This is a genomic window from Rhodococcus sp. ACT016 (genome assembly GCF_050477185.1).
Lineage (GTDB): Bacteria > Actinomycetota > Actinomycetes > Mycobacteriales > Mycobacteriaceae > Prescottella.
Map to the genome: position 1 here is coordinate 5482643 of NZ_JBEAET010000001.1, position 110851 is coordinate 5593493.

General features: G+C 67.1%; 116 protein-coding genes, 4 tRNA genes and 1 pseudogene (2 of these 121 cut by a window edge). 78 read left to right on the top strand and 43 right to left on the bottom strand.

What is annotated here, in order from left to right:
* The 6 genes from ACQ5DX_RS25035 to ACQ5DX_RS25060 all read left to right on the top strand — a co-directional run.
* Positions 1–1536 carry the 3' portion of a glycosyltransferase family 2 protein gene (locus ACQ5DX_RS25035; RefSeq protein WP_430335168.1) on the top strand. It extends 330 nt beyond the left edge of the window, so the window shows 1536 of its 1866 coding nt (coding positions 331–1866); its start codon lies beyond the left edge, outside the window; its stop codon occupies positions 1534–1536.
* The gene (galE, locus tag ACQ5DX_RS25040; RefSeq protein ID WP_430335169.1) at positions 1537–2583 is read left to right on the top strand and encodes a UDP-glucose 4-epimerase GalE; all 1047 of its coding nucleotides are present in this window, start codon (positions 1537–1539) and stop codon (positions 2581–2583) included. It abuts the gene before it with no gap.
* Between the two features lie 15 nt (positions 2584–2598).
* Entirely contained in the window at positions 2599–3489 is an 891-nt protein-coding gene (locus ACQ5DX_RS25045; RefSeq protein ID WP_430335170.1) for a glycosyl hydrolase, read from the top strand.
* 67 nt (positions 3490–3556) lie between these two features.
* Positions 3557–4552 (top strand): dTDP-glucose 4,6-dehydratase, encoded by a 996-nt coding sequence (gene rfbB, locus ACQ5DX_RS25050; protein ID WP_430335171.1) that lies wholly within the window; start codon positions 3557–3559, stop codon positions 4550–4552.
* A gap of 115 nt (positions 4553–4667) precedes the next feature.
* Positions 4668–5306: a pentapeptide repeat-containing protein gene (locus ACQ5DX_RS25055; RefSeq protein ID WP_430335172.1), complete on the top strand. Its 639-nt coding sequence runs from the start codon at positions 4668–4670 to the stop codon at positions 5304–5306.
* A 117-nt stretch (positions 5307–5423) separates the two neighbouring features.
* Positions 5424–7313, top strand: a complete 1890-nt coding sequence (locus ACQ5DX_RS25060) for a glycosyltransferase (protein WP_430335173.1) — start codon at positions 5424–5426, stop codon at positions 7311–7313.
* A 12-nt stretch (positions 7314–7325) separates the two neighbouring features.
* On the opposite strand, the gene ACQ5DX_RS25065 is transcribed toward ACQ5DX_RS25060, so the two are convergent.
* The 5 genes from ACQ5DX_RS25065 to ACQ5DX_RS25085 all read right to left on the bottom strand — a co-directional run bounded on the left by ACQ5DX_RS25065 (position 7326) and on the right by ACQ5DX_RS25085 (position 11524).
* Complete coding sequence (locus ACQ5DX_RS25065) at positions 7326–8186, bottom strand: class I SAM-dependent methyltransferase (RefSeq protein WP_430335174.1); 861 nt, start codon at positions 8184–8186, stop codon at positions 7326–7328.
* Positions 8187–8290: 104 nt separating this feature from the next.
* Entirely contained in the window at positions 8291–9169 is an 879-nt protein-coding gene (glfT1, locus tag ACQ5DX_RS25070; RefSeq protein ID WP_430335793.1) for a galactofuranosyltransferase GlfT1, read from the bottom strand.
* Positions 9170–9174: 5 nt separating this feature from the next.
* On the bottom strand, positions 9175–9996 hold the full coding sequence (gene wzt / locus ACQ5DX_RS25075; RefSeq protein WP_430335175.1) for a galactan export ABC transporter ATP-binding subunit Wzt/RfbE: 822 nt from the start codon (positions 9994–9996) through the stop codon (positions 9175–9177).
* 10 nt (positions 9997–10006) lie between these two features.
* Positions 10007–10888 (bottom strand): galactan export ABC transporter permease subunit Wzm/RfbD, encoded by an 882-nt coding sequence (wzm, locus tag ACQ5DX_RS25080; RefSeq protein WP_430335176.1) that lies wholly within the window; start codon positions 10886–10888, stop codon positions 10007–10009.
* A 54-nt stretch (positions 10889–10942) separates the two neighbouring features.
* A complete protein-coding gene (locus ACQ5DX_RS25085; protein WP_430335177.1) occupies positions 10943–11524 on the bottom strand; it encodes a bacterial proteasome activator family protein in 582 nt (193 codons plus the stop codon).
* A 136-nt stretch (positions 11525–11660) separates the two neighbouring features.
* Here ACQ5DX_RS25085 and ACQ5DX_RS25090 point away from each other — a divergent pair, with 136 nt between their 5' ends.
* Positions 11661–12863, top strand: coding sequence for a cysteine desulfurase-like protein (locus tag ACQ5DX_RS25090; RefSeq protein WP_430335178.1), 1203 nt, complete (start codon positions 11661–11663; stop codon positions 12861–12863).
* Positions 12864–12879: 16 nt separating this feature from the next.
* On the opposite strand, the gene ACQ5DX_RS25095 is transcribed toward ACQ5DX_RS25090, so the two are convergent.
* Positions 12880–13875, bottom strand: a complete 996-nt coding sequence (locus ACQ5DX_RS25095; RefSeq protein ID WP_430335179.1) for an NAD(P)H-quinone oxidoreductase — start codon at positions 13873–13875, stop codon at positions 12880–12882.
* A 55-nt stretch (positions 13876–13930) separates the two neighbouring features.
* On the opposite strand from ACQ5DX_RS25095, the gene ACQ5DX_RS25100 reads away from it, so the two are divergent.
* The 3 genes from ACQ5DX_RS25100 (at position 13931) to ACQ5DX_RS25110 (ending at position 15738) form a co-directional block, all read left to right on the top strand.
* Positions 13931–15094 carry an alpha-hydroxy-acid oxidizing protein gene (locus ACQ5DX_RS25100; RefSeq protein ID WP_430335794.1) on the top strand — a complete coding sequence of 388 codons (1164 nt, stop codon included), beginning with the start codon at positions 13931–13933 and terminating at the stop codon, positions 15092–15094.
* A 79-nt stretch (positions 15095–15173) separates the two neighbouring features.
* On the top strand, positions 15174–15608 hold the full coding sequence (locus ACQ5DX_RS25105) for a MarR family winged helix-turn-helix transcriptional regulator (RefSeq protein ID WP_430335795.1): 435 nt from the start codon (positions 15174–15176) through the stop codon (positions 15606–15608).
* 42 nt (positions 15609–15650) lie between these two features.
* Positions 15651–15738, top strand: a tRNA-Ser gene (locus ACQ5DX_RS25110).
* 40 nt (positions 15739–15778) lie between these two features.
* Here the strand turns inward: ACQ5DX_RS25110 and ACQ5DX_RS25115 are convergent.
* On the bottom strand, positions 15779–16138 hold the full coding sequence (locus ACQ5DX_RS25115) for a hypothetical protein (RefSeq protein ID WP_430335180.1): 360 nt from the start codon (positions 16136–16138) through the stop codon (positions 15779–15781).
* A gap of 260 nt (positions 16139–16398) precedes the next feature.
* On the bottom strand, positions 16399–17178 hold the full coding sequence (locus ACQ5DX_RS25120) for a sulfite exporter TauE/SafE family protein (protein ID WP_430335181.1): 780 nt from the start codon (positions 17176–17178) through the stop codon (positions 16399–16401).
* A gap of 92 nt (positions 17179–17270) precedes the next feature.
* Here ACQ5DX_RS25120 and ACQ5DX_RS25125 point away from each other — a divergent pair, with 92 nt between their 5' ends.
* Together ACQ5DX_RS25125 and ACQ5DX_RS25130 are read left to right on the top strand one after the other, a co-directional pair.
* Positions 17271–17714: an AraC family ligand binding domain-containing protein gene (locus tag ACQ5DX_RS25125; protein WP_430335182.1), complete on the top strand. Its 444-nt coding sequence runs from the start codon at positions 17271–17273 to the stop codon at positions 17712–17714.
* 85 nt (positions 17715–17799) lie between these two features.
* Positions 17800–18000 (top strand): helix-turn-helix domain-containing protein, encoded by a 201-nt coding sequence (locus tag ACQ5DX_RS25130; RefSeq protein ID WP_430335183.1) that lies wholly within the window; start codon positions 17800–17802, stop codon positions 17998–18000.
* A 129-nt stretch (positions 18001–18129) separates the two neighbouring features.
* On the opposite strand, the gene ACQ5DX_RS25135 is transcribed toward ACQ5DX_RS25130, so the two are convergent.
* The 5 genes from ACQ5DX_RS25135 to ACQ5DX_RS25155 form a co-directional block, all read right to left on the bottom strand.
* A complete protein-coding gene (locus tag ACQ5DX_RS25135) occupies positions 18130–18705 on the bottom strand; it encodes an adenylate kinase (protein ID WP_430335184.1) in 576 nt (191 codons plus the stop codon).
* Between the two features lie 160 nt (positions 18706–18865).
* On the bottom strand, positions 18866–19768 hold the full coding sequence (gene mmsB / locus ACQ5DX_RS25140; RefSeq protein ID WP_430335796.1) for a 3-hydroxyisobutyrate dehydrogenase: 903 nt from the start codon (positions 19766–19768) through the stop codon (positions 18866–18868).
* A 38-nt stretch (positions 19769–19806) separates the two neighbouring features.
* A complete protein-coding gene (locus tag ACQ5DX_RS25145) occupies positions 19807–20955 on the bottom strand; it encodes an isobutyryl-CoA dehydrogenase (protein WP_430335185.1) in 1149 nt (382 codons plus the stop codon).
* Between the two features lie 11 nt (positions 20956–20966).
* Positions 20967–22505, bottom strand: a complete 1539-nt coding sequence (locus ACQ5DX_RS25150) for a CoA-acylating methylmalonate-semialdehyde dehydrogenase (RefSeq protein WP_430335186.1) — start codon at positions 22503–22505, stop codon at positions 20967–20969.
* Positions 22506–22831: 326 nt separating this feature from the next.
* Positions 22832–23776: a LysR family transcriptional regulator gene (locus tag ACQ5DX_RS25155; protein ID WP_430335187.1), complete on the bottom strand. Its 945-nt coding sequence runs from the start codon at positions 23774–23776 to the stop codon at positions 22832–22834.
* A gap of 22 nt (positions 23777–23798) precedes the next feature.
* On the opposite strand from ACQ5DX_RS25155, the gene ACQ5DX_RS25160 reads away from it, so the two are divergent.
* On the top strand, positions 23799–24842 hold the full coding sequence (locus ACQ5DX_RS25160; protein ID WP_430335188.1) for a DMT family transporter: 1044 nt from the start codon (positions 23799–23801) through the stop codon (positions 24840–24842).
* A 67-nt stretch (positions 24843–24909) separates the two neighbouring features.
* Here ACQ5DX_RS25160 and ACQ5DX_RS25165 read toward each other — a convergent pair whose 3' ends face one another.
* Positions 24910–26160, bottom strand: coding sequence for an MFS transporter (locus tag ACQ5DX_RS25165; protein WP_430335797.1), 1251 nt, complete (start codon positions 26158–26160; stop codon positions 24910–24912).
* A gap of 675 nt (positions 26161–26835) precedes the next feature.
* Here ACQ5DX_RS25165 and ACQ5DX_RS25170 point away from each other — a divergent pair.
* The 3 genes from ACQ5DX_RS25170 to ACQ5DX_RS25180 are packed head-to-tail and all read left to right on the top strand — an operon-like array spanning position 26836 to position 29890.
* The gene (locus ACQ5DX_RS25170; RefSeq protein ID WP_430335189.1) at positions 26836–27576 is read left to right on the top strand and encodes an enoyl-CoA hydratase/isomerase family protein; all 741 of its coding nucleotides are present in this window, start codon (positions 26836–26838) and stop codon (positions 27574–27576) included.
* A gap of 26 nt (positions 27577–27602) precedes the next feature.
* Entirely contained in the window at positions 27603–29162 is a 1560-nt protein-coding gene (locus ACQ5DX_RS25175) for an AMP-binding protein (RefSeq protein ID WP_430335190.1), read from the top strand.
* The gene (locus tag ACQ5DX_RS25180) at positions 29162–29890 is read left to right on the top strand and encodes an HAD-IA family hydrolase (protein ID WP_430335191.1); all 729 of its coding nucleotides are present in this window, start codon (positions 29162–29164) and stop codon (positions 29888–29890) included. The genes ACQ5DX_RS25175 and ACQ5DX_RS25180 overlap by 1 nt, the downstream gene beginning before the upstream one ends.
* A gap of 412 nt (positions 29891–30302) precedes the next feature.
* Here the strand turns inward: ACQ5DX_RS25180 and ACQ5DX_RS25185 are convergent, their stop codons facing one another.
* Together ACQ5DX_RS25185 and ACQ5DX_RS25190 are read right to left on the bottom strand one after the other, a co-directional pair.
* Complete coding sequence (locus tag ACQ5DX_RS25185) at positions 30303–31124, bottom strand: FadR/GntR family transcriptional regulator (RefSeq protein ID WP_430335192.1); 822 nt, start codon at positions 31122–31124, stop codon at positions 30303–30305.
* Between the two features lie 73 nt (positions 31125–31197).
* Entirely contained in the window at positions 31198–31572 is a 375-nt protein-coding gene (locus ACQ5DX_RS25190; RefSeq protein WP_430335193.1) for a thioesterase family protein, read from the bottom strand.
* A 214-nt stretch (positions 31573–31786) separates the two neighbouring features.
* Between ACQ5DX_RS25190 and ACQ5DX_RS25195 the strand changes: the two genes are divergently transcribed.
* On the top strand, positions 31787–33241 hold the full coding sequence (locus tag ACQ5DX_RS25195) for an MFS transporter (RefSeq protein WP_430335194.1): 1455 nt from the start codon (positions 31787–31789) through the stop codon (positions 33239–33241).
* 402 nt (positions 33242–33643) lie between these two features.
* On the opposite strand, the gene ACQ5DX_RS25200 is transcribed toward ACQ5DX_RS25195, so the two are convergent.
* A complete protein-coding gene (locus tag ACQ5DX_RS25200) occupies positions 33644–34165 on the bottom strand; it encodes an Lrp/AsnC family transcriptional regulator (protein ID WP_430335195.1) in 522 nt (173 codons plus the stop codon).
* A gap of 331 nt (positions 34166–34496) precedes the next feature.
* On the opposite strand from ACQ5DX_RS25200, the gene ACQ5DX_RS25205 reads away from it, so the two are divergent.
* The 3 genes from ACQ5DX_RS25205 to ACQ5DX_RS25215 all read left to right on the top strand — a co-directional run bounded on the left by ACQ5DX_RS25205 (position 34497) and on the right by ACQ5DX_RS25215 (position 39867).
* On the top strand, positions 34497–35597 hold the full coding sequence (locus tag ACQ5DX_RS25205) for a Glu/Leu/Phe/Val family dehydrogenase (protein ID WP_430335196.1): 1101 nt from the start codon (positions 34497–34499) through the stop codon (positions 35595–35597).
* 137 nt (positions 35598–35734) lie between these two features.
* The gene (locus ACQ5DX_RS25210; RefSeq protein WP_430335197.1) at positions 35735–39223 is read left to right on the top strand and encodes an indolepyruvate ferredoxin oxidoreductase family protein; all 3489 of its coding nucleotides are present in this window, start codon (positions 35735–35737) and stop codon (positions 39221–39223) included.
* A complete protein-coding gene (locus ACQ5DX_RS25215; RefSeq protein ID WP_430335198.1) occupies positions 39223–39867 on the top strand; it encodes a hypothetical protein in 645 nt (214 codons plus the stop codon). The genes ACQ5DX_RS25210 and ACQ5DX_RS25215 overlap by 1 nt, the downstream gene beginning before the upstream one ends.
* A gap of 581 nt (positions 39868–40448) precedes the next feature.
* Here the strand turns inward: ACQ5DX_RS25215 and ACQ5DX_RS25220 are convergent.
* A complete protein-coding gene (locus ACQ5DX_RS25220; protein WP_430335199.1) occupies positions 40449–41426 on the bottom strand; it encodes a LuxR C-terminal-related transcriptional regulator in 978 nt (325 codons plus the stop codon).
* A 165-nt stretch (positions 41427–41591) separates the two neighbouring features.
* Between ACQ5DX_RS25220 and ACQ5DX_RS25225 the strand changes: the two genes are divergently transcribed.
* On the top strand, positions 41592–43028 hold the full coding sequence (locus tag ACQ5DX_RS25225; protein WP_430335200.1) for an amidase: 1437 nt from the start codon (positions 41592–41594) through the stop codon (positions 43026–43028).
* 71 nt (positions 43029–43099) lie between these two features.
* Here ACQ5DX_RS25225 and ACQ5DX_RS25230 read toward each other — a convergent pair whose 3' ends face one another.
* The gene (locus tag ACQ5DX_RS25230; protein WP_430335201.1) at positions 43100–43693 is read right to left on the bottom strand and encodes a dihydrofolate reductase family protein; all 594 of its coding nucleotides are present in this window, start codon (positions 43691–43693) and stop codon (positions 43100–43102) included.
* Positions 43694–43993: 300 nt separating this feature from the next.
* Between ACQ5DX_RS25230 and ACQ5DX_RS25235 the strand changes: the two genes are divergently transcribed.
* The 6 genes from ACQ5DX_RS25235 to ACQ5DX_RS25260 all read left to right on the top strand — a co-directional run bounded on the left by ACQ5DX_RS25235 (position 43994) and on the right by ACQ5DX_RS25260 (position 50602).
* Positions 43994–44755, top strand: coding sequence for an IclR family transcriptional regulator (locus ACQ5DX_RS25235; RefSeq protein ID WP_430335202.1), 762 nt, complete (start codon positions 43994–43996; stop codon positions 44753–44755).
* Between the two features lie 90 nt (positions 44756–44845).
* Positions 44846–45682, top strand: coding sequence for a mycofactocin-coupled SDR family oxidoreductase (locus ACQ5DX_RS25240; RefSeq protein WP_430335203.1), 837 nt, complete (start codon positions 44846–44848; stop codon positions 45680–45682).
* Between the two features lie 41 nt (positions 45683–45723).
* Positions 45724–46863, top strand: coding sequence for a Rieske 2Fe-2S domain-containing protein (locus ACQ5DX_RS25245; RefSeq protein ID WP_430335204.1), 1140 nt, complete (start codon positions 45724–45726; stop codon positions 46861–46863).
* 399 nt (positions 46864–47262) lie between these two features.
* Positions 47263–48177, top strand: coding sequence for a polyphosphate polymerase domain-containing protein (locus ACQ5DX_RS25250; RefSeq protein WP_430335205.1), 915 nt, complete (start codon positions 47263–47265; stop codon positions 48175–48177).
* Between the two features lie 35 nt (positions 48178–48212).
* Positions 48213–48890: a DUF4956 domain-containing protein gene (locus ACQ5DX_RS25255; RefSeq protein WP_430335206.1), complete on the top strand. Its 678-nt coding sequence runs from the start codon at positions 48213–48215 to the stop codon at positions 48888–48890.
* Complete coding sequence (locus tag ACQ5DX_RS25260) at positions 48890–50602, top strand: CotH kinase family protein (protein ID WP_430335207.1); 1713 nt, start codon at positions 48890–48892, stop codon at positions 50600–50602. The genes ACQ5DX_RS25255 and ACQ5DX_RS25260 overlap by 1 nt, the downstream gene beginning before the upstream one ends.
* A gap of 16 nt (positions 50603–50618) precedes the next feature.
* On the opposite strand, the gene ACQ5DX_RS25265 is transcribed toward ACQ5DX_RS25260, so the two are convergent.
* Together ACQ5DX_RS25265 and hisC are read right to left on the bottom strand one after the other, a co-directional pair.
* Positions 50619–52328 (bottom strand): bifunctional metallophosphatase/5'-nucleotidase, encoded by a 1710-nt coding sequence (locus tag ACQ5DX_RS25265; protein ID WP_430335798.1) that lies wholly within the window; start codon positions 52326–52328, stop codon positions 50619–50621.
* 79 nt (positions 52329–52407) lie between these two features.
* Positions 52408–53493 carry a histidinol-phosphate transaminase gene (gene hisC, locus ACQ5DX_RS25270; RefSeq protein WP_430335208.1) on the bottom strand — a complete coding sequence of 362 codons (1086 nt, stop codon included), beginning with the start codon at positions 53491–53493 and terminating at the stop codon, positions 52408–52410.
* Positions 53494–53554: 61 nt separating this feature from the next.
* Here hisC and ACQ5DX_RS25275 point away from each other — a divergent pair, with 61 nt between their 5' ends.
* From ACQ5DX_RS25275 to ACQ5DX_RS25300, 6 genes are all read left to right on the top strand, one after another.
* Positions 53555–54283, top strand: a complete 729-nt coding sequence (locus ACQ5DX_RS25275) for a dienelactone hydrolase family protein (RefSeq protein ID WP_430335210.1) — start codon at positions 53555–53557, stop codon at positions 54281–54283.
* An 86-nt stretch (positions 54284–54369) separates the two neighbouring features.
* A tRNA-Ser gene (locus ACQ5DX_RS25280) sits at positions 54370–54461 on the top strand.
* Positions 54462–54505: 44 nt separating this feature from the next.
* Positions 54506–54578 (top strand) — tRNA-Arg (locus ACQ5DX_RS25285).
* Positions 54579–54789: 211 nt separating this feature from the next.
* The gene (locus ACQ5DX_RS25290; protein WP_430335211.1) at positions 54790–55059 is read left to right on the top strand and encodes a hypothetical protein; all 270 of its coding nucleotides are present in this window, start codon (positions 54790–54792) and stop codon (positions 55057–55059) included.
* Positions 55060–55097: 38 nt separating this feature from the next.
* Positions 55098–55397: a hypothetical protein gene (locus ACQ5DX_RS25295; RefSeq protein ID WP_430335212.1), complete on the top strand. Its 300-nt coding sequence runs from the start codon at positions 55098–55100 to the stop codon at positions 55395–55397.
* 99 nt (positions 55398–55496) lie between these two features.
* Positions 55497–55913, top strand: coding sequence for a hypothetical protein (locus tag ACQ5DX_RS25300; protein ID WP_430335213.1), 417 nt, complete (start codon positions 55497–55499; stop codon positions 55911–55913).
* Positions 55914–56022: 109 nt separating this feature from the next.
* Here the strand turns inward: ACQ5DX_RS25300 and ACQ5DX_RS25305 are convergent, their stop codons facing one another.
* The gene (locus tag ACQ5DX_RS25305; protein WP_430335799.1) at positions 56023–56871 is read right to left on the bottom strand and encodes a TauD/TfdA dioxygenase family protein; all 849 of its coding nucleotides are present in this window, start codon (positions 56869–56871) and stop codon (positions 56023–56025) included.
* A 342-nt stretch (positions 56872–57213) separates the two neighbouring features.
* Between ACQ5DX_RS25305 and ACQ5DX_RS25310 the strand changes: the two genes are divergently transcribed.
* From ACQ5DX_RS25310 to ACQ5DX_RS25325, 4 genes are all read left to right on the top strand, one after another.
* Complete coding sequence (locus ACQ5DX_RS25310) at positions 57214–58236, top strand: AraC family transcriptional regulator (protein WP_430335214.1); 1023 nt, start codon at positions 57214–57216, stop codon at positions 58234–58236.
* Between the two features lie 515 nt (positions 58237–58751).
* Positions 58752–59138 (top strand): ArsR/SmtB family transcription factor, encoded by a 387-nt coding sequence (locus ACQ5DX_RS25315; protein ID WP_430335215.1) that lies wholly within the window; start codon positions 58752–58754, stop codon positions 59136–59138.
* Complete coding sequence (gene arsB, locus ACQ5DX_RS25320) at positions 59135–60235, top strand: ACR3 family arsenite efflux transporter (protein ID WP_430335216.1); 1101 nt, start codon at positions 59135–59137, stop codon at positions 60233–60235. Before ACQ5DX_RS25315 ends, arsB begins: the two co-directional genes overlap by 4 nt.
* 3 nt (positions 60236–60238) lie before the next feature.
* On the top strand, positions 60239–60643 hold the full coding sequence (locus ACQ5DX_RS25325; RefSeq protein ID WP_430335217.1) for an arsenate reductase ArsC: 405 nt from the start codon (positions 60239–60241) through the stop codon (positions 60641–60643).
* 70 nt (positions 60644–60713) lie between these two features.
* On the opposite strand, the gene ACQ5DX_RS25330 is transcribed toward ACQ5DX_RS25325, so the two are convergent.
* Positions 60714–61193 carry an ArsI/CadI family heavy metal resistance metalloenzyme gene (locus ACQ5DX_RS25330; protein WP_430335218.1) on the bottom strand — a complete coding sequence of 160 codons (480 nt, stop codon included), beginning with the start codon at positions 61191–61193 and terminating at the stop codon, positions 60714–60716.
* A gap of 97 nt (positions 61194–61290) precedes the next feature.
* Between ACQ5DX_RS25330 and ACQ5DX_RS25335 the strand changes: the two genes are divergently transcribed.
* The gene (locus ACQ5DX_RS25335) at positions 61291–61650 is read left to right on the top strand and encodes an Rv2640c family ArsR-like transcriptional regulator (protein WP_430335219.1); all 360 of its coding nucleotides are present in this window, start codon (positions 61291–61293) and stop codon (positions 61648–61650) included.
* A 40-nt stretch (positions 61651–61690) separates the two neighbouring features.
* Here ACQ5DX_RS25335 and ACQ5DX_RS25340 read toward each other — a convergent pair whose 3' ends face one another.
* Positions 61691–61942, bottom strand: coding sequence for a hypothetical protein (locus tag ACQ5DX_RS25340; protein WP_430335220.1), 252 nt, complete (start codon positions 61940–61942; stop codon positions 61691–61693).
* A 369-nt stretch (positions 61943–62311) separates the two neighbouring features.
* On the opposite strand from ACQ5DX_RS25340, the gene ACQ5DX_RS25345 reads away from it, so the two are divergent.
* The 4 genes and pseudogenes from ACQ5DX_RS25345 to ACQ5DX_RS25360 all read left to right on the top strand — a co-directional run bounded on the left by ACQ5DX_RS25345 (position 62312) and on the right by ACQ5DX_RS25360 (position 64274).
* A complete protein-coding gene (locus tag ACQ5DX_RS25345) occupies positions 62312–62434 on the top strand; it encodes a hypothetical protein (protein ID WP_430335221.1) in 123 nt (40 codons plus the stop codon).
* 22 nt (positions 62435–62456) lie between these two features.
* On the top strand, positions 62457–62975 hold the full coding sequence (locus ACQ5DX_RS25350) for a hypothetical protein (protein WP_430335222.1): 519 nt from the start codon (positions 62457–62459) through the stop codon (positions 62973–62975).
* A 71-nt stretch (positions 62976–63046) separates the two neighbouring features.
* A pseudogene (locus tag ACQ5DX_RS25355) lies at positions 63047–63973 on the top strand (D-isomer specific 2-hydroxyacid dehydrogenase family protein).
* A 124-nt stretch (positions 63974–64097) separates the two neighbouring features.
* Complete coding sequence (locus tag ACQ5DX_RS25360) at positions 64098–64274, top strand: hypothetical protein (protein ID WP_430335223.1); 177 nt, start codon at positions 64098–64100, stop codon at positions 64272–64274.
* Positions 64275–64339: 65 nt separating this feature from the next.
* Here ACQ5DX_RS25360 and ACQ5DX_RS25365 read toward each other — a convergent pair whose 3' ends face one another.
* Positions 64340–64819 (bottom strand): MerR family transcriptional regulator, encoded by a 480-nt coding sequence (locus ACQ5DX_RS25365; protein WP_430335224.1) that lies wholly within the window; start codon positions 64817–64819, stop codon positions 64340–64342.
* A 34-nt stretch (positions 64820–64853) separates the two neighbouring features.
* Between ACQ5DX_RS25365 and ACQ5DX_RS25370 the strand changes: the two genes are divergently transcribed.
* A complete protein-coding gene (locus tag ACQ5DX_RS25370; RefSeq protein WP_430335225.1) occupies positions 64854–65357 on the top strand; it encodes a DUF6194 family protein in 504 nt (167 codons plus the stop codon).
* An 18-nt stretch (positions 65358–65375) separates the two neighbouring features.
* Here ACQ5DX_RS25370 and ACQ5DX_RS25375 read toward each other — a convergent pair whose 3' ends face one another.
* The 3 genes from ACQ5DX_RS25375 to ACQ5DX_RS25385 form a co-directional block, all read right to left on the bottom strand.
* Positions 65376–66983 carry an acyl-CoA synthetase gene (locus tag ACQ5DX_RS25375; protein ID WP_430335226.1) on the bottom strand — a complete coding sequence of 536 codons (1608 nt, stop codon included), beginning with the start codon at positions 66981–66983 and terminating at the stop codon, positions 65376–65378.
* Positions 66984–67105: 122 nt separating this feature from the next.
* Complete coding sequence (locus ACQ5DX_RS25380; RefSeq protein WP_430335800.1) at positions 67106–67828, bottom strand: IclR family transcriptional regulator; 723 nt, start codon at positions 67826–67828, stop codon at positions 67106–67108.
* 126 nt (positions 67829–67954) lie between these two features.
* A complete protein-coding gene (locus ACQ5DX_RS25385; protein WP_430335227.1) occupies positions 67955–68917 on the bottom strand; it encodes a LysR substrate-binding domain-containing protein in 963 nt (320 codons plus the stop codon).
* A 94-nt stretch (positions 68918–69011) separates the two neighbouring features.
* On the opposite strand from ACQ5DX_RS25385, the gene pcaH reads away from it, so the two are divergent.
* The gene (gene pcaH / locus ACQ5DX_RS25390; protein ID WP_430335228.1) at positions 69012–69740 is read left to right on the top strand and encodes a protocatechuate 3,4-dioxygenase subunit beta; all 729 of its coding nucleotides are present in this window, start codon (positions 69012–69014) and stop codon (positions 69738–69740) included.
* Positions 69737–70411: a protocatechuate 3,4-dioxygenase subunit alpha gene (pcaG, locus tag ACQ5DX_RS25395; RefSeq protein ID WP_430335229.1), complete on the top strand. Its 675-nt coding sequence runs from the start codon at positions 69737–69739 to the stop codon at positions 70409–70411. The genes pcaH and pcaG overlap by 4 nt, the downstream gene beginning before the upstream one ends.
* Here the strand turns inward: pcaG and ACQ5DX_RS25400 are convergent, their stop codons facing one another.
* The 5 genes from ACQ5DX_RS25400 to ACQ5DX_RS25420 all read right to left on the bottom strand — a co-directional run bounded on the left by ACQ5DX_RS25400 (position 70412) and on the right by ACQ5DX_RS25420 (position 73992).
* On the bottom strand, positions 70412–70828 hold the full coding sequence (locus ACQ5DX_RS25400) for a PaaI family thioesterase (RefSeq protein ID WP_430335801.1): 417 nt from the start codon (positions 70826–70828) through the stop codon (positions 70412–70414). It lies immediately after the preceding gene.
* An 11-nt stretch (positions 70829–70839) separates the two neighbouring features.
* Positions 70840–71739: a mycobacterial-type methylenetetrahydrofolate reductase gene (locus ACQ5DX_RS25405; RefSeq protein ID WP_430335230.1), complete on the bottom strand. Its 900-nt coding sequence runs from the start codon at positions 71737–71739 to the stop codon at positions 70840–70842.
* Between the two features lie 5 nt (positions 71740–71744).
* Positions 71745–72518, bottom strand: a complete 774-nt coding sequence (locus ACQ5DX_RS25410) for a class I SAM-dependent methyltransferase (protein WP_430335231.1) — start codon at positions 72516–72518, stop codon at positions 71745–71747.
* Positions 72515–73321: a class I SAM-dependent methyltransferase gene (locus ACQ5DX_RS25415; RefSeq protein WP_430335232.1), complete on the bottom strand. Its 807-nt coding sequence runs from the start codon at positions 73319–73321 to the stop codon at positions 72515–72517. The genes ACQ5DX_RS25410 and ACQ5DX_RS25415 overlap by 4 nt, the downstream gene beginning before the upstream one ends.
* 233 nt (positions 73322–73554) lie before the next feature.
* Positions 73555–73992, bottom strand: a complete 438-nt coding sequence (locus tag ACQ5DX_RS25420) for a 6,7-dimethyl-8-ribityllumazine synthase (RefSeq protein ID WP_430335233.1) — start codon at positions 73990–73992, stop codon at positions 73555–73557.
* A gap of 192 nt (positions 73993–74184) precedes the next feature.
* On the opposite strand from ACQ5DX_RS25420, the gene ACQ5DX_RS25425 reads away from it, so the two are divergent.
* The 5 genes from ACQ5DX_RS25425 (at position 74185) to ACQ5DX_RS25445 (ending at position 78320) form a co-directional block, all read left to right on the top strand.
* Complete coding sequence (locus ACQ5DX_RS25425) at positions 74185–74664, top strand: hypothetical protein (protein ID WP_430335234.1); 480 nt, start codon at positions 74185–74187, stop codon at positions 74662–74664.
* Between the two features lie 7 nt (positions 74665–74671).
* A complete protein-coding gene (locus ACQ5DX_RS25430) occupies positions 74672–75469 on the top strand; it encodes an aldose 1-epimerase (RefSeq protein ID WP_430335235.1) in 798 nt (265 codons plus the stop codon).
* 108 nt (positions 75470–75577) lie between these two features.
* The gene (locus ACQ5DX_RS25435) at positions 75578–76450 is read left to right on the top strand and encodes a CPBP family glutamic-type intramembrane protease (RefSeq protein ID WP_430335236.1); all 873 of its coding nucleotides are present in this window, start codon (positions 75578–75580) and stop codon (positions 76448–76450) included.
* Positions 76447–77658 carry a sensor histidine kinase gene (locus ACQ5DX_RS25440; protein ID WP_430335237.1) on the top strand — a complete coding sequence of 404 codons (1212 nt, stop codon included), beginning with the start codon at positions 76447–76449 and terminating at the stop codon, positions 77656–77658. The genes ACQ5DX_RS25435 and ACQ5DX_RS25440 overlap by 4 nt, the downstream gene beginning before the upstream one ends.
* Entirely contained in the window at positions 77655–78320 is a 666-nt protein-coding gene (locus ACQ5DX_RS25445; RefSeq protein WP_430335238.1) for a response regulator, read from the top strand. The genes ACQ5DX_RS25440 and ACQ5DX_RS25445 overlap by 4 nt, the downstream gene beginning before the upstream one ends.
* Positions 78321–78348: 28 nt before the next feature.
* Here the strand turns inward: ACQ5DX_RS25445 and ACQ5DX_RS25450 are convergent, their stop codons facing one another.
* Positions 78349–79179, bottom strand: a complete 831-nt coding sequence (locus ACQ5DX_RS25450) for an NAD-dependent epimerase/dehydratase family protein (protein WP_430335239.1) — start codon at positions 79177–79179, stop codon at positions 78349–78351.
* A 103-nt stretch (positions 79180–79282) separates the two neighbouring features.
* Positions 79283–80698, bottom strand: a complete 1416-nt coding sequence (locus ACQ5DX_RS25455) for a DHA2 family efflux MFS transporter permease subunit (protein ID WP_430335240.1) — start codon at positions 80696–80698, stop codon at positions 79283–79285.
* Positions 80699–80751: 53 nt separating this feature from the next.
* Here ACQ5DX_RS25455 and ACQ5DX_RS25460 point away from each other — a divergent pair, with 53 nt between their 5' ends.
* A complete protein-coding gene (locus tag ACQ5DX_RS25460) occupies positions 80752–81300 on the top strand; it encodes a winged helix-turn-helix transcriptional regulator (protein WP_430335241.1) in 549 nt (182 codons plus the stop codon).
* Between the two features lie 71 nt (positions 81301–81371).
* On the opposite strand, the gene ACQ5DX_RS25465 is transcribed toward ACQ5DX_RS25460, so the two are convergent.
* From ACQ5DX_RS25465 to ACQ5DX_RS25475, 3 genes are all read right to left on the bottom strand, one after another.
* Complete coding sequence (locus ACQ5DX_RS25465; protein ID WP_430335242.1) at positions 81372–81776, bottom strand: very short patch repair endonuclease; 405 nt, start codon at positions 81774–81776, stop codon at positions 81372–81374.
* 48 nt (positions 81777–81824) lie between these two features.
* The gene (locus ACQ5DX_RS25470; RefSeq protein ID WP_430335243.1) at positions 81825–82988 is read right to left on the bottom strand and encodes a DNA cytosine methyltransferase; all 1164 of its coding nucleotides are present in this window, start codon (positions 82986–82988) and stop codon (positions 81825–81827) included.
* Between the two features lie 85 nt (positions 82989–83073).
* On the bottom strand, positions 83074–83595 hold the full coding sequence (locus ACQ5DX_RS25475; RefSeq protein ID WP_430335244.1) for a hypothetical protein: 522 nt from the start codon (positions 83593–83595) through the stop codon (positions 83074–83076).
* Positions 83596–83657: 62 nt separating this feature from the next.
* Between ACQ5DX_RS25475 and ACQ5DX_RS25480 the strand changes: the two genes are divergently transcribed.
* A complete protein-coding gene (locus ACQ5DX_RS25480; RefSeq protein ID WP_430335245.1) occupies positions 83658–83966 on the top strand; it encodes an alkylmercury lyase in 309 nt (102 codons plus the stop codon).
* Positions 83967–84016: 50 nt separating this feature from the next.
* On the opposite strand, the gene ACQ5DX_RS25485 is transcribed toward ACQ5DX_RS25480, so the two are convergent.
* Entirely contained in the window at positions 84017–86512 is a 2496-nt protein-coding gene (locus ACQ5DX_RS25485; protein ID WP_430335246.1) for an ATP-dependent Clp protease ATP-binding subunit, read from the bottom strand.
* Positions 86513–86764: 252 nt separating this feature from the next.
* Between ACQ5DX_RS25485 and ACQ5DX_RS25490 the strand changes: the two genes are divergently transcribed.
* The 9 genes from ACQ5DX_RS25490 (at position 86765) to ACQ5DX_RS25530 (ending at position 94376) form a co-directional block, all read left to right on the top strand.
* A complete protein-coding gene (locus ACQ5DX_RS25490; protein ID WP_430335247.1) occupies positions 86765–87766 on the top strand; it encodes an urea transporter in 1002 nt (333 codons plus the stop codon).
* Positions 87767–87797: 31 nt separating this feature from the next.
* A complete protein-coding gene (locus tag ACQ5DX_RS25495) occupies positions 87798–88100 on the top strand; it encodes an urease subunit gamma (RefSeq protein WP_430335248.1) in 303 nt (100 codons plus the stop codon).
* Positions 88101–88119: 19 nt separating this feature from the next.
* The gene (locus ACQ5DX_RS25500; RefSeq protein WP_430335249.1) at positions 88120–88539 is read left to right on the top strand and encodes an urease subunit beta; all 420 of its coding nucleotides are present in this window, start codon (positions 88120–88122) and stop codon (positions 88537–88539) included.
* On the top strand, positions 88536–90260 hold the full coding sequence (ureC, locus tag ACQ5DX_RS25505) for an urease subunit alpha (RefSeq protein WP_430335250.1): 1725 nt from the start codon (positions 88536–88538) through the stop codon (positions 90258–90260). Before ACQ5DX_RS25500 ends, ureC begins: the two co-directional genes overlap by 4 nt.
* Before the next feature lie 5 nt (positions 90261–90265).
* Positions 90266–90961, top strand: coding sequence for an urease accessory protein UreF (locus ACQ5DX_RS25510; RefSeq protein ID WP_430335251.1), 696 nt, complete (start codon positions 90266–90268; stop codon positions 90959–90961).
* Between the two features lie 29 nt (positions 90962–90990).
* The gene (gene ureG, locus ACQ5DX_RS25515) at positions 90991–91611 is read left to right on the top strand and encodes an urease accessory protein UreG (RefSeq protein WP_430335252.1); all 621 of its coding nucleotides are present in this window, start codon (positions 90991–90993) and stop codon (positions 91609–91611) included.
* Positions 91608–92567, top strand: a complete 960-nt coding sequence (locus tag ACQ5DX_RS25520) for an urease accessory protein UreD (protein WP_430335253.1) — start codon at positions 91608–91610, stop codon at positions 92565–92567. The genes ureG and ACQ5DX_RS25520 overlap by 4 nt, the downstream gene beginning before the upstream one ends.
* A gap of 71 nt (positions 92568–92638) precedes the next feature.
* Positions 92639–93763, top strand: a complete 1125-nt coding sequence (locus ACQ5DX_RS25525) for a hypothetical protein (protein WP_430335254.1) — start codon at positions 92639–92641, stop codon at positions 93761–93763.
* Between the two features lie 28 nt (positions 93764–93791).
* Positions 93792–94376: a putative glycolipid-binding domain-containing protein gene (locus ACQ5DX_RS25530; protein WP_430335255.1), complete on the top strand. Its 585-nt coding sequence runs from the start codon at positions 93792–93794 to the stop codon at positions 94374–94376.
* Positions 94377–94385: 9 nt separating this feature from the next.
* On the opposite strand, the gene ACQ5DX_RS25535 is transcribed toward ACQ5DX_RS25530, so the two are convergent.
* Together ACQ5DX_RS25535 and ACQ5DX_RS25540 are read right to left on the bottom strand one after the other, a co-directional pair.
* Positions 94386–95723: an amidase gene (locus ACQ5DX_RS25535; RefSeq protein WP_430335256.1), complete on the bottom strand. Its 1338-nt coding sequence runs from the start codon at positions 95721–95723 to the stop codon at positions 94386–94388.
* The gene (locus tag ACQ5DX_RS25540; protein ID WP_430335257.1) at positions 95720–96685 is read right to left on the bottom strand and encodes a prephenate dehydrogenase; all 966 of its coding nucleotides are present in this window, start codon (positions 96683–96685) and stop codon (positions 95720–95722) included. Before ACQ5DX_RS25540 ends, ACQ5DX_RS25535 begins: the two co-directional genes overlap by 4 nt.
* Positions 96686–96734: 49 nt before the next feature.
* Here ACQ5DX_RS25540 and ACQ5DX_RS25545 point away from each other — a divergent pair, with 49 nt between their 5' ends.
* The 16 genes from ACQ5DX_RS25545 (at position 96735) to ACQ5DX_RS25620 (ending at position 109174) form a co-directional block, all read left to right on the top strand.
* Positions 96735–97274, top strand: coding sequence for a tRNA adenosine deaminase-associated protein (locus tag ACQ5DX_RS25545; protein ID WP_430335258.1), 540 nt, complete (start codon positions 96735–96737; stop codon positions 97272–97274).
* Between the two features lie 16 nt (positions 97275–97290).
* A complete protein-coding gene (locus tag ACQ5DX_RS25550; protein WP_430335259.1) occupies positions 97291–97749 on the top strand; it encodes a nucleoside deaminase in 459 nt (152 codons plus the stop codon).
* Positions 97750–97897: 148 nt separating this feature from the next.
* Positions 97898–98095 (top strand): CsbD family protein, encoded by a 198-nt coding sequence (locus tag ACQ5DX_RS25555; protein WP_430335260.1) that lies wholly within the window; start codon positions 97898–97900, stop codon positions 98093–98095.
* Between the two features lie 51 nt (positions 98096–98146).
* A tRNA-Ser gene (locus ACQ5DX_RS25560) sits at positions 98147–98237 on the top strand.
* Between the two features lie 460 nt (positions 98238–98697).
* A complete protein-coding gene (locus ACQ5DX_RS25565; protein ID WP_430335261.1) occupies positions 98698–99501 on the top strand; it encodes an enoyl-CoA hydratase/isomerase family protein in 804 nt (267 codons plus the stop codon).
* A gap of 28 nt (positions 99502–99529) precedes the next feature.
* On the top strand, positions 99530–101221 hold the full coding sequence (locus ACQ5DX_RS25570) for an AMP-binding protein (RefSeq protein ID WP_430335262.1): 1692 nt from the start codon (positions 99530–99532) through the stop codon (positions 101219–101221).
* Positions 101222–101313: 92 nt separating this feature from the next.
* Positions 101314–101922: a TetR/AcrR family transcriptional regulator gene (locus ACQ5DX_RS25575; RefSeq protein ID WP_430335263.1), complete on the top strand. Its 609-nt coding sequence runs from the start codon at positions 101314–101316 to the stop codon at positions 101920–101922.
* A gap of 149 nt (positions 101923–102071) precedes the next feature.
* Complete coding sequence (locus ACQ5DX_RS25580) at positions 102072–102806, top strand: MBL fold metallo-hydrolase (protein WP_430335264.1); 735 nt, start codon at positions 102072–102074, stop codon at positions 102804–102806.
* 84 nt (positions 102807–102890) lie between these two features.
* Positions 102891–103307: a GlcG/HbpS family heme-binding protein gene (locus ACQ5DX_RS25585; protein WP_430335265.1), complete on the top strand. Its 417-nt coding sequence runs from the start codon at positions 102891–102893 to the stop codon at positions 103305–103307.
* Between the two features lie 145 nt (positions 103308–103452).
* Positions 103453–103785 carry a histone-like nucleoid-structuring protein Lsr2 gene (locus ACQ5DX_RS25590; RefSeq protein WP_430335266.1) on the top strand — a complete coding sequence of 111 codons (333 nt, stop codon included), beginning with the start codon at positions 103453–103455 and terminating at the stop codon, positions 103783–103785.
* A gap of 2 nt (positions 103786–103787) precedes the next feature.
* A complete protein-coding gene (locus ACQ5DX_RS25595) occupies positions 103788–104645 on the top strand; it encodes a hypothetical protein (RefSeq protein WP_430335267.1) in 858 nt (285 codons plus the stop codon).
* A gap of 125 nt (positions 104646–104770) precedes the next feature.
* A complete protein-coding gene (locus ACQ5DX_RS25600; protein WP_430335268.1) occupies positions 104771–105229 on the top strand; it encodes a MarR family winged helix-turn-helix transcriptional regulator in 459 nt (152 codons plus the stop codon).
* Positions 105226–106557, top strand: coding sequence for an MFS transporter (locus tag ACQ5DX_RS25605; protein ID WP_430335269.1), 1332 nt, complete (start codon positions 105226–105228; stop codon positions 106555–106557). The genes ACQ5DX_RS25600 and ACQ5DX_RS25605 overlap by 4 nt, the downstream gene beginning before the upstream one ends.
* Positions 106558–106590: 33 nt before the next feature.
* Positions 106591–107643, top strand: a complete 1053-nt coding sequence (locus ACQ5DX_RS25610) for a MerR family transcriptional regulator (RefSeq protein WP_430335270.1) — start codon at positions 106591–106593, stop codon at positions 107641–107643.
* Between the two features lie 25 nt (positions 107644–107668).
* The gene (locus ACQ5DX_RS25615; RefSeq protein ID WP_430335271.1) at positions 107669–108169 is read left to right on the top strand and encodes a hypothetical protein; all 501 of its coding nucleotides are present in this window, start codon (positions 107669–107671) and stop codon (positions 108167–108169) included.
* Positions 108170–108508: 339 nt separating this feature from the next.
* Positions 108509–109174 carry a YceI family protein gene (locus ACQ5DX_RS25620; protein WP_430335802.1) on the top strand — a complete coding sequence of 222 codons (666 nt, stop codon included), beginning with the start codon at positions 108509–108511 and terminating at the stop codon, positions 109172–109174.
* Here ACQ5DX_RS25620 and ACQ5DX_RS25625 read toward each other — a convergent pair.
* Entirely contained in the window at positions 109106–110068 is a 963-nt protein-coding gene (locus ACQ5DX_RS25625) for a sterol desaturase family protein (RefSeq protein WP_430335272.1), read from the bottom strand. The genes ACQ5DX_RS25620 and ACQ5DX_RS25625 overlap by 69 nt on opposite strands.
* Before the next feature lie 124 nt (positions 110069–110192).
* On the opposite strand from ACQ5DX_RS25625, the gene ACQ5DX_RS25630 reads away from it, so the two are divergent.
* Positions 110193–110648 (top strand): RrF2 family transcriptional regulator, encoded by a 456-nt coding sequence (locus ACQ5DX_RS25630; protein ID WP_430335273.1) that lies wholly within the window; start codon positions 110193–110195, stop codon positions 110646–110648.
* On the opposite strand, the gene ACQ5DX_RS25635 is transcribed toward ACQ5DX_RS25630, so the two are convergent.
* Positions 110645–110851 carry the 3' portion of a class I SAM-dependent methyltransferase gene (locus ACQ5DX_RS25635; protein WP_430335274.1) on the bottom strand. 558 nt of this gene lie beyond the right edge of the window, so 207 of the gene's 765 nt are visible here — the last part of the coding sequence; its start codon lies off the right edge, out of view — the gene reads right to left on this strand; it ends in the stop codon at positions 110645–110647. The genes ACQ5DX_RS25630 and ACQ5DX_RS25635 overlap by 4 nt on opposite strands.

Here is a 110851-nt window from a genome sequence, read left to right on the forward strand (position 1 = left end):
GTTCTGCTGCTTGCGGTGCTGTCACTGTCGATCTACTTCCTGCAAGCCGTCAATCGGATGCGACGCGTCGATGCACGAACTCCCGTGCCCGATGTGCGGGTTGCCATGATCGTGACGAAGGCGCCGTCGGAGCCGTGGCCGCTGGTACGCACCACTCTCGAGGCGATGCTCGCTCAGGACTATCCGGGCGACTACGACGTCTGGCTCGCCGACGAGGATCCGGGTCCCGAAACCGTCGCGTGGTGCACCCGTCACGGTGTGTCGATCTCGACGCGACGGGGTGACGATCGCTATCAGCGGACCACCTGGCCGCGCCGGCGAAGGTGCAAGGAGGGCAACCTCGCCTACTTCTACGACCATTACGGGTACGAGGCGTACGACGTTGTCTCGCAACTGGACTCCGATCACGTTCCCGCGGTCGACTATCTACGCGAGATCGTGCGTCCGTTCGCCGATCCGGCGGTCGGCTACGTGGCGGCTCCGAGCGTGTGCGATGCCAATGCGGATCTCTCCTGGACCGTGCGGGGGCGTCCGCACGACGAGGCGATGTTCCACGGGGCGCAACAGATCGGGTTCAACGGCGACGGCACGCCGGTGTGCATCGGATCGCACTACGCGGTCCGCACGGCGGCCCTGCGTCAGATCGGCGGACTCGGACCCGACCTCGCGGAGGACTTCACGACGTCATACCTGCTCAACGTTGCCGGCTGGCGCGGTGCCTTCGCGATCGACGCCCCGGCACGCGGTGACGGACCCCCGGACTTCGCGGCGATGGTGACCCAGGAGTTCCAGTGGGCGCACAGTCTCACCACCGTGTTCTTCGGGCTCGTTCTACGCACGTGCCGGGTCCTGCCGCGCCGCCTGGCCGCGCAGTTCCTCTTCCAGTCGGGCTTCGACATCCTGCTCGCCCTCATGTCGGCCGGCGGCCTGAGTCTGTTCGCCCTCGCCTGTGCGACGCAATCACCTTGGGTGTCGGTCCATTTCGTCGTCTTCTTCGGACTGTGGTTTGCGCTGACCGGCTGGATGCTCGCGGTGAGCCTCCTGGTTCGTCGCAGTGGGCTGATGCGCCCGGCCGACGCACCGATCGTCAGCTGGGAACGCGCGCTGTACGCAGCGAGTCGCTGGCCGTTCGTCCTCACCGGGGTCGTCGTCGCCATGGTCGAGCGTGTCGTTCCGCGCACGGTCGATTTCAAGGTGACCCCGAAGGGTAAGGCCGGACCGCAGGCGTTCCCGGTACGTCTCGCCCTACCGTTCTGTGTCACGGCGGTGATCCTGGCGGCTTGTGCCAGTGCGGGTCTCGGCAGTCCGGAGGTAATCGGGTATGTCGGGCTTTCACTCCTGACAGCGTCGGCGCAGGTGCTCGTCGCAACTCTCGTCACCGTGCTGCACGCTCTCGATACCCGTCGGCGCACGGGCGTGGGCAGCGCAACAGCGATGCGCCTCGTCCGCGCCCCGTTACTGCTGTGCGCGACAACGGCCGTCCCCGTTGCGCTCGTCTGCGCTCTGTACATCGTCGAACTCGCGAAAGTCATCTGAATGTCCGCCACCTCCGATACATCGATCGGCCCGCAGCGCGTCCTGGTCACCGGCGGTGCCGGATTCATCGGCAGCCACACGTGCGTCGAACTCATCGAGTCCGGGCACGACGTCGTCGTCGTCGACGACCTCTCCGCCGGGCACGCCGCCGCCCTCGACCGCGTGCGCGAGATCACCGGTACCCGTCCGGTCTTCGAGCGTGTCGACATTACCGACGCCGCAGCCCTCGATGCGGTCTTCCGCCGGCATTCGGTCGACGCAATCATCCATTTCGCGGCGCGTAAGGCCGTCGGCGAGTCGACCGAGATCCCACTCGACTACTTCGACACCAATGTCGGGGGCACGGCCAGCCTGCTTGCCGCGGCACGCCGGGCGGGCGTGCACCGGATCGTCTTCTCCTCGTCCTGTTCCATCTACGGCAGTACCGGCGCCCACGATCTCGACGAATCCGCACCGACGGCACCGGCCAATCCGTACGCGTGGTCCAAGCTCGCGTGTGAACAGATGATCGAGCAGGCCTGCCGGTACCACGACGAGCAACGCGCGGTCAGCCTGCGGTACTTCAACCCCATCGGTGCTCACCCCAGCGGGCTGCTCGGTGAGGACCCACACGGCACGCCGCGCAACGTCGTGCCGTACCTCGCGCAGGTCGCTGTGGGCAGGCGAGAACGACTGCAGGTCTTCGGCGGCGACTATCCGACACCCGACGGATCCGCGATCCGCGACTACGTGCACGTCGTCGATATCGCTCGCGGTCACGTAGCTGCCCTCGATCACGTCGACGATCAGCCCGGCATGCAGCTGTTCAATCTCGGTACCGGGCAGGGTACTTCGGTGCTCGAGCTTCGTGCGGCCTTCGCCGCCGCGGCCGATCGTGACATCCCCTATGTCGTTGTCGACCGGCGGGCGGGCGACGTGCCGCGGCTGGTTGCGGACATCGGCGCCGTTCGTCGTGCCTGGAGTTGGAAGCCCGAATATGATTTGGCGACCATGTGCCGCGACGCGTGGCGATTCCAGAAGTCCCACCCCGAGGGATACCGCCGATGAGGAGGGATACGGCCGATGAGTACGCCGCACCAGCTGACTCGCCGAGCATTGTTCGCCGGTGGCCTGAGCCTTGCAGCCGCCGGACTGGCCGGTTGTATGTCGAACACGCCGGCCGCCGCCTCCTCGTCGCTCGGAGAGCGGCGTCCACTGCCGCCGGGACCATTGCCGGGCGTGGGCGCCTGGCAGGGTAAGGCGGTCACTGCGGGACTCCCCGATTCCGGCGCGCGCTGGTACTACACGTGGACCCCCGACCATGAGGGCATCGACACCCCGGACGGATGCGAGTTCGTGCCGATGATCTGGGGCGAACGAGATCTGAACGATGATGCGTTGCGCCGCGCGAAATCCCACGGCACGGTGTTGCTCGGCTTCAACGAACCCGATGTGCGGGCGCAGGCCAACATGTCTGTCGACGCTGCGCTGAACGCGTGGCCGCGGTTGCAACAGACCGGACTTCCGCTGGGTGCACCGGCCGTCGCAACGCTCGGCGACGTGCCCGGCAAATGGCTCGACCAGTTCATGTCGGGAGCTCGGTCACGGGGCTATCGCGTCGACTTCATTCCACTGCACTGGTACCTTTCGCCGGCGTTGCGGGCCACTTTTTCGATTGAAGCCGCGGTCGATGATCTTCGCCGATACCTGGACGCTGTCCATGCCCGCTACGGACTGCCGTTGTGGCTCACGGAATTCAGCCTCATCACGTACCAGGACGGCGCGCACGTCATGCCGCCACGCGTCCAGGCCGAATTCCTCGCCGCCGCGGCGGCGATGATGACGACGCTGCCGTACCTGCAGCGGTGGGCGTGGTTCTCCCTTCCGCCGTGGCCCGAGGGGCCCGACACCGCGCTCTACGACGCCGGCGGAAAGATCACTGCCGTAGGCAAGCAGTTCCGTTCGATCTCCTGACTGCGGGGGGAGTGGTTCTTCCGGCCTCGATGCGGTCGCGGGCCCTTCCTCGGTACTGTTCGTGCACATGAGGCTGCTCGTCACCGGCGGCGCCGGGTTCATCGGCGCCAACTTCGTCCACCAGACCGTCGCCGACCGCCCGGACGTCCGGGTCACGGTCCTGGACGCGCTGACGTACGCCGGCAACAAGTCCTCGCTGGACGCCGTGGCCGACCGCATCGACTTCGTGCACGGCGACATCGCCGACGCCGAGGTGGTGAACCGCCTGGTGGCCGACGCCGACGCGGTGGTGCACTTCGCGGCCGAGTCGCACAACGACAACTCGCTCGCCGACCCGTGGCCGTTCGTGCGCACCAACGTGGTGGGCACGTACACGCTGCTGCAGGCCGTCCGCGACCACGACGTCCGCTACCACCACATCTCCACCGACGAGGTGTACGGCGACCTCGAACTGGACGACCCGGCCCGGTTCACCGAGTCCACGGCCTACAACCCGTCGAGCCCGTACTCGTCGACCAAGGCGTCGAGCGACATGCTGGTGCGCGCGTGGACGCGGTCGTTCGGGATCCGCGCGACGCTGTCGAACTGCTCGAACAACTACGGCCCGTTCCAGCACGTCGAGAAGTTCATTCCCCGCCAGATCACGAACCTGCTCGACGGGGTCCGGCCCAAGCTGTACGGGCAGGGCCGCAATGTGCGCGACTGGATCCACGTCGACGATCACAACCGTGCGGTCTGGACGGTTCTCGAGCGGGGGCGGATCGGGGAGACGTATCTGATCGGAGCGGACGGTGAGGTCGACAACCGCACCGTCATCGCGATGCTGCTCGAGATCTTCGGCAAGGCTCCGGACGACTTCGACTTCGTCCCCGACCGGGCCGGCCACGACCTGCGCTACGCGATCGACTCGACGCGCCTGCGCACCGAACTCGGGTGGGAGCCGCGGTACCGCGACTTCCGCAGCGGCCTCGAGGCCACCGTCCAGTGGTACCGAGACAACGAGCCGTGGTGGCGCCCGGCGAAATCGGGCACCGAGGCCGGGTACGCACGCACCGGTCAGTAGGCACAGCCGGATCGAAGCCCGCAATCCAGCCACGTAGGTCCCGTCGGGGCGGTACCGTGACCTGCATTCGTGTCGGGATCTGTCACACCGGACTCGTACCGGAGGGGGCACTCTTATGGAGGCCGAACCGCACAGCCGCTCGCACCATCGTCGTCGGACCGCGCGCCGGACGCTCGTCGTCGCGTCGGCGTTCACGACGCTCACCGTCGGGTTCGCCGGGAATGCCACGGCCGACCCGGTCGCTGCCGCCCCGCCGCCGGCGTGCTCACCGATCCGGGTCGAGGGATTGCTCGCCAACGTCACCGACGCGGTGGCACCGGGTCTGGTGCTGCCGGTGCCCTGCCAGGACGCGGTCGGTGTCGGCTACGTCGGCTCGGCCGATCTGGGGGCCGGCGCGCTCGGGGCCGCCGCGGTGGCCGGTCTCGGCAGTTTGGCGCTGGCCACCGCGGACTGGAGCAGCATCGACTTCGGCAACACCGGCCCGAACAACACCGGTTCCTACAACACGGGCTCGGCCAACACCGGGTCCGACAACGTCGGATGGGCCAACACCGGGTCGGGCAACCTGGGCTCGGCGAACACCGGCTCGGGCAACGTCGGCTCGGCCAATACGGGGTCCGGCAACGTGGGGTCGGCGAACACCGGTTCGACCAACCTGGGCTCGATGAACACCGGTTCGGCGACCTACGGCTCCCTCAAGACGGGCATCGGCTCGCTGGCCGCCGGCTCGCTCGGCATCGGGACGCTGAGTTGAGGCGACGGTCACGCGCGCCGTCGTCGAAGCGGGAGGGGGCAGGCCTGGGTTGATATTCTTCCGACTCGGGTGGGCGCTGCGTTCCGCCACGAATGTCGGGACAATGCTAGGAGCAGAATGAGCGAGTCGGCGTCGGTTGCACCTGTGGACGGGGACGCGGCGACAGCTCGCGGCGCGCTCGCCGAACAGCGATCCTCGGGACGACTCGTGGTGCAGCGTGGTGTCTTCTCCGGTCCCACGCCGCGGGTCAAGGACGGGATGTACGCGCGGATCGCATCCGGGTCCGGGCACCGCGAGCGCTTCGCGCTCCACCTCGACAAGGGCGCCGTCGCGGACACCGACACGTACTTCGGGCGTTTCGCCGCCGCCTACTACCAGCGCTGGACCACCGTCGACGTGGTCGAGGTCCGGTTCGCTCACACCGCGTCCGGTCGCGGACGCGCCCTGCTGTGCGCATCCGACTCCGGCGGCAACGTGCGCGTCCTCGAGACCGTCGACGTCGACGGAGACGGCGCTGCGACGATGTCCGCGAAGCTCGACGCGTTCCTCGACGGTGGCTCGCTGTGGCTGCAGTTCGCCGCGATCGACGGCCGACTCGAGGTGCGCGATCTGGAGTGGACGGTGGCGGCCCCGTCGGTGATCCGCCCCGCCGCCATCGCGATCTGCACTTTCAACCGCGCGGACGACTGCGCCCAGACGGTTGCGGCCATCGCCGGCGACGAGGGCATGACGGCCGGGATCGACGCGGTCTACGTCGTCGACCAGGGCACCGACCACGTCTCCGACCGGGAACTGTTCACCGAGGTCGAGAAGACGCTGGGAGACAAGCTGGTCTACATCCGACAGCCCAACCTCGGTGGCGCGGGCGGCTTCACCCGAGGCATCTACGAGGTGTCCGCGGTCAACGAGCACGCCAACGTGATCCTGATGGACGACGACATCCTGTGCGAGCCGGAGACGGTGCTGCGGATGAACGCGTTCGCGAACGTCACCACGGAGCCGATGCTCGTCGGCGCGCAGATGCTCTACCTGATGAACCCGCAGAACCTGCACGTCGGTGCCGAGCAGGCGGACCTGTCGAAGCTGAAGGCCGGTGACTGGGCAGCGAATTCGCTGCACGACGCGAACATGCTCAAGCGTCGACAGAACAAGCGTGTCGACGCCGGATACAACGCGTGGTGGTCGTGCCTGATCCCCGGCGAGGTGATCTCGCGGATCGGTCTTCCCCTTCCCGTGTTCTTCCAGTGGGACGACATCGAGTACGGAATCCGCGCTCGCGCAGCAGGATTCATCACGGTGACCCTGCCGAATGCCGGTGTGTGGCACGCGGACTTCCACTGGAAGGACCGCGACGACTGGGCCAAATACTTCAGCGTGCGGAACTCGCTGATCGCCTCCGCCCTGCACAGCGACTTCGACACGAAGGCGCTGAGTGTGTCCGTGGGGCGCGAGATCTCGCAGTTCCTGGTGTCGATGCAGTACGGCCTCGCGCACACGATGCTGCGCGGCATCGAAGACTTCCTCGCCGGCCCCGAGGTGCTCGAGGACGGCGGTCAGGCGGTGCTCGGCGCGATCCGCAAGGAACGCTCGCGCTTCCCCGAGACGGTCAAGCATCCCGCCGGCGCGATCCCCGGCGTCCGGTCCGCGGATCTGGTCACGCAGATTGCCGGCCCCGAGCCCGACAAGGAGCGCGAGGACCTGGTCCTGGCCAAGCGTGCCGCGATGCAGTGGCTCGGACGCACGCAGCATGGGATCGCGAGCATCCCTGCGTCGGAGTCGCATTGGTGGCACGTGTCGCTGTTCGACCATGCCGTCGTGACCGACGCGTCGCAGTCGGGCGTACGGGTGCGTCGCCGCGACAAGGAGGCCGCGAAGGAGATCACTGCGCGGATGGCGAAGGTACTCAAGCAGTTCCGGGAGCAGGGTTCGGACGTCCAGCGCCGCTACCGCGAGGCGGTGCCGCGGCTGACGAGTCGCGAGAACTGGGAGCGTCTCTACGGGAAGTGATCCGACGCAGGATCATTCACGCAGCCGAACCACGACCTGCTCGTTGTTCGCGGTGTACGAGAGGTAGTCGAACTCGACGCCGGTGCGGGTGACGAACTCCGTCCACGCCCGGTGCTCGTGGCTCTGCCACCCCGGGTAGTTGAAGTACTCGTCGAACACGAGCACCGAGCCGGGCACCAGGCGGTCGCCGATCAGCTCGAGCACCGTGCGGGTCGAGGAGTACAGGTCGGCGTCGAGGTGCGCGAAGGCCACCGGGCCGGGGTGGTCGGCGAGGAAGCCGGGCAGGGTGTCCTCGAACAGGCCCGACACGAGCTGCGCACCCGGCACCGACGGCATCGACTGCTGCGCGAACTCGCCCGCCGGGAACCCGGTGCGCCACGCCTCGGGGAGGCCCGTCCACACGTCGAATCCCCACACTTCGTGTCCTGTGGCACACAGTGATTCGGTGATGATCCGCAACGTCGTGCCGCTCGCGACGCCGAACTCGAGCGCCAGGCCGTCGACCTTCACCTGGTCGAGCGCGTACCGCAGCGTCTCGTGCGGGTGCCAGAACACCGGCGCCTTCGACATGTGGTCGAGCACGAACTGGGCGCTCTCGGCGGTGGCGCGGATGTCGAGCGCGTGCGAGATGTCGCGGCGGGCGCGCTGCTCGAGCTCGTCGAGGCGTTCACTGACCGCGGCCACCTGGCCCCGCGTCTCGGCCAGTTCGCGCAGCACCCGGCGCATCTCGCCGTTGGTCGCCGACAGCTCCGCCAACAACTGGTCGTGCCGGTTCTCGTGCTCGATCCGCGACTGACGGTCGGAATCGCGGACCACCTCCGCCACCGCCCGCTGCATTTTGAGCCGCGCAGATTTCCGGAATCGATCGAACATCCGTGTAGTACCCCTCTCACGTGTGAGCGTCGAGTCCGCTCCCATGCTGCCAGGGTTCGAGTGCCCGTGCCGGGGTGAAACTCGGGGTGACCCGAGCGGGGCCGTCAGGGCCGCCGGAAACGCTCCCGACGTCCCAGCCCGCGCAGCCGGACCCATTCGACGAAACCCTTGGGGTCGCGACGGCTCACGAGGAAATACCAGCCGAACCGCGCGTACTCCTGCGGCAGCAGCTTGCGCATCCCGGGCTGCGACATCAGGTAGCCGCGGTTGCGGTACGTGAAGAAGCGCTTGGTCTCGTTGTCCGGATACTGCGTGTGCATCCGGCCACCGAGGATCGGCTTGAACTCGTCGGCGCCGTCCGGGTGCAGGTACGCGGTCTGCAGGCACGTGCCGAACGGCAGGCCGGAGCGGACGAGCCGACGGTGCACCTCGACCTCGTCGCCGCGGACGAACAGGCGCAGGTCGGGCACGCCGACGGCGTCGATCGCCGCCGCCGAGAACAGCGCGCCGTTGAACAGCGACGCGATACCCGGCAGCAGGTCCTCGTCACCCAGTTCGGAGCGCCAACGCTTCCACTCGACACCGCGGCGCAGCGGGAACGCCAGCCGGTCGGGCTGGTCGATGTCGCACACCACGGGGGAGACCTCGGCCAGGTTGTGCCGCTTTGCGCAGGAGAGCAGCGTCTCGAGTACGTCCGGGCCCTCGGGGCGTCCGTCGTCGTCGGCCAGCCATACCCAGTCGGCACCGAGCGACAGCGCGTACAGCATGCCGAGCGCGAAGCCACCGGCGCCGCCGAGGTTGTGCTTCGAGCCCAGGTACGTGGTCGGGACGTCGGCACTCTCGACGAGGTCGCGCACCTCGGCCTCGTCGGCGTTGTCGACGACGACGAGATGGTCGAGCGGGCGGCTCTGTCCGGCGAGCACCTTCAGCGACTGGGCGAGCAGTTCACGACGCTTGTGGGTGACGACGACGCCCACGATCATCTCGGTCACGAAGCGCGCTCCTCGTCGGCCCGCTCGCGTTCCATGTCGGCGATCACCTGTCGCACGTGATCGGCGGCGTCGTCGCCCTCGTACGCGCGCACGACGTCCTCGATCTCGCCGTGCATGCGCACCTGGCCGTGGTCGATCCACATCGCGCTGTCGCACAGCTGCGCCAGGAACTCGTTGGAGTGGCTGGCGAACACGAGGATGCCGGAGCGTTCGACGAGCTTCTGCAGCCGGATCCGGGCCTTCTTCATGAACTCGGCGTCGACGGCGCCGATGCCCTCGTCGAGCAGCAGGATCTCGGGGTCGATGCTGGTGACCACGCCCATCGCGACGCGCACCCGCATGCCGGTCGAGTACGTGCGCAGCGGCATGTTCAGGTACTCGCCGAGCTCGGTGAACTCGGCGATCTCGTCCATCTTCGCCAGCATCTGCTTGCGCGTCTGCCCGAGGAACAGGCCGCGGATGATGATGTTCTCGTAGCCGGAGATCTCCGGGTCCATGCCGACGCCGAGGTCGAAGACCGGAGCGACCCGGCCGCGGACGCGGGCGCTGCCGCGGGTCGGCTCGTAGATGCCCGCCAGCAGCCGCAGCAGCGTCGACTTGCCGGCGCCGTTGTGGCCTACCAGTCCGACGCGGTCGCCCTCCTTGAGGGACATCGTGATGTCGCGCAGCGCCTCGACGACGATGACGTCGGAGTCGGTGCGACCGATGGTGCCGCCGGCCTTGCCGAGGAACGCCTTCTTCAGCGACCGCGACTTGGCGTCGAAGATTGGGAAGTCGACGCACGCGCTGCGTGTCTCGATGCTCACGTTGCTCGTCATGAGTGACCCCTTAGACCCAGTAGGCCACGCGGGCCCGGTACTTGCGCAGCGCGAACAGTGCGAGCGCCCAGCCGACGACGGTGAAGGCCAACACGATGTACCAGTGGTAGGCCTGCTGGTCCGCGCCGATCATGGGTGCGCGGATGATGGCGAGGAAGTGGTACAGCGGATTCAGCTCGGCGATCCTCGCTCGCTCGGCGACCTGCCCGCCCTGCTCCTTGAGCACGTCGGTGGACCAGAAGATCGGGGTCAGCACGAACAGCAGCAGCGTCAGGCTGCCCAGGATCGGGGCGATGTCGCGGTAGCGGGTGGCGAAGATGCCGAACACGATCGACACCCACAGCGCGTTGAGAATGATCAGGCCGAACGCCGGAATCGCGGCCAAGTCGGTCCACGTCATGTGTCGCCACACCCCGAACGCGAACACCATGATCACGTAGATCAGCAGGTTGTGGGCGAAGAACAGCATCTGCCGCCACACCAGGCGGTAGATGTGCACGCTGAGCGCCGACGGCAACTGCTTGATGAGGCCCTCGTTGGCGATGAACACCTCGGAGCCCTCGAGGATCGATGCGCTGATGAGGTTCCACACGATCAGGCCGACGGTCACGTACGGCAGGAACGTCTGAATCGACATGCCCAACAGCGCCGAGTACAGGATGCCCATCGCGGTGGCCTGCACACCGGTGGCGATCGTGATCCAGAACGGACCGATCACCGACCGGCGGTACCGCTGCTTGATGTCCTGCCAGCCCAGGTTGAGCCACAGCTCACGCTGCGCGAACCCTTCCCGCAGGTCCTGGAACGCGCGACGGAACGTCTGCGAATCGGACACGACGGTGTCGGTGTCGGCGTCGGACGCCGGCTGGTGATCCAAGGCTGCTGCTGACACGAGTTCCGAGCCTACCGTTCGCGGTCGAGTTGCCCGCGCGACCGTGGCGTGTGCCTAGAGGTACTGGCCGGTTCCCGGCGCCGCCGAGTTGTCGTCGGACCCGTGCAGGTGGTGCTGCGGGCCCATGCTCACACCGGGCGGGAGGGCACCCTGACGCATCTGCTCGAGCTGGGCGCGGGCCGCCATCTGCTGGGCGAACAGCGCCGTCTGGATGCCGTGGAAGAGGCCCTCGAGCCAACCGACCAGCTGCGCCTGCGCGATCCGAAGCTCGGCGTCGGTGGGCACCGAATCGTCGCTGAACGGCAGCGTGAGCCGCTCGAGCTCCTCCCGGAGCTCGGGGGCCAGGCCCTGCTCGAGCTCGCGCACCGACGACTTGTGGATCTCCTTCAGCCGCGTGCGGCTGGCGTCGTCGAGCGGTGCGGCGCGCACCTCCTCCAGAAGCTGCTTGATCATCGTGCCGATACGCATGACCTTTGCCGGCTGCTCCACCATGTCGGTGAGCGCGTCCTGCGCGTCCTGCTCGGTGCCGTCGGCCGCACCCTCGGCGCCGTCGGCGCGGTCCCCACCGCGACCGATCGGTACGGGGTGACCGTCGGGTCCGATCACGAGCACGCGTTCGTTCTCCGGTTGCGTCATGGCTCCATCTTGTACGTTTCGGCGTCGCTTTGCCGAGGGTGGGCCGGTGGGCCTGCAAGTAACGTGTGCTAGAGCACGTTCCGAAAAGTCGGATCTGACTCACACGGTGTTGACAGTGGGACTTAGAGTGTCCGTCATGGCTTACGACGTTGCCCGGGTACGGGGACTGATCCCGTCGCTGGGCGATGGATGGGTGCACCTCGACCCGCAAGCCGGAATGCAGATCCCAGACGCGGTTTCGCGCACGGTCTCGACGGCCTTCCGCGGGTCCGCGTCGTCGTCGACGGGTCCGCACGTGTCGTCGCGCCGCAGCGCCGCGATCGTCGACGCCGCGCGCGAGGCGGTCGCCGACCTCGTCGGCGGCGATCCCGCGGGCGTCGTGCTGGGTGCGGGCCGGGCGGTGCTGTTGGCGTGGCTGGCGGAGTCGCTCAGCTCTCGACTCGGGCTCGGCACCGGAATGGTGCTCTCCCGGCTCGACGAGGAGGCGAACGTCGCGCCATGGCTGCGGGTTGCGAGCCGGTACGGCGCGCACGTCCGGTGGGCCGAGGTGGAGATCGAGACGTGCGAGCTGCCGAGTTGGCAGTTCGAGGAACTGGTCCAGCCGACGACCCGCCTGATGGCGCTCACCGCGGCGTCACCGGTCGTCGGATCGGCGCCGGCGGTGCGCGTCGCGGCCGACCGCATCCACGAGGTCGGCGGCCTGATCGTGGTCGACGCGATCGGCGCCGCACCGTACGCGCACCTCGACATCCACGAGCTCGGCGCGGACGTGATCGCCGTCAGCGCGCCGGCGTGGGGCGGCCCGCAGGTCGGCGCGCTGGTGTTCCGCGATCCGTCGCTGCTCGACCGGATTCCGGCGGTCTCGCTCAACCCGTACGCGCGCGGTGCCGAACGCATGGAGGTCGGCGGCCACCAGTTCGCGCTGCTCGCCGGCCTGACCACGTCGATCGACTTCCTGGCCGGGCTCGAGGAGGCCGCGACCGGCACCCGCCGCCAGCGCCTCGAGACGTCGATCAGCTCGCTGCAGGCCTACCAGGACCAGCTGTTCGACTACCTGATCCGTTCGCTCGAATCGCTGCCGCAGGTGACAGTCATCGGTCGGTCCCCGATCCGGGTGCCCACGCTGAGCTTCACCGTCGCCGGTGTGCCCGCCGACAAGGTGGCCGCGCACCTCGCCGACAACCGCATCGCCACCGTCGGCGGCACGCAGTCGGGGCACCGCCTGCTCGACGCACTGGGTGTCAACGACGAGGGGGGCGCGATCACCATCGGTCTCGCGCCGTACACCACCCGCTACGAGATCAACCAGCTCGTCCGGCACCTGTCGACGCTGGGCTGAGCCTCTCCGGCCCCGGTCAGTCCTCCCGGACGCTTAGGACCACCTTCCCGACGGTGTCGGGGGAGTCGAGCATCTCGTGCGCGGCCGGCGCCTCGGTGATCGGCAGTTCCGCATGTACGACGGGTGCGACGATGCCGTCCGCCACCAGCGGCCACAGCTTGTCCCGGACCGCCGCGATCACCGCGGCCTTGCTGAACGGCCCCGTCTCGGGACGGCCGCGCAGCCCGGTCGCCAGCACCCGGCCGCGCTTGCCGAGCAGCTTGCCGATGTCCAGTTCGCCCTTGCGGCCGCCCTGCATGCCGATGATGACGAGCTGCCCGTCGGCGGCGAGGACGTCCACGTTGCGGTCCAGGTACGACGCGCCCATGTTGTCGAGGACGATGTCGGCACCGCGGCCGTGGGTGGCCTCGCGCAGCACCTGCACGAAGTCGTCGTCGCGGTAGTTGATCAGGATCTCGGCACCCAGCTCGGCGCAGCGCTCGAGCTTGTCGGCGGACCCGGCGGTGACCGCGACGCGGGCGCCGAGGGCCTTGCCGACCTGGATGGCGTGGGTGCCGATGCCGCCACCGCCGCCGTGGACGAGCAGAACCTGACCGGCGTGCAGACCGCACTCCATCACCAGGTTCGACCACACGGTGCACGCCACTTCCGGCAGTGAGGCCGCCGCGCGCAGATCCAGACCCTCCGGCACCGGCAGCAGCTGCGTGGCCGGGACCGCGACCTTCTCGGCGTAGCCGCCGCCCGCCAGCAGTGCGGCGACCCGGTCGCCGACCTTCCAGCCGTGGACGTCGGCGCCGACCTCGGCGATCACACCCGAGCACTCGAGCCCGAGAATGTCGCTCGCGCCCGGCGGCGGCGGGTACATTCCGCGACGCTGCAGCAGATCGGCGCGGTTGACTGCGGTGGCGGCGACGTCGAGCAGGACCTCGCCGCGGCGCGGTGTCGGATCGGGAACCTCGGTCCAGGACATCACTTCGGGTCCACCGGGTTCGGAAATCGTGATCGCGTACATGCCTCCGACGCTAGTCCGATCGCGCTAGCGTCACCGCGTGACCTTCTTCGGCAACATGCAGAACGAGATCTACCTGACCGGCCTCTCGGGGGCGCGCCCCGAACTGCCGATGACCGCCGCCGGCCTCGAGACACGGGCCCGAGCGGAGTTGAGCGCGGAGGCGTACGCGTACATCGCGGGCAGCGCGTCCACTGAGCGCACCGCGGCCGCGAACCTCGACGCCTACACGCGGCACGGACTGGTGCCGCGGATGCTGCGCGGGACCAGTGCCTCGGATGCGCGGGACCTGAGCGTCGACATCCTCGGCACCCGGCTGGCCGCCCCGGTGCTCACCGCACCGATCGGGGTGCTCGGTCTGGTTCGGGAGGACGGGGAGGCGATCGTCGGCGAGGTGACCACCGAACTCGGTGTCGGATCGGTGCTTTCGACCGCGGCGTCGTCGACGATCGAGGACGTCGGCGCCGTGTCGGGCGACAACTGGTGGTACCAGCTGTACTGGCCCGCGGACGACGAGCTGGCCCAGTCGCTGGTGCAGCGCGCCGCGAAGGCCGGCGCCAAGGCGATCGTCGTCACCGTCGACACTCCGGGAATGGGTTGGCGGCCAAGGGACCTCGAACTCGGACACCTGCCGTTCCTGCGCGCGCAGGGGATCGCCAACTACCTGTCGGATCCGGTGTTCCGCTCGCGGTTGGCCACTCCGCCCGAGGAGAGCGCCGAGGCGATGCAGATCGCGGTGCTGACGTGGGTGTCGCTGTTCGGCAATCACGTCCTCCGTGCCGTGGATATCGCGAAGATAACCGAGTGGACCGGTCTCCCCGTTCTGGTGAAAGGCATTGTCCACGAGGACGATGCGCGCGCCGTCGTCGACGCGGGCGCCGACGGCGTGATCGTGAGCAACCACGGCGGCCGGCAGGTAGACGGTGCGATCGCCGCACTCGACGCCCTCGGACCCGTCGCGGCCGCGGTCGGGGGCCGGGCCACAGTGTTGCTGGACTCCGGGATCCGGTGTGGTGCAGATGTTTTGATCGCCCTTGCGCTCGGCGCCGACGCGGTGCTCTACGGACGTCCATGGGTCTACGGGTTGGGGCTCGCCGGGGCCGACGGAGTCCGGCACGCGCTGCGAATCCTGTTGGCGGATTTGGACGTCACAATGGGGTTGGCCGGTTTGTCCAGCGTCACAGAGATCGATTCGAGCATCCTGCGTCCGGTCGGGCGATAGATAGCACTACTATGCATTCGTGACAGCAGATGCTCGAGTAACCACGGGTGCCGGGGTGGCGTGGCTCGGTGCCGAGGAAATGCGCGCGTGGCGCGGTTTCATCGACGGCAGTCAACGACTGATGGCGGTGCTCAACCGGGAGTTACAGTCGGCGCACGACATGTCCCTGGCGGAGTACCGGATCCTCGTGATGCTCTCCGAGTCGCCCGACGGCTCCGTACGGATGAGTGACCTCGCCGACGGCGTGCTGTCCTCCCGCAGTCGGCTCACCCACCAGATCCGCCGCATGGAGACCGAGGGCATGGTGGAGCGCAGCCAGTGCGTCGAGGACGGCCGCGGCGTCCTCGCCGTCATCACCGACGAGGGCCGACGGCGGCTCGCCGAGGCCGCACCCACGCACCTGTCGGGCGTCCGCAGGTACCTCATCGACCTGCTCAGCAAGCCCGAGATGAAGGTCGTTGCGGACGTGTTCGAAAAGGTCGACACCGCCATCGGCGACCGCGCCATCGGGTGATTGGTTTCGCCCGATCCGATCGATGCGGCTAGGATTCGCCACGGAAGCGTGGCAGAGCGGCCGAATGCACTCGCCTTGAAAGCGAGCGTCGTGAAAGCGACCGGGGGTTCAAATCCCTCCGCTTCCGCCAGAGCCCCTCACCTGTTTTTGCAGGTGAGGGGCATTTCGTTTCAGGGCGTGTTCAGGTACGTCTCGATGGCCTGCTGGGCCTTCGGGTTGGCGTCGTTCGTGCCGATGAGGCCGCCGATGACGGCGCCGGTCGGGCCGCCGATGATGCAACCGGCGAGGCTGCCGGGGAACATGGATATGCAGCCGATGCCGAGACCGATGACGGCGCCCATCGCGGCCCCCGCGGCGCCGCCCTGCGCCCAGCCGACGCCCAACTCGTTCAGCATGTTGTCCAGTGCCTGCTGTTTGGTCAGTGCCTGCTCTGTTGCCGGTGGCGGCGGGTCGGCGTGTGCGGTCCCGGCTCCGACGAATACCGCTCCGGTGACCAGCGCCGATGCTGTCACCTTTCTGATCAGGTTCATCGTGATCCCCACCTTGCGGCCGAAGAACGAGTCCGACCGACTGTAGCCCCGTCGTTTCCCCGTTGTGCGGTGAACGCTCTGCACCGTTATCTGGTTGCCGCCGTGACTTCTACCGCGTGCCGCCGTGGGCGAACCCGCCACCGACAACCAACTGCTCCACGTCGAAGACCTGACCGTAATTGAACTGCGGTCAGGTCTGGACACAGATGCGGTGCCGGCATTACCCGTACGAGGAACTCCCGGTGTTTTCGGCCGATCTCTCACACGGCGAGCATCGACAGCAGTGTCACGACCAGAAGCGCGACATAGCCGACGGCGTGGAGGCGGTCGGGCACGTGCCGGACGAGCCTCCGGGTGACAGCGATGGCGGGCAGCGATGCGGCGAGCAGGGTGCCGCCGACCGCGAGATCGATGTACCCGAGGGTGCCGGAGGAGGCCCGGTCGGTCGGCAGGGCGTACACAAGGGTTCCGACCACCGCGATCGGAATGCTCAACGGATTGGCCATGGCGGCGGCTGCGGCCATGGGCAGGTGCCTACGGCGCAGAAGCGGGACGGTCATGACACTTCCCCCGACACCGAGGAAGGCGGCGGTCGCGCCGATACCGACGCCGCCGACACTCATGACGCGCCTTCCGAGCGGACGGGGTTCACCGGACAGGTCGAGAAATCCCCGACGGGCGACGCTGTCGACGATGGTGACCATGACGTACACGACGAAGAGGGCGCGGATGAGCGATTCGGATGCATGCGCGGCCGCGAGTGCGCCCACCGCGGCGTCGACGGCGATGAAACCTGCCAGGGGCCAGATGTATTCGCGTCTGATGAGTCCGGAGGAGCGGCTGGACAGCGTCGCCAGCGACGCGTTGACGACCATCACCGCGGTCGAGGTGGCCACGGCGACGTGCATGGCGTCGGGGCGATCGATGGCGATGCCGTAGATCACGGGTACGACGACGAAGCCACCGCCGAAGCCGAAGAGGACCGTCGTGATCCCGATCAGGACGCCGAAGACCAGTAGAAGCAGGGGTGCATGTGTCACTGCTGTCACGCTAAGCGGCGCCGCCGTGTCGGGCATTCGATGATCCGCCACCTTCCGTCGAGAATCGGACACGCGTGTGGGATCCTCGAAACGTGCGGAACGGTCGACTGGAGGAGTACGACGCGGTCGATCGCGCTGTTCTGGCGATCGGTACGGGCTATCCGCACGGCACCGTCCTGGCAGCGCATCGTCATCGTCGAGCTCAGTTCCTCTACGGTATCGGCGGCGTGATGGACGTGACCGCCGAGCATGGTGCGTGGATCGTGCCTGCCGAGCGTGCTGTGCTCATCCCGGCCGGGACCGAGCACGCGGTCACCATGTGGGGAGTATTCACCCGCAGCCTGTACATCGAGCCGCCTGCGGTGCCGTGGTTCCCACCGAAGTGTGCCGTCATGGAGGTCTCGCCGTTGCTGCGCGAGCTGCTCTCCGCGGCAACCGAATTGCCGATCGAGTACTCGGTTCGGGGGCGTGACGCAACGCTGATGGCGCTGATAAATTCCGCTTCCGATGAACCCGTTGTTACGCAAGCAATGTGAGCCGTTCCTTCACGATCCTGACGTTCGTCGGTCGCCGCGGTGGTGGGCGGATGCTCTTCATGTCAGTGAGCGCACGGTCCACCGGATGTTCCGCCAGGAACTGTTCATGAGGGTGACCGAGTGGAAACGCCGCGTATGCGTCCTCCACTCGCTTCGGCGCCTGGCCGCCGGCGACGGTGTATCCACGGTCTCCGGCGATGTGGGATACGCCAGCCCAGCAGCATTTTCGACCATGTTCCGCAGGATTGTGGGCTCACCCCCGAGTAGTTTCGGGCCGGCGCACTAGCTGCGCAACCAACGCTCCGGCCCGCGGCGCCTCGTCGCTGGCCAGGCGGCCGCGTTCCACTTCGAATCCAAGTGGGCGTGGCCAGCGCAAACGATGTGCATCGTGGGCGGCGCTTGCGCTGGCCAACCTTCAGTTCGTTCCCGGCCGACTCGGTGACAGTCGCTCACCCAGTGCGCGCACGACACGGGTGTGAACGTCCTCGACCTCGCCTTCGGCATCGATCGAGCAGAGGATCGAGCTGTAGTGATGCAGGAGTGGCTCGTTCTCCTCGTTGTAGATGCGCAGGCGAGTCCGAATGACGTCGTCGGTATCGTCGGCGCGACCACGTGCGAGCATGCGGTTCAACACCGTTTGTTCGCTGACCGTGAAGTCCAGAACGGCGTCGAGTGGGCCGAGCGTATCGCTGAGCAGTTCGTCCAGCGCCATCGCCTGATCAACGGTGCGGGGGAAGCCGTCGAGAATGAAGCCCGAAGCTACGTCGTTTGCGCCCAATCGATCGCGAACCATGGCGACGGTGATATCGCTGGGAACGAGTTCGCCCGAATTGATGTAGGTTTTGGCGGTTTGGCCGAGTTCTGTGCGATCCGCGATGTGCTGCCGGAAAAGATCTCCGGTAGAGATGTGGGGAAGTTCCAAGAACTGTGCGAGCAGATGAGCTTGGGTGCCCTTTCCTGCTCCCGGAAGGCCGGTCAAAATCATGCGCATGTCAAGTGTTCCCTTTCCTGCGGCAAGCCGATATGCCGTTCTGTGCAAATGGAATTGGCGGATGAAAGTGGTCGGTCGGGCGGCAGGTCCGAGCGCGAGGTGGCGGCACGCTCCCCCTCCGTGCGGTCCTTCTGTGCGGTCCTGATCTGCCGGTACCCGGTCACTCTCCTTCTGTGGACCTCGAGCGGATGTCCTTGACGATCGCGGAAAAGTCCAGTCCGCCGCCACCCTCGGTATTGAATCGGCGATATATCTCGGATGCGCGTAATCCGAGGTCGGCCTCGACACCGTTGTCGCGTAGTGCATTTGCCGCCAGGGTGAGATCCTTTTCCATCAGCGCGACCGCGAAGCCCGGCTGGTAGTCGTTGTTGGCCGGGGTGGTTGGGACCGGACCGGGCACGGGGCAGTTGCTGGTCAGTGCCCAGCACTGTCCGGAGGCATTCGACGCGACGTCGAACAGTGCCTGATTGGTCAGTCCCAGCTTCTCGCCGAGTACGAACGCCTCGCTGATGGCGATCATCGACACACCGAGAATCATGTTGTTGCAGATCTTCGCGGCCTGCCCGACTCCGGAGCCGCCGCAGTGGACAACCTTTCGTCCCATCACGTCGAGTAGCGGCTTTGCGGACCCGAAGTCGACCTCGGAGCCTCCGACCATGAAGGCAAGGGTTCCCGCTGCGGCGCCGGCGACTCCGCCGGACACAGGGGCATCGATGGCGCGGTGTCCGGCCGACTGCGCCATCGAGGCTACCTCACGGGCGTCGGCGACATCGATCGTCGAGCAGTCGATGAAGAGGGAGTTCGGCTTGGCCACGGCAAGGACTTCTCGGTAGGTGTCGCGGACGAGCTTGCCGTTCGGCAGCATTGTGATCACGACATCCGCCTTCGCGACGGCGGAGATCGCGCTGTCACTGACAGTGAGGCCGTCCTCGGTTGCCTGCTGCTGAGCGACGATCGCGGGGTCGTATCCGAGGACCGCATAGCCGGCCCTGCCAAGGTTGGCCGCCATCGGTCCGCCCATGTGGCCGAGGCCGAGGAAGGCGACGGTCAGGTGAGTGTTCATCGGTCCGATCCCCTCCGGGACGACGACGTCGGGCGCGCTCACGCTGCGCCCGCCGATCCGACCACCGAGCGGGCCACGACGACCCGCATGATCTCGTTGGTGCCCTCCAGGATCTGGTGCACCCGCAGATCTCGCACGATCTTCTCCAATCCGTATTCCGCCAGATAGCCGTAACCGCCGTGCAACTGCAGCGCGTCGTTCGCGACGGTGAACCCGGTATCGGTGGCGAACCGCTTCGCCATCGCGCACAACTCCACCTTGTCGGCGGTGTCCGCGTCGAGGGCATCCGCGGCCCGCCACAGCAGGGTGCGGGCGGCCTCGAGTTCGATTCGCATGTCGGCGAGCCGGAACTGCAGTGCTTGCGACTCGATCAGCGCCGAGCCGAACGCCTTCCGCTCGGCGAGGTAGGCGACGGCCTTGTCGAGCGCGGCCTGCGCGCCGCCCACCGAGCAGGCGGCGATGTTGAGCCGTCCGCCGTTGAGGCCCTTCATCGCGATGCGGAAGCCTTCGCCCTCGCCGCCGAGCAGGTTGGCCGCCGGCACCCGGACCTCGTCGAGGATCACCTGCCGGGTGGGCTGGGCGTTCCAGCCCATCTTCTTCTCGTTGGCGCCGAACGACAGTCCGGGCGCATCCTTCGGCACGATGAACGCCGAGATGCCCCGAGCGCCTGCGTCGCCCGTCCGTGCCATGACGACGTACACGTCCGAGGTGCCCGCGCCGGAGATGAACTGCTTGACGCCGGTGAGCAGGTAGTCGTCGCCGTCACGAACGGCCTTGGTGGACAAGGCCGCGGCATCCGATCCCGCGCCGGGTTCGGTGAGGCAGTAGCTGCCGAGCTGTTCCATCGAGGCCAGCCTCGGCACCCAGCGTCGACGCTGCTCGTCGTCGCCGAACTCGTCGATCATCCACGTGACCATGTTGTGGATCGAGATGTACGCCGCGATCGACGGGCAACCGGTGGCGAGTTGCTCGAAGATCCGGACGCCGTCGAGACGGGTGAGACCCGAGCCGCCCACGTCCTCGCGGATGTAGATGCCACCCATGCCGAGGGTCCCGGCCTTGCGCAGCACGTCGACCGGGAAGTGTTTGTTCTGGTCCCACTCGATCGCGTTGGGCGCCAGGTATTCCGCGGCGAAGTCGCGCGCGGTGTCGCTGATCGCGCGCTCGTCGTCGGAAAGTCTGAACATAGCCATTGCGGTCAGTCCATCGTGGGGATGACGAAGTGGTCGGTGGCCGGGGCGGAGTCGGCGGAGTGATCCGAGGATCCTTCCTTGACGCCGGAGGGCCAGCGCTGGGTCACCGTCTTGGTCTTGGTGTAGAAGCGGATCGAGTCCGGGCCGTGCTGGTTGAGGTCGCCGAAGCCGGAGCGCTTCCAGCCGCCGAACGTGTGGTATGCGATCGGCACCGGAATCGGCACGTTGACGCCGACCATGCCGGTCTCGACGCGCGAGCAGAAGTCGCGGGCGGTGTCGCCGTCGCGGGTGAAGATCGCGACGCCGTTGCCGTACTCGTGCTCCGACGGCAGGCGCAGCGCCTCCTCGTAGTCGTGGGCGCGCACCACCTGCATGACCGGACCGAAGATCTCCTCCTTGTAGATCCGCATCTCCGGGGTGACGCGGTCGAACAGCGTTGCGCCGGCGAAGAATCCGCCCTCGTGCCCGTCGAGGGCGAAGCCGCGCCCGTCGACGACGAGCTCGGCGCCCTCGTCGACACCGATCTGCACGTAGCCGTTGACACGGGCCAGGGCGTCCGAGCCGACGAGCGGACCGAAGTCGGCGGTCTCGTCGTCCGAGCGACCGATCTTCAGCTTGCCGACCCGCTCGGTGAGCTTCGCGACGAGCGCGTCCGCGGTCTCCTCACCGACGGGCACCGCGACCGAGATCGCCATGCAACGCTCACCCGCCGAGCCGTAGCCGGCACCGACGAGGGCGTCGGCGACCTGGTCGAGGTCGGCGTCGGGCATGACGATCGCGTGGTTCTTGGCGCCGCCGAAGCACTGCGCGCGCTTGCCGTGCGCGGCGGCGGTCTCGTAGATGTACTGCGCGATCGGCGTGGAGCCGACGAAGCCGACGGCCTTGACCCGCGGGTCGGTCAGCAGGACGTCGACGGCACCCTTGTCGCCGTTGACGACGTTGAACACACCCGGCGGCAGGCCGGCCTCGAGGAACAGCTCGGCCAGACGCAGCGGCACCGACGGGTCCCGCTCGGACGGCTTGAGGATGAACGCGTTTCCGCACGCGAGGGCCGGCGCGGCCTTCCACAGCGGGATCATCGCCGGGAAGTTGAACGGCGTGATGCCGGCGACGACGCCGAGCGGCTGACGCATCGAGTAGACGTCGATGCCCGAACCGGCACCCTCGGTGTACTCGCCCTTGAGCAGGTGCGGGATACCGGTGGCGAACTCGACCACCTCGAGGCCGCGCTGGATGTCACCCTTCGCATCCGGAATGGTCTTGCCGTGCTCGGACGACAGCAGCCGGGCGAGCGGGTCCATCTCGTCCTGGATCAGCTGCAGGAACCGCATGAGGACACGGGCCCGTCGCTGCGGATTCCACGCCGCCCATTCCTTCTGCGCGTCAACCGCATTGGCGATGACTGCCTCGGTTTCCTCTCGGCTGGCGAGTGGGACCTTGGCCCGCACCTGCCCGGTGTTGGGGTCGAAGACGTCGGCGAACCCGCCGGACGAACCGGGAACCCGCTTGCCGCCGATGAAATGGGAAAGCTCATGAACACTCATGGTCCGTATCTGTCCTTCATTGTCTCGATGCGTACGCCGGAAAGGGTGTGGGTGACCACCTCACGCTCGAGTGATAGTAGGTCATCCGATAGTTGGGTGTCCATGCATAATCTGGATCCGGTTGACATCCCTGCCCGAATGAGGCGAGCGCTGAGCGGGCTCGGGCCACACCCCGGCCCCCCTGGCGCTGCTCGGTCGAGTGGAAATAGGTTGAGGTTCAATGTGATTGGACGGGCCTGTCTCGTCTACGCGCCGTCTGCGCACGTGTTCTGTGCGGTGCGTCTTGCGTATCTGCGAAACACTCTCACTCCGTGGAGAGGTGACGCTCACGATGGGAAGCGCGCCGCGGTGTCGGCGATGATGTGGCTCGAGTTCACGTGTGCGCTGAAGACACTGGATAGAGCGTCGATGCCGGCCTTGATGACGGGGCGGTCGGCGTCTCGTCGGCGCACCGCAAGTATCTCGCGCCGCAACGCGGGGTAGACGGGAACGATCGAGACGCCGTTGGGCACCCACACCTTGGCGAGCCGTGGGATGAGTGCGGCCGCCAGCCCGTGGGCAACAAACTCGAGCTGTGCGGCAAACTCCGGTACCTCGTATCGAACAACCGGCTCGACTCCACGCCTCCTCAGGGTCTGCACCAGCCAGGTATGGAATGCTTCCCCCCTTCGCCAAGTGGCCCAAGGCATCTCGGCGAGTGCGTCGAGCTCGACTCGCTCCATGCCTGCCAGTGGGTGGTCGGAAGGCAAGGCGACGTCGGCGACGTCCTCGTGGATGCGTGTATGGACGACATTCTCGGGCAGGCGCAGCGGCATCGTCAGCCAGCTGTCGACGACTGCAAGGTCGATCTCGCTCCGCGTGATGGAAGGCAGGAGGGAATCCGTCTCATCGGCGACAACGCTCACCTCGACGGCCGGATGGAGTGCGCGGAGCTGGGCTATTGCGCGAGGTAGCACGACGCGGCTGGCCGAGGAGAACGAGCCTATGCGGAGTTCGCCGTTGACGTCGCTGTCGAGGGAGGAGACTTCCGACTCGGCACGGGCGAGGAGAGCCAGGATCGCCCGACCCCTACGGACGAGGAGTCGGCCGGCGGCGGTGAGCCGCACGGTCCGCCCGTAGGGCTCGAGCAGGGGGGTGCCGACTTCCTTCTCGAGCTTCGCCAGTTGCTGCGACACCCCTGACGGTGTGAGGTGGAGGTGCCTCGCGGCGGCGATGACAGAGCCGTATTCCGCCACGGCGCAGAGCGCACGCAGCCGTTCAACTCCCAACATTTAAGAATTCCTACCTGGTCGCGTGCAATTTCTTTCGCTTGTTTCCACCAAACAGGGTCGCGATGATCGAGATGTGTCAATCGAAACCCTTCCCTCGGAATCAGCGTGTTCTCGTCGTATCTCCGCCGAGTCGAGCGACCCACGAATTATCGTGTTGATGGGTGCTGCCGTCATCGCGTTGAGTGGCCCGTTCGTGAAGCTGGCAGCAGTGTCGCCGGCAACGGCAACCTTCTACCGGTGCGCGCTGGCATTGCCGGTTCTGGGAGCCCTGATGTATCGCGAGTTGCGGACCATTGGACGCCTCTCCGCGCAGGAGATCGGCATCCAGTTGATCGGCGGCGTGATGCTCGGAATCGACTTCGCTTTGTGGTCCTATTCGATTCAACTGATCGGCGCCGGAATCGCGAGTGTGGTGGTCAACATTCAAGTAGTCATCGTGCCGATGCTGACATGGGTTGCCTTCGGGACACGTGTACCGATTCGATTCGTGATCGCCGTCCCTGTTCTTCTCGGAGGAATTGCCCTCTCGAGTGGTGCGTTCGTCGAAGCGGGTGGCGACAGTGTGATTGCCGGGACAGCACTTGCGCTCAGTGCCGGCGTCGCCTACGCAATTTACTTGTTCGCAACCGGGCGAGCAGGCAATCCTGGGCGACCGGCGTCGAAAGTATTTGTCTCCACTATTGCGGCTGGAGTCGCTGGCAGCGCCGTCGGATCCATCTGGGGAGCCGTTGATCTGACTCCGGGCTGGATATCCATGGGGTCGTTGATCGCATTGGCATCGAGTGCTCAGGTGGTCGGATGGATTCTGATCGCCAACGGCCTGCCCAAGGTTCCGGCCGAGATCGGGGCCACGCTGCTGTTGATGCAGCCCGTGATTGCGTTGTTGGCAAGCATGGCATTGCTCCATGAACGACCCGGAATCACCCAACTGATCGGCTGCGCGGTGGTCATTTGTGCGGTCTGGGTGGTGTCGGTCGGGCCTGGGCGGGGTCGTGGTGTCGGCGTCATTTTCGGCAAGCGCTCCGCGGTTCGGGGCGATGGTCCCGGCCCGACGCAATCGCGATGAAGGACCGGGGTTCGGTTCCGCCATTGCGCATCGACGATGGCGGAACCGAACCCCGGTGCTTGCCGAACTAGAGGGAGCGAGATTTGGTTTCGGGAAGAAGGAGCGTGCTCACGAGGCTGATCAGGACGGCGCCGATGAGCAGGACAGCGATGGCGAGGCTGCCGAATGCCGCCAACAAGACCCCCGCGATCACGGGTGGGATGGCGCCCCCGAGCACGCCGGCGAGGTTGTATGCGAGCCCAGCTCCGGTGTAGCGATGCTCGGTCGAGAACAGCTCGGGAATGAACGACGCCATGGGGCCGTAGGAAGTGCCCAGGATTCCGAAGGTTCCAGCGATTCCGACGACAAACAGAACTGCGGACCCGGTATCGAGGATGGGAAGTATCGCGAACGACCAGGGGAGCGCCAGCGCGAACCCGAGGAGGATGACCCGGCGGCGTCCGAGCGAATCGCTGAGGACGGCGGAGATCGCACACGTGGTCACCATTGCCAGCCCGCCCGCGACATTTGCGATGAGGACGAGGGAAAAGGAATGTCCGAGTTCGGTTCGGCCGTACCCGGTCAAATAGGTACCGCCCATGAAGGTGAATGAGAAGACACTCACCATGACACCGGCGCCGAGCACCGTTTTCTTGGCCTGCGTCCGAAGCAGAGAGGACAGGGGGCTTTTGGCGACGGCCGACTGCTGGTTTCGGAATACCGGAGTTTCCTCGATGTTTAGCCGCATGTAGAGCGCAATCGCGATGAGGACGATGCTGAAGAGGAAGGGCAGGCGCCATCCCCATGTCAGAAATGCATTGCTGCTCTCGCCGATGGAACTGCTGACGATGAAGAAGACAAGGCTGCTGAGGACCAGGCCCGCCCCTACGCCGATCTGAGGGAACATTCCATACAGCCCGCGCTTTTTGCTGGGTGCGTACTCCGCAGTGAGAAGTGCTGCGCCGGACCATTCTCCGCCTACGGCGAACCCCTGCAATGCGCGCATCAGAATAAGGAGGAGGGGGGCCCAGACTCCAATGGCGTCGGCGCTCGGTATCAGGCCGATGGTGATCGTGGATACGCCCATTATCAAAAGTGTCGCCACAAGTGTCTTTTTTCGGCCGAGTCGGTCGCCGTAATATCCGAAGAAGGCGGACCCGACGGGCCGGATGATGAAGGCGACGGCAAACGTCGCAAAGGACGATACCGTTGCGACTGTGGGGGAAAGGTCGGGGAAGAAGACATGAGGGAATACGAGAGCTGCGGCGATTCCGTATATGTAGAAGTCGTAGTACTCGATGGCGGAACCCACGAAGCTTGCCAGCGCTACGCGATGCATTGTTGCTGGGGCGCTGGGCGCCGTCGATTGTGACTGATCGGTGATCATCTAAGCGTTTCTCCGTCGCGAAGGGGCGGGAATCGGAGGCGCATACCGGACGGCGATGTACTGGGTGCGCGCGTGGGGATGAGGCTCTCCGAAGCCCGGTGATTCAGAAGTTGAACAGAGTGGCTTGCAGGGTCTGGCTGAGATAGATCCTGGATGACTGAGGTGGTCTGGCCAGTAGGAGCAGTGAACTACATCACGCCTTTGCGGTCAAGGCTGGGTCGGTGATCGCTCCGCCCGGGTCGGGGCGACGTGCCTCGCGGTCTGCGTGTACGCCTGTGTCGCCACCACTTTCACGCCATTGACCTCGCCGGGACCGAGAAGATTGGCGATGTAGGGCATCGACACGGTCGACGGTCCGTCGATGAAGCCTCAGGTCTTGACAACCCCATTCAATGCTGATGTTCTACTTGTCAGACCAGTAAGGGAAGCCCTCCCGGCTCGCCATGGTCGTCCAGTCCGTGACCGCTGGTCGGGTGGGGCGGATCGAGCAGGCTTTCCAGCCGTGCGGGCGAGCCGGATGGTCGCGGCGACGAACTCGCGTCAGACGTTCTGTGACCGCACTACTCAACCGAAGGAAGAATCATGAGTGAACCGTCAGTGCTCGTCGAGCATGTCGGAGACGTCGCAGTGCTCACCCTCAATCGCCCCCATGCATTGAATGCACTGAACACGGACCTGTTGACCAATTTCGTCGGAGCACTCCGAGCGGTTCAGGATGCCGGCGCCATCGTGGTCCAAGGTGCGGGGAGGGCGTTCTGCGCCGGCGAGGACCTGAACGAAACGCTCGCACCGAAGACCGGCTCGGCCGAAGAGTTGCGGGTGGCGTTCCATCAGCTTCAGGACCTCACTCGATTGATGACCGGCGCTCCGTGCCCGGTGGTCAGTGCGGTCCAGGGCTATGCCATTGGTGGGGGAGCGGAGATCGCTCTCACTGCAGATTTCGTCGTCGGGGGTCCTCAGGCCAGGCTCAAGTTCCCCGAGGCGGTCATCGGCCACGCACCTACAGGAGGCATCACTGCCCGCCTCCCACTGATGGTCGGATTGCTTCGCGCCAAGGAATTGTTGCTCACCGGCCGATGGGTCGATCCAGTCGAAGGCCTCGAACTGGGGCTGTACACGGAGCTCCATGACGATCCGCAGGCTCGCGCGTTGGAGCTTGCGGCGCAGTTGAGTTCGTACCCTCGCCGTTCCCAGACGGCCGTCAAACGCGCGATCGAGGTCGCGCTGGTGCCTCAGCAGGAGACCTACCTGCAGCTCGAGGTCGAGCTCGCGTCGCATTGCTTCGCCTCGGCCGAAACGGCTGAGAGCTTTGTCGCGTTCCGCAACCGAGACCGCGCGGACACCGGCGCATCGACGACATCTCCGTAGAGATCCCGACAACTGAAGTGAGAGAAATGAACGACGAAACAACTCTGAATTCGGCGCTCGCCGATGCCGTCGAACGTTGGCCTGATCGGATCTTCCTCAAGATCGACGGATGTGACGTGACGTTCGCCGAGTTCGACGCGCAGGTGGGCAGGCTTGCTGCCGGTTTGAGTGAGGTCTGCGGAATCCAGGCCGGCGACCGTGTCAGTGTCTTCATGCGAAACTCGCTCGAGTGCGAGCACACGTGGTTCGCGGCGAACCGCCTCGGTGCTGCTTGGGTACCGATCAACACCGAGTTCCGTGGTCTCAGCCTCGAGCATGCGGCCAAGCTGGCAGACGCCCGTGTGTACGTCGTGGATTCCGATCTCCACGAGATCTTGACTACCGCCTTGTGGCGCGCAGGGATCGACGCCACCGTCATCACGGTGGGCGACAGTGCGAGTGGCGGTCTGCGACTGACCGAGCTGTACCTCGATCACGCGAAACCGGCTGTGGAAGTGCGGCCTTCGGATGTTTCCGCTCTGCTGTACACCTCGGGGACCACCGGGCGGTCGAAGGCATGCATGTTGTCGCACCGCTACTTCACGTCTCAGGCCGGCATTGCGATCCGCGACTTCGGTCTGGTCGAGAGTGACGTGCTCTACTGCCCGTTCCCGCTGTTCCACGCCGATGCAACGGCTCTCACGACGGTTCCTGCTCTCCTCATCGGTGCAACGGCCGCGATCAGTAAGCGCTTCAGTGCATCTCGGTTCTGGGACGAGGTTCGGGAAGCAGGCGCGACGGTCTTCGACTTCATGGGGGCGACCCTTTCCATCCTCGGGAAGGCGGAGCCGCGGCCGGACGACGCGGACAACCCCGTCCGACTTGCTTGGGGAGTTCCGGTACCCGAATCGATCGAAGTCTTCGAGAAGCGTTTCGGATTGACTGTGATCGAGCTGTACGGGTCCGTCGAAGCGAACATTCCGATCACCCAGCGGTTTACTGACGAACGGGTGCCCGGATCGTGTGGCCGCGTCGTCGACGAGTTCGAGATCAGAGTGACCGATGAGTTCGATGAGAAAGTGCCGGTCGGGCAAACCGGTGAGCTTCTGATTCGTCCCAAGGTGCCCTGGACGACCTTCTCCGGATACTTCGGTAATCCGGAGGCGAGCACAGAAGCTATGCGCAACATGTGGTTCCACAGCGGCGATCTCGTCCGGGTCGACGATGCGGGCAACGTCTTCTTCGTCGGCCGGAAGAAGGAGTCCATCCGACGGCGCGGCGAGAATATCTCGGCATTCGAGGTCGAAGAAGGCGTTCGCGAGCATCCCCAGGTCCTCGACTGCGCCGCATACGGTGTCCGATCGGAGCTCACGGAAGAAGAGGTCAAGATCTCGGTCGTGGTCAGGGAAGGCGAGTCCTTGACCGAGAAGGAAGTCTGGGAGTTCTGCTACGGCACGATGGCTCGTTTCCAGGTTCCTCGCTACATTGAGCTCGTACCCGATTTGCCGAAGACCCCCACTGGCAAGGTCGAGAAGTTCAAACTCCAGGAACGCCCGTTCAACGAGAACACGCGGGAGTTCGAGCTTCCTGCAAAGGTTCGCGCCTGATGCCCGCCGGCGGAGGTACACCAAGAGTCGACAGCGCGATTTCGGCAAGAGGAGAAGACATGACGAGTAAATGGCTCACATTCGATTGTTATGGAACACTGGTCGATTGGCGCCAGGGAATGACGGCAGCTCTGCAGTCGGTCGCCGGCGCAGACGCGGGGCGGCTGTTGACCGAGTATCACCTCCATGAACACGTGGTCCAGGAGCAGAACCCTGCGTGGACCTACCGCGCTGTGCTGGCCGAGGCGCTTCGTCGAGCCGCCGAAGTCTGTGAAGTCTCGTTGACCGAGGACGAGTGCGACGTTCTCGGTCGCACGCTTCCCTCGTGGCCGGTTTTCCCGGATACGAACCGAGCGCTCCGGGAGCTCGAAGCGCGGGGCTACAAGTTTGGCGTGCTCTCGAACGTCGACCGAGAACTGCTGGAACAGACCCTGACTCAGTTCGACGTTCGAATCGACGTGACGGTCACGAGTTCCGACATCGGTAGCTACAAGCCGGCATTGGGGCACTTCGAGACGTTCCAGACGTTGTCCGGTGCCGAGAACCACGAGTGGATCCACGTTGCCTGCAGCTGGTTCCATGATGTCGAGGCCGCCGACAGGTTCGGGGTTCGGTCGGTATACATCAACCGGGAAAGGACCCCGCACTCCGAAGGGGACCTGGCGGCCGCCGTTCTCCCGGACTTGGTGACCCTTCCCGAGGTCGCAGAGGCCCTGTTCGGCAACTGAGCAGGCTGACCTCGCCGGAAGGCACACATCGCCGACGGTGTGGGAGAGATGATCGCGATACTGCCATGCTGGGCACACTCGTTGCGATGTGGTGTTCGGAGTGCGAGAACCTCCAGTTGTTCGTGGAGCCGAGGGTTCCACTCGACTGGAGGTTCTCTGCGTATCGGTGCTGATGGAGAATTCGGGATGGAATGTGAAGTCTGCATCGCCAGAACGGGGTCGACGTGGCGCCGGCAGGTCGACGATCAACGCTCTGCCGGCCCCCCGCCACTCACTGCAGTTGGACGCCAATCATTTTCCGGCTCAAGGGATTCTGCGCCGGAGACCGCCGGTCGCGACGAGCTTGCGTGGCGAGGCGCGGCGAAGCACGGGCACGAGTGGCCTCACAGCCCTTTGTGAAGGTGTCATCCGCTCACATGGGGCTGTGTGAGGCGAACTGCTCGAGCTGCCGACGGCGCTCCTCTGGGAGGAAGCGCCCGAAATGGTCGAGAATATCGTGCTGTGCCAGCTTCGCCGCGCGGTCACCGTCCCGCTGGCGGATGGCGTCCAGCACCCGCTCGTGCCGGCGCCAGCTGTCGAGCATCAGAGCGCGGTCGTCCAGCGTGGTGGAGAGTTTGGTTTCGATCAGGTTGATGACCACTCCACGGGCAACGTCATTGCACACCCGAAGCAAACCGCTGTTCGCAGCTTCGGCCACGGTGTGGTGGAATTCGACATCGGCCTGGGAGAACGCCTCGTATCCGCTGTCGATGGCATCGGCCAGGTGCGCATGTGCCGCTTCCATGCGTTCGAGTTGTTCCGCGGTGTGGCCGACGGCAGCGAGATAGGTGGCCGAGCCTTCGATGGCCATCCGGAACTGGATGAGGTCCGTCAGATCGAACTGTTCGAGATGCACCATCGCGGTGAGGGACCGGCGGAGCCCATCGGGTGAGAACTGCTGGACTTCCGCGCCCCCGGTCGGGTCACCTTGCTTCGATCGGATGAGCCCCGAGCTCTCGAGCACTCGAAGTGCTTCGCGTACCGTCGTCCGGCTCACGGCAAACTCCACGGTGAGCTCGCGTTCGCTTGGCAGCCTTTGACCTGGACGCAGATCTCCGCGGAAGATTGCATCCTCGATCTGCTTGACGATGCTCTCGTACGCGCGGACTCGGCGAGCTGGCGTGAACTTCCGTCGTTCGCCACTCGATGGTGTGGTCGTCACTTCCTGCTCCTCGCTGCGCGACTGGGTGTTCAACCCTGCATTCTCTGACAACCAGGGCTTGAACGTGCCCAGTCTACTGCGTCCAGGTTAGTGGTCTGATGACTACCTAACGGCGCGCCTCTAGTCGGGCGGCAATCTTGGCGGCGTCTGCGATGGCGCGATGGTGTTCGACGGTGGCGCAAACATCGTCCCCGTCGTAGACATCGACCAAGAATCGCAGTCGACGGCCGTTGCGTTCCTCGAGTCGTGCGCGGGCGGTCAGCGTTGCGCCGATCGGGCTGGGAAGTCGGTGTTCGATGGATGCGTAAGTGCCGACCGTAATCTCGCCGTTCGAAAGCGAGTCCTCGACGACGTTGTGGCAAGCCACCTCGGCGAGTCCGAGGACAAAAGGCGTGGACGCCGCCTCGGGGAACGGATCGCCGAAGGTCGCGGCGGTGTCTGACGCCGTGACGGTGCGTGAAAGTTCTGCGTGGGCACTCATAAAGTCTCCTGATAGCGATGGTCTAGTGGTCTAGCCAGTAGCATGGCTGCCCTACCCTGGTACGTCAACCGCCCTTGGGGATCTGGACAAGAGGTGTGACCCACATTACTGTCCATACTGGCTAGACCACTAGGGTCGGTTGGCTTCAGTGTCGGTTTACAGCCGCGAAGTCCATCCCCTGCCCTCACAAGGGCAGTGGTTCTTAGGAGTGATCGTGAAACCAAACGTTCTGGATGACGCCCCGCTTTCTGGATTCCACAAGCGCCTAGCCGCCTACGCCGCCGGCGGTCCGTTTCTGGACGGCTACATTCTCAGCGGAATCGGCGTTGCCCTCGTCGCGCTTGCACCGGAACTGGGAGTCTCGTCCTTCATGGAAGGGATGCTCGGCGCCGGTGCCTTGCTCGGCATGCTCTTAGGCGGAGCGGTCTCGGGTTTCCTGACCGATCGCTTCGGGCGGCAGGTCATGTACACCCTTGACTTGGGGTTGATCACACTCTTCTCGGTGTTGCAGTTCTTTGTCACCGAGGCATGGATGCTGCTCGTTCTGAGGATTCTCCTCGGCGCAGTTGTCGCCGCCGACTACCCTATGGCGTCCTCGTTGCTCACTGAGTTCACGCCCCGTCGTTACCGGGGCCCGATGCTGAGCATGCTCGTGTGCATGTTCTTCGTCGGCGCTGCCGCGGCCTACTTCGTAGGTGACGTGTTGGTCAGTTCGGGGCCGGACGGCTGGAGATGGTTTCTCTTGAGTTCGGCAGTGCCGGCGCTCATTCTGTTCGTGTTGCGCCTGGGTACCCCGGAGTCTCCGCGTTGGTTGCTCAGCAAGGGACGGCGGGAAGACGCGCAATCGGTTCTGACGAGGGTGTATGGGCAGGGGGTCTCGGTCGACGACCTTCAGGCGGAGAGCCAAGGAGCGAAGTTTAGTGCGCGAGATCTGTTGCGCGGCGGGTATGCGGGACGGATGGCGTTCGTGATCGCGTTCTATACCTGCTCGAACATTCCGGTCTTCGCAATCTATGCCTTCGGGCCGAAGATCCTGAGTGCTCTGGGTCTTGGCGGCGCGAACCCTAATGTGGGGTCGGCGGCGCTCAGCCTCCTGTTCTTGGTCGGTGTCGTTGCCGCACTATTCGTGATCAATCGATCAGGGCGTCGTCGGATGGTGATCGCGGGGTCTCTTGTGGCGGGATTCGCGCTACTTGTTCTCGGAGTCTTTCCGGAGGCACCAACTTGGATCCTCGTATCGGCCTTCGCGACGTTTGCGCTGTTCAATGGTGGACCCCAAGTTCTCACCTGGGTCTACCCGAATGAGCTGTTTCCCACCGAGGTGCGAGGTACGGCTGTTGGGCTAATCACTGCGTTCACTCGAGTTGGCTCGGCCATCGGGGTGTTCCTCGTGCCGATCTCGCTCACTCACCTCGGTATCGGTCTGACGATGTTGATGGCCGCGGCGATCCTCATCTTCGGTGGACTGATCTCGATTCGATGGGCCCCGGAGACCGGGTCGCTGACGCTGGACGCCGCCAGTTCGATCACGTCGACGAGTGCGAAGTCGCATCGTGTCGAATCGGTGGAGCCGACGACACCTTCGAAGGACGGTAGGGCCGAGCGTCACGAGCATCAGGATCGGGTGGTAGCCATCGATGGAGGCAAGGGGTCTCGATCGCCGAGTTGAGAACCGGCGGAGGGGATGTCCGTGGACGTCACCGACCACGCCTCGTCGAGCACTCGCCCTGTCCTCTACCGGAGGATCCCGGACGAAACGCTGCCGATCGATCATGTTCGAGCTCCTCGCACAGCCCGCACCGGCGAAGTCCTCCGCTCCCCGGAGCCCTACCTCGTATCGCGATCCGCTTGCCGGTTGGACAGTCGCTTCGGTCGTGAAACAACTTCGCCCCACCCGGATTGGCTGAGTGATACGGCTTCACTTTCATCTGCTCGCCTTTCCGGGCGATCGTCGCGCATGGAGCCAGGCGCGGACCGTCGTTCGATTCACGATGGAACATCCCCAGATCGGGCATGCCTTGGATGGGTGGGCGGCTTGTCGCACGAAGCTCGACGAGACCCGGTACGAGCACTACCCAACCGGTACGCCATCGTGTCCTCGGGATCCCTCCTCTGGGTCAGGCATCCACTGAGGCAGGCGGCCGGCATCCCTTTCGAGCACCACCATCGACTCGCTGTGTCCCAACGCCGGAAGTTGCCAAATCGACGCGGTAAGAACCTCTTTCAAGTGAACATGATCACGCACACGAAGCCGGACGACCAAATCCCATCGACCGGTGACCAGTTCGACGCTGACAACCTCCCGGAGCTGCCGCAGGACCGATACGGACTCGACCACCGATTTGTGTTGTGTCAGTGCTACTCCCACGAGCACCTCGAGCGCATATCCGAGCATGGACGGGTTCACTTCCGCCCGATATCCGGTAATCACCCCGGCGCGCTCCATGCGCTCGACCCTCTCCCCGACTGCGCCGGGTGACATTCCGACTGCGCGGGCCAAGGCGCGAACCGACTTTCGCGCATCGTCACAGAGGAGTGCAAGGATCCTCCGGTCGACGTGGTCGAGCTCTGTGGGGCTCTGTGTGGCATCCATTCGTCCTCCTGCTCCAGCAATCCCGGGCGAAATGCGTCCCGGTGGGGGATCGGCTTCCCTGCACTCGCGCCGACGCTTCTTCAACTGAATGATCACCGTCAGTTCCCTCCGACCGATCATTCGCGCAGTGGATGGAAGGCAAGCGAAATCCTGCAGCGCAATCGGGTAGTCAAGTGCTGCAAGGCTAGTCAACTGTCCACCTCGAGGATGAGCCGTTGCGCATCGGTCGGAAACTAGGATAACTTCGATGCACAATCGACCCCGGCCACCACCCCTCGACCGGACTGGCATGGGTGCCCACCCCGCACCCGCATTCGATGGAGAAGTGCACATGAACGCGACGACAATCGAGTCCGTTGGAGTCACCGATGAGGGTCACGAACAAGTGATCTTCTGCCGGGACGCAGAGTCCGGACTGCAAGCCATCATCGCCCTCTACTCGACCGCACTCGGCCCTGGGCTGGGAGGGACGCGATTCCATCCCTATCCCAGCGAGGCTGCCGCGATCAAGGATGTCCTCGACCTCTCGAAGGCGATGGCATACAAGGCCGCTCTCGCAGGTCTCGACCTGGGCGGAGGCAGCGCGGTGATCGTCGGTGACTCCCGTGAGATCAAGAGGGATGCCTTGCTCCACGCGTACGGAAGATTCGTCCAGTCACTCTCCGGCCGCTACTACACCGCCTGTGATGTCGGCACTACCTGTACGGACATGGACGTGATCGCCCGTGAAACGTCCTTCGCCGCAGGGCGTTCGCCGGCGTATGGGGGAGCCGGTGACTCCTCAGTGCTCGCAGCGCTCGGCGTGTTTCGTGGTATGCAGGCGTCGGCTCGACATATCTGGGGGACAGAGTCTCTCGAGGGCAAAGCGGTTGGAATCTCAGGTGTCGGCAAGGTGGGCCGACAGCTCGTAGCGCTGCTCGTCCAGGCCGGCGCGGAGGTCTCGGTGACCGACCCCCACCTTCCGGCGGTGCGAGATCTCGTCGCGGCTCACCCGACAGTGCACGTTGTCGGCGCCGAAGAAGGGCTCGTCGCCTGTCCGCTCGACGTGTTCGCCCCGTGCGCATTGGGTGGAGCGCTCACCGAGAAAGTCGTCGATTCGTTGAACGCGCGAATCGTATGCGGTGCGGCGAACAATCAACTGGTCCATCGCGGAATCGCCCTGCGGATGAAGGATCGCGGTATCACATACGCCCCCGACTACTGCGTCAACGCGGGTGGCCTGATTCAGGTGTCGGATGAACTGCAGGGCTTCAGTTTCAAGCGCGCACACGAACGCACGAACCGGATCTTCGACACCACACTCGACGTTCTCGAGTGTGCGGCGCGGGAGAATGTGACTACCGCATTCGCGGCGGACCGACTGGCCGAGCAGCGCATGCAGGAACGTCGAGTTCGCGGCGTCTGGACGACCCGCACCCGAACCGGCTTCTAGTACCGCACGAATCCGATTCTCCTGGGCGGGAAGCCCAGGCTTCGCTCTGCCGATCGATTTCAGGTGATCTCTCGGTCGATCGGACCCCCTCGCTGCACAACGGCGAACTTCAGCAATGAATGGACGGTGTACCCACCATGACGACTTCGCTAACCAACGGCGCGACAGAGCCATACGATCTCAACGACCGCTACCGCCCGGGATCAGGCCCCGTCCTGCTCACGGGAGTTCAGGCCATTGCGCGACTGCTGGTGGAGCAGCACGGCCGCGACACGCAGGATGGCCTCAACATCGGAACCTTTGTTTCGGGCTATCAGGGCAGCCCGCTCGGCGGAGTCGACCGCATGCTGAACGGAATGCGAGACGTCCTCGACGCCAACGATATCCGGTTCGTTCCCGGGTTGAACGAGGAACTCGCAGCGACTTCCGTATGGGGAAGTCAGGCGACCCTCGCGTCCGATGCGGCCGTCTTCGACGGCGTTGTCGGTGTGTGGTACGGGAAGGGTCCCGGCGTGGACCGCGCAACCGACACGATCCGGCATGCCAATATCTACGGGGTCAATCCGCGCGGCGGGATCGTGTTGTTGGTCGGAGACGACCCCGCGTCCAAGTCCTCGACGGTGCCCGCTGTCAGCGAGCGGTCCCTCGCTGCTCTGGGCGTTCCGGTTCTGTTCCCGCGCAACGCACGCGAGATCGTGACGATGGGAATGCACGCGGTGGCGCTCTCGCGCGCATCTGGATGTGTCGTAGCGCTGAAGATCGTCGCGGATGTTGCCGATGGAGCGTGGAAGCTGTCCGCCGACGACTTTGCGGACTTCTCGATCACCGTCCCCGAGGTCGAGCACCACGGCCGCCCGTTCGTGTACAAGCAGCGGCCGATGGCTGTGGCACCGGCCAGCATTCTGGCTGCCGAGGCCGACTTGGTCGGGCCGCGTTGGAAGGTCGTCGAGTCCTATGGTCCGGCCAATCGGTTGGATGTCGTCGAGGTTGATTCCACTGACGCAACGCTGGGCATCGTCGCGACCGGTACGACGTTCGATTCTGTTCGTCAGGCCCTGCTGGATCTGGGCGTGGACGACGACAAGCTGCGGGCTGCCGGCATCCGGCTGCTTCGGATCGGCATGCCGTATCCGGTTTCCGTGGAAACCATCCGCCGTTTCGCGGACGGGCTCGAGGATCTCCTTGTGGTAGAGGACAAGACGGCCTTCATCGAGACCCAGATCCGGGAGATCCTCTACGGATGCGACTCGGCGCCGCGCATCGCCGGCAAGAAGGACTTCGGTGGCCGCGATCTGGTCCCGGCGGGAGGAGAATTGACGGCCGGGCGTCTCCTCTCGCCGCTGCGACGGATCCTGGATGGGCGTATCGAAACCACCCGGCCGCTCCCTGCGCCGTTGACGCTCGACGTACTCCAGAGCGCCCGGACCCCGTACTTCTGCAGTGGATGTCCGCACAACCGGTCGACAGCCATCCCGGAGGGATCCGTCGGCGGCGGTGGTATCGGCTGCCACATTCTCGTAACCATGTCCGGGCGCGAGGACAGCGCTGTCACCGGTCTGACGCAGATGGGCGGGGAAGGTAGTCAGTGGATCGGACAGGCTCCATTCACGACGGTCCCGCACGTGTTCCAAAACGTCGGCGACGGAACGTTCTTCCACTCCGGCCAACTCGCTCTTCAGGCGTGCGTTGCGGCCGGCGTCAACATCACCTACAAGATCCTCTACAACGATGTCGTTGCCATGACCGGTGCTCAGGATGCGGAAGGTGCGTTGTCGGTAGCGCAGCTCACGCACAAACTCACGACGGAGGGCGTCAAGCAGATCATCGTCTGTTCGGACGAGCCACAGCGACACAGCAAGCGTGCATTCGCCAAAGGCGCGAAGCTGTGGCATCGGGACCGCTTCGACGAGGCGCAGCGCGTGCTTCGTGAGATCGAGGGCGTCACCGTCCTGATCTACGATCAGCACTGTGCCGCGGATGCCCGCCGGCAGCGCAAGCGCGGCACGCTGCCGTCCCGCAATACTCGTGTGGTCATCAACGAAGCTGTGTGCGAGGGTTGCGGCGACTGCGGTGTGAAATCGAACTGCTTGTCAGTGCAGCCTGTGGAGACCGAATTCGGCCGCAAGACGAGGATCGATCAGACCTCGTGCAACACCGACTACACGTGCCTCGACGGTGATTGCCCCTCCTTTGTCACTGTGGACGTCAAACCCGGCAAGAAGTCCGGTCGCCCCCGTCGGCGCCCCACTCCTCCCGCGTGCGTCGACCTGGTGCCGGGGGATACGTCCGCAACCCACAACGTGTTCCTCGCCGGTATCGGCGGCACCGGCATCGTGACTGTGAACCAGGTTCTCGCCACAGCCGCGCTGCGGGCGGGACTCGAAGTGGAGAGCCTCGACCAGATCGGCCTGAGTCAGAAGGCCGGCCCCGTGGTGTCGCATCTTCGTTTCAGTGCCGGCGCGATCGAGCCGGCGAATCGACTGACCCCGCGCGGCGCGGACTGCATCCTGGCGTTCGACCTACTCACCGCCGCCGAGAACAAGAATCTCGAATACGGTGACTCCGACTTCACCGTGGCCGTGGCCTCGACCAGCAAGACGCCGACCGGCGACATGGTCTACGACAAGTCGGTGGCATATCCCGACACCGATTCGCTGCTGTCGAGAATCGAGACCGTCAGCAAGTCTCTGCATTCGTTCGACGTCCTAGCGGCGACACAGCAGTTGTTCGGGAACACCGCAGCCGCAAATTTCCTGCTCGTCGGTGCGGCCTACCAGGCGGGAGGGCTTCCCATTCCTGCGGCAAAGATCGAGGAAGCGATCAACATCAACGGTGTTGCCGTCGAGGCCAACGTTGCGGCCTTCCGGTGGGGTCGTGCCGCTATCGCTCACCCGGAAGAATTCGAGGCTGCCACCACCTCCGCGCCACGCACGCCGCGACCTGTGCCTGCACGTGTGCTCGATGGCACCACTTTTGACGGTGAGGTTCGGCGCGTGGTCGAGGTGCGGGCCACCGAGCTCGTCGCCTTCCAGTCCGAGCGCGTAGCGCGGGAGTACGTCGACATGATCGAGCGCGTTTGGGCAGGAGAGCGGAAGGCGACGGACCGGACGGAGTTCAGCGAGGCCGTCGCGCGCGGACTGTTCAAGTTCACCGCTTACAAGGACGAGTACGAGGTCGCGCGACTGCTTGTCGATCCGGCCTTCCTCGACGACGTGAGGAGTCAGGTGCCCACGGGTGAGAACCTCACATTCAAGCTCCATCCTCCGATCCTCCGTGCCATGGGCCGGAAGAAGAAGATCGGCCTCGGTCCGAAGTCCCATGTCGCGCTGAAGGCGCTCGCCTACGGCAAGAAGCTGCGTGGAACCAAGCTCGATCCGTTCGGCTACGCACACGTTCGCCGCGTCGAGCGCGAACTGCTGAGCCAGTATCGGAACATGGTCACGGATCTCGCCGATGGCCTCGATTTCATCGGCTACGACAAGGCCGTCGAGATCGCTCAGCTTCCTGATGTCGTACGTGGTTACGAGGACATCAAACTTGCGAACGTCGAGGCATACTCGGCTCGTCTGGTCGAGCTTGGAATGGAGAAGTACGTCCCCGCGGTGCCGAACGGGAGGTCGGAGTGATGGAAGAGGCGGACGACCGGATCGATAGTTTTCGCGAGAACCCGTTTCGAGCGGATCCACAGATCGAGACGTTCATTGTCGACTGCGTCGACGCCGGCGAAGTAATACCACGCCTCACCCTGCTTTTCGCCCGGCACGGCATCGAACTGCAGAACCTCTCCACGTGGCGGTCACTGACGCCATCCGGGGCGCCGGGACTGGTGGTGACTCTTCGCAGGCCGAGAAGTATGACCGAGGACGCTATTACCAAGCGGATGAATCGGTTGATCGGAGTCACGCGGGTTCGCCGAAAGCCGTACGACGAGGCGCGCAGATTCGAGGGCACCGGGATCGAAATTTCTGCGACAGGGTACTACACCGACAAGCTCGCTGTGCTGGGGTGCGAGTTCAATGCGACTCCGATCCATTTCTCCCGGAAAATGGTTGTCGTGCAGCTGTTCGACAGTGCCGCTGTGGTCGACAAGTTCGTATCGCGTTTGATGCGCTGGGTGGATCCACGAAAGTCCGGTGACGTGCGTATCTCGGCTGCTCACAGATCCGGCCTCATGCTCCCCGGTCGGCGGGCAAGCAAGCAGGACGGCCTCAGAGGACGCGGATTCGAGAGCCGGCGCGACTGCGAACTGATCGAACGGTCCAGGGCCTGAGACTGACGTGCCCGGGGCGCCTCGGCGCTAGTGGGGTTGTCGACAGTTGGTCTTCCGGTCGACAGGAAGACCAACTGTTCGAACGAGGGTCGGCTGCCGTGTCGGCCGTGAACTGGTTCCCGCCCGAAGTGGGAGGCTCACTTCGGGCATACCTTCGCATCGGGCCAGTTGAACGTCTGCGATGAGCAGACCTGCGAGATCAGCGAGTTCGTGATCCTCGTGGCCCGGTGCGGGGCGATCGCAGGGGGGGGTGTCCGCCACGCCACGGCTGCGCCTCGGGATGCGTCGAAGCGGTTTGACCCGGCGGCCGCACATGTCTGCGCCGGTCATCGGGTTGTGGGGTGTGGCTGGAATATATTGAGCCACTGAAGAAGTCGAGTGTGTGAAGGGATTGGAGGATGCGCCGAAGAACTCGGACAGGTGGCTCAGATCCTCGGTAAAACGATGCCTTTTCGGTTGAATTGGTGCCGCGCTGTTGCGCATTCGAATGATGTTCCGTGAACCTGAGTATTCGGCGCGTCGAGCCCGGCAGGTTCCTGGCAGAGTCTCTCGCGAACGGACCAGTGGGATGGAATGTGACCTCAGATCGCAGTCAGCCCCCACCGCGCGGCGGTCGCCGCTGCGGCGGTCCGATTGGGGGCGTCGATCTTGCGCAGGATGCGCTCCAGGTGGGTGGCGACGGTGGCGGTGCCGATCCTCAGGTGTGCGGCGATCTCCCTGTTGGAGGCGCCGGTCGGCAGCAGGGCGAGCACCTCCGCCTCACGAGCGGTCAACTCCATCGGCGGATCGTCGGGGCAGCACACCACCAGGGTGCCGCCCGATCGGACCGGATCCATCCGAACCCGCAACACAGTGCCGGCACCGACGAAGACGAGTCCCGACGACCGACCCGACGCTGCGACGTCGCGCGCAACCCGACCGCCCGGTGTGCCGGCGCTGAACAGGTCCGTGGGCGCGTCGGCGGTCATCGCGCGGACCGAACCATCGGACGCGACGACCAGCGCGGCCTCGTCGGGGCCCACCCGAGGTGGCGTGGGCGCTCGCCGCGCCAGCGGATCCAGCGCCTCGGCCAGCATGTCGCTGAGCAGGGTGACCGTGGCAACCGACAGATCGTCGAACCGCCGCCCGCCCGTGGTGCTCATGTTGAGCATGCCGATGTAGCGACCGTTCCGCGTGTGCAGGCACTGGGTGAGCCCGTCACTGAAGTTGTGGGAGAAGATCAGATCGAAGACGGGGCCGGTTTGCATCTGTGCGGGAACGTCGAAGAGCCGCATCGGAAGTGCCCGCTCCCGCAGTTGCGGGAACAACGGATGCAGCGGCATGCACTTGTTCACCACGTCGATCGAGTCCGCCCGGTAGCCCAGGCTCGCGCTGGTGCGGTGTGTACCCGTGACTGGATCCCACCACGACAGCGCCGCGTTCTGATACGGCACCGCGCCTGCGAGTTCGAACAGGATTCGGGCGACGGAGATGTCGGGCGAGCCCACTCCACCGGGCGTCGATTCGACGGCGCTCCGCAGCCGTAGGGCGGCCTGCAACCGGTCTGCCGCGACATCCATGACGAGAGTATGCCCCACGTCACATCGGCTCGGAGCTGTGGTCCGGGGCGGTCGCGGATTGTCACGGCGGATCGTGGCTTGCGCATCCGTCGATCAACGGATGCCGCAGCGTTCGGCCGGACCTACGTTCACATCTCCAGCGATGAACGAACCACGGAGGATGCCATGGAAATCGCCGACTACGCCTCACGGGACGCGACGGAACTCGCGGAGCTGATCGCCACCGGGGAGGTCAGTGCCTCGGACGTGCAGGCAGCAGCCGCAGCGGCGATCGATCAGGTGGAGCCGCAGCTGGGCGCGGTCGCCGGAGAGCGATTCGCACAGCCGCTCGACTACGACGTGTCGGGGCCGTTCCGCGGCGTGCCGTTCGCCATCAAGGACCTGATCACCCATGCCGCCGGCGTGCCGCAGCGCAACGGCAGCCGCCTGTTCGGTCCCGGGATCGAGCACCCGCACGACAACGCCCTCATGACGCGGTTCCGCCGCGCCGGCCTGGCGACGATGGCCGTCACGACCTCGCCCGAACTCGGGTTCAACGCGACCACCGAGGCACTCGCCTACGGCCGTCCCACCCGGAATCCGTGGGATCCGACGCGCAGCCCGGGCGGTTCGAGTGGCGGCTCGGCCGCGCTCGTGGCGGCCGGTGCGCTGCCGTTCGCGCACGCCAACGACGGCGGCGGTTCGATTCGGATTCCCTCCGCGGCGTGCGGCCTCGTCGGGTTGAAGCCGAGTCGCGGGCGCATCTCCGCTGGCCCCGACTACGGCGACCCGCTGCTGGGGCTGGGCATCGAGTTCGCTGTCACTCGCACGGTGCGGGACTGCGCGGCGCTGTTCGACGCGGTGCACGGATCGGAACCGGGAGACAAGTACCTGTTCCCGGCGGAGGGTGCGTCGTTCAGCGAGCTCATCACCCGGGGGTCACGCCCGCTGCGGATCGCCTTCAGCGCCGTGCCGTACGACGCCAGCCGCACGGTCGATCCGGAATGCGTTCGGGCAGTGACCGATACAGCCGCCAGGCTCGCCGAAATGGGCCACCACGTCGAGGAGGCGGCGCCGCGCATCGATGCGGCCGCATTCGACAAGGCCAACCTCGACGCCTGGTGCAGCTTCCTCGGTGACATCGTGTCCACGACGGCCGAGGTGGGAGGGTTCACTCCTGGCCGCGAGCACCTCGAGGCGACGACGCTCGTGTGTGCCGAGTACGGCGCGACTCTCAGCGCCCGTGACATCTTCGCCGCCGAGCACGAGTTCAACGTCGCCCGACGTGAGGTCGCCCGGTTCCTCACCGGATACGACGTGTTCCTGACGCCGACCACCGCGCAGCCGAATCTGCCTCTCGGGCAGCTGAACTCCGACGACGACAGCCTGGACGCTCAGGGTTGGTACAACCGGATCTTCGAGTACGGGCCCTTCACCGGGCTGTTCAACGCAACCGGCAATCCCGGGATCTCGCTACCCCTCGCCGAATCGACCGAGGGTTGGCCGATCGGTCTGCAATTCGTCGGTCGATACGGCGACGAGGCCACCCTGCTCGCTCTCGCCGCGGACCTCGAGCAGGCGCTGCCGTGGGCGGCCCGCCGTCCGGGGATCTACGCGCACTGACACGAGGCGCCAGGCCTCCGGCATTCGGGTCGTGGTTGCCGACCGGGATACCGGAGGCCTCTCTCGTTCCGCTACCCGCCGACCGGCCGGTACGTGCACACGAGCACGCCGGTGCCGGCGGTGACCGACGAGACCAGTTCGAGCGGCCGTTGGGTGCCGTCGTCCGGGAAGATCGTCTTGCCGCCGCCGAGGAGCACCGGCTCGATCATCAGCAGGAGTTCGTCGACCAGGCCCTCGCGCAGCAGCGCCCGCACCAGCGTCGTGCTGCCCATCACCGACAGGTCCCCGCCCTCGGCGTCCCGCAGCTTCCGGATCTCGGCGATGGCGTCGCTGCCGGGGATGCGCGTCGTGTTCGACCACGTCAGCTGGTCGTCGGTGAGGGTGTCGGTGACGACGTACTTGCGGATGTTGTTCATGTGGTCGGCGAACGGGTCGCCGGCCCGCTCCGGCCATGCGGCCGCCATCGTCTGCCACGTGCGTCGACCGAACAGCAGCGCCTCGGTGTTCTGCGCGGCGGCGCCGATCGCCCCGCCCATCACCTCGGCGTCGAAGTACGGGTGGGACCAGCCGCCGTGGGCGAAGCCGCCGTCGGTGTCCTCCTCGGCCCCACCGGGGGCCTGCACGACGCCGTCCAGACTCATGAACTCACTGACCACGATGCGCACGGGCTTTTTCCTTCATCTGACGTGACCTGTTCGGTGATGCAGACCGGCGAACTCGCCGAAACTCATCGGTGGCGCGAGAACGCCCTGCGTTTGTCCCAGTGTGCCCCCGCACCCCGTCTCGTTCACCTCGACGCGCTCGATGGCGGTGGGCATCCGACCCCTTCACCACGGATCGTCGGGCACCCGCGCAGCCATGCCCGCTGAACGGTTTCGGGCGCGTGCACTGTGGCGACGGTCACTACACTGACCTGAGCGTTGAACGCCCGTTCGGTCGGGCCGGTGGAGAGGGGCAGGGCAGTCATGGCCGATAGCGCAGCGATTCGCCCCCGACCCGCCCGCGAGTCGTTGTTGGCGCGGATGACAGCGATCGTCGACGCGTTCACCGACCCCAACAGCGACCTCAACCTGGACCAGATCAGCCACCGCGCCGAGCTGCCCCGCTCCACGACGCATCGCATCGTGGTCGACCTGATCGACCTGGGCTGGCTGGAACGGTCCGGCCGTGACTACCGACTGGGGTGGCGGGCGCTCGGTGCGGTGGGCCCGCAGGCGGTGCACGCCCGGATCCGGGTCGGCGCCCACGACATCCTGCAGGAACTCTTCCTGCGCACCGGGATGGTCATCCACCTCGGAGTCCTCGACGGTGGGCACGAGTACTTCCTGGACAAGATCGGCGGACTGTTCAGTCGGAGACTCGCGTCCCGGGTCGGTGCCCGGCTGGCGGCGCACCGCGGTGCCGGTGGGCGCTCGATGCTCGCGCTGCTCCGTCCCGAGGAGGTCGACGATCTCGTCGCCCCGGCGCTGGCGGTTCCGCAGCCGAATGCCACGTGGACCGTGCCGAGTCTGCATGCTGAACTGGCGCGGATCCGCGAACGCCGCGGCATCGCCTTCGAATCGGTCACGACGCCGTCGGGGTCGATCGGCAGCGTCGGCTGCGCGATCCGTTCCCGCGACGGTGTTGCGATCTCCCTGTGCCTGGCCGGCGACGCCGGGGTGGTTCGACCGGACAAGGTCGTCCCGCTCGTGCGGGAGGCGGCGCACGCGCTGGAACGGGCGGTCTGACCCGATTCATCTCGCCGGGCGAGATGGGCGCGCCATCGGCGCTGATCGTCTGGCTCACTGACCCTTCCGGAACACGAAGGGAAGGGCAGGATGAACCGATTCGAGGGACGCGTCGCACTGGTCACCGGTGGTGCTCGGGGGCAGGGCCGTTCGCACGCAGTCGCGCTCGCCGAGGGCGGCGCGGACGTGGTGATCAGTGACCGCTGCGAGACAGTCGACGCGGTCGGCTATCCGATGCCGACCGAGGACGACCTCCAGGAGACGGTGCGCCTGGTGGAGAAGACGGGACGTCGCTGCGTCGCGATCAAGGCCGACGTCGCGGATCGCCCGGCGATGGACGCGGTCGTCGCGCGGGCGCTCGCGGAGTTCGGACGCCTCGACATCGCCGTCGCCAACGCGGGGGTCTCGGTCCAGGGCGCAATCCAGGCGACGTCGCCCGAGGTGTGGAACGAGGTGGTGGGCACCAACCTCACCGGCGTGTTCAATACGATCGCGGCCGCCGCGCCGGCGATGATCGACGGCGGCTACGGACGCATCGTGACGATCTCTTCGATGCTCGGCCGGCAGGGCAACACGAACATGGCAGCGTACTGCGCGTCCAAGTGGGGCGTCGTCGGGCTGACGAAGAGCGCCGCACTCGATCTGGCGCCACACGGGATCACCGTGAACGCGATCGCGCCCGGCAACATCGCCACCACGATGCTGCACAACGACGTCCTCTACCGGCACCTGCGGCCCGACCTCGCGGCGCCCGGCCCCGACGACATCGCCGACATCATGCGAGGGCTGCACGCCATCCCGACGCCGTGGCTGGACCCGAGCGAGATCACCCGTGTCGTGCTGTTCCTCGCGGACGAGGCGAGCGCGCACCTCTCCGGCGCGGTCGTACCCGTCGATTCCGGAAACGCCGGGCGAGTCACGGCCTGAACACCTTTCACGATCACGCAAGTGAGGAAGGAGGACGCGCGATGACGGCGCACCTCGACGACAATGCCCCGGTCCGCGAGATCGAAGCCGGCACCGCCCCCACCCGTTTCGCCCGCGGCTGGCACTGCCTGGGCCTGTCCGAGTCCTTCAAGGACGGCAAGCCGCACTCGGTCCACGCCTTCGGCACCAAGTTGGTCGTCTTCGCCGACAGCAAGGGCGAGCTGAACATTCTCGACGCCTACTGCCGCCACATGGGCGGTGACCTGAGCCAGGGCGAGATCAAGGGCGATTCGGTTGCGTGTCCGTTCCACGACTGGCGCTGGAACGGCAAGGGCCGCTGCACCGACATCCCCTACGCCCGCCGCGTTCCGCCGGTCGCCAAGACCCGCGCCTGGCACACCCTCGACCAGGACGGGCTGCTGTTCGTCTACCACGATCAGGAGGGGAACCCGCCGCCCCCGGCGATCGCGCCGCCGCGGATTCCGGGCGCCACATCGGCCGAGTGGACGGATTGGAAGGGCTTCAAGCAGACAGTTGTTCACACGAACGTCCGCGAACTGATCGACAACAACGTCGACATGGCGCACTTCTTCTACGTGCACGGGTCGTTTCCGACGTACTTCCGGAACATCTTCGAGGGGCACGTCGCGGCGCAGTACATGAGCGGGGTCGCGCGCGAGGACGTGCGCCCGCGGGCGCGGGACGGACAGCCGCAGCTGATCGGCAACAGTTCGATCGCCGCGTACTACGGTCCCTCGTTCATGATCGACGAGTTGACCTATCACTACGAGGGTTTCGACGTCGAGTCGGTGCTGCTGAACTGCCACTACCCGATCGACGCGAACAGCTTCGTGCTCACCTACGGGGTGATCGTGAAGAACTCGGAGCACTTCGACGCCGCCGCGGCGGAACAGATGGCCGAGAACATGTGCGCCTTCATCACCAAGGGATTCGAGCAGGACGTCGAGATCTGGCGGAACAAGACCCGGATCGAGAATCCGCTGCTGTGCGAGCAGGACGGCGCGGTCTACCAGCAGCGCCGCTGGTACGAGCAGTTCTACGTCGACGTCGCCGACATCGCGCCGGATATGGTCGATCGCTTCGAATACGAACTGGACACCACCCGGCCGGTCGAGTCGTGGCGGCGTGAAGTCGCCGACAACCTGGCCCGGCGTAGCTGACCGGATGGAGTGCCGACTGTGGGGCTGCGCACGCGGTGCGCAGCCCCACAGCCGATTCCGAGTGCTCAGGCGGCGGCGAGCGATCCGCCGAAGAAGCTGAGTGCGCTGAAGAGGTTGGAGACCGCGCCGAAGAACTCGGACAGGTAGCTCAGGTCCACGTGTGTATGCCTTTCGTTCGAATCATGTTGCGCGGTTGCGCCTTTGCATGATGCTCGGCGAACCTGAGCGCCCGGTTGGGTGCGTCTGGCAGGTTTCTGGCAATGTGCCCCAGTCCGGCAGGGTGAGTCTTTACCATTTCATTCCCAGCCGATTGCCAGATTGCTGGCAAGTTCTCGGAAGGTTCACCGGCTGTAGTGGTGGCGTTCATGTCCGCCACGACAGCCAGGAGACTGCCGGCCGATGAGCTTCCTCGACCGATTCCGTGACCCACCCGACCCGCGGCGCGGCCGAACGGCTGAGGACTTACCCACTTCCTCGGTGGGCTATCAGCGGACCGCCAGCCGCCTGCACGCCTTCAATCGTTACGAGATCAAGTACTTCGTCGACGAGCTGCGTGTTCCGGAGTTGCGCAGCGAACTGGCGGCCCGTATGGACACCGACCCGTACTCGCCGCACGGTGGGTATCCGGTGACGTCGCTCTACTACGACACCAGCGATCTGCGCTTCTACTGGGAGAAGATCGAGGGTTTGAAGTTCCGGCGCAAGCTCCGCCTGCGCCTCTACGGCCCACCGTCCGAGTGCACCGACGACACGGTCGTGCAGGTCGAGATCAAGCAGCGAGTCAACCGCGTCACGCAGAAGCGTCGAATCGCGCTGCCGTACAGCGTCGCTCGGAGGCTGCTCGACGATCGCCGGGATATCGCCTGCGATCCCGTGCAGCGGCCGTTCGTGAACGAGGTGACGACGCTCGTCGGCAACCTGGACCTGCGGCCGACCGTCACGACGGGCTACCTGCGGGAGGCGTTCGTGGGCCGCGACGCCGACCTGGGCCTACGGGTGACGATCGATCACCGGGTGCACGGCCGCGATCGGGACTTCCACTTCGCGTCCGGCTCGGCGAACCGTTTCGTGATCCCGCCGAAGCTGGCCGTCGTCGAACTCAAGGCCAACGAGCGAGTTCCGTACTGGGCCACCGATCTGACTGCGCGACTGAACATGTCGGTGATCCGAGTGTCCAAGTACTGCCAGTCCGTCGAGGCGTTCGGACTTGCTCCACCTTCCCGCACCGGTGCGCCGGAGCTGGTGCTCCCGCCCGGAATCGACGATCAGGCCCCCGCCGATGTACTCGGCGCGACCGTGCCGGTCGGCGACTGACCAATTGCCCGTAGAACAACCGAAACAGGACCACCATGAACTTCGATCTTCAGGATCTCAGCGGGACGTTCACCACCTTCGACATCATCGTGTCGTTGGCGCTGTCGTTCGTCCTCTCCGCCGTCGTCGGATGGGTGTACCGGTACACCCACAAGAACGTCTCCTACAGCCAGTCCTACGTGCAGACGCTGGTGACGGTGGGCATGATCGTCTCGCTCATCATGCTCGTCGTCGGATCCAATGTCGCGCGCGCGTTCGCACTCGTCGGCGCGCTGTCGGTCATCCGATTCCGCAACGCCATCAAGGAAACTCGCGACGTCGGCTTCATCTTCATGGTGATGGCGATCGGCATGACCACCGGCACCCGGTTCTACCTGCTCGCGATCGCGGCGACCGTGGCGATCTGCCTGGTCATGTTGATCATGAGCAGGTTCAACTGGTTCAAGCTCGATGTCCAGCGTCAGGTCGTCAAGGTGCAGGTGCCGCCGGAGCAGGAGTACACCGCGCTCGTCGAGGACGTCCTGATCCAGCACTGCTCGGAGTTCGAGTTGGTGTCGACCGAGGCGGTCCGATCGGGCGCACTGCACGAGTTGTACTACACCGCGCAGCTGAAGAAGGGCCGCAAGCCGGCCGAGCTCATCGCCGCCCTGAGCGCGGTCAATGCGGGCCAGCGCGTGACCGTCCTGACCGGATACGACCAGACCGACATCTGATGTCGACGACGAACGCTGCCGGACCACCGGCACCGAGACGCCGATTCCGACACCGGATTCCGACGTCGCTCCGCCAACACTGGAAGCTGCTGGCGGTGTTCGTCGCGTTCGTGACGATCATGGCGACCGTGTTCGGTGCTGCCCGCATCCGCCCGTACATCACCGGTGACGCGTCGGTCATCGCATCGCCGATCACCGACAACATCGCCGGCACCGTCGACCTGTTCGACCTGTCGGTGGATCACGAACTCTCCCTGGGTATCCCGGAAGTCGAGCTGAGCGACATGTTGTCCGCGTACGAGGAGACCGGTGACAAGAAGTGGGTCAACGCCACCGTGACGATCGACGGCACCGTGATCACCGACGTGGCCGTGCGACTCAAGGGCAACTCGACGCTCATGGCGCTGCGGGGCACCGGGACCGGGCCCGGCAGGATGCAGCTTCCTGAGGGGTTCGAACCGCCCGACGGCTTCCAACCGCCGGGCGGGGCCGCGATGCTCGACGGCGCTGAGATGCCTGACGGTGCCGGGATGCCGCAACTGCCCGAGGGATTCGAGCCTCCCGGGGGGATGGGCGGGATGGGTGCCGCGATGTCGTCGGTGTCGGCGGACAACCCGACCACGCTGCCGCTGCTGCTGAGTTTCGACGAGCACGTCGAGGGTCGCGCGTACCAGGGGCTCACCGAGATCTCGGTACGTCCCGGTACGCCGGTCCTGAACGAGGCGATGGCACTCTCGCTCACCGAGGCGACCGGTCAACCGACGCAACGATTCACGTACTCGGTCTACTCGATCAACGGGAGCGCCACGACGACGCGTCTGCTGCTCGAGCACCCCGACGACGGCTACGCCAATTCGCTGTTCGACTCGGACGGCTACCTCTACAAGGCCAAGGCGGACTCTCGGTTCGCGTATGTCGACGACGACCAGTCCTCGTACTCCGGGCAGTTCAAGCAGATCAACGCCGTCGGATCCGGAAACCTGCAGCCGATCATCAAGTTCCTGAAGTGGCTGGATTCTGCGGACGACACCGAGTTCGCGGAGGAACTGGACCGGTGGGTGGACGTCGAATCCTTCGCTCGCTACGTCGCCACGCAGAACCTACTCGTCAACGGCGACGACATGGCCGGGCCCGGCCAGAACTACTACCTCTGGTACGACCTCGACACCGAGAAGATCTCGGTGGTGTCGTGGGATCTGAACCTGGCAATGACCGGCTCGACCGACGCGGGCCCGGACGACACGGTGTCGATGGGGGCCGGTGGGGGGCCGGGAGGTACCCGAGGCGACGCGGCGGCGAATACCGGCGGGACGAATCCGGGTGACGGCGAAACCGGTGCCGGGATGCCCGGTGGCGCAACGATGCCCGGCGGTCGGGGTGCTCCGCCGGGCGCGGGAAGACCCGAGGGGGCGGGAACACCGGGCGGCGGCACACCGCAGGACGGACCGGGCGGCGGTATGCGCGGCCGCAACACGCTGAAGACCCGCTTTCTCGCGTCCGACGCCTTCACCGACGTCTACCAGTGGGCCTACTGGGATCTGTACGAGCAGATGTACGCCGGCGGACGTGCGGACGAGATCCTCGATGGCTTGGCCGCGGACGTGCCGACCAGCGACGGGCTCACCGCCGAGACCCTGCAGAGCGGCGCCGATCAGATGCGCACGTGGATCGAACAGCGGACCACCGCGCTCGCCGCGAAGCGGCAACAGTGAGTCGCCGGGGTCGGACTCAGGCCGGCGGTGCGATCGAGATGCGGTCCGGTGCGGGCGGCGCGACGGGGGAGTGGGCGTCCAGATAGGACGTGAGCGCGTCGAGATCGCTTCCGGCGGAGGCCGGTTCGGTGCCGTCGCGGAGCACGGTGAACCCGTCGCCGCCGTCGGCGAGGAACTTGTTGACCGCCACCCGGTAGCTGTCGGTGGGGTCGACGGGTTCGCCTTCGACGCGGATGTCGGCGATACGGGACCCGACCGGGGCGCGGCGGTCGAGGCGATACGTCAGCGACGCCGACGGGGCCAGGATCAGTTCCGCGGCGGAGCCGTCCTCCCGGGCCTGGAACTGTTGTTCCAGAAGCTCTTTCAACTGCGCCCCGGTGAGGGTCCGCACCTCGAGCGGGTTGAGGAAGGGCTGCACCTGGTAGGCGTTGCCGTAGGTGATCGTGCCGTCGGCGTCGAACAGGAGGTCGGCGCGGATGCCGCCGGGATTGGTGAGCGCGAGCTGCGCGCCGCGTCCGCGGGCCGCCTCGAGCTGCGCGTCGGCGATCAGGTCCCCGAGCGGGCTCTCGCCGCCCGGTGTCGGCTCGCGGGTGATGTCGTCGGTGACGGCGCCCACCGCGCGCTGGGCGACCTCGTCGGACTGCCTGCTGGCCCGGGAGACCAGGTCGGCCACCATCGGATCCGGTGAGATGTCGTGGGTGACGATCTGGTTGAACGCCTGCGTGCGATCGCGATCCACCTCGCCGGACCTGCGGTCGATCGCCACGTCCACGACCGACACGATCCGTCCGTGCGAGGCGGCCTGCATCATCGGTCGCGGGTTGCCGGCCGGATCGTCGACCGTGCAGTTGAACTGCGAGTGGGTGTCGGCGGTGAAGATCGCGTCGACCTTGGGCGTCGCCCGCGTCGCGATCTCGCGGGCAGGACCCTCGCTGAGGTCGCACGAATTGGGACCGCCGGGGGTGGCCTGCGTGTCGCCGCGGTGCAGTAGCACCACGATCGCGCGCACGCCGAGGAAGTCGAGCGTGTCCGCCGTGCGGTCGATCGCCTCGAGTTCGTCGCCGAACTGCAGTCCGGCGACGGAATCGGCCGCAATCTTGGACGGCGCGTCGGAGGGCATCACCCCGATCACCCCGACGGGGACCCCGTCGACGTAGTCCACCGCGTAGGGCAGCGCCGCGGGAGCCCCGTCGGCGAGGGTCATGTTCGCCGAGAGCAGCGGGAACCGGGCGCCGTCGAAGGTCGGCTCGAACTGGCAGCCCTCCACCGGATGGCAGCCGCCGGACTGCATGCGTCGCAGCTCGCCGAAGCCGTCGTCGAGCTCGTGGGTGCCGATCGACGCGGCGTCGACGCCCATCAGGTTGAGCAGGTTCACCGTCGGTTCGTCGTGAAACAGCGCGGACTCGATCGGGGAGGAGCCCCAGCTGTCGCCCACCGAGTAGAGCAGCGAATTCTTCGCCTGAGCACGTAGCTGCTGCACGTAGGCGGCCAGGTAGGCGGCTCCGCCGGCGTCGGTCGCCGGGCCGTCCGGCCGGGAGACCTGCGCGCGGGCGCCCTTGGGCGGCTGGAGGCTGCCGTGCAGATCGTTGATCGCCAGCAGTCGCACCGAGACGGTATCGGCGTCTTCGGACGGCCGCGCCGCAGCGGAGTGGACGCCGACGGTCAGCGAGGCCCCGAGTACCGAGGCGAGCGCTGCCGTCCTACGGCGCCATCTGCGTCCGGACAAATCGTTCGCGGGTCGGCACACCGGCATGAGTGTGCCAACGATCCGGCAACGATGTGCCCAGTGGCGAATAACGGTTCAGTTACGGGGTGGGGTATCCGACGGGCACCCCGGCCAGCTCGAGGGCGGCGGTCGACGTCGCGAACGCGAGGAACGCGTCGTTCTCGTGCGGGTCACCGATCGTGATGCGGACGCCGTCCACGCCGTAGGGGCGGATCAGCACGCCGGCCTCGGCGCTGGCCTCGCCGTACGCGGCGGACCGCTCCGCCAGCGGCAGCCACACGAAGTTGGCCTCGGTGACCGGGACGTCGTAGCCGGCGGCCAGCAGGGCGTCGCGGACACGGTCGCGCTCGGCGACGACGGCGTGCGTGCGGTTCAGCAGTTCGTCCCGAGCCTCCAGGCACGCGATCGCGGCGGCCTGCGCCACCGCGTTCACGCTGAACGTGATGTGCACCTTCGCCAGGGCGGTGACGATCGCCGGATCGGCGATCGCGTAGCCGACGCGGACGCCGGCCAGCCCGTACGCCTTGGAGAAGGTGCGCAACACGACGACGTTGCGTCGGGTGCGGGCGAATTCGACGCCGTCGACGCCGGAGCGGTTGTACTCGAAGTACGCCTCGTCGAGCGCAACGACGATGCGCTCCGGGACGGCGTCGAGGAACCGCTCGAGTTCCTCGCGGCCCAGCGCGGAGCCGGTGGGGTTGTTGGGGTTGCAAACGAAGATCAGACGAGTGCGGTCGGTGATCGCGGCCAGCATCGCGGCCAGGTCGTGGCCGTGCTCAGCGGTCAGCGGCACCGGGACCGGGACCGCGCCCGCCACCTTCGTCACGACCGGGTACGCCTCGAACGAGCGCCAGGCGTAGATCACCTCGTCGCCCTCGTTGCACGTGGCCTGCACCAACTCCTGGCACAACGCCACCGAGCCGCAGCCGGTCGCGATGTTCTCGGCCGGCACGCCGAGCGACCCGGACAGCGCGCGGATGAGCGCCGCCGACGTGTTGTCGGGATAGCGATTCGCGGCCGCGGCGGCGTCCGCGATGGCCTGCGCGACGCCGGGCAGCGGGCCCTGCGTCGTCTCGTTGCTCGCCAGCTTGATCGCCCCGGGATAACTGCGGCCCGGCACGTAGGTCGGGATGGAATCGAGGTCAGCGCGGGTCACGGGGGTCACGATGCGATTATGCGCCCTACGATCACGTGCACTGTCGACGTGGTCGTGCCAAGGTTGATTCATGCCGGGAATCCTCCGGGACAGTGTGCCTCTGCGCGTTGACGACGACTCCGACTCGCAGGCTCGGGGAAGGGTGCCGCTCACCGCCGTCGAACCCGAACGACACGCGCGCGGCGGCATCGTCGTGCTGCATGAGTCCCGCGAGTTCACCGACGCGCTCCTCGAGATGATGCGCTCGCTCGCCGCGGAGGGGTGGCTCGTGGTGGCCCCGCACCTGTTCCACCGCGAACCCGCCCACAGCGACACCGAGGTGTTCGGCGAAAGCCTCTTCGACGACTTCGACGCCACCTTCGATTGGCTCGTCTCCCGCGGCATCTACCCGGACTGCGTCGGTGTGATCGGCTTCGACGACGCCGGCACCGCCGCGATGCTCGTCGCCACCAGCCGATCGGTGGGCGCCGCTGTGAGCGTGTCCGCGCACGGGATCGTCAACCCCCTCGCGCCCGAGACACCCACCCTCGTCGACGCGGCACCGCTGCTGAAGGCTCCGTGGCTCGGCCTGTACGGCGCCGACGATCCGCGCACCCCGCCCGAACACGTCGAGTTGCTGCGGGACGCCGTCGCGCGCGCCGACGTCGCCACCAACATCGTCAGCTACGACGGGCTGGCTCACCGCGCCGACGAACCGCCCGTGCCGGAGGCGAGTGCCGACGACGACGACCCGCTGGTGGTCGCGATCCTCGACGCCCAGCGCCGGATCTTCGACTGGTTCGACGCCAACCTTCGATAGGAGTAAGCGCCTGACCAGCTGTTTTGCGTTTCCTGTCGATCCCTGTGTAATGTTTCGCCCGGCGGTTCGAAAGGGCCGGCCCCCAAGGAGGCGTGCCAGAGCGGCCGAATGGGACTCACTGCTAATGAGTTGTCCCCCTTAAAGGGGACCGGAGGTTCAAATCCTCTCGCCTCCGCCACACTGGTCCTTCGCTGGGCCAGTAACAATTGAAGATAGTTCCATGCGCCCGTAGCTCAACGGATAGAGCATCTGACTACGGATCAGAAGGTTAGGGGTTCGAATCCCTTCGGGCGCACATCGGAAAGCCCCTCACCAGCAGCGATGCAGGTGAGGGGCTTTCTCGTTTCCGGGTGTCACCCCGCAACTCAACTCTTTTCCCAAACCGGGGCGCACGGGCGACTACGACGCTGCTCCCCGTCGACGGACCTGACCGTAAGTGAACTGCGGTCAGACCCGGGCACGTTTACGGTTCCGGGCGTGACCCCGTACGAGGACTAGCAACGTCAATGATCGAGAGCCGCCTCTACCTCGATCCTGGAGACGAGACCGAGCCGGCAGTCGTCTCGCTACGTGTCGGTGAGTGGTTTTACGCGATCCTCGACGTCCTCGAGGCTGCCGCGGAGAAGGGCGTGCTACTCGATCCGGAGCATCGCCGCAAGGTCGAGGAGCTGATCGTCGACAACCCCGACACCGACCCGGACGAGCTCGAGGACTTCACGATCGCACTCGACACAATCGACAAGCGCATGACGGGTGACCGGCACGGCCGGAACTAGAAGCCCGCAGCGACTACACAAGTACTGGGAGGTGAACCGTGGGACAGCTGGAAGAGATGGCGATGTATGAGCGCATCTACGCCGAGATGGGCGGAGACTTCGGCGAGTTCGAGGGGATCCCCGAAGGAGCGGCGGCAGCCGGCGAGTTCGCGCTTTCTACGAGTAGCGCTGTCGAAGCCGCTTGGGATGTGAAGCGGCCCCTGAGTCGCGAGCTTATCGACGAGATCAGAGCCGAGCATCCGTTTCAGTACGACGGCGATCTGGCCGTCTGGAAGCTGATGCTGAAGTACCTCGACGAGATCCCGGTCAAGGACCCGGACGGACCTGACCGGAGTTGAAGGCCGGTCAGGTCTGGCATTGCCTAGCCGCGCCCGTCGGTGCGTACCCCTAGACTGGCCGCTCATCGCCAGGATCGACACGCGCAAGGGGCGGCGTAGATGACCGCGAATCAGGTGGAACCAGCGACAACGCCGCACAAGGACTGGATTGGCACATCAGCTGCAGAGAACAGCATGATCGCAACCAGCGGAAGCCTGAAAAAGCTGGCCGGCATCGAAGGCAGTGACTCGACCATCGTCGCGGTAGACATGTGGGCCACTAGTCACGGCGAGGAGCCCGACTGGAACGTGAGCGTCTTCGTCGTCGACCGGACCCGCGACGACGTCCGCAAGTACCAGGATCTGATGGAGCAGGAGCTCGATCCTGGTTCGCTGCCCGTCCGTCAGACTGACTTGCTAGACGTCTCCCTCGAAGATGTCGTCAAGTGCATGCACCACATTCACTTCCAGCTCAAAAGCCCGAACTTTGACGGCATGCACATCGTCGAGCACACCAGTCATCCGCCGCAGGATTGACTAATGAACATCCCCGGACCCTCATCGTCCGGGGGTGTTCCGGTTGTATAGACGGGGACGGCCAGCGTCTCGTTCGCGATCCGCACGAGCTACTTGCTCGCTGCCGAGATCAGAAGGGGCGGTCGCCGATGATTGTGGCGCGCTCCATCTTTCGGACCGCCGGCCAGTAGTCCTGGACGGCGTAGTGCTGGGTCGACCGGTTGTCCCAGATGGCGACGCTGTTTTTGGTCCATCGCCAGCGCACCTGGTACTCCGGGATCGAGGCTTGGCTGATCAGGTAGCGCAGCAGATCGCCGGCTCCGGGGGCGTAGTCGATCCCGTAGCGCACGTTCTCGGGGGTGTGGAAGTTGGTGAGGTGCGTCGTGAAGCTGTTGACGAAGAGGATCTTCTCGCCGGTCTCGGGGTGTGTTCGGACGACCGGGTGCTCCGCGTCCGGGAAGCGCTCCTTGAGCTCATGTCGCTGCTCGATCGGCATGCACGCACCCAAGGTCGCCTCGAGGCTGTGTCGTGCTCGCAGCCCCTCGATCTGGTCTTTCACCCGCTCGGGCAGCCGCTGGTACGCGAGCGCCATGTTCACCCAGATCGTGTCGCCGCCGACTTCCGGTCCGTCGACGCAGCGAAGCACGCATACCATCGGAGGGCTGTCGCGAAATGTCGCGTCACAGTGGTACGCGTTCTCGTAGTGTTCGGGTGCGCTGTCGAGGTCCTTGTAGATCCGGATGAGCCCTGGATGATCCGGGTCGCTGCCTGCCACCGGATGATCCTCGAGCGCACCGAACCGCTCCGCCAATGCGACATGCTCGGCTCGGCTCATGTCCTGGTCACGGACGAACAGCACTTTGTACTGCAGGAGCAGTGATTTCAGTTCGGCGAACAGGTCGTCATCGCGGGACGCCTCGGCGAGGTCGACGCCGTGGAGTTCGGCGCCGATGCTGCAGGTCGACGGCCGTGCATCCATCGGGGGCACGGTCGCCTTTCGGTTGGACGTGAAACCAACGGTGGTCATGACGAACTCCAATGCAAGCTGGAGGTAAGGAATCGAGCGGAGAAGGCGGGTGTGGCATCGTCGTGCACGCTCGAACCAGATTGATCCGACGCCACAGGCAGGAAGGGGTCAGGGGCTCGCCTACCTCGGCGAGTTCCCACTTCGGAAGCTCAGGCCCGCCGGTCTCGTAGAAGCGAATCGCTTTGCCCATGTCCTGACTCCTCACTGTGTGAAGCGGACAACACGAAGCTATCGGTAGGATCGCTATCACACTTACCGTGATGTGGCATCTGACTTACCAGTTGGGGGCACTCCTTGGACGCGGGTCCGCTCGCTCGCTATGCGGCGATTCACGGCTACATCGAACTCGGTGAGTCGTTGGAGATCGATGCGATCACGCTCTTGCGGGCTGCCGGCCTCGATCCTGCGGGGATGGACGTTGAAGACCGATGGGTGCCGGCCGCGGCTATCTCTCGAGTGCTGGAAGCGTCAGCGACGGCCTCGCGGCGGGAGGATTTCGGACTTCTTCTCGCGCAACATCGGCGGTTCTCCAACCTTGGGCCCCTCAGCGTCAGCATCAGGGACGCTCCGGATGCGCGAAGTGCGTTCGAAACGCTCATCCGCTACCAGCACATGTACAACGAGGCGCTGCATGTTCGTCTTGTGGAGCGACGAGACTTGACGACAATCGTCGTCGACTACGACACAAAGATGGACGTGGGCACCCGACAATCCCTCGAACTGGCGACAACTGTGGGCTACCAACTGCTCCGAACTATCCTTGGAGACAACTGGCGCCCCGTCGCGGTTTGTTTCCAGCACGGACCGCCCAACGATCTCAGCACCCACCGAAAGGTCTTCGACTCAGAGGTCAGATTTGATCAGGGCTTTACTGGAATAATCTGCACCACAAGTGATCTCAGGAAACCGAACCGCATGTCGGACCCGACGTTGCGGTCGTACACGCGGGCGCTGCTCGAATCCGTCGAGACTGCAAGCCCACCAACCGTCCTGACGCGAGTCCAGGAACTCATCGAACTACTTCTCCCCACGGGGCAATGCTCCCTGGATCAGGTGTCACGCAGCCTGGGCGTCGACCGAAAGACTGTGTATCGACACCTCGCCCAAGCCGGCGAGACATTCACGTCCGTGCTGAACTCGACGCGACTGGGACTCGCGGAACGTCTGGTCGCCGACGACCGTCACTCACTGACCGAAATTGCCGAGATGCTCGCCTTCTCCACCCCTAACAGCTTTTCCCGCTGGTTCCGGCAGCAGTTTGGCGTCACTGCCCGCGCCTGGAGGGCTCAAGCGAAGGAGAGAGAAGGACGCAAATGAGGTCGGGCAACGTTCCTCACGTATCGCGTGCTGTGTGAAACTCTTGATCTACGGCGAGAACTAGGGCCTTTAACGCAGTCGATTCGGCCAACCAGTCGGTAGGGGGTTGCGCTCACGCCGCATCCGCTTCGCCCGATGCTCGGCAGGCTGCGCCCACCAGGTCAATGCACACGAGTTCGTCATGGCTCGAGTATCGCAATGGAGCGGTGGTAATCCTCGGCTCGACTCAACACTTACTCAACACATTGACCACGAATCGAGGCGTATCGAGCCGGACGGTGGCGGATGGTTGATGCGCATGTAGTGCCTGGTAGAGCGAACTATTGCAGACGCCTGCGGATGTTTGCGGAGGCTTCCAATTACATCAGAAGGTTAGGGGTTCGAATCCCTTCGGGCGCACATCAGAAAGCCCGCCCACCAGCAGCGATGCAGGTGGGGGGCTTTCTCGTTCTGCGATGCGTCACCCCGCCTGCGCCCGGTTCGTGCATTGATTCGATGACTGTCAATATAGATGGATGTCGAAGCAGCTTGGTGTGGACGACGACGCGTGCTGCTCGCCGCTGGTGCGTGCGCCGCTGGCCGAGGACCGGGCGGGTGACTTGGCGCGGATGTTCAAGGCGTTGGGAGACCCGGTGCGTCTGCGACTCCTGTCACTGGTTGCATCTCATGCCGGTGGTGAGGCGTGCGTGTGTGACATCTCCGGTTCGTTCGACCTGGCGCAGCCGACGATTTCCCATCACCTCAAGGTGCTGCGCGAAGCCGGGCTGCTGGACTGCGAGCGCCGCGGGACCTGGGTGTACTACTGGGTTGTTCCGTCTGCGCTGCAGCAGCTCTCGTCGGCGCTGTTGATCAACGAAGACCCCGGGGTGCCTTCCTCGGCATACGCGGAGGTCACCGCGTGAGCGAGGCGACGACCGTCGAGCGCGGCGCCGTGGTCGGCAAGCTCTCGACCCTCGACCGGTTCCTTCCGGTGTGGATCGGCGTCGCGATGGTCGCCGGCCTGCTGCTCGGCAGGCTGATCCCGGGCCTCGGCGACGCGCTCGGCGCGATCGGGGTCGACGGGATCTCGCTGCCGATCGCGCTCGGCCTGTTGATCATGATGTATCCGGTGCTGGCGAAGGTGCGCTACGACCGCCTCGACACGGTCACCGGTGACCGAAAGATGCTGCTCGGGTCGCTGCTGCTGAACTGGGTCCTCGGCCCGGCGCTGATGTTCGCGCTCGCCTGGATCTTCCTGCCCGACCTCCCCGAGTACCGGACCGGGCTGATCATCGTCGGTCTCGCCCGCTGCATCGCAATGGTGATCATCTGGAACGACCTCGCCTGCGGCGACCGCGAGGCCGCGGCGGTTCTGGTCGCGATCAACTCGGTGTTCCAGGTGCTGATGTTCGCGGTTCTCGGCTGGTTCTACCTCTCGGTCCTGCCCGGTTGGCTGGGGCTCGAGCAGACCACAATCGACACCTCGCCGTGGCAGATCGCGAAGTCGGTGCTGATCTTCCTCGGCATCCCGCTGCTCGCGGGCTTTCTCACCCGGCACTTCGGGGAGAGGGCCAAGGGACGCCCCTGGTACGAGGGGCGGTTCCTGCCCACGGTCGGACCCTGGGCGCTCTACGGTCTGCTGTTCACGATCGTGATCCTGTTCGCGTTGCAGGGCGACCGGATCACCTCGCAGCCGATGGATGTGGTCCGGATCGCGATCCCGCTGCTGGCGTACTTCGCGATCATGTGGGGCGGCGGCTACCTGTCGGGTGCCGCGATGGGCCTGGGCTACGAGCGCACCACGACGCTGGCGTTCACCGCCGCGGGCAACAACTTCGAGCTCGCCATCGCGGTGGCGATCGCCACCTACGGCGCCTCGTCCGGGCAGGCGCTGGCCGGGGTGGTCGGGCCGCTGATCGAGGTGCCGGTCCTCGTCGGTCTGGTCTACGTCTCGCTCGCGCTGCGCAAGCGCTTCACCCGTCACGAGTCGCCGGCGGCGCCGGCGTCGAAGGAGTCCTGAACGATGACCGTGCCGAGTGTGTTGTTCGTCTGCGTCCACAACGCGGGCCGCTCGCAGATGGCTGCCGGCTTACTGGCCCATCTGGCCGGCGATCGGATCGAGGTCCGGTCCGCCGGCAGTGCGCCCGCCGACCAGGTGAACCCCGCCGCGGTCGAGGCGATGGCCGAGGTCGGCATCGACATCTCGGACCAGAACCCGAAGATCCTCACGGTCGACGCCGTGCGGTCGTCGGATGTCGTGATCACGATGGGATGCGGCGACACCTGCCCGATCTTTCCCGGCAAGAGCTATCGCGACTGGGTGCTCGACGACCCCGCCGGGCGGGGCATCGATGCAGTCCGGCCGATCCGCGATGAGATCCGGTCCCGTGTCGAGGCGTTGATCGCCGAGCTCGCTCCGCAGCGCTGAAGCGGAAAACGTGGTGGGCCGGACCTTTCGATGAGTCCGGCCCACAGTCGCATTCGCGTGAGCGTTGGCTTCAGCAGCAGGAGGAACCTGCGGACGACGCCTCCGCGGACGCGGTCCCGCAGCAGGCGCCACCCTCGGCGGCCGCCGACACCTCGCCGAGGTGCTGCGGGCTGGACCCGAACGACTCCGAATCCGCAAGCACGGTGTAGACCTCCCACTTCTCGTCGGCCGGGCCGGTCACCCACACCTTGTCCTGTGTGGCGAAGCAGCACGTCGTGCCGATCTCCTCGTCGGTGAACAACCCCTCGCCGGTGAGGCGAGCGATCTCTTCGTGCACCTTCGCGCTCGATTCCACCTCCACCCCGAGATGGTTGATCGTTCCGCCCTTGCCCGGGTTCTCGAGCAGCACCAGCTTCAACGGCGGGTCGGCGATCGCGAAGTTCGCATACCCCGGCTTCAGCTTCGCCGGCTCGGTGCCGAACAGCTTCGAGTAGAACGTGACCGCTTCCTCCAGGTCGTCGACGTTGAGTGCGAGTTGGGCGCGTGACATGACAGCCTCCACCTATGCGACATATATCGAATCCTCTTCAGGTCCAGACTCCTGACCTTTTCGACATAAGTCAAGATCCGTCGGTAGGATCGTTGCCATGCCGAAAGCCCTGCCGCTCGTCGATGTCAGCGCACCGATCTGCTGCGCGCCGGTCTCCGCGGCACCGATGAGCGACGACGCAGCACTGCAGGTCGCCCTCCGATTGAAGGCGCTCGCCGACCCGGTACGGATCAAACTGATGTCGATCCTGCTCACTGCTGCCGAGGGCGCAGTCTGCACGTGCGACCTCGCTGTAGGAGTTGCCCTCGCCGAGTCGACTGTCAGTCACCACCTCGGCCAACTCCGCAAGGCAGGCATGGTCGAGTCCGAACGTCGCGGCATGAACGTCTACCACCGGGCCCGGAGCGACGCCCTCGACGCACTCCGAGTCGTGCTCGACCCCAACTGCTGTCGCTGAAAGTTCGTGGGTTCAGGAATAGCTGGCGGCGCTAAGACTTTCAGCGGTCGACGCAGTGTCTGCACCGTCTGGACGTCGGACGGTTGACGACGTCCCCGCTGTTGGTAACCAGGGCTTCTCCGTTGCCGAGGCGTACCCATGCATTCGGGATACCGCGGATCTCGCCCCATCCGGCGAGTTCCGTCTCGTCGTCGTGGCTGCAGCCGGGCAGGTGCGCGATTCGACTCGGGCCGACCAGAACCAGGCCGTGGTCCCCGGTGAGCGTCGGGCGGCGTGCAACTCGCGTGTGCACGCACTGGCCGACGATGAGATCGCATTTCGGGCATCGTTCAGACGTCACACCCAGTACGTCGGTGTCCGACGCCGACACGTTTCCCTCGGACAACCGAAGGGCACAGAGGAAGGGCGGGACGCCCGACGGCATCCGGACCGGCACGAGGGCAGATTGAGAGCCGAAGCACACTCGCCCCGAAACGCGACGCTTGTGGCTATCGTCGGCTGCGCGGTGCCCGAGCCCACCCCCGATGGGGCTCGGGCGCCGCTGCCGGAAAAGCCGTTCCCACCCCCGACGAGTGGGAACACCTCCGAGCGACGGTCTCACGACGACCGTTGCATCCTCGTTGCATAGGTCGCCGCCGTCCTCGGCGCCGACGACGCGAGCGTGGCGTACCTGGCGTGGACCGACTCGGCCGAGCCGGAGGTGTGGACCTACTCCGACGGTGACGAGCGGCGAACCGCCGACCTGGCGGAGTTCATCGAGTCGCGGGCCGCTGTCGACTTCTGAGCCTCGCGGTAACCTCGGGCGCGTGGATCTCGCTGTCACCTCGGACACCGGCCCGGTCGGGGGCGTGTACGAGCTCGCGGGCGAGTTGCAGCAGGCGCGCGAGGCATTCCGGACGGCGACAGCGGACATGGCGGGGACGCTGCTGGTGTGTCTCCGGTGCTTGCCGGCCGATCTCCGTCGCCGTTCCTGGACCCGGTTCGAGACAAGCGATTCGACGCTCGTGGTCGATCTGTCCGTCACGGAGGAGGAGATGGCGGGCCGGACCACCGCCGAGCAGCGCGAGATGCTCGGTGCTCTGCTTCGGGAATGGCTCGGCAAGGCATTCCGGTCCCGGTCCGCGCCGTGGACGCGCCCGCAGCGAACCGAGCTGCAGCACGCGGCCGTACACATCCTCACAACGCTCGGCTGGCTCGACGGGGCCCGTGCCCGCGCGGCGCAGATGCTGCGGGACGGTCACCCGCTCGATTCGGTCGCCGAATCGACCGAGTTGGATCTCGGCGAGGTCGAGAACATGTTCGCCGAGCTGACGTCGTCGGGCTGACCTTCCCGGCCGCCCTGTCCCGTGATCAGTTACCGACCCGAGTCCCCCTGCCGCACAGAGGAGAGCGTGAGATGACCGCGACCACCGTCGCCCTCGGCCCGAAGCCCGATCCGTTGCTGACCGACGCCATCGCCCGCGGCGGCGCGGCCGTCGGGCGGCTCGATGAGGCGGAGGCCCTGGTGTGGGCGGGCGACGATCCGGCGCGGTTCCCGGCCGACCTTCCCGACTCGATTCGGTGGGTGCAGCTGCCGTCGGCCGGTGTCGAGCACTAATTCGCCGCGGGGGTCGTCCAGCGGCACCCGCACGTGGTGTGGACATCGGCGGCCGGTGCGTTCGCGGCCACCGTCGCCGAACACGCATTCATGCTGCTGCTGGCCGGAGTTCGCGCGCTGCCCGGACATCTGGCGGCCACCACCTGGCGGCAGCGGGAGTTCTTCGACAAGGTGGGGACCCTGCGCGGCGCCCGCGTCGCGATCATCGGTGCCGGGGGCATCGGGCGGGCGCTCATTCCGATGCTCACCGCGGTCGGTGCCACGGTCGTCGCGGTGAACCGGTCCGGAGTGCCGGTCGAGGGCGCCGCCGAGACGCTGCCCGCCGATCGGGTCGACGAAGTCTTCCCGCGGGTCGACCACGTCGTGGTCGCGGCGCCGGCCACCGGCGAGACCCGGCACCTGATCGGACGCGCGCAACTGGCGCAGCTCGGATCGCGGTCGTGGGTGATCAACGTCGCGCGCGGTCCCCTGGTCGACACCGACGCCCTCGTCGACGCCTTGCGCGACAACACCATCGGCGGGGCCGGGCTGGACGTGACCGATCCTGAGCCGCTGCCCGACGGGCACCCGCTGTGGGCGCTGCCGAACGCGATCATCACCCCGCACGACTCGAATCCGCCGTCGGTGCGCGCCACCGCGTTCGCCGAGCATGTGACGGAGAACGTGCGCAGATTCGTGGCGGGCGAGGCACTCACGGCGCGAATCGATCCGGTCGCAGGCTACTGAATCGAACGTCCGACGGTGGCCGTTCAGGGTGAGTTCCGAGGCGAACATTCGATCAGGGGTTTACGTGGAATGCCGGAATGCCTACCCTTGCGGTCGAACTACCAAATTCGACAGAGGATTTCCGGTGCAACACCTTGGATCGCACACAGGCGGAATCGCTACGGGCATCAGTGATGTTGCCCGCATCCGTCGTCTCGCAGAGCGCATCGCCGACACGAGCGAGAAGGCCGCCAACGTAGCGGCGGCCGGCGAAATCATCCGACTCGTCGCGACGCTCGAGAAGGAACTCGAGCGCGTGTAGATCAGGCGCTCGTGCCGATTGGCTGAAACCGACTTGCTCGAGCCGGAACTCGAGCAGCCGCCGACTTACTGCGTGGTCTGGATGATCTGGGCCAGCGGCGCGGCTGCGCGGAGCAGTGCGAGTGTGCGTTGGGTGATGGCGTCCAGTCGCGCGTCGAGCGCGTCGAGCGATCGACTGGTGTCGTCGAGGTCCCGGATCGCTGCGATCGCCTGCTGGACGTCGGGGATGCGGTACCCGGCGGCTCGGAGGGCCGCGGTGATGCGGGCCTCACGGATCGCTGCGAGGTGATAGCGCCGGGCCGACCCTGCGGCAGTGACGATCCGATCCGGCCGCACCGAGCCCTGCTGCTCCCAGAAGCGGAGGGTGGAGGCGCGGCGGATGTGATCCTTGGAGAACTGCCGGTATCCGTTGCCCGCCCGAACCGACGCAGCGATGACGCCGAGCCGCTCCAAGTCGCGGACCTGCTGGACCGAGTAGCCGGTCGCGGACGCTACCGCCGAGACCGTCAGCAACCCCGTCGCCCGATGGTCGCGGCCATGAGTCAACCCTCCATAGGCACTTCAACCCCACACTTCAACCATGAGTATGGACCAGTTACTCGAGACGATCCGAGCCTTCGACGGGATCCTTGAACTCGCACCGGCCGAAGGCAGCGTGTTCCCTGAGATTTCGTGGGGCGACCACTACTTCTACTACGCGCCTGATGGTCGGATGCCGCAACGCGGGCAGCCCTACGCGACCATCGTCACGAAGAACTATCCCGACGACACCTCCTGCCACCTCGACCGGCCTGGTCGGTGGCGGCTGAACATTCACGTCGGCAGGAGCACCTTCACCCGACTCGTCGGCGAAGATCCCAGGGCACGTTCTGCTGCCGACGTCGACTTCAGTGCCGTCGACACCGTTCTCCCGCATCCTGTGTACCGCGCACAGGGTTGGATCTCGATTACCAACCCGGACACGCGCACTCAGGCCATGGCCGTCGGTCTGCTGCGCGAGGTGCACGACGTGGCGCGCCGACGAGCAGCTCGACGTGGTGCCACCCAGCTGTGCAACGGCACGACACCGGAGAGTGGCCGGTGAGCCCCGGCCCTGCCGCGCCTAGGCGGAGGCCACTGAGGTGGCCCAGCGGTAGTCGGCCTTGCCGGCCGGGGTGCGCTTGACCTGGTCGACGAGCACGATCGCGCGGGGGATCTTGTAGCCGGCCAATGTCTTGCGGCAGTGTTCTTGGACCTCGTCGAGTGTGAGTTCCGGTGCGTCGGGGTAGGTCGCGATCACGGCGGCGACCTGCTGGCCCATGCGTTCGTCGGGTTTGGGGACGACGAGGGCGTCGGCGATCGACGGGTGTCCGTGCAGTGCGGCTTCGACTTCCTCGGCGAATACCTTCTCGCCGCCGGTGTTGATGCATTGCGAGCCGCGGCCGAGGAAGACGATGGTGCCGTCGGCCTCGACCCGGCCCATGTCGCCGAGGATCGAGATGCGGGTGCCGTCGGCGCGGGTGGGGAAGGTGCGGGCGGTCTTGTCCTCGTCCTTGTAGTAGCCGAGGGGGACGTTGCCGATGCGGGCGATGTATCCGATCTGGTCGGTGCCGGGCGCGATCTCCTCGAGGCTCTCGTCGACCAGGACCATGTTGGGGGAGGGTGGCATGCGGAGGTTGCCGTCCTCGTCGACGGTGAAGGCGCCGTCGTTGCCGGATTCCGAGGCGCCGAAGTTGTCGCGCAGCAACAGTTCCGGCTTGACGGCGAGCATTCGCTCGCGGACGCCGACCGACCAGATCGCGCCGCCCGAGGTGATCGAGAACAGTGAGCTGAGGTCGACCTCGCCGTTGCGTCGTTCCATCTCGTCCACCAGTGGCAGGCCCATGCCGTCGCCGACGATCAGGATCACCTGCAGTCGTTCCTTCTCGATGGCCTCGACGACCTTCTTGGGGTCGAAGTCGCGCATGAGGACGACGCGGGCGCCGAGTGTGAAGAAGGTGAACAGCGAGTACAGTGCGGCGCCGTGCATGAGGGGCGCGGCGATGAGGAACGCGAGGTCGGGGAATTCCTTTGCGGCAGCGGCGACCTCTGCGAGGTCCTGTCGGGCGTCGTCGCCGTAGGGGTTGCCGCCGGAGAGCGGTTTGCGGAAGAAGTCGTCGTGGCGCCACATGACGCCTTTCGGGTATCCGGTGGTTCCGCCGGTGTAGAGCACGTACACGTCGTCGCCGGAGCGGGCGGGGAACTCCGCGGTGGCCGGCAGGTCGCGGGCGTCGGAGAACGCCGCCACCGTGATCGATCGCGCGGCGGCGGCGGCGTGCAGCTCCTCGACCGGGTCGCCGATGACGATGACGGTTCGGATCAGGGGGCAGTTGTCGAGCAGTTCGGCCAGGGTGCGCTGATGCTCGGGTAGTTCGACGACCACCACCGCCGAGTCGGAGTTGGTGAAGATGTATTCGAGTTCGGATGGGGTGTACCGGTAGTTGACGTTGATCGGCACCGCGCGGATCTTGATCAGTCCCAGGACGGAGGTGACGTGTTCGATGCTGTTCTTCAGGAACAGGGAGACGTGGTCGCCCGGGCGGACACCGGCCCTTGTCAGCATGTGTGCGGTCCGGTTCGCCTCGGCGTTCAGGCTCGCGTAGGTGAGGTGCTGGTCCTCGTACGTCAGCGCGACGCGGTCCGGTACCGCCGCGGCGACCGATTCGAAGACATCGGCGAGGTTGAACTGCATCGTCATTCCTTCCGGAACAGTGCCGAGCGCCGGCAAGCGCCACCCGCATACGTCCGTGGAGGGTAGCGCGAGAAATGCCACTTACGTGGCGAATTCGGGCATCCCGGTACAGCCCGGCCGGGTCACGCCACGAGGAGGGACGCGTCGAGAGTTCGCGTGGCGTCGACGACGAGCGGCGCCACGTGGTCGAGCCTGATGGTGCGGACGTCACCGGCGAGCGAGATCGCGGCGACCGGACCGTCGTCGCGCTGCACCGCCGCGCCGACGCACGCCACACCGCGTGCGAACTCGCCGCGCTCGAGGGCCACGCCGCGTCGTCCGCGGATGGACGCGAGTTCGGTGTGCAGGGTCGCGATGTCGGAGATCGTCCGTTCGGTGCAACTCGCGAGGTGCCGGCCGTACAGGCGGTCGACGTGCTCGGACGGCAGCCCGGCGAGCAACGCCTTCCCGCCCGCCGTCGCGTAGGCGGGGGTGCGAGATCCGACCCGGGTGGGCACGGCGGCAGCGAGACGCCCGCCGACCTTGTCGAGATGCACGCTGTTTCCCCGGTCCAGGACCGAGAGGTGGACCACGAGGCCCGTCTGCAGGTGCAGTGCGTGCAGCACCGGCGCGGCCGCCGCGCGTAATTCGGCGTGCCCGTTCTGGTGGGCAGACAGCGCGAGTGCGCGTCGGCCCAGGCGATAACCGGACGACAGATGTTCGAGCCATTCCAGCTGCGCCAGCTTGTCGAGAATCCGGTGCACGGTCGAGCGTGGCAGCCCGGTCCGCCGGGTCACCTCCTCGAGCGTCACGCGCTCGGTGCGGGTGTGGAACGCCTCGAGGATCAGCGTCGTGCGCGCGATCATCGACACGGGGAGCTCGGTCACCGAACCCAGGTCGTCGTTCACGAGCACCCACCTCGCCGTCGGTCAGTCGTTTGTTCGAGACGATCATGGCCGACGGTGCGAGCGGCCGCATCCGCCAGGGCAACCTCAGGCGCCGGCCAGCTCCCGCAGAATGCCCGCGAGCGTTTCGACGGCCGCGGGGGACTCGCCGGTAGCCCGCCGGAACACGCCGACGGGCTCCGCCGTGCCCGGCGTCGACTGTGGCAGCCGGACGAGGGTGCCGTCGTCCAGGTCGGTCTGCGGCACCCGCTCCGGGGTGAACCAGACCGCGTCGCCGCGCCGGGCGAGGGTCCGTGCGACGGTGACGTCCAGCGTCTCTACACGGCCGGACGGCAGGTGGAGGCCGTGTCGTTGCAGCAGGACCTCGGTGTGGTGCCGTGGGACGGTGCCGGCGGTCGCGACGACGAGCGGGTACTCGAGGACCGTGGGCATCGGGACGGGGCCGGTGGCCGCGGTCAGGGGATGCTCGGGCCGGACGATGAGCGCGAGCGATTCGGTGTAGAGCAGCTCGAACGTCACGTCCTGCAGCGCGGCGGGCTCCGCCATCCGGCCGAGGGCGAGATCGAGTTCGCCGGCGCGGACCGCGGCGAGCAGGACGTCGTTGGATCCGGTGACGACCCGTACCCCGACATCCGGATGGGCGGCATGCAGACGTGATATCGACTGGGGCAGAAGAACGCTCGCGACGGTCGGTAGCGCGCCGACGCGAATCGGTGCGCTCGGAGCGGCCGTGCCGGCCAGCGCGGACGCCGCCGACTCCATCGCGTCCGTGACCGCGACCGCGTGCCGGAGGAATTGCTCTCCGGCCGGGGTGAGGTGGGCACCGCGGCGGCCGCGGTCGACGAGTCGCACGCCGGCAAGAGCCTCGAGTTCGTTGAGAGTTTTCGTCACCGCCGGCTGGGTCAGGTGCAGGCGCTGCGCTGCGCGTCCGAGGTTGCGTTCCTGCGCCACTGCGACGAAGCACGTGAGGTGACGTAGCCGGATCCGGTGCAGGAGTCGAGTGGTGGCGCCGCTGTCCGCGGGTGGTGGGGGAACGAAACCATCGGACATTACTCGAGGTTATGGAAAGCGGTCGAAACCGTCAATTTACATGAGTAGTGACGGTAAATAGCCTGGTCGGAGATCCGCTCGACAGGAGAATCCCATGACCATCGGCGAATTCGTCGAACGCGATGCCTCGATGCATCCGCCGGCGCTGTCCCCGGCCTACAAGACCAGTGTGCTGCGCTCGCCGCGCAATGCCCTCGTCTCGCCGCGGAACACGCTCTCCGAGATCACCGGACCGGTGTTCGGCGCAAACGAACTGGGGGAGAAGGACAACGACCTGATCCTCAACTTCGCCAAGGACGGTCTGCCGATCGGCGAACGCATCATCGTCCACGGCTACGTGCGCGACGAGTTCGGCAACCCGGTCTCCGGTGCGCTGGTGGAGGTGTGGCAGGCCAACGCGGGCGGGCGTTACCGGCACAAGACGGACCGGTACCTTGCGCCGATCGATCCCAACTTCGGCGGCTGTGGCCGGATGCTCACCGACAGCAACGGCTACTACGTCTTCCGCACCATCAGGCCGGGCGCCTATCCGTGGGGCAACAACACCAATGCGTGGCGCCCCTCGCACATTCACATGTCGCTCAGCGCGGACGGATGGGCGCAGCGTCTGATCACGCAGTTGTACTTCGAGGGTGACCCGCTGATCGAGCGGTGCCCCATCGCCCGGACCATCCCCACGGTGGAGCAGGTGCGCAGCCTCATCGCGCAGGAGGACCCTGCCAGCAACGTGCCGTTCGACGCCCGCACCTACCGCTTCGACGTCACGCTGCGCGGACGTCGCGCCACCTTCTTCGAGAACACCGTCCCCGGAGCCCCGCGATGACCCGAATCGACCACAGCCGCAACCCCTTCGCGCCACACCCGATGGTGACGAGGTTCCCCGAGACCCCGTCGCAGACCGGCGGCCCGTACGTCCACATCGGGCTCGCACCACAGCAGGCCGGCTTCGACGTCTTCGAGAACAACTTCGGCAACGACCTGGTCGCCGAGGCCACCGTCGGCGAGCGGATCACGGTCGAGGGCCGGGTGTTCGACGGTAGCGGCACGCTGGTGCGCGACGCGCTGCTCGAGATCTGGCAGGCGAACGCCGCCGGCAAGTACGCGCACCGTCTCGATCCGCAGGACAAGGCGATCGATCCTGCCTTCCGCGGCTGGGGACGCACCGGCGCCGACTTCGACTCCGGTGTCTTCGAATTCCACACCGTCAAGCCGGGTCCGGTCGAGGCGGGCGGCGGCCGCGTCCAGGCCCCGCACATCTGCGTCGCGGTGTTCGCACGCGGCATCAACGTCGGACTGCACACCCGGATCTACTTCGACGACGAGGCCGAGCGCAACGCCGCCGACCCGATCCTGGCGGGGATCGAGTGGGAAACCCGCCGCGAGACGCTGATCGCGAAGCGATCGGAGCGCGACGAAAAGGTGTTCTACACCTTCGACATCCGACTGCAAGACACGCCCGACGGCGGTGCGGAGACGGTGTTCTTCGACATCTGATCAGGGGGCGGAGACGGGCAGCACCGTGCCCTGCGCGACGGCGCACAGCCGGGTGCTGCCGTCGTCCGCGACCATCTCCAACTCGCACCGGCACACCGCGCGGCGTCGTCCGGAATGGACGACCCGTGCGGTGGCGCGCAGGGTCCGCCCCTGTGCAGGCCGCACGTATTCGATCGACATGCCGCCGGTCAGCACGCCCGGTCCGAGTACGGTGCCGGCCGCGTAGGTGAGACAGTTGTCGGCGGCGTAGGCCAGCACCCCGCCGTGGAGAAACCCGTTCTGCTGCAGCAGGTCCGGTCGGGCATCGACCTCGAGGATCGCGCCGTCGGCGTCGAACGCGACCAGTCGGGCACCCAACAGGACGCTGAACGGCTGGGACGTCAGGTGCGCTCGAGCGTCCTCGACGGTGAGCGGAATGCCGTTGTTGCTCAGGATGACTCCTCGGTGGATCCGGGTGACCAGTGGTCGAGCATAGCGGCGAAGGTCTCGCACGCGGCCTCCGAGACGCCGTAGGGCGCCTCGAGGTGGATGCTCAACGGAAACCCGAGATCGTGGACGCCGTCGAGAATACGGCGGTACAGGTCGACGAGGGCGTCGCGGCGCTGCGCGAACGAGTCGGCCGCGATCCGTACGACGAACTCCTGTTCTTGCCGGACGTGGTCGTTTCCGCGGTCGTGGATGAGCCACTCGATGAGGTGCGCGTGCTGTTCGACTCCGGGGACGAAACCGAACGACAGCAGGATCTCGGGACGGTGTTCGCTGCGGGCGGCGAACTCCTTCAGGAAGTCCACGATCCGGTCGGAGTACAGGAGCTGGGTCAGTGCGAAGGTTGCGCCGTGTGCGCACTTGGCGTCGAATCGTTCGAGTTCGCCTCGCCGCGTGGGTATCAGCACCACGCCGCGGTGGGGGATCACGTCCCGGAAGAGTGCCACCGCCTCCTGCGGTGTGATGCCCAGGGCGTCGCCGACCGGCAGCCCGTGCGGCTTGCCGACGAACGTAATGCCGTCCATGCCGGCCCCGCGTAACCGGAGCACCCGGTCGGACAGTTGTTCCTTGTCCTGGAAGACGGTCACCTGCGCGCACAGGCCCTTGATCGGGCCGATCGACGGCCGCATCCCCTCCCAGAAGTCCAGCACGTCCATGCGCGGTGTCAGCGCCACCGGCCGACCCGAATCCTCGGCGATGATGCCGGGGATCATCACATGGCGTACCCGGTCGGCCAGTCCGTGGTGGCGGCACAGTTCGACGGCCGCGCGGGCCTCGTCGACGGCACCGCCCGGCCCCGCATCCAGTTCCGGTGGCACCAACTCCAGTGCCACCGTGCGCATCGCGGTCAAGGGTGTTCGGCCGTCGCCAGCCAGGCCGGCGCCAGGATCCGGTCTCGGACGTCGTGGTCGAGCTCGGCGGCCACGGCGGCCAGCGGCTCGTAGCCCTGCCCCTCCAGATCGGCGCGCGTCATCGCGGTGGTGTAGGTGATGGGTTCCAGTCGGCGAACGATCCACCCCGCGCCGCTGAGCGTGTCGCGCAGGTTGTCCTCGCTGATGCGGTAGGGACCCGGGAGCGCGTCCGGGACCCGATCCGAGAAGCACCCCACGTGCAGCCGCGCGCCCGAGCGGGCGGCCCGGAACAGGGATGCGACGTAGCCGGGACGTTGGTCCTCGGCGAAACAGTGGTACAGCGCGCTGTCGATGACGGTCGTGAACCGGTCGGCGTAGTCGCTCAGATCGGTGGCATCGGCCACCGCGAAGTCGACGGCCTGTTCGAGCCCGCGCTCGCGGGCGTGCTCGCGGGCAATCTCGATCGCCGCGGGCGCGGCATCGAGGCCGCACACCTTGTATCCGCGGTCTGCGAGGAACATCGCGTTTTCTCCGAGGCCACAGCCGATGTCGAGCACTTCGCTGGTGATCTGGCCGTCGGCCTCGAGGTTGCGTATCACGGGTTGGGGCTCGCCGATGTCCCACGGGATGCACTTCAGCTGGAACGGCGGCGGTTGTTCGCCGCCGGTCGGCGGCTGGGGTCCACGAAAGGCGCTGAAGTCGCCGCGGTAGAGCGCGTCGAAGTCGGCGGGGGTCGGTGGGACAGGTGGCTGCGGCTCGTCCGGGTTCATTCCTTGCTCCTTCCCGAGGTGGACGTCGACTCCCTGCCCGAGGTGGGGGTGCGGGCCCGCGCGGTGAGCATGTTGCACTGCTGATGGCTGCGGATGTGCTCGCACCCCAGCTGCTCGAGCAGGGTCGACAGGTCGTCCGATGTGAACATCCGCGCGCCACCGAATTGTCCGATCCGATCCATGATCGGGCGGGTGAGCGGGGCAGTCGGCCCGGTGGGTCGACACGGGACCATCACCAGCAGCCACCTACCCGGCTTGATGATTCGGATCATCTCCCGCAGCGCCTCGGCCGGTTCGGGAACGAGCATGATCACGGCGGTGGCGCAGGCGGCGTCGGCGCAGTGGTCGCGCAGCGGAAGGCGAGTGGCGTCGGCCCGCATCAACCCCAGGTTCGGGCGGGATCGCTGTCCGGCTCGCGCCAGCATGGGACCCGAGAGATCCACTCCGACGGCGAGCCCGTGTGGACCGACCGCATCGGCCAGTCCGTTGGTGACATTGCCGGGCCCGCACCCCACGTCGACGACCGTTTGACCTGGTTTCAGGTGCAGTTGGTCCGCAATTGTGGCGTAACCGGGCGCAACTACCGGGGCCATCACTCGTTGCATCCGTTGGTAGATCGACGCGCCGAGCGACGTCTGCCAGGCGGCCTGGGCCCGACCCGGCGGCGGAACCGTCTCGCCGGGCAGAGTGTCCAGAAACCCGTCCGACGACGGCACCCACGTCACGTCCGGCCGCAAGAGTTTCTCCAGTCGCGGCACGGTCGCGCGCGTCGAGATCTGTTCCGGCTCGGACGGTCGATTCACCGTGATCATCTCCCTGGACGACACCGGTCGACACTGGCCGACACCGGCGTCTTCCGCTTCGTGCGGTGCGCACAGGTACCACCCAATGGTAGCCAGAAAGGCCCCGAGGTCGAGGAGAGTTCGAGGGCGGATGCGTCCGCCGGACCGGAGGACGCCGAGACCGACGGGCCGTGTCACCGGCCGGAACTCGACGAAATGGCCTGTACCGGAGGCGACTCCGGCCGGTGCGGTGGCTACTGGATCGCGCGGAGCCCGGCCATGGTCGCCGAGCAGGCGTTCGCCACCTCGACGCCCTTCTTGTCGAAGTGCGTCGTGAAGAAGGCGAGGTGATCGGCGTGCTCGTGGAAGTGATGCGGGGTGAGCACCGCGGAGAACACCGGGACGTCGGTGTCGAGCTGGACGCGCATGAGGCCGTCGATCACTGCGGATGCGACGAACTCGTGCCGGTAGATGCCGCCGTCGACCACCAGTCCGGCCGCGACGATTGCCTCGAATCGTCCGGTGCGAGCCAGGCGCTGGGCGTGCAGCGGGATCTCGAACGCGCCGGGTGTCTCGAAGAACTCGATCTCCGCCGGGTCGTGGCCCAATTCGCGCCACTGCGCGGCGAAGGCGTCGCGCGCGTGATCGACGATGGACCGGTGCCAGGTGGACTGGACGAATGCGATGCTCATGGGCCGATGTTATGGCGTCGAAACCGAGCGGAACATCGGGGCTCCGAACGAGGAGATCCCGCCGGGACAGTCCGGCGGGATCTCGACTCGGAGTGGAGGGCTACTTCTTCGCTGCAGGTGCGCGATCACCGAGCAGAGGAAGGGTAGTTGCCGAGACTGTTCTTCGGGTGTGCCCCCGGGCATCATGAGCCCATGATCATCGAGAGGGTGTCCGTGGTCGAAGGAGCGGCGGATCGCGTGTGGGCACGGGTGGTCACCCCGGACGGCATCAACGACGAGATGCGGCCGTGGATGACGATGAGCATCCCGCGCGGGCTGGGGCCGGTGACCATCGACACCGTCCCGGTCGGGGTGCCGCTGGGCCGCGCCTGGCTGCGCCTCTTCGGCGTCGTGCCGTTCGACTACGACGCACTCACGATCGCGGAACTGGAACCGGGACAACGGTTTCACGAGAAGTCGACGATGCTGAACATGCGGCGCTGGGAGCACGAGCGCACGGTTACCCCCGACGGTGCCGATCGGACCGTCGTCCACGATCGCGTCACCTTCGAGCTGCGGCTGTCGATCCTCACGCCCCTGCTGGCGGTGGTCGTCCGATCCTTCTTCGCGCACCGGCACCGGCGGCTGGCGCGCCACTTCGCGTCGCACGCTGGGCTGAACGGGCGAGGCTGACATCGAAATGAACGAAGATGGCAACTTCACACTCGAAGCCGCGGATGTCCGCGTGGAGATCTCACCCCGGCAAGGCGGGATGATCACCAGCCTCGTCGTCGCCGAGACCGAGCTGCTCAGGCAAGGCGATCGATACGGGTGCTTCCCGATGGCGCCGTGGTGCGGACGAATCGGCAACGGGCAGTTGTCCGTCGACTCGGTGACCCATCACCTTCCGGTCAACGCGGCTCCCCACGCCATTCACGGCACGGTACGAGACAGTGCGTGGGAAGTCGCCGACCGATCCGGTGCGCGGGCGACGTTGCGGCAGGCGCTCGCCCCGCCGTGGCCGTTCGCGGGTCGAGTGACCCAGCGATTCAGCCTGACCGAGGGTTATCTCGATTTGTCCATGGAGGTGACGTCCGAAGCGGATCCCTTTCCCGCCCAGGTCGGATGGCACCCGTGGTTCACACGCATCCTGCGCAGCGACACCGAGCCCGTTCGGATCGATTTCGCACCCGACTGGCAAGAGCTGCGCGGGTCGGATTACCTGCCGTCAGGCGTGCGGATCGCCCCTCGAGCGGGACCGTGGGACGACTGCTTCGGGATGGTCGACGGCGTGCGTGTGGTGCTGACGTGGCCGAGCTTGCTCCAGCTGGAAGTTTCGAGCCCCGAGCAGTGGGTCGTGGTCTACGACATGGAAGCCGACGCCGTCTGCGTCGAGCCGCAATCGGGACCACCAAATGGGGTCAACACGCTGCCGCGACTCGTGACGCCGGAATCCCCCCTCGTCGCCGACTGCAGATGGACGTGGAAGCGTCTCTAGGGCGCGATTCGAGCAGTACCGACTTCGCGTCGTAGGTAGCGTGCGCGCCACCCCGAGACGGGCGCGTGGGCTACAGCTTTTCGGTGCTCGCCGCCGTGAAGTGGAGGCATGACAACTGCACCTTCTGTTCCGTCGCCGATTGCGCTGCGCGACGACTCCGTGCGCAGGCGCGGAGTTCGCTGGTTCCTCGTCCTCGCCTTCGCGGCGTCCTGGGTGCCGTGGGTGGCCGTGCGGGTTGCCGGATACTCGCTCGACGATCTGGGCGTCCAACTGCTGACCGCCGCGTTCGTGCCCGCCCTCGCGGCGATCGTCACACGCAGGTGGATCACCCGCGAAGGGTTCTCCGACGCGGGCCTGAGGCCCCGGCTGTCCGCGGCGTGGTCGTCCTACCTGATCGCCGCGCTGCTGCCCCTCGGAGTTCTCGCGATCGCGTTGGCGGCGGCCGCGGTGACGGGACTGTGGGACGCCACCGCGTGGCGTTTCGGGCGGGACGATCTGGCCTTCGTGGCGATCGCGTTGGTGGTCCCGGTTGTGGCGGCGCCCCTGTTCTGGGGAGAGGAGTTCGGCTGGACCGCGTACCTGCGGGATCGCGTCGTACCGGGCAGGCCGGTCGCAACGACCGTCGCGACCGGGCTGATCTGGGGTGTGTGGCACTGGCCGCTGCCCTGGGTGGGGTACTTCGGCGCCGGTGGTACCGCCGTCGATGCGCTCGTGGCGATGTTGATGTGGCTGCCGCTGTCGGTGCTGCTGGAATTCGTGATCGGCTGGCTGTGGAGTCGCAGTGGTTCGGTGTGGCCGCCGGCGATCCTGCACGGCGGCAGCAACCTCGTGGTCGCGGTCGGTCTCGGGCGTTTCCTGGAGCCGGGCGCTCCCGCGAATGCCGTTACGCTCCTCATGTGCGCTGCCTACCTTCCCGTCGTCGCCTGCATTCTCGCGGCGTCGACGGTGAGCCGGCGCAAGGTGGTCGGGGTGGGGCAGTGACGGGCAGCGTGTCGTCGGCCCTGCGGTCCGGACCGCGATACCTCGGCACCCAGTGGCCGTGGCGGTCGCTCGCGTGCCTCGTCGTCGCGGGCATCCTTTCGTGCGCCACCGTGATCGGGATCGTTCCCGTCGTGCTGCTGGGCCTGACGCGGCGACTGCGTACGGCGCTGTGGGAGCCGATGCTGCGTGCGCACTGCGCACGGCTGAGGCTGATCGATCCGTCGGTCGCGGCACGCGCGGACGCGGAGGTGCGGGCGTCCGCGAACGAGGAGCGACTGCCCACCGTCCGCCACGTCGCGTACGTCCTGGGCGCCACGATCTCCGGTGGCGTCGCCGGACTTCTCGCGATCTTCGGCGTCACCATCGTCGGGATGCTCCTCGCCGCGCCCGTCGTCATCCGCAGCGACTACTTCGACCTCGGTGCCTGGACCGTCGAGACCAGTTCGGGCGCTTGGGGTCTGGCGCTGGCCGGGCTGGTGGTCACGGTGCTGCTGTTGGTGGTCGTCGGCGGTTGGGCGGCGATCGAGTCGCAGATGGCCCGACTGCTCCTCGGGTTCGACGCCGACCCGTGGCGTCTCGAAGCGGCGCGCCTCGAGACGACCCGGTCCGGACTGCTCGACGCCGAGGGCTCCGAGCGGGCACTGCTCGAATCGGAACTGCACGACCGCGTCCAGCATCGGTTGGTCGCGCTGTCGATGAGCCTCGGTCTCGCCGAGGCCGCCGACGCAGAGGGGCCGGCGGGCCGCCTCGCCGCCGATGCGCACCGTCAGGTGGACGAGACGCTCGTGGAGCTGCGGGCGGTGCTGCGCGGATACTCGCCGCGGGCACTGATCGAGCGCGGACTCGCACCGGCCCTCACGGATTTGGTGGCGGATGTCCCGCTCGACATCGAGATCTCCCTCGACGGGGTGACCGGTCCGGAGCAGCGGCTGCCGGCTCCGGTGGAGCACATGTCGTACGTCCTCGTCTCCGAGGCGCTCACGAACGCCGTGCGGCACGCGCGGGCAGGGCACGTCACCGTGCGCGGCGACCGGGTCGGGGACGTGTGGCTGTTGAGCGTCACCGACGACGGGGACGGGGGAGCGCACGTCACCGCCGGTGGCGGCCTCGACCGATTGCGCAGTCGCGTCGGTGCCCTCGACGGAACCCTCACCGTGACAAGCCCTGTCGGGGGTCCCACGACGATCCGAATGGAGTGTCCGGTGTGACGTCGACCGAGCGGCCACTGCGAATCGTGCTCGCGGAGGACAGCCCCCTGCTGCGGGCCGGGGTGGAGAGCGTGCTCGCCTCCGCCGGGCACGACGTGTGCGCCGCCGTGGGCGATGCGCCGACACTCCTGGACGCATGGGACGCGTATCGACCGGACCTCGTGGTCACCGATGTCCGGATGCCGCCCACCAACACGGACGACGGGCTGCGGGCAGCGGCCACCCTCCGGGGCAGGGCGCCGAAGCTGCCCATTGTCGTTCTGTCGCAGTACGTCTCGGTGGCGTACCTGGACGAGCTGCTCGACGACCATGCGCCGGGCGGGGTGGGGTACCTGCTCAAGGAGCGTGTCGGGCACGTCCTCCAGTTCCTCGAGGCCGTGGACCGGGTGGCGCGCGGCGAGACGATCATCGACCCCGATGTGGTGCGGGCGCTCGTCACCGCGACCAGGAGTCGTGGACCGCTCGCGGCACTGACGCCTCGCGAGCGCGAGGTCCTGTCACTGGTCGCCGAGGGGTGCACCAACTCGGGCATTGCGCAGCGGTTGACGGTGTCCGAGGCCGCGGTGCGCAAGCACATCGGGTCGATCTTCTCGAAGCTGCCGCTGGAGGACGGCAATCGGCGGGTGCAGGCCACCCTCGTCTACCTGCGCTCGCTCGGGTGACTACCGCCCCGGCGGGCGTGCGGAATCGTCAGCCGGACATACCCGTCCGCCACGACGGGTACTTCGGCACCCAGCCGAGGGCGCGGGCCTTCGCATTCGACGCCCCACGCCCCCTGCCGGAGCCGAGACCGCGCGGCGCCTGCGCACCCACCCACCGGCAGAAGGTGGGCAGCCAGTCGGCCGGTCCGGCTGGCTCGTCGTCGACGACGTTGACGATCCCGGTGGGCCAGTCGAGGGCGACGACGGTGGCGGCGACCGCGTCCTCGATGTGCAGGAAGCTCTCGATGCCGTTGCCGGCGAAGACGCCGTCGCGGGCGGCGCGGCCGAAGTCGCCGTCGGGGGAGTACCAGGTCCCCGGACCGTACAGCTTGCCGTAGCGCAGGACCAGGTGGTTCGGGATCTCCTCCGACGTGCGCTCCATTGCGACCACGCCCTCGACGGTCCGCGCGCCCGGCCCGACGGCGTCCTGCAGCGGCATCGTCTCGTCGGCGAGGCCGTCCCCGTCGGCGTAGAGCCACGCGATGCTCTGCGTGATCAGCCGTCCGACGCCGTACCGGTGCATCGCGTCGACGAGATTGCGGGTGCCGACGATGCGCAGTTCCGCGTTGGCCTCGAGGTCGACGGCCGACAGGTCGGTGAGTTGATGGATCACCGCGTCCGGTCGTGCCTCGGCGATCGCGTGTTCCACTGATGCCAGATCGAAGGCGTCCATTCGAACGACGGTGGCGCCGGCGTCGCGCAGTTCGGGACGTGAGTCCGGATCACGCGACGTGCCGATCACCTCGTGCCCGTGGGCGATCAGTTCCCTGGTGAGCGGCAGTCCGACGACGCCCCCGGCGCCGGCGACAAGGATCCTCATGTGGACGAGCGTAGAACGTGTGCGGCAGATATTCGCCGTCTCACGGGATCCTTTTGTACCGAATCGATCTCAGGTCGGTGTGGATCTTCGGCGGACGCGCCACTCACTCGGATGCGGCGGCGGGCCGACGGGGGGACAGCCCGATGGCCGCGGCGGCGCTCAGCAGTCCGGTCGCCACGACTGCCCACCACGCTCGTTGGAAGGCGTCGTGTGCGGCGTCGAAGCCGATCGGGCTGCCGAGCAGCGCGATGAGGCCGCTGATACCGACGACGGTGCCGATCTGTCTGGTCATGTTCACGACGGCGCTACCAGTCGCGGCACTGGTGGGCGGCAGCTGTGCCGTTGCCGAGGACAGGATGGTCGGCAGCGTGAGGCCGACCCCGATCCCGCTGAGCAGCCAGCCGGGGAGAACGGTTGCGGCGTAGTCCGGCTGGGCGCCGACGGACAGCAGGACCAGCACGGTTCCGCCCGCCCACAGCAGGCTGCCCACGAACGCCAGGGTGGAGGCCCGGAATCGCCTGGTGAGGACCTGCCCGACCATGGCGAAGATCGGAACCATGATCGGCCCCGGCACGATCGCGAGACCGGTCCTCAGTGCGGAGTAGCCCCACACCGTCTGGAGCCACAGGATCAGGCCGAGGAGGCCGGCGGCGAAGCTTGCACTGAACGCCAGCGCGCCGACGTTGGACCACGAGAAGGTCCTCACCCTGAACAGCTCCGGGTCGACCAGTGGCGAGCGCTGTCGTGAGTTGCTGACGAGGAACGCGATCGACGAGACGACCGCGACGAAGAAGGCAGCGATGACACCCGCGCTGGTCCATCCCCAGTCGTTGCCTTGCACGATCCCGGTGGTGAACGCGCCGATGCCGACGGCGAGCAGGACGGCGCCGACCAGGTCGACGCGCGAGTCCGGCTGGGGTGTACGGCATTCGGTGAGCCTGCGCATGCCGGCGACGAACAGGACGATTCCGATCGGAACGTTGATGAGGAAGATCCATCGCCAGCTGGTCTCGACGAGCAGACCACCGACCGCGGGTCCGAGGGCGGCGGCCGCGGCGCCGCTGACTCCGGCCCATATCCGCACGGAGACGGCGCGCTTCTCGAGCGGTACGGAGTTGATCAAGAGGCCCAGGCTGGTGGGTGTGAGGGCGGCCGCTCCGACGGCCTGCAGGACCCGGAGGCATACCAGGACCCAGAGTCCGGGACTGGCGGCAGCCGCCGCACTCGCGCCGGTGAACACCGCCAGCCCCAGCAGGAACACCCGCTTGTGTCCGACGGTGTCCGCCCAGCGCCCGAACGGAATCAACAGGGCCGCGTAGATGATCGCGTACCCGTTGAGAATCCAGCTCATCGCGGCGAGCGAGTGACCCGGGAAGCTCGCGCCGATCCGGTCGAATGCGACGTTCACCACGAACAGGTCGAGGCTGGCGAGAAACGGTGCGCCGCAGAGAATTGCGAGCGCCGTGGCAGTGGAGGACGGTCTCGCCGTCGCAGCATCACGCTGACTATTGATCACCATACCCAGCACGCTAGAGGCTGGCTTCACTATTGGCAAGTCAGTAGTCTGGAGGAATGGTGATGAAGCTGGAAGGAGCGCTGTCCGACCGCGAAGCCTGGACTACCGGCGACAATTGTTCGATCGGTCGGGCGATGGAGGTCGTGGGTACGCGTTCGGCGATTCTGCTGTTGCGTGAGGCCTACTACGGCACCACTCGGTTCGACGACTTCGCGCAGCGTGTCGGCATCACCGACGCGGTTGCCTCCGCGCGCCTCAAGGATCTGGTGAAGGCGGGACTGCTCGCGAAGAGTCCGTACCGCGAACCGGGGCAACGCACGCGGTACGAGTACGTACTGACCGACATGGGTCGTGACCTGCTGCCCGCGGTGATCGCGTTGATGCAGTGGGGGGACAAGTACCTGCAGGACGACGGCGGTCCGCTGCGTATCGTCGAGGATTCCACCGAATCACCCGTCCACGTTCGGTTGCTCAGCGAATCGGGTACCGAGGTCGGCCTCGACGAACTCCGGGTGCGGGTCGGGCGAGAATCCGTCCGGGCGGTGCTCGACGCGAGATCACGGAAGCGGAAGCGCGACCAGAACCCGAGCACGTCCGACGAATAGTGGGTTTCGATCCGACCGATCGGTAGACATCCGCTGCGACTTTGCTTGCACCGCAGGCGGTTCGGGTTTGTTCAGCCGCCGGTCAGCGCCGCCTGCACCCGATCGGCTGCATCCGTCGGGTCCTCGTGCTCCCAGATCCGCACCACATGCCACCCGGCGGCTTCGAGCCGGGTGTCGGTGTCGCGGTCGCGAACGACGTTGGCGGCCAACTTGTCCGCCCACCACTGGGCGTTGTTCTTGGGGGAGGTCGCATGCTGCGGGCAGCTGTGCCAGAAGCAGCCGTCGACGTACACCGCCACGCGCTTGCGCGGGAACACCAGGTCGGCCCGTCGGCGCAGACCGGGCAGCGGCGCCCGGTCGACGAAGAATCGAGCCCCGCGACGGTGCAGTTCGCGGCGCAGCGCCACCTCCGGCGCGGTGTCGCGTCGGCGCTGCTTCCGCATGCGGGCGCTGGTCAGGGGATCGGTGGACGGCATCGCCACCATCCTCGCACCGGTGTCAGGCGCCTGCTCCTCGCGGCGGTCTCAGGCGACCGCCTCCGGGTAGCCGCCCATGCGGTCGAGGTGGCTCTCGACGTCGTCGAGGAAACCCGGCACGAAACGCAGGCTGCCGGTGCGTGCGCGCTTGAGGAACCCGGCGGTCGCGCGCGCCGACAGCAGTTGCGCGTGCTCGAGGAAGCCGCTGAGGTCCTCGTACGGCTCGTGGACCGGCCAGTGCGACTCGTGCACCCGGAAGGCCTGCCGGTTCCGTCCCCACGCGGCGCTGGGCCACGCGTCGCCCGGCTTCAGCGGCGTCTCGTGGTCGGGGCTGTACGGGATGCGGTCGGTGAGGCGTCCGCCCGCCCACTCGGCCATCCGCACGCTCACGGCGTTGCCGACCAGGCGCCACCGGTGCCCGTGGCGGATCCCCTTCACCTCGGTGGCGGGGGCCGTCCAGTCGGGGTCGAAGCCCTGCAGGCGCTCGGCGTCGATCAGGCCGGGAGTGACGATCTCGCCCGACGGCAGCCGCACCGCCGGCGGCGACGCGATGCCCACCGTCGAACCACCCTTGAGCGTGGGCACCGCGTTGACGGCCCAGCCGAGCCCGCGGATGCCCTCGGTCCAGTAGAACCCGCACGGGTACTGCGACGGATCGCCCTCCTCCGGGGCGCCGGCGTCCTGCCCGAACAGCACCTCACGGGGATCGTCGGTGCGCGACGCGAGCATCAGCACGCGCTGACGCCGCTGCGGTAGCCCGAACGCGCGCGCGTCCACCACCCGGTACGCCCACGTGTAGCCGAGGTCCTCGAGCGCGTCGGTGATGTGGCGCATCGCGGCGCCGCGGCCGAGCTGCAGCATGAACGGGACGTTCTCGATCAGCAGCCAGCGCGGGCCCTTCTTGCGCTTGACCAGCCGGAACACCTCGTCGACGAGCCCCGATCGGGCGCCGGTGATGCCGGCCGTCTTGCCGGCCTGGGACAGGTCCTGGCACGGGAATCCGGCCGCGACCAGCTCGGTGCCCTGCGGCAGCGACCGCAGCTTCGTGACGTCTCCGTGCAGTTCGACGTCCGCGAACCGGGTCCGCAGAACCTGCTGCGCGCCCGGGTCGATCTCACACAGCAGTTCGGTCTCCCAGCCGTGGCTGCGCAGGCCCAACTCCACCCCACCGATGCCGGCGAACAGCCCCACCATGTTCCCGGTCGACGTCACGGCACCCTTCCTCACGCACAAATACCAGGAGCACGTTACTCGAGATCTCCGACGGCTCCGAGTCACACCGCCGCCGGCCGACTCCTCAGCCCGCTGATTCGGTTCCTCCCGCGCGGAACAGCAACCTCTCGACGACCCCGTGGTGCGGCTCGATTCGGTGTGCGATCTGCTCGAGAAGGCTGACGAGGCTGTCCGCGACAGCGGTCGTCGACTCGAACTCGGGTTCCGCGCCGTGGACGATCTCGCCGTCGAGGCCGACTGCCAGGTAGGAGTACTCCCCGCGAACGGAGTACAGGATCGGGCAGTGACGCCGCCAGAACTCCGAGACGGCGACCTCGTCGTCGTCGCTCATGGCGGAGTCGCGGCTGATGGTCTCGAACTCGTTCCACGCGAACGCGCTGTCCGGTGAATCCGTGTAGTCGCCGAGCGACAGGAACCAGACTGCGTCGTCCGGGCTCGACAACCGCGAGAACGAGGATGCCCAGGCCTGCATCGCGGGCGGGAACGAGCCCAGGACGCCGGGCGCCGAGAGCGGCGCCACCGGAGCGGGCTCGTGAACCCACCCCGCCGCGCGCAAGGCTGCAACCGCCCGAGCGAACACGTCCATCAGCGAGGACGATACTCGAGTCACACGAACGCCCCAGCCGGGCGGGAGGGAGTATCGCGGGCATGAAGGTGGAGATCCTGTATTTCGAGGCGTGCCCGAACTGGATGGAGGCCGCCGACCGTGTCCGGGCGGCGGCGATCGCCGCAGGACGAGCGGCTGTCGAGATCGAGTATCGACGGATCGAGACGGACGAGGAGGCAGCTGCATCGCCGTTCGCCGGATCGCCCACGCTCCTCATCGACGGTGCCGATGCCTTCGCGGATGCGGTGCCGGTGACCGAACTCGCATGCCGCGTCTATCGCACCGAGGCCGGTTTGGCCGGGCTGCCGTCTGTCGAGCAACTGACCGAGGTACTGCGCGCGAGAAGCTAGGCGGCGCCCGAAAGGGGCGCCGCCAGGCGTTCGCGGCGTGAGTGTCCGCGTCAGGACTCGGCGCCGCTCCCCGATGCCGAGGTGGCCTCCGTGTTGGTGGGCAGCGACCCCTCGGCGCCGTCCTGGTGCACGACGCCGAGTTCGAGCCCGCCGTTCGCCGACACCCGGACGGTGTCCGCAGGCTCGAGTTCACCCGAGAGCAGCAGCCCGGCCAGCCGGTTGTCGAGCTCCTTCTGGATGGTGCGGCGCAGCGGCCGGGCCCCGAACTCCGGCTGGTAGCCCTTCTCTGCCAGCCAGTCGACGGCGTCGTCGGTGATGTCGAGTTCGACGTTCTGGGCGTGCAGCTGCCGCCGCGTGCCTTCGAGGATGAGCTCGATGATCTGCCGCAGCTCCGTCTGGTCGAGCCGGTGGAAGACGATGGTCTCGTCGATCCGGTTGAGGAACTCGGGTCGGAAGTGCGACCGCAGCCGCTCCATCAGCGTCGGCACCAGGTCTTCGACGTCCTCACCCTTGGCCCCGAGGATGAGGTCGGAGCCGATGTTGCTGGTGAGGATGACGATGGTGTTCTTGAAGTCGACGGTGCGTCCCTGCGCGTCGGTGACCCGGCCGTCGTCGAGGAGCTGCAGCAGCACGTTGAATACATCCGGGTGTGCCTTCTCGACCTCGTCGAACAGCACCACCGAATACGGCTGCCGTCGCACCTTGTCGGTGAGCTGCCCGGCCTCCTCGTAGCCGACGTACCCGGGCGGGGCGCCGACCAGCCGGGAGACCGTGTGCTTCTCCTGGAACTCGCTCATGTCGAAGCGGATCATCCGGTTCTCGTCCCCGAACACGGCCTCGGCCAACGCTTTCGCCGTCTCCGTCTTGCCTACGCCGGTGGGGCCCAGGAAGAGGAACGAGCCGATGGGGCGGTTCGGGTCCGAGAGGCCGGCACGGGATCGGCGCACCGCCTCCGCCACCGCGGTGACGGCCTCGTTCTGCCCGATCACCCGGGCGTGCAGGACGTCCTCCAGTCGCATCAGCCGATCGCGTTCCTCGGATGTCAAGTCCGCCACCGGGATTCCGGTCTGCCGGGACACGACGTGGGCGATGTCCTCGACCGTCACCTCGGGGGTGGTCTCGTCGGGAGTCGTGCCCAACCTCTCCTGGGCGTCGGTGATCTCCCGCTTGAGGTCGTTGGCGCGCTCGTAGTCCTCCTGACCGACGGCGGAATCCTTCTCCCGCTTGAGTCGGGCGATCTCCTCCTCCGCGGTGCGGGTGTCGACGTCCGGGGTGCGGGTGCGCAGCCGGACGCGCGCCCCGGCCTGGTCGACGAGGTCGATCGCCTTGTCGGGCATGAACCGGTCGGTGATGTACCGGTCGGACAGTTCGGCGGCGGCGACGAGCGCCTCGTCGCTGTAGTGCACCTGGTGGTGCGCCTCGTAGCTGTCGACGAGCCCGCGCAGGATCTCGATGGTGTCGTCGACCGACGGCTCGGCCACCAGCACCGGCTGGAAGCGGCGCTCGAGGGCGGCGTCCTTCTCGATGTGCTTGCGGTACTCGTCGATCGTGGTGGCGCCGATCGCGTGCAGGTCGCCGCGGGCCAGGGCCGGCTTGAGCAGGTTGCCGGCGTCCATCGCGCCTTCGCCGCCCGCGCCCGCGCCGACGATGGTGTGCAACTCGTCGATGAACAGCACCAGCTCGTTCGAGTGGGCCCTGACCTCGTCGAGGATCTTCGTCAGCCGCTCCTCGAACTCGCCCCGGTACTTGGTGCCCGCGACGAGCGAGCCGACGTCGAGCGCGACGACGCGGCGGTCGGTGAGGGTCGACGGCACGTCGCCGTTCACGATGCGTTGCGCCAGGCCCTCGACGATCGCGGTCTTGCCGACACCGGGATCGCCGATGAGGACCGGGTTGTTCTTGCGGCGGCGGGAGAGGATCTCGATGGTCTGTTCCACCTCGTTGGCGCGCCCGACGACCGGGTCGATGTTGCCGGCGCGGGCCTCGGCGGTGAGATCGCGGCCGTACTCGTCGAGCGTCGGCGTGGAACTCGGTGGGGTCGAGGCCTTCTCGCCTTCGATGGTCGCACCGAGCAGCGCCTTGCCGGCGGGGCTCTCGGAGTTCGCGGCGATGCCGATCAGGATGTGCTCCGGGCCGATGTAGCTGCTGCCGGATTCGCTCGCCTGCTGCTGGGCCGTCCGCAGTGCGAGCTTCGCCGACGGGCTCAGGCTCGGCGCGCCGGCGGCGGTCTTCGGGGTGCCGTGCTTGTCGAGGTGCTCGGCCATCTTCGACGCCAGCTCGTCCGGATCCAGATTGATGCTGCTGAGCACGCCGCGCGTGGGATCGTTCTGCGCCGCGGCGTAGAGCAGGTGCTCGGGGGTGATCTCGGAGTTGCCCCACTCGGTGGCCGCGTCGCGGGCCGTGGCGATCAGCCGTCGCGCGCCGTCGTTGAGGAGCCTTCCGAGGTCGACGCGCTGGACCGGGGGCTGGGACGACAACCCTGATCCGAAGAACCTCGCGAAAATGTCATCGAAGGGACTGTCCATGCGACCCCAACCTTCGGTCATGTCCTATCCTCCAAATCTCTGGTCACAGCAATCTGGTTCGGACTCGTCCGCACTGCTCAGGCGGACTCACTCAACCTTGCGACCGCAGCGGGGGAAAGTAAAGGCCGCGGCGGTTGGCCGCGTTGCCCGGCGACCGTATCGTTGATCGCGAGGCACGAAGTTTCCGCTGCGGTCGACCGGTGTGTTCGCGCCACGGCAGCCCACACACCAGCCTTCCGGCGGCGCCGATCACGACGGGCTGTGGAGGCGTCGATGAATCGGATTTCAGGAGAGCGAGAGTCGACCGGCGACGGGGATCCCGAGACGGGCGACCAGGGTCGTCGGCGCTTCTCCCCGGACGCTGTGGTGTTGCCGGTGTTGCGGGGGCTGGCGCAGGTCGACTTCATGCCGAGCGCGCTGTGCGGAGTGTTCTTCGCGGTGGCCCTGTTCGCCGCCGGATGGCAGTACGGACTCGCAGGATTGGCAGGGAGCGCCGCCGCCACGCTCACCGCTGCGGTGTGGGGCGTGCGCGCCGACCGGGTGACGGCGGGACTCGAAGGATTCAACGGCTGCCTGGTCGCGCTCGCCGCCGTGGTGTTCCTCGGCCCGGGTCACCTCTCGAGTTGGCTGTTCGCGCTCGGCGGCGCCGTCGCGGTCGCCGTGGTGACCTCGGCGCTCGTCACGTTGCTGGGGACATGGGAGCTGCCGACGCTGACACTTCCGTTCTGCATGGTGGCGTCGGCGATGACGATCGCCGCCCCGGAGTTCGAGCGGTTGTGGCACGGCCGTCCGGAGATTGCCGCGTTCGCGCAATCCGCCGAGGGGCCGACGACCCTGGATTGGGGCGATCTGTGGCGGGCGTTCTTCGCGGATTTCGGTCAGATCTTCTTCATGCCTCAGTGGTACGTGGGGCTGCTGTTCCTGGCGGGGATCTTCGTGGCGAGTCGTCCGGCGGCACTGTCGGCCGCGCTCGGCAGCGTGGTTGGCATCGTGGCGGCCTGGGCGCTGGGTTCACCCGCCGCGGACGTTCGGTCCGGCCTGCTCGGCTACAACGCCGTGCTCGTGTCGATAGCGCTGACCGCCGTGTTCGTGGTCGCCAGTGGATGGAGCGTGGCCTACGCGGTGATCGGGTCGGCTGCCTCCACCGGCGTCACCGGTGCGCTGACCGATGTGTTCGCCCCCATGGGCGGCCATACCCTCACGTGGCCGTTCGTACTGATCACCATGCTTTTCCTTCTTGCAGTCCCGGCGCTGCCGAGATTGCAGCGCAATTGAATTCGTCGCCGACCGTGAAGGAGTGGTAACCGTGAACCTGAGTCCGCGAGAGATCGACAAGTTGTACATCCACATGGTCGCGGACCTCGCGCGCAGCCGCCGCGCCCGAGGTCTCAAGCTCAACTACGGGGAGGCCGTCGCGCTCATCTCCGACGCCATCGTCGAAGGTGCGCGCGACGGTCGGACGGTGGCCGAATGCATGGAACTGGGCAAACAGGTGGTGTCGGCGGACGACGTCATGGACGGAGTTCGCGAAATGACGGCGTTGATCCAGGTGGAGGCGACATTCGTCGACGGGACCAAGCTCGTGTCGTGCCACGATCCGGTCGGCTGAAGCGAGAGAGGGCAGTCCGATGGTGCAGAGCGTCGAATACATCTGCGGTGACGAGCCGATAGAGATCAACGTGGGCCGGCGCAAGGCGACGGTCCGGGTCGCCAACACCGGTGACCGGCCGATCCAAGTGGGCTCGCACTACCACTTCTTCGAGGCCAACCGGGCGTTGGAGTTCGATCGCGCGGCCGCCTACGGGATGCGTCTGGACATCCCGTCCGGAACGGCCGTCCGCTTCGAACCCGGCGACACCAGGGAGGTGCCGCTGTGCACGTACGGCGGGAACGGGCGCATGGTCGGGTTCAGCAACCTGGTCAACGGAGGAATCGCCGCCGCCGATACGAGACTCGCGGCGCTACGCAGGGCCGCCGAGCGCAATTTCAAGGACTCGAAGCGCAACGAGAGCCCGGAGCGCTCCGGGCGAGAGGGTGAATCACGGTGACGAGAATGCCGCGGGAATCCTATACCGCGCTCTACGGGCCCACCGTCGGCGACCGGTTCCGGCTCGCCGACACGAATCTCGTCGTGGAGATCGAAAGTGACTACAACGAAGGTCATTACGGCGACGAGGCGGTGTACGGGGGTGGCAAGTCGATTCGTGACGGGATGGCGCAGGATCCCGCGACCAACGACGTGCAGGGTGCCCTCGACCTCGTCATCACGAACGTCGTGGTGATGGATGCCGTATTGGGGATCGTCAAGGGGGACATCGGAGTCAAGGGCGGGAGGATAGTCGGTATCGGCAAGTCCGGGAACCCGCACACGCAGGACGGCGTCGACCCGCGTCTCGTGATCGGAGCCGGGACGGACGTGATCGCCGGTGAGCACCTCATCGCAACCGCGGGAGGCGTGGACACCCATATCCACTTCATCTGCCCGCAACAGGTCGAAGAGGGGCTGTCGAACGGCATCACCACCTTCATCGGTGGCGGCACCGGCCCCACGGACGGTACGAAGGGGACCACCTGCACCCCGGGGCCGTGGAACATCGCGCAGATGCTGCGCGCGGTGGACGAGCTACCGGTGAACGTCGGCCTGTTGGGTAAAGGGAACAGCTCACTTCCGCAATCGCTTTCGGAGCAGGTCGAGGCGGGGGCGTGCGGGCTCAAGGTGCACGAGGACTGGGGCGCCACTCCCGCGGCGATCGACGCGGCGCTGCGCGTCGCCGACATCTACGACGTGCAGGTGGCCGTGCACACCGACACCCTCAACGAGTCGGGGTTCTACGAGGACACTCTCTCGGCGATCGACGGTCGCGCGATCCATACGTTCCACACGGAGGGCGCCGGCGGCGGGCACGCGCCGGACATTCTCCGGATCGCGGGCGAGCCGAACGTGCTTCCGGCGTCGACGAACCCGACGCTGCCTTACACGATCAACTCGGTCGACGAGCTGCTCGACATGGTGATGGTGTGCCATCACCTCAGTCACGGGATCCCCGAGGACGTGTCGTTCGCGGACTCCCGCGTGCGCGCCGAGACGATCGCCGCCGAGACGGTGTTGCACGACGAGGGGGTGCTGTCGATCTTCTCGTCGGATTCGCAGGCGATGGGACGAGTGGGAGAAAGCTGGATCCGTGCGTTCCAGACCGCGCACCACTGCAAGGACCAGCGCGGCAAGCTGCCCGGGGACAGCGACCGCAACGACAACGCCAGGGTGCTCCGGTATCTCGCGAAGATGACGATCAACCCGGCGCTCGCGAGCGGAACGGCCCTGCAGGTCGGCTCCCTCGAGCCCGGGAAGTTCGCCGATATCGTGCTGTGGCCGATCAACTCGTTCGCCGCCAAGCCGTCCGTGGTCGTGAAGGGCGGCCTGGTGTGCTGGTCGTGGATGGGGGATCCGAACGCCTCCATCACGACACCGCAGCCCGTCTACTACCGGCCCATGTTCGGTGCGCTCGGCAAGGCCGCCGCCGCGACCCGGCTGACGTTCATGTCGCAGGCCGCCATCGACGCCGACGTCCCGACACTGCTGGGGCTGAGCAGTCACGTGTCGCCGGTGTTCCACACGCGATCGGTGGCCAAACAGGACATGGTGCGCAACAGTTCCCTACCGCACATCGAGGTCGACCCGGACACCTATCGGGTGACGCTCGACGGCGAGCCGGCGACGATCGAACCGGCGCAGACGCTTCCGCTGACCCAGCTCTTCTACGTGGTGTGACCGGCATGGCGGGAGGTCGGGTGATCGAACTGCTGGGGTGTCTGCAACTCGCGGACTCGGCCTTCCCCAGCGGCCTCTACACGCTGTCGCACGGGCTCGAGGGATACGCCGAAGCCCGCCGGGTGGACGGGCAGACACTCACCGCCCTGCTCGCCGACCTGCTGAGGCACTCGGTGGGGCCCGCCGACGGCGTCGCGTCGGCCCTCGCGCATCGCGGCGCGTTGTCGGGGGATTGGGACCTCGTCGCAGCCGCCGACCACCGTTTGTACGCAACGAAATTGAACCGGGAACTGCGCACGGCCGCGACCCGGACGGGACGACAGCTGGTTCAGGTGGCGGCCACGGTGTTCGGCTCGCCGGCCGTCGAGCGATACGCCGCGATGGTCGCCGAGCGTCGGGTGCCCGGCTGTCAGGCGGTCGCCGCCGGGGTGGTGTACGCCGCGGCCGGCGTCGACGTGGAAGAGGCCGTGGCGAGCGAATTGTTCGCGTACTCGGCGAGTTTCGCCGGTGCGGCACTGCGACTGCGGCTCGCGGATCACGTAACGGCGCAGGTGCTGCTGCGAGAGACCGCCCCCGTGATCGCGGAGGTGAGCGAGGACGCGGTCGGACGCACCCTCGCCGATCTCGGCGGCTGTGCGCCGATGGCCGATGTCATGTCGGGCCGGCACGAGCGGGCAACCGCACGCCTGTTCACGACGTGACGAGCACATCCGTCGGAGAAGGAGAAGACATGGCGCAAGACGTATTACGGGTCGGGGTGGGAGGCCCCGTGGGGTCGGGCAAGACCGCCCTGATCGAGGCGCTGGTGCCGATGCTGGTGCAGCGCGGCCATAGACCGGCCGTCATCACGAACGACATCTACACACAGGAGGACGCGCTGCACGTGCGGCGCACGCTCGCCGGCGTGCTCGACGCCGACCACGTGGTGGGTGTGGAGACGGGTTCCTGCCCGCACACCGCGGTCCGGGACGACCCGACGATGAATCTGGCCGTCGGGGCCGAACTGCTCGACCGCTTCCCAGAGGTCGACACCCTGCTGTACGAATCGGGCGGTGACAACCTGACTTTGACGTTCAGCCCGGTGCTGGTCGACATGTTCCTGTTCGTGCTCGACACCGCGGAGGGCGACAAGATGCCGCGGAAACGCGGACCCGGCATCACGGACTCGGATCTGCTGGTGATCAACAAGATCGACATCGCGCAGTACGTTCGGGCCGATGTCGCGGTGATGGAGGCCGACGCCCGACGGGTGCGCGACGACCGCCCCGTGGCGCTGACCAACAGCCTGACGGGGGAGGGTGTGCAGTACGTCGCCGACTTCCTGGACAGTCGTCGACGCGTCACCGCATGACCGGTCTACTCGACTCGACGGCAGCTCCCGTCGACCGGTTCGCGCCCGCGCACTACGAACCGGAGTGGGTCCCGGACGTCGTCCGACGATTCCGGGGCCGCCCCGACACGCTCGCGGTCGGGCGGCCCGGCAAGGTCGGGCTGCTCGAACTCGGATTCGAATATCGCGGCGGCCGAAGCGAACTGGCCCGGCGCTACCAGAAGTCGCCGCTGCAGATCATGCGCCCGCTCTACATCGATCCGCGCCGCCCGGACCTGCCGGTCGTGTACGTGATGTCGACCGGCGGCGGGATCGTGCAGGCGGATCGTCTGCGACTCGATGTCCGATGCGGCGCGCACACCGCGGTCCACGTGACCACCCAGGCCGCCACCAAGGTGCACACCATGGACACCGACTACGCGACCCAACTCGTCACCATCGACGCCGGCGTCGACGCATACGTCGAGTACCTCCCGGATCCGGTGATCCCGTTCCGCCGGTCGCGTCTCTTCCAGCGCACGGTCGTCACCGCAGATCCGTCGGCCACCGTCCTGGTCGGCGAGACGATCTACGCCGGCCGGCTCGCGCGCGACGAGAGACACCGGTACGACGTCTTGGCGACGGACCTCGAATTGCACCGGCCGGGCGGCGAACTCGTCGTCGTCGACACGGTGCGACTCGCGCCCGATCTGTGCTCGGTCACGGGACCCGCGGTGTTCGCCGGAACCACCATCATGTCCAGCCTGTTCGTGGTCACCAGGCTCCGCTCCGCGCCCGACGTCGCCGATGCGCTGGTGGAGGCGCTGCGCGCAACGTCCGGGTGGGCGGGGGTGAGCGTCCTGCCCCACGAGTGCGGCGCGTGGGTCCGCATGCTCGACGACGATCCGGACGCTGCGCGCGCCGCGATGCGAACCGCTTGGAACGCCGCGCGCGAACTGCTGATCGGTGTACCGGCCCCGGCGCTGCGCAAGTGTTGACCGCGCCACCCGGACTGGGGGCGGTTCGTCGCCTACGGTGAGCGGTGCGACAACGGGTGGTACGACCGCCCATGACCGAAAGGGCCGTGTACCAAGTGACCGCTGCGTTGGATTCCGCCGAACGCCCGGCCTCTGCGCGACGTCCGCGACTGCTGCGTGACGCGCACGCCGGAGCCCTCGTCGAGGCGTTCGTCGTCATCGGGATTCTCACGATCCTCGTCACCCGGGCCTACCTGTACGCCACGGGTTTCCCTCAGATCGGCGGCGCGACCCTGCACATCGCGCATGCGCTGTGGGGCGGGCTGGGAATGGTCGCCGCGCTGGTGGTCGTCTTCTCGTTCCTCGGTGACCTGCCGCGGATCGTGGCCGTCGTCGCCGGTGGCATCGGGTTCGGCCTCTTCCTGGACGAGGTCGGCAAATTCGTTACCCAGACGAACGACTACTTCTTCCAGCCGGCCGTGGCGATCATGTACGTCGTCATCGTTGCGCTGCTGCTGCTCAACCGCTGGTTGAACGACGCCCGGCCGCCGACCACCGCCGAGGCCCTCGTCAACGCCGCCAGCACTGCGGCCGACGGGCTGATCCATGGACTCACCGAGCCCCGGCGGGCCGAGGCGCAGCGTCAGCTGCGCCGCGCCGCGGCCGCGGGTGTCGATCCGACCGCGATCGCGTGCGTGGAGGAACTGCTGTCCCGGTGCGAGCCCCGATCCGTCGGACGCGCCGATACCGTGCTCGCCCGTCTGCGCGGACCGTTGCCGCGCGTGCTCGACGGCACCCGCGCCCTGTGGACCGCCGCGATCGCCCTGGCCTTGTTCTCCACCGCCGGGGTGGTGAACGCGGTGGTCACGCTGTCCGACGACCTCGCCGGGGACACCGGCACCGACATCACCACGATCGGTCAGATGTGCGGTTCGATCATCGCGTTCACGCTGTGCTGGACCGCGATCGCCAACCTGCGCAGCGGCAAGACCTGGCCGGTACGCATGCTTCGCGCCGCGGCGCTGGTGACGATCCTGCTCACCGAGGTCTTCAACTTCGTCGCCGAGGAGTTCGGGGCGCTGATCAACGTCGGCGTCGGCCTGACCGCGCTGGTGGTGTTCTCGCGGCACATCCTGCTGCTCGAGCGCGGCGCGCAGTCGGTGGCTCAAGTGAATGACGACCCGCGCGAACCGGTCCCGTCCGCACAGGCCACCTGATGGCCCTTCGTCGCTTACCGTAGACACCGTGAGCAATCCGAGCCCCGCGTCGTCCTGGCCTGCCGTCCTGACGTGGCGCGCCCACACCGCGCCGCGCATGGAGTCCGTACGCGTGCAGGTGAGCGGAAACCGGATCAAGGCGGCCGGGCGCATCATCGGCGGCAACTGCCCCGACCATCCCGCGTTCAGCGCGTCCTACGACCTCGTCACCGACGAGAACGGCGTCACCCGACGGCTGTCGCTGCGCACCGCGCTGGCGTCGGGGGAGCGGCAGATGTCGATCAGCCGCGACGAGGAGGGCGTGTGGATGGTCGAGACCGGCACCACCCACCTGCGGTCCGGGTTCGCCGGCGCGAAGGACGTCGACGTCGTGCTCAGCCCGTTCTTCAACGCGCTGCCGATCCGCCGGTTCGGGATGCAGCACGAGTCCGAGGACATCCAGGTGCCCGTCGTGTACGTCAACCTGCCCGACCTCGCCGTGCAGGAGGCGTCGCTGACCTACAGCAGCGGCGCCGACGGCATCCACGTGCTCTCGCCGGTGTCGTCGTCGTCCGTCACGGTCGATGAGGACGGCTTCGTGCTCGACTACCCGGGGTTGGCGGAGCGGATCTGACGGTCGGCCTCAGCTGACGGCCAGCGCGCAGGCGAGCGCCACCGACTCCGCCGGATGCGACCCGTGCCCACCCGCGGTGGTCGGCAGCCCGATCACCTGGACCCCCACCGGTGCGCCGTCGTCGACCGGGACGGGTACCGAGATCGCCGGGACACCGAGCGTGTTGAACGGAATGCACATCCGCAGCAACGGGGTTCGCGCCACCGCCGGGTCGGGCGACAGCGCATCCCGCTGGGTGACCGCCCGCAGGGGCGTGGTCGCGGTGAGCAGCGCGTCCAGGCCCAGCTCGCCGCGCAGCCGCGAAAGTGCCTGGCGGCGAAGACGTTCGACGGTGCGGATCGCGTGCACGTACTCGACGGCCGGCCGATCCTTCTGCGCCGCCAGCAACGCGGCGGTCGCCGACTGGTAGCGCTCGGGGGTCGACTCGAACCACCGCCGGTGCGTCTCGTAGGCCTCCGAGCCGGTGACGATCGGGTAGGCCGCCAGCAACTGCTCCGTCTCGGGGAGTTCGACGTCGAGCACCTCGGCGCCCGCATCGCCGAGGGCGCGGCCGGCCGTGTCGACGGCGGCGGCGATGGCCGGGTCGGCGATGTCCCAGTTGTCGCCGCGCAACCGTCCCACCCGCAGGCCCGCGACCGGGGTGCGCACATGCGCGATGCCCGGGATCGCGCCCCATCCCAGCGACACGTCGAGCACGTCGGCGGCCAGCAGGCCCATGTGGTCGAACGTGGTCGACAGCGGGAACACCCCCGACGTCGGCAGCGCGTCGAAGCTCGGCTTCATCCCGACGATGCCGCACAGCGCCGCGGGGGTCCGCGAGCTGCAGCCGGTGTCGGTGCCCAGCGCCAGCGGCACGACACCCCGCGCGACCAGCGCCGCCGACCCGGACGACGAGCCGCCGGTGATGAGCGTCGGGTCGTGCGGGTGCGCGGCCGGGCCGGACGCGTTGACCGCGCCCGTCGGGCCGTAGGCGAACTCGTGCAGGTGGGTCTTGGCCACGATGATCGCGCCGGCCTCCCGCAGCTTCGCGACGATCCGGGCGTCGACGGTGGCGGGCGGGGCGTCGGCGAGCACGGCGCTGCCGCAGCGCGTCGGCATCCCGGCGACGTCGATGTTGTCCTTCACCGCGACGGCGACGCCGTGCAGCGGTCCGATCCAGTCCCCGGCGGCCATCGCGGCGTCCGCGCGGGCCGCGGCCTCGAGCGCCGCAGCATCGTGCCGCGCGGCGACGAGGTTCTCCCACGGCGTCCCGAGCAGCCCGTCGAGCGCGTCGAGCGTGGCCCGCACGTGCTCGGTCGACGTCGTCTCGCGCTTGGCCAGGCGCTGGGCGATCTCGCGCAGGCTCACGGGCGCAGCACCCCGCCGCGGCGTCCGGCGTCGCGCATCCGCTCGAGCCAGTTCTCGGAGCCCGGTTCGATGCCGGTGATCGTCCAGCGCTCGTGGTTCTCGTAGCGCAGCCGGGCCTCGTATCCGGGTTCGACGAGACCGGCCACGGTCTGCTTCTCCGCGAGTTCGGCCCGGGCCCGGGTCAGGACGTCGAGGGTCTCGTCGAGGGCAGTCAGCAGCGCGTCGCGGTTGCCCTCGCACATCGCCCGCACCAGTGCGGGTGCGCTGCCGGCGACGCGGGTGCCGTCGCGGAACGAGCCGGCCGCCAGGCCCAGCGCGAGATCGCCGCCCGCCGCGGCGGACAACGCGAGCGCCTCGGCGAGCACGTGCGGCAGGTGCGAGACGCGTGCCACGGCGGCGTCGTGCTCGGCGGACTCGGCGGGCACCACCACCGAGCCGCAGTCCAGGGCCAGCTGCGCCACCTGCGACCAGATCGTCGGGTCGACGCCGTCGTCGGCGCCCACCACCCACACCGCGTCCTCGAACAGCGCGGCGTCGCCGGCCTCCCAGCCGGACTGCGACGTCCCGGTCATCGGGTGCCCGCCCACGAATCGGTCCTGCAGGCCGTGCCGGGCGACGGCCGCGGCCACCTCGGCCTTGACGCTCACCACGTCGGTGATCGGGCAGTCGGGGGCGTGCTCGGCGATCGCGGCGAGCGTCGCGTCCACGGCCGGCATCGGCACCGCGACCACCAGCAGGGCGCGCGCGTCGGCGGCGCGGCGCAGCACCGCGACCAGGTCGGTGTCGGCGTCGAATCCGTCGTCGCGGGCGGCGTCCACCGCGCCGGCGGAGCGGTTCCAGCCCCACCCGTCGCGGCCCGCGGCAACCGCCGCGCGAAGCAGGGATCCGCCGATCAGGCCCAGGCCGAGAACACAGACGGGAGGTGCGGAAACGGAGACAGCCACTCGAACAGGTTGACACATTTGTCACTGGACTTCGTATGGAGGCGCTGCGCGGGCTACCGTTGCGCGCATGGGTGCACAGCGCGCGAACAACAACAGCGCCTCCGCTGGGTCGATGGAGGACCTGGACGGCTTCGGTATCGCCGTCGTCCGCGAGGAAGGCCGTTGGAAATGTACGCCGCTCACCGGTGGGTCGCTGACGAGCCTGCGGACCGCCGAGAAGGAACTGCTCGAGCTGCGTAGCTCCGGCGCCGTGTTCGGCCTGCTCGACGTCGACGAGGAGTTCTTCGTCGTCGTGCGGCCCGCGCCGACGGGCACTCGCCTGCTGATCTCCGACGCGACCGCGGCCATCGACTACGACATCGCGGCCGACGTCCTCGAGTCGCTCAACATCGACATCCCCGACATCGACCCCGACGAGCTCGACGACGTCGAGCCGTGGGAGGAGGGCGATCTGGGGGTCCTGTCGGATCTCGGGCTGCCCGACGCCGTGATGGGCGTGATCGTCGCCGAGACCGACCTGTACCCAGACGAGCAGCTGACGATGATCGCGGAGCGCTGCGGGTTCGAGTCCGAGCTGTCGTCGGCGCTCGACAAGCTGCCGCGCTGACCCCAGGCAGCCGAGCGTGACCCTGCAGGACGACGAGCGGATGATCCGTGCCGCTCTGGACGCAGCTGCCGCGGCCTCGGAATTCGACGTACCCGTCGGCGCCGTCGTGTTCGACGCGGACGGGGTGGAACTGGCGCGCGCCGCGAACGCCCGCGAGGCCGCGGGCGACCCCACCGCACACGCCGAGATCCTGGCGCTGCGGGAGGCGGCCCGCGTCCACGGCGACGGGTGGAGGCTCGAGGGCGCGACGCTCGCGGTGACGCTCGAACCGTGCACGATGTGTGCGGGCGCGCTGGTGCTCGCCCGCGTCAAGCGGGTGGTGTTCGGGGCGTGGGAACCCAAGACGGGGGCGGTCGGTTCGCTGTGGGACGTGGTCCGCGACCGGCGGCTCACCCACCGGCCCGAGGTGCGGGCCGGCGTCCTCGAGGACGAATGCGCGGGACTGCTCGAGAAGTTTTTCGAGGGCCAGCGTTGAGCTCCTGACCAGCAGTTATGTGTTCGATTCGGCACGTCTGATCGGATGCTTCCCGGCAGGCTCGGACGAATCGTGCTGGGGTGGAGGTAGGTGCTCGAGTGGCACCGCAACCGCCCCGGCGGTTGGACCAGATTCACGGAGGTGACTCGTGGGAATCGGAGACAAGGCACAGAACAAGGCGGAGGACCTCGGCGGCAAGGCCAAGGAGGCCGCCGGCAAGGCGACCGGCAACGAAGAGCTGGAGAGCGAAGGCAAGGGCGATCAGATCAAATCCGCCGCCAAGGACGTAGGTGAGAAGGTCAAGGACGCCGCCTCGACAACCAAGGACAAACTCACCGGAAAGTGACGCTGACCTGCCGATTTCGGGCTGAGCGCCGACTCCGGTACAGTTCTCGGCGGTGGCGTGTCCGAGCGGCCGAAGGTGCAGCACTCGAAATGCTGTGTACGGTAACCCCGTACCGAGGGTTCAAATCCCTCCGCCACCGCCAAAAGCCCCCCACCTGCGTGCAGGTGGGGGGCTCTTTTGTGCCCAAGTTGGATCGGGCTCGGCGCTGCCGTGCAGGCCGCGGCACGTCTCACTGTCCGCCGAATCCGCCGGCAGTGTCGAGGCTGCTGAGTCCGAGCGTCGATGCTCCACACGCCCACTTCTGCAGCTCTGACTGAGGCATTCTCGAGTCGGCCGATGGGGCGCAATATATGTTCTCCCGCAATAACTTTCATCTGGCATCGATCTCCAGGGCGGTGGTGTTGCCACCGCCGGGCGGGTTGGTGTGCCACGCGTCGGTCATCTCGTGCGGCCCATGAAGTTGCGGCCGAGCTCCCCACCCATCGATAGCGGTTTCGAGACCAGCGGCACGTGTCGGTGGTGGAAGGCCAAGGGGCTCTTCGGGTATTGACTTCATTCGACCGACGATCTACTTTTCGACCATCAGTCGAAAGGATTTCATCATGGCCGTCGCCGAGTACTCCACCCGTGATCGCATCGCCTTCGTCCGCCTCAACCGGCCCGAGGCCAAGAATGCGATCAATCCCGAACTGCACGCCCGCCTTTGGCAGATCTGGCAGGACTTCGACGCGGACGACAGCGTCGACGTGGCGATTCTCACCGGAACCGGCGATGCGTTCTGCGCCGGAGCCGATCTGAAGCACTACATGACCCGGTGGCCGGGTGCCACGCCCCAGCAGGTGCGGTCCGTTGTCAAGGACGGCCTCGGTGGCCTGACCCGCGGCCTGCACCGCACCAGCAAGCCGATCATCGCCGCGGTCAATGGCTGGGCCCTGGCCGGCGGCTTCGAGACCGCCTTGGCCTGCGACATCCGCATCGCCTCGGAGAACGCCCGCTTTGGCTCCTTCGAGGGTCGGCGCGGATTCCATCACGGCGACGGCGGCATCCCTCGCCTGGTGAACTCTGCCGGCGTCGGTGTGGCCATGCAGATGCTGCTGACCGCCGAACCGATCACCGCGCAGACCGCGCTCCAGTGGAACTTGGTGACCGAGGTCGTCCCTCACGACCAGCTGATGGAGCGTGCTGAACTGATCGCCCGCCAGATCCTGCGCAACGACCAGACCGCGGTGCGATCGGCGAAGGAGACGATCCTCGACATGATCGGCCGCGATCTCGATGACCAGTTGCGGATCGAGGCGCTCAACGGATACAGCGTCGCCTCGCGTGACGAGGTGCCCCAGCGTTTGCAGTCGTTCTACGACAAGACCGATCGTGGCCGCTACGGCAGCCATGCGACCGCGTTGTGATCTTGCGAGCACCGACAGGAGAAGCACCGTGGCATCACGAACACAGACAGGGCTGTCCGAGGTGCGAGGCGAAGCTGGCCAGCCACTCGAGGACCTGACCGTCGACCGGGTTTTGCGTCGCGCCGTTGATACCTGGGGGGACCAGGAAGCGTTCGTGTTCACCGAGCAGCAGGTTCGTTGGACATGGGCCGCCTTCGCAAAGCAGGTCGATCAGATGGCCTCGTCGCTGCTCGGCCTCGGTCTACGTCCAGGCGACAGAATCGGGATCTGGTCACCGAATCGGCCCGAGTGGGTGCTGACGCAGTTCGCCTCGGCCCGCATCGGCCTGGTGCTCGTCACGATCAATCCGGCCTACCGCGAGAACGAAGCTGCCCACGCGCTACGCACATCCGAGTGCGCAGCGTTGGTCATGGCTACCCGCCACAAGAGCAGCGAGTACGCCGTCATGCTGCAGTCGTTGGCGCCAGAACTGACGTCGTGCGTGCCGGGTGCCCTGAACGCTGAGCGTCTGCCGGACTTGCGAGTCGTGATCGAGATGACCGATCGACCGACACTCGGCTGCCTGGCCTTCGACTCGCTGCTGCGTGAAGTGGGTCCAGAGGCCATTGCCGAGCTCGACCGGATCGAGGCGAATCTCGATCCCGACGAACCGATCAACATCCAGTTCACGTCAGGCACGACGGGAGCTCCGAAGGGGGCTACGCTCAGCCATCGCAACATCGTCAACAACAGCCGATTCATCGTTTCCGGCCAGCGCCTTGTGTCCGAGGACGTGCTGTGTGTTCCGGTCCCGCTGTACCACTGCTTCGGCATGGTGGCAGGGACTCTCGGCTGTGCTGGGGTAGGTGCCACGGTGGTCTTTCCCGGCGCGGCGTTCGACCCCGACCAGGTGGTGACTGCGCTGGAACAGGAACGCTGCACCGCCGTGTATGGCGTTCCTACGATGTTCCTTGCAATGCTCGCGAGTCAGCAAGGGCAGCAGCGGGATCTGTCCAGGATGCGGACCGGGGTGATGGCAGGCGCTCCCTGCCCGGCGGGGCTGATGCGCCGTTGCGCCGCAGAGTTGAACCTCACCGAACTCACCATCTGCTACGGCATGACCGAAACCAGCCCCATATCGTTCCAGACCTCGATCGACGACCCGATCGAAACGCGATATGAGACCGTCGGTCAGGTTCATCCCCACGTGGAGGTCAAGATCATCGACCATGACGGGAAGACCGTGCCGGTCGGTCAAGACGGAGAGCTGTGCGTCCGTGGGTATTCGGTCATGCTCGGGTACTGGAACGATGAGGAGCGAACTCGAGAGGCCGTCGACACCGACGGCTGGATACACACCGGCGACCTCGCCTCGCTCGACGCAGGCGGCTACGGTCGGATCATCGGCCGGGTCAAGGACATGATCATCCGGGGCGGGGAGAACATCTATCCCAGGGAGGTCGAGAACACCCTGCTACAGCACCCGGACGTCCTGGACGCACAGGTTTTCGGTGTCCACGACGACACCTTTGGTGAGCAGGTGTGTGCCTGGGTCCGCACCGAGCCGGGCCGCGAGGTCGACGAAGACGCGTTGCGGAAATTCTGTCGGGAGCGGATGGCGCACTTCAAGGTGCCGAAGTTTCTCCGAATTGTCGAAGTCTTCCCGATGACCGTCACGGGGAAGGCGCAGAAGTTCCGCATGCGCCAGGCCATGGAGGTCGAGCTCGGCGTTGCACGCTGACCTCCCCGTGTCTGGGGCCGCCGCCGATCGATATCCTTCCTCGGACCGATACCCACCGACGGAGCACCGTCCGCGACAGGAGGTAATCGCGCATGGCCGCTCGCAAGACGCTGCGCCAAGAACTGCGGCGAGAGCAGATCGTCGAGGCTGCCGGCCAGGTGTTTGCCGAGTACGGGATCACAGCGGCAACGTTGGAACAGGTCGGCGAACGGGTCGGTCTATCGAAGGCAAGTCTCTACTACTACGTCGCCAGCAAGGACGATCTGGTGGCAAGCGTGCTTGCATCGGTCTTAGCCAGCATCGACCGGCGCGCCGACGAGTTGGCCGGCGACACCACCGATCCGCTGGAACTGCTGAAGATGAGGGCCCAAGCCCACGTGGAGATTGCCATCGAGTCGCCCTTGGGTCGACTCATTGTCTCCAGCATCGATGCCGTGAGCGACAACCCGACGACAGCGCGCCTCCTGCGAGACCACGAGGAGCCTGCCCGGCAGTTGCTGCAGACGGCGCAGGAACATGGCACGGTTCGCGACATCGACGCCGTCAACGCCACCAAACTGCTCTACGGCGCCCTCAACAGCATCCCCCGCTGGTACCGGCCTGAGTCCGGCTCTCTGACTTCCGTGCTGGAGCAGACCTGGACGATCTTCCTGCACGGCGTCGCTGGACCCCGCGCTGAAACTCGGTCGACTCAGACCTGAACCCTCCGCCCCGCACCTTGTAGGTGAGGGGCGGAGGGTTCGCCGAAGTCGGCCAGTGGATGCTGCGCCAAAAGACCACTTTGACCGAAAGCTGTTCGCCGAGAACGAAATCAGCGGACATTGTGCGGACGCCTGAATAGCGTCACGGTATGTCCGCTCCTGACTTGCAACAGCTGACACCGTCCCTGCATCGCCTCCGGATCCCGACGGGTCCGGCGCACCTGCTCAACTGTTACCTCTGGCTCGGCGCGGACGGGGTGACCCTCGTCGACACCGGTTGGCCGGACAGCGCCGAACTGATCGCCGACGCGATCGCGGCGCTGGGTCGGCAACGGGCCGACGTGCACCGGATCGTGCTCACGCACTTCCACGAGGACCACGTCGGCTCCGCTGCGGAGATCGCGGGGTGGTCGGCCGTCGAGGTCGTGGCCGGCGCCGGCAACGCGGCCTATGTGTCGGGGGAGCAGCGTGGTCCGCTCCCTCGGCTGACGGAGCTCGAGAAGACGATCCACGCCGAGATCGACGAGTCGCCCCACGGCCCGCCGTGCCGAGTCGACCGCCAGGTGCGCGACGGCGACGTCCTGGACTTCGCGGGCGGGGCGCGTGTCATCGGCGTCCCCGGCCATACTCCCGGGAGCATCGCGCTGTACCTGCCCGATGCCGACGCGGTCCTGACCGGTGACGCGGTCGCCGAGTTCGACGGCCAGGTGATCCTCGGTGTCTTCAACACCGATCGGGAGGCGGCGGCCCGATGCCTTGCGAAGATTGCGGCGACGAACGCGCAGATCGCGGGATTCGGTCACGGTGAAGTCGTGCGCGTCGACGCTCACGAGCGAATCCGGTCCGCCACCGACCCGTTCGCGCCGTCGCCCCAGGCGAACTGACAGCCGTGAGGGCGCGTCGAGTAGTCATATAGGGGTCGTTCGATCCGGGCGGCCGCAAACGGAAATGGTGGGAGGCAGTTCGGGATGGCAGGAAATCAGGCGCGATTCGATCTGGCGGCGGCCAGGGCAGCGGCCGATGCCGCGCTCGACGCCGCGCGACGGGACGGCAACCGGGTCAGCGTGACCGTGGTGGACACGCGCGGACACGACCTGCTGGTGGTCCGCGATGACGGCGCCGCGTGGTTCACGCCCGGTGTGGCTCGGGCCAAGGCGGTGACGGCGGCTCTGATCGGTATCCCGACGACCGCGTACTCGGGGCTGGCCGATGCCCATCCCGCGCTCGTCGACCTGATCGACGGCCAGGTCCTCCAGTCCCTGACGACGCTGCCGGGCGGCCTGCCGGTGATCGTCGACGGCCAGGTCGTCGGCGGTATCGGCGTCAGCGGCGCGCAGCCGGAGCAGGACGTCGAGTACGCGCAGGCAGGCCTCGCCGTCCACTGACAGTCGCCCATCGATCTGGATCGATCCGCCCGGTGAGACAGCCCGCCGAACGTCGACGCGAAAAACCTCGATCCGCGTCGAATTGTGCGTTGCGTTGTCCCGTAGGCTTCCGATGCAGCTGGATGGCAAACCTCGGGAGAAACACGTGGCACAGAAAGTAATTGTCGAGCTCATCGATGATCTTGATGGTGAGCCCATCGACTTCGGCGGCGAAACGATCAGCTTCGCGGTCAACGGCGTCGAGTACACGATCGACCTGAACGACAAGAACGCCACCGAGTTCCATCGCAAGATGGACTACTACATCCGGCACGCGACCAAGGTGGCTGGACGCCAGGCCACCCGCGCCGCGAAGCCCGCGGCCGACGGCGCCAGCACCCCGGAGATCCGCGAGTGGGCCACCCGCAACGGCTACACCGTCTCGACGCGGGGCCGCATCGCGGCTGACATCGTCAAGGCGTACGCGGCCGCGCACTAGCGATGGCGACCGTCAGTAAGCGCGCGGCGGACGACGCCGTGCCGGAACCGGTCGAGGGGGATTCGGACGAGCTGACGTCGGACGTCGACGCCGTGGACGTCCACTCCGACGCCGACGACACCGACGCCGAGGACGACTCGAAGGTCTCGGATGTCTCGTTCTCGCACGGTGATCCGATCCGGGTGTTCCTCTACGACATCCCCAAGGACGGCGGGGAGTGGACGGCGCACTACGAGTACGGGATCAAGCGCATCCGCGCGAAGAAGGTGAGCCCGGCCGTCTACCTCGACCTGCTGCACCGCGTGTTCCCCAAGCACGAGGTCCTGGTCAAGGGTGAACTGCTCAGCGTCAAGAGCCGCCCGCACCCCGAGGACCCGAAGGTGCTCACCGAGGTGGCCCTGCTGGTCTACCTGGCCACCGAAGTGGCGCTGTTCAAGGCGTTCCTCGACTGGGCCGGTCGGGACGTGGGCGCGATCCGGATCACGCACGAGAAGCTCGACGACGTGGCGCGCAGGATCCACAACGACCTGTACCGCATTCACCTGTTCAAGCAGCGCCTGGTGACGGCGGGCATCGAGGATCCGGCCGAACTCGACGACGACGTCGTGCGGCCGGTCGAGGCCATCAAGAGCGAGATCGACGCGATCCAGGACCTGCGCATCTCGGTCAAGCGCTACCGGGACCGGGTGGTGCAGGCCAAGCGGGAGCGTGTCGTCAAGGAGAGCCAGAACCTGGTCGGCAACATCGAGATGGCCACCTGGGACTCGGTGCAGCGCCGCGAGGAGATGGTCGTGATGCGCGAATGGGTCGACAACCAGCAGCGCGTGCTGCCGATCGTGAAGACCGCCAAGCAGGGCTGACCGTCCTCGGACGCGCCGAACAGGACCCCTTCCCGAACCGATCGGGGAGGGGTCCTGTCGTTCGTTCGGGGTTCCCGCACCGAAAGGAGTATGCTTGCCGATAAGCAACTAAATTGGAGGTGGGCGTGACGAGCCTCTTCGACGACGACGAGGTGTCCCGACTGCGGGTCGCACTCGGTCGCATTTCCCGGCAGGTGGACCGGCAGACCTCGGGCGGCGAACTGACCAAGACGCAGTTCTCGATCCTCACCACGGCCGTGCGGCGGGGCCCGATCCGGGCCAGTGAGATGGCCGAGATCGAGACCCTCAACCCGACGATGCTGTCGCGGATGATCGGCAAGATGGAGTCCGCGGGGTTGCTGGTGCGCTCCGCCCACCCCGACGACGGTCGCGCCGTCGTCGTCGCCGCCACCGCCGAGGGGATCGCGCTGCACACCCGGTTGCGCGACAAGCGGAGCAGGCTGTTCGCCGAATACCTCACCCGACTTCCCGAGACGAAGACCCAGGACCTGCTCGACGCGCTGCCGGCCCTCGAGGCCCTCGCCGATCAGATGTGCCAGGCCCGGGTCACGGGCCGCTCATGACGGCCGCGACCAAACTCGGACGCCAGACCTTCGCAGCACTCGCGAACCGCAACTTCCGCCGCTACATCAGCGGTCAGGCCGTCTCGCTCATCGGCACCTGGATGCAGACGGTGGCCCAGTCGTGGCTCGTCCTCGAGCTCACCGGATCCGGCACGGCGATCGGTGTCGTCGTGGCGCTGCAGACGCTGCCGATTCTGCTGCTCGGACCGTACGGCGGTGTGATCGCCGACCGATCGGACAAGCGCCGCTTGATGATCGGGCTGCAGTCGCTGATGGGTGTGCAGGCACTGATTCTCGGCGTGCTCACGATCACCGGCACGGTCGAGCTGTGGCACGTCTACGTGCTGGCGCTGCTGCTGGGCCTCAACCAGTGCTTCGAAAACCCTGCGCGACAATCGTTCATGCTCGAGATGGTGGGCCCGGACGATCTCCGCAACGCCGTCAGCCTGCAGTCGACGCTGGTGAGCGCGTCCCGCATCATCGGCCCCGCCGTCGCCGGCATCACGATCGCGGCGGGCGGACTCGGGGTGTGCTTCGTGCTCAACGCCGCCAGCTTCGTCGCAGTCGTGACATCGTTGGTGCGGCTGAATGTCGCTGCCCTGCACCGATCCGAGCCCGCAGAACGCGCCCGAGGCCAGTTGCGCGAGGGTCTGAGATACGTGCGCGGCAACCGCAAGCTTGCCGTGCCGCTGCTCATGATGGCGTTCATCGGGTGCCTTGCGTTCGAGTTCCAGGTGGTACTCCCGATCGTCGCCGACCAGACGTTCGGTGCCGGCTCCCAGGCGTACGGCTTCATGACCGCGGCGATGGGAGTCGGGTCGGTGTGCGGTGGCCTGTTCGTCGCCACGTGGGGACGGACCGGAACGCGTGTCTTGATCGCTGCCGCAGCGGCATTCGGATTCGCGCTCGTCGCCGCCGCCGTGGCGCCGACCCTCGCCCTCGAATTGCTCGCGCTGATGATCGTCGGCGCGGTGAGCATCGCGTTCAACTCGACGAGCAACAGCACCCTGCAACTCGAGGCGGACCCGCAGATGCGAGGTCGCGTCATGGCCCTGTGGTCCACCGCCTTCATGGGTTCGACCGCGATCGGGGGTCCGATCGCCGGCTGGGTCAGCCAGGAGTGGGGCGGCCGCGCCGGACTGCTGCTCGGCGCGATCACATGCATCGTCGTCGCGCTGGTCGCGCGAATCGTGATCGGTCGTGGCAAGGAGGTGACCGCGCAGACCGACCCGATCACCGAAGACCCCGAGGAACACACGGTCGAGAATCCGGCGGTGTCGGAGGATCCCACGGTCACCGAGGCGGACGCACGCAGCAAGGCGGCTTGACCTTCGACCTGGTCGAGACTTCATGATGGCCGCGTGAGTGCATCCGGAACCGACGACCTCATCACGATAGGCGTGTTCGCCAGGGCGAGCGGGCTGACGCCCAGTGCGCTGCGCTTCTACGCCGACAGCGGCCTGCTCGCCCCGGCCTACACCGACCCGACGACCGGGTACCGGTACTACTCCGCCGACCAGCGCGAGCGCGCGTCGGCCATCCGCCGGCTCCGGGAGATCGACGTCCCGCTCGATGCGGTGACGCGGATTCTCTCGGCCGACGCGGACACGGCCGCCCACCTCTTGGATGCGCATGTCCGCCTGCTCCGGGAACGCGCCGACACCGCCGCCGTCGTCGCCCAATTGCTCAAGACCGTGCTGACGGCGGGGGAGTCCGGCCCCCTCGTCGCGCTGCCGGGCGGCCTGTTCGCTGACGCCGTCGACCAGGTGCTCCCGGCCGCGGACACCGACGGCCCGTTCCCGATCCTGACCGGGATTCTGGTTGAGGTCGGCGACGGCGCGGTGGTGCTGACCTCGACCGATCGATACCGGCTGTCGACCCGTAGCCTCGCCGCGCCGGCCTCCGGAGCCGCGTGGGCCGCGGTAGTGCCGGGCCGCGAACTGGCGGCGCTCACCGAGTGGTTGCGCGCGCACCGCGAGATCGTGCTCCGTCGCGCACCCGACGGTGTCGTCGTCGCGGCCGACGGCGACGAGAGGCTGTGCGGCACGCTCGACGATGCGTTCCCCGACTACCGGGCGATGCTCGCCGACCTTCCGGCACCGTCCACCCGCGTGATTGTGTCGCGTGACGCGTTGCTCGCGGCGACCGAGGACGCCTCCGATGCGCGGGTGCACTGCGAGATCGCCGTCGACGCCGTGAAAGTGCTTGCCGGGGAGAGTGAACGGCGCCTCGACGCCGATGTCTCCGGGCCGGCGATCGCCATGAGCTTCGCGTCCGGCACCCTCCGCGCCGCGCTGACGACCGCGGTCGGGCCCGACGTCATGCTCGACATCTCGCGCCCCGACATGCCCCTCGTCATCCGCTCCGCGACCGACGGCGATCTCACCACACTCGCGATGCCCGTTGCCCCCTGACCCGCACTGCCCAGGAAGGATCGACATGACCGACGAGACGATGGACGTGATCACCCGAGCCGTCGAACTGGGCCGGAAGGGCGACGCCGACGCCGCGAGATCCGCCCTCGTCGACCTGTGGGCCGGAATCGGTCCCGTCGGCGACCCCCTGCATCGCTGCACGCTTGCCCACTACCTCGCCGACCTGTACGACGATCCGGCCCAGGCGCTGGTGTGGGATGTGCGCGCCCTCGACGCCGCCGACGCCCTCACCGATGAACGCGTGCAGCATCACCACGCGGGCCTCGCCGTCCGCGGATTCTACCCGTCGCTGCATCTCAACCTCGCCGACAACCTCCGCCGCCTGGGCTCGTTCGATGCCGCCCGCACCCATATCGACGCCGCCGCCGCGTATCTCGACGCGCTCGGTGACGACGCGTACGGGCGGATGATCCGGGGTGCGCTCGAGGACGTTGCGGCCTCGGTTCGAACCGGGTCGACCGCGCGTCGGCCCACGGCCCCGGGGCCGGTGACTGCGGAATCGTAGCTGTGGCGAATCCGCCAGCGCGCTCACTAGTCTGTGCGCGTGAAGAAGTGGTGGGTCATCGGTGGGTTCGTCGTGGTGGTGCTCGCCGGTGTGCTCGCCGGCCCGTGGATCTACGGCACGTTCATCGCCGAGGACGACGCACCCGCCGCCGCCGTGTCCACCGAGGATGCCCAGGCTGCAACGGGTTCGGTGAACGGGCAGTGGATCGTGGCCACCGGGCAGGGCTCCAACAAGACCGCTGCCGGCTACACCGTGTCCGAGATCCTCAACGGCGCCCGGGTGACCGTCGTCGGCACCACCGACCGCGTGTCCGGGACCGTCAGCATCGCGGAGCAGAAGATGACCTCGGCCGAGGTGCTGGTGCAGGTCGCCGAGCTCGCCGGCCCGTGGATCTACGGCACGTTCATCGCCGAGGACGACGCACCCGCCGCCGCCGTGTCCACCGAGGATGCCCAGGCTGCAACGGGTTCGGTGAACGGGCAGTGGATCGTGGCCACCGGGCAGGGCTCCAACAAGACCGCTGCCGGCTACACCGTGTCCGAGATCCTCAACGGCGCCCGGGTGACCGTCGTCGGCACCACCGACCGCGTGTCCGGGACCGTCAGCATCGCGGAGCAGAAGATGACCTCGGCCGAGGTGCTGGTGCAGGTCGCCGACATCGCCACCGACAACTCGCGCCGCGACGGCCAGTTCCGCGGCAACGTCATGGACGCCGCCGCGTTCCCCACCGCGACGTTCACGCTGGCCGCCCCGGTCGACCTCGCGTCCGTGCCCACCGACGGCACCGCCGCGACCGTGCCGGTGACGGGAACGCTCACGCTCAGGGACCAGACCCGTCCGGTGAGTATCGACGTGAAGGTGCTCCACTCCGGTGACACGCTCGTCGCATCCGGCAATGTCCCGGTCGACTGGTCGGACTACGGAATCACGCCGCCGTCACTGGGATTCGTGACCGTCGACGACCACGGCACCGTGGACTTCCTGGTCAGCCTGACGCGCGCCTGACGGCGCCCACCCCGGCGGGCCGAACACGTATCCCAGGCGCTCGCGCCACGACGTCGCGGCCCGGACGTCGCGGCCGATCGCGGCGTACTCGTGGGTCTGCAGCTTCCAGATATCGTAGGTGCCCACCGGTTTCGTCAAACCGTAGGTGGGGCGCTGCTTCTCGGGCCGGAACGTGCCGAACATCCGGTCCCAGACGATGAGGATGCCGCCGTAGTTGCGGTCCAGGTACTCCGGATCGCACCCGTGGTGGACCCGGTGGTGCGACGGGGTGTTGAACACGAACTCGACCGGGCGCGGCAGCTTGTCGACCCGCTCGGTGTGCACGAAGAACTGGTACACCAGGCTCACCGAGAATCCGACGAACACCATCCACGGCGGAATGCCGATCAACGGCAACGGAATCCACATCAGAATCTCGCCGCTGTTGTTCCACTTCTGCCGCAGCGCGGTCGCGAAGTTGAAGTACTCGCTCGAATGGTGCGCCTGGTGCGTGGCCCAGATCAGCCGGATCCGGTGCGCCATGCGGTGGTATGTGTAGTACAGCAGGTCGATGCCGACCAGCAGGATCACCCACGTGTACCAGGCGTTCGCCGGCAGGTGCCACGGCGCGAGGTACACCCAGATCGCGGAGTATCCGATCAGTGCGAGGAACTTCCAGAACGCGGTGGTCGCGATCGACACCAGGCCCATCGAGATCGACGCCCGCGCGTCCCGGAACTCGTAGCCGGCCGTCGGCGGGTGCGCGCGCCCGTCGCGGATGTCGGCCTCCTCGAGCTTGCGGGCCGCGAACCACTCGAGCCCGAGGAACACGACGAACGCCGGTATCGCCAGCGCTACGGGGTCACCGAGCGGTTCGAGCAGCGATCCCCACGCTGCGGTGAGGGTCTCCCACATGTCTCCTCCAGGCAATCGCGTCACCTGACCGAGAATCTACTCGGTGCAGTGACCTGGGTCACCATCGGTGGGGTGGTGGGTAACGTCGTCGGCGACAGATGACGGATTCGGTGAGGGGGTCGGCGTGCACATCACGGCGAGGGTCGATTGTGCGGTGCGCGCCCTGGTCGAGCTGGCGGCCGCGGACGGACAGCTCGTCAAGGCGGACGCGCTGTCGAGCGCGCAGTCGATTCCGTACAAGTTCCTCGAGGCCGTCCTCGCCGACCTGCGTCGCGGCGGCCTCGTGAGCAGCCGGCGCGGACCCGACGGCGGCTACTGGCTCGCCCGCCCCGCCGACGAGATCACCGTCGCCGACGTCATCCGCACCCTCGAGGGCCCGCTCGCGTCGGTGCGCGGGGAGCGTCCCGAGGACGTCACGTACGACGGGGCGGCCGGGTCGCTGCAGCGGGTGTGGATCGCCGTCCGCGTCAACCTCCGCTCCGTCCTCGAAGGCGTCACCATCGCCGACATCGCGACCGACGTCCTGCCGGAGTTCGTCGCCGAGTTGACCGCGGATCCGGGGGCGTGGCGTCGGCGCTAGCGGTGCACCTCGAGATCGACCCGCATCTGGGTGAACCGGAGCAGTCCCGCCCGGCCCGACGCTTCCTCGTACGCGCGAACCCAGTCCTCGAGGAACGCCTCCCGCTCGCCGGGTTGCAGGTGATCTGTCCAGGCTCCGGAGCCGTTGCGGCACCAGTCGGCGAACTCGTCGTGCGTGCCGAAGTCCCATGTCAGGTCGTCGAC

What these genes read in the sequence shown, in the direction of transcription:
- galE (WP_430335169.1), top strand. Translation starts at nt 1,537, where the DNA reads ATGTCCGCCACCTCCGATACATCGATCGGCCCGCAGCGCGTCCTGGTC.
- ACQ5DX_RS25045 (WP_430335170.1), top strand. Translation starts at nt 2,599, where the DNA reads ATGAGTACGCCGCACCAGCTGACTCGCCGAGCATTGTTCGCCGGTGGC.
- rfbB (WP_430335171.1), top strand. Translation starts at nt 3,557, where the DNA reads ATGAGGCTGCTCGTCACCGGCGGCGCCGGGTTCATCGGCGCCAACTTC.
- ACQ5DX_RS25055 (WP_430335172.1), top strand. Translation starts at nt 4,668, where the DNA reads ATGGAGGCCGAACCGCACAGCCGCTCGCACCATCGTCGTCGGACCGCG.
- ACQ5DX_RS25060 (WP_430335173.1), top strand. Translation starts at nt 5,424, where the DNA reads ATGAGCGAGTCGGCGTCGGTTGCACCTGTGGACGGGGACGCGGCGACA.
- ACQ5DX_RS25065 (WP_430335174.1), bottom strand. Translation starts at nt 8,186, where the DNA reads ATGTTCGATCGATTCCGGAAATCTGCGCGGCTCAAAATGCAGCGGGCG.
- glfT1 (WP_430335793.1), bottom strand. Translation starts at nt 9,169, where the DNA reads ATGATCGTGGGCGTCGTCGTCACCCACAAGCGTCGTGAACTGCTCGCC.
- wzt (WP_430335175.1), bottom strand. Translation starts at nt 9,996, where the DNA reads ATGACGAGCAACGTGAGCATCGAGACACGCAGCGCGTGCGTCGACTTC.
- ACQ5DX_RS25085 (WP_430335177.1), bottom strand. Translation starts at nt 11,524, where the DNA reads ATGACGCAACCGGAGAACGAACGCGTGCTCGTGATCGGACCCGACGGT.
- ACQ5DX_RS25090 (WP_430335178.1), top strand. Translation starts at nt 11,661, where the DNA reads ATGGCTTACGACGTTGCCCGGGTACGGGGACTGATCCCGTCGCTGGGC.
- ACQ5DX_RS25095 (WP_430335179.1), bottom strand. Translation starts at nt 13,875, where the DNA reads ATGTACGCGATCACGATTTCCGAACCCGGTGGACCCGAAGTGATGTCC.
- ACQ5DX_RS25100 (WP_430335794.1), top strand. Translation starts at nt 13,931, where the DNA reads ATGCAGAACGAGATCTACCTGACCGGCCTCTCGGGGGCGCGCCCCGAA.
- ACQ5DX_RS25105 (WP_430335795.1), top strand. Translation starts at nt 15,174, where the DNA reads ATGCGCGCGTGGCGCGGTTTCATCGACGGCAGTCAACGACTGATGGCG.
- ACQ5DX_RS25115 (WP_430335180.1), bottom strand. Translation starts at nt 16,138, where the DNA reads ATGAACCTGATCAGAAAGGTGACAGCATCGGCGCTGGTCACCGGAGCG.
- ACQ5DX_RS25130 (WP_430335183.1), top strand. Translation starts at nt 17,800, where the DNA reads ATGTTCCGCCAGGAACTGTTCATGAGGGTGACCGAGTGGAAACGCCGC.
- ACQ5DX_RS25135 (WP_430335184.1), bottom strand. Translation starts at nt 18,705, where the DNA reads ATGCGCATGATTTTGACCGGCCTTCCGGGAGCAGGAAAGGGCACCCAA.
- mmsB (WP_430335796.1), bottom strand. Translation starts at nt 19,768, where the DNA reads ATGAACACTCACCTGACCGTCGCCTTCCTCGGCCTCGGCCACATGGGC.
- ACQ5DX_RS25145 (WP_430335185.1), bottom strand. Translation starts at nt 20,955, where the DNA reads ATGTTCAGACTTTCCGACGACGAGCGCGCGATCAGCGACACCGCGCGC.
- ACQ5DX_RS25150 (WP_430335186.1), bottom strand. Translation starts at nt 22,505, where the DNA reads ATGAGTGTTCATGAGCTTTCCCATTTCATCGGCGGCAAGCGGGTTCCC.
- ACQ5DX_RS25155 (WP_430335187.1), bottom strand. Translation starts at nt 23,776, where the DNA reads ATGTTGGGAGTTGAACGGCTGCGTGCGCTCTGCGCCGTGGCGGAATAC.
- ACQ5DX_RS25165 (WP_430335797.1), bottom strand. Translation starts at nt 26,160, where the DNA reads ATGCATCGCGTAGCGCTGGCAAGCTTCGTGGGTTCCGCCATCGAGTAC.
- ACQ5DX_RS25175 (WP_430335190.1), top strand. Translation starts at nt 27,603, where the DNA reads ATGAACGACGAAACAACTCTGAATTCGGCGCTCGCCGATGCCGTCGAA.
- ACQ5DX_RS25180 (WP_430335191.1), top strand. Translation starts at nt 29,162, where the DNA reads ATGCCCGCCGGCGGAGGTACACCAAGAGTCGACAGCGCGATTTCGGCA.
- ACQ5DX_RS25190 (WP_430335193.1), bottom strand. Translation starts at nt 31,572, where the DNA reads ATGAGTGCCCACGCAGAACTTTCACGCACCGTCACGGCGTCAGACACC.
- ACQ5DX_RS25200 (WP_430335195.1), bottom strand. Translation starts at nt 34,165, where the DNA reads ATGGATGCCACACAGAGCCCCACAGAGCTCGACCACGTCGACCGGAGG.
- ACQ5DX_RS25205 (WP_430335196.1), top strand. Translation starts at nt 34,497, where the DNA reads ATGAACGCGACGACAATCGAGTCCGTTGGAGTCACCGATGAGGGTCAC.
- ACQ5DX_RS25210 (WP_430335197.1), top strand. Translation starts at nt 35,735, where the DNA reads ATGACGACTTCGCTAACCAACGGCGCGACAGAGCCATACGATCTCAAC.
- ACQ5DX_RS25215 (WP_430335198.1), top strand. Translation starts at nt 39,223, where the DNA reads ATGGAAGAGGCGGACGACCGGATCGATAGTTTTCGCGAGAACCCGTTT.
- ACQ5DX_RS25220 (WP_430335199.1), bottom strand. Translation starts at nt 41,426, where the DNA reads ATGGATGTCGCGGCAGACCGGTTGCAGGCCGCCCTACGGCTGCGGAGC.
- ACQ5DX_RS25225 (WP_430335200.1), top strand. Translation starts at nt 41,592, where the DNA reads ATGGAAATCGCCGACTACGCCTCACGGGACGCGACGGAACTCGCGGAG.
- ACQ5DX_RS25235 (WP_430335202.1), top strand. Translation starts at nt 43,994, where the DNA reads ATGGCCGATAGCGCAGCGATTCGCCCCCGACCCGCCCGCGAGTCGTTG.
- ACQ5DX_RS25240 (WP_430335203.1), top strand. Translation starts at nt 44,846, where the DNA reads ATGAACCGATTCGAGGGACGCGTCGCACTGGTCACCGGTGGTGCTCGG.
- ACQ5DX_RS25245 (WP_430335204.1), top strand. Translation starts at nt 45,724, where the DNA reads ATGACGGCGCACCTCGACGACAATGCCCCGGTCCGCGAGATCGAAGCC.
- ACQ5DX_RS25250 (WP_430335205.1), top strand. Translation starts at nt 47,263, where the DNA reads ATGAGCTTCCTCGACCGATTCCGTGACCCACCCGACCCGCGGCGCGGC.
- ACQ5DX_RS25255 (WP_430335206.1), top strand. Translation starts at nt 48,213, where the DNA reads ATGAACTTCGATCTTCAGGATCTCAGCGGGACGTTCACCACCTTCGAC.
- ACQ5DX_RS25260 (WP_430335207.1), top strand. Translation starts at nt 48,890, where the DNA reads ATGTCGACGACGAACGCTGCCGGACCACCGGCACCGAGACGCCGATTC.
- ACQ5DX_RS25275 (WP_430335210.1), top strand. Translation starts at nt 53,555, where the DNA reads ATGCCGGGAATCCTCCGGGACAGTGTGCCTCTGCGCGTTGACGACGAC.
- ACQ5DX_RS25290 (WP_430335211.1), top strand. Translation starts at nt 54,790, where the DNA reads ATGATCGAGAGCCGCCTCTACCTCGATCCTGGAGACGAGACCGAGCCG.
- ACQ5DX_RS25300 (WP_430335213.1), top strand. Translation starts at nt 55,497, where the DNA reads ATGACCGCGAATCAGGTGGAACCAGCGACAACGCCGCACAAGGACTGG.
- ACQ5DX_RS25305 (WP_430335799.1), bottom strand. Translation starts at nt 56,871, where the DNA reads ATGGATGCACGGCCGTCGACCTGCAGCATCGGCGCCGAACTCCACGGC.
- ACQ5DX_RS25315 (WP_430335215.1), top strand. Translation starts at nt 58,752, where the DNA reads ATGTCGAAGCAGCTTGGTGTGGACGACGACGCGTGCTGCTCGCCGCTG.
- ACQ5DX_RS25325 (WP_430335217.1), top strand. Translation starts at nt 60,239, where the DNA reads ATGACCGTGCCGAGTGTGTTGTTCGTCTGCGTCCACAACGCGGGCCGC.
- ACQ5DX_RS25330 (WP_430335218.1), bottom strand. Translation starts at nt 61,193, where the DNA reads ATGTCACGCGCCCAACTCGCACTCAACGTCGACGACCTGGAGGAAGCG.
- ACQ5DX_RS25335 (WP_430335219.1), top strand. Translation starts at nt 61,291, where the DNA reads ATGCCGAAAGCCCTGCCGCTCGTCGATGTCAGCGCACCGATCTGCTGC.
- ACQ5DX_RS25370 (WP_430335225.1), top strand. Translation starts at nt 64,854, where the DNA reads ATGAGTATGGACCAGTTACTCGAGACGATCCGAGCCTTCGACGGGATC.
- ACQ5DX_RS25375 (WP_430335226.1), bottom strand. Translation starts at nt 66,983, where the DNA reads ATGCAGTTCAACCTCGCCGATGTCTTCGAATCGGTCGCCGCGGCGGTA.
- ACQ5DX_RS25380 (WP_430335800.1), bottom strand. Translation starts at nt 67,828, where the DNA reads ATGATCGCGCGCACGACGCTGATCCTCGAGGCGTTCCACACCCGCACC.
- ACQ5DX_RS25385 (WP_430335227.1), bottom strand. Translation starts at nt 68,917, where the DNA reads ATGTCCGATGGTTTCGTTCCCCCACCACCCGCGGACAGCGGCGCCACC.
- pcaH (WP_430335228.1), top strand. Translation starts at nt 69,012, where the DNA reads ATGACCATCGGCGAATTCGTCGAACGCGATGCCTCGATGCATCCGCCG.
- pcaG (WP_430335229.1), top strand. Translation starts at nt 69,737, where the DNA reads ATGACCCGAATCGACCACAGCCGCAACCCCTTCGCGCCACACCCGATG.
- ACQ5DX_RS25405 (WP_430335230.1), bottom strand. Translation starts at nt 71,739, where the DNA reads ATGCGCACGGTGGCACTGGAGTTGGTGCCACCGGAACTGGATGCGGGG.
- ACQ5DX_RS25410 (WP_430335231.1), bottom strand. Translation starts at nt 72,518, where the DNA reads ATGAACCCGGACGAGCCGCAGCCACCTGTCCCACCGACCCCCGCCGAC.
- ACQ5DX_RS25420 (WP_430335233.1), bottom strand. Translation starts at nt 73,992, where the DNA reads ATGAGCATCGCATTCGTCCAGTCCACCTGGCACCGGTCCATCGTCGAT.
- ACQ5DX_RS25425 (WP_430335234.1), top strand. Translation starts at nt 74,185, where the DNA reads ATGATCATCGAGAGGGTGTCCGTGGTCGAAGGAGCGGCGGATCGCGTG.
- ACQ5DX_RS25430 (WP_430335235.1), top strand. Translation starts at nt 74,672, where the DNA reads ATGAACGAAGATGGCAACTTCACACTCGAAGCCGCGGATGTCCGCGTG.
- ACQ5DX_RS25435 (WP_430335236.1), top strand. Translation starts at nt 75,578, where the DNA reads ATGACAACTGCACCTTCTGTTCCGTCGCCGATTGCGCTGCGCGACGAC.
- ACQ5DX_RS25450 (WP_430335239.1), bottom strand. Translation starts at nt 79,179, where the DNA reads ATGAGGATCCTTGTCGCCGGCGCCGGGGGCGTCGTCGGACTGCCGCTC.
- ACQ5DX_RS25455 (WP_430335240.1), bottom strand. Translation starts at nt 80,698, where the DNA reads ATGGTGATCAATAGTCAGCGTGATGCTGCGACGGCGAGACCGTCCTCC.
- ACQ5DX_RS25460 (WP_430335241.1), top strand. Translation starts at nt 80,752, where the DNA reads ATGGTGATGAAGCTGGAAGGAGCGCTGTCCGACCGCGAAGCCTGGACT.
- ACQ5DX_RS25465 (WP_430335242.1), bottom strand. Translation starts at nt 81,776, where the DNA reads ATGCCGTCCACCGATCCCCTGACCAGCGCCCGCATGCGGAAGCAGCGC.
- ACQ5DX_RS25475 (WP_430335244.1), bottom strand. Translation starts at nt 83,595, where the DNA reads ATGGACGTGTTCGCTCGGGCGGTTGCAGCCTTGCGCGCGGCGGGGTGG.
- ACQ5DX_RS25480 (WP_430335245.1), top strand. Translation starts at nt 83,658, where the DNA reads ATGAAGGTGGAGATCCTGTATTTCGAGGCGTGCCCGAACTGGATGGAG.
- ACQ5DX_RS25485 (WP_430335246.1), bottom strand. Translation starts at nt 86,512, where the DNA reads ATGACCGAAGGTTGGGGTCGCATGGACAGTCCCTTCGATGACATTTTC.
- ACQ5DX_RS25490 (WP_430335247.1), top strand. Translation starts at nt 86,765, where the DNA reads ATGAATCGGATTTCAGGAGAGCGAGAGTCGACCGGCGACGGGGATCCC.
- ACQ5DX_RS25500 (WP_430335249.1), top strand. Translation starts at nt 88,120, where the DNA reads ATGGTGCAGAGCGTCGAATACATCTGCGGTGACGAGCCGATAGAGATC.
- ACQ5DX_RS25510 (WP_430335251.1), top strand. Translation starts at nt 90,266, where the DNA reads ATGGCGGGAGGTCGGGTGATCGAACTGCTGGGGTGTCTGCAACTCGCG.
- ureG (WP_430335252.1), top strand. Translation starts at nt 90,991, where the DNA reads ATGGCGCAAGACGTATTACGGGTCGGGGTGGGAGGCCCCGTGGGGTCG.
- ACQ5DX_RS25520 (WP_430335253.1), top strand. Translation starts at nt 91,608, where the DNA reads ATGACCGGTCTACTCGACTCGACGGCAGCTCCCGTCGACCGGTTCGCG.
- ACQ5DX_RS25525 (WP_430335254.1), top strand. Translation starts at nt 92,639, where the DNA reads ATGACCGAAAGGGCCGTGTACCAAGTGACCGCTGCGTTGGATTCCGCC.
- ACQ5DX_RS25540 (WP_430335257.1), bottom strand. Translation starts at nt 96,685, where the DNA reads ATGTGTCAACCTGTTCGAGTGGCTGTCTCCGTTTCCGCACCTCCCGTC.
- ACQ5DX_RS25545 (WP_430335258.1), top strand. Translation starts at nt 96,735, where the DNA reads ATGGGTGCACAGCGCGCGAACAACAACAGCGCCTCCGCTGGGTCGATG.
- ACQ5DX_RS25565 (WP_430335261.1), top strand. Translation starts at nt 98,698, where the DNA reads ATGGCCGTCGCCGAGTACTCCACCCGTGATCGCATCGCCTTCGTCCGC.
- ACQ5DX_RS25575 (WP_430335263.1), top strand. Translation starts at nt 101,314, where the DNA reads ATGGCCGCTCGCAAGACGCTGCGCCAAGAACTGCGGCGAGAGCAGATC.
- ACQ5DX_RS25580 (WP_430335264.1), top strand. Translation starts at nt 102,072, where the DNA reads ATGTCCGCTCCTGACTTGCAACAGCTGACACCGTCCCTGCATCGCCTC.
- ACQ5DX_RS25585 (WP_430335265.1), top strand. Translation starts at nt 102,891, where the DNA reads ATGGCAGGAAATCAGGCGCGATTCGATCTGGCGGCGGCCAGGGCAGCG.
- ACQ5DX_RS25595 (WP_430335267.1), top strand. Translation starts at nt 103,788, where the DNA reads ATGGCGACCGTCAGTAAGCGCGCGGCGGACGACGCCGTGCCGGAACCG.
- ACQ5DX_RS25605 (WP_430335269.1), top strand. Translation starts at nt 105,226, where the DNA reads ATGACGGCCGCGACCAAACTCGGACGCCAGACCTTCGCAGCACTCGCG.
- ACQ5DX_RS25615 (WP_430335271.1), top strand. Translation starts at nt 107,669, where the DNA reads ATGACCGACGAGACGATGGACGTGATCACCCGAGCCGTCGAACTGGGC.
- ACQ5DX_RS25620 (WP_430335802.1), top strand. Translation starts at nt 108,509, where the DNA reads ATGACCTCGGCCGAGGTGCTGGTGCAGGTCGCCGAGCTCGCCGGCCCG.
- ACQ5DX_RS25625 (WP_430335272.1), bottom strand. Translation starts at nt 110,068, where the DNA reads ATGTGGGAGACCCTCACCGCAGCGTGGGGATCGCTGCTCGAACCGCTC.